Genomic DNA, 115343 nt, shown 5'->3' with positions numbered 1-115343 from the left:
TGATCCAGCAGGAGCCCACTCCCACCGCGCTGGCGGCCAGCATCATGTTCTCCATGGCGCAGGCGGCGTCCTGCAGGGCGCAGATGTTGCTCTCCTGGTTGGTCACCAGCACCAGGGCGGGGGCGCCGTAGCGGCAGTCCTTCCCCTCAAAGCCCTTCAGACGGCGGCTGACTGTGTCGGAGATGCGCTGCAGCAGCTGGGGATCGGTAATAACATAAAACCGGCACTGCTGGCGGTTCATGGCGCTGGGGGCGTAGCGGCCCGCCTCCACAATGGCGGCCAGGGTGGGCCGGTCCAGAGGCTCAGAGCGGAATGTCCGGCAGCTGCGCCGGTCCAGCAGCAGGTTCAGCAAATCCATATTCTTCATCCTGATTCAGACTCCTTTCTGAACATGGTACGCGGTTCAGAGAATAAAAATAGAATGTGTCCCAAAGGGTAACTTGCATTATACCAGCCCAAAGGGAAAAATACCAGACTTCGACGCATTTTCCTCTTGACAGAATGAGACAGCAGGCGTATATTCAGATTAACAAATGAATATATGTTCATATGTTTGGAAAGGAGAGGCCTATGGAACAACGGGATTTGCCCTGCTGCGAGGAGAGCCAGGTCCATCTGGACGCGGTGGAGCGGGTGCGGGGGCTGCTGCCGGCGGACGAGACGCTGTACGACCTGGCAGAGCTGTTCAAAATCTTCGGAGACAGCACCCGGGTGAAAATCTTATATGCCCTGCTGGAGGGGGAGCTGTGCGTGTGTGACATCGCCAAGCTCATGGAGGTGACCCAGAGCGCGGTCTCCCACCAGCTGCGGGTACTGAAGGGGAGCAAGCTGGTGAAGTTCCGCCGGGAGGGAAAGACCGTCTACTATTCCCTGGCCGACGAGCATGTCATCCGGATTTTGTCCCAGGGCATGGAGCACATTACGGAGCAATAAACAGATTCAGATTGGAAAGGGGTAAAACAAGATGAAAAAGACCTATAAAATGCGGGATCTGGACTGTGCCAACTGCGCGGCCAAGATGGAGGACGCCATCCGGAAGCTGGACGGTGTGCAGGACGTGAGCATCAGCTTCATGACCCAGAAGCTGACCATCGAGGCGGAGGAGGACCGGCTGGACGAAATCATGCGCCAGGCGGTGAAGGTCTGCAAGAAGGTGGAGCCGGACTGCGAGATTGTGCTGAAATAAGATTCTGCAAAAGGCGGGACGCCTCGTCTTTTGTGCTCGAGGGAGGGAAATTCCCATGACAAAAAAACAGAAGAAGATGCTTTGGCGCATTGTCATCAGCTTTCTTTTGCTGGTTGCCGCAGCCCTGTTTCCCAACCAAATTTATCCGGCGGAACACTGGGTTATCGATTTTACCGGGCAATGGTCGCCGCCTGCTGAATGGCTGGAGGCTGGCTATACGGAGTACAGCTATGGACTCGTCCAGCCTCTACTCTACCTCATCCCCTACCTGGTCATCGGCTGGGATGTGCTGTGGAGGGCCATCCGCAACATCAAAAACGGCCAGGTCTTTGACGAAAACTTCCTCATGGCGGTGGCCACCGTGGGCGCCTTCGGCTGCGGCGAGTACCGGGAGGGCGTGGCGGTCATGCTCTTCTACCAGGTGGGGGAGCTCTTTCAGAGTGTGGCGGTGGACCGCAGCCGCCGATCCATCTCCGACCTCATGGATATCCGCCCCGACTATGCCAATGTGGAGCGGGAGGGCCAGCTGGTGCAGGTGGACCCGGAGGAGGTCTCCGTGGGGGACACCATTCTGGTCAAGCCCGGTGAGCGCATCCCCCTGGACGGTGTAGTGACGGAGGGCAGCTCCACCCTGGATACCGCCGCTCTCACCGGCGAGTCCATGCCCCGTGAGGTGGGGGAGGGCCGGGACGTGGTCAGCGGCTGCATCAACCTCTCCGGGGTGCTGCGCATCCGCGTCACCAAGCCCTTTGAGGACTCCACCGTCTCCAAGATTCTGGAGCTGGTGGAGAACTCCGCATCCAAAAAGGCCAAGGCGGAGCACTTCATCACCAAGTTTGCCCGCTACTATACCCCGGCGGTAGTCTTTGCCGCCCTGGCTCTGGGGCTCCTGCCGCCGCTGCTGGGGCTGGGATCCTTCGGTATGTGGATTCAGCGGGCTCTCATCTTCCTGGTGGTCTCCTGCCCCTGCGCTCTGGTCATCTCCATCCCCCTCAGCTTCTTCGGGGGCATCGGTGGGGCCTCCCGCCAGGGCATCCTGGTGAAGGGCGGCAACTACCTGGAGGCCCTGGCCCAGGCTGGCATTGTGGTCTTTGACAAGACGGGCACTCTGACCCAGGGGCGCTTTGCTGTGACCGAGGCGGAGGCGGCCGCAGGCAGCCGGGAGGAGCTTCTGGAGCTGGCCGCGCTGGCGGAGCATTTCAGCACCCACCCCATCTCCCGGTCCATCCAGGAGGCCTGCCCGGAGGCGGACTTCAGCCGGGTCACCCAGGCAGAGGAGCTCCCCGGCCGGGGCGTCCGGGCCGTGGTGGATGGCCGGACCGTGCTGGCAGGCAACGGGAAGCTGATGAAGGAATTTGACGTGGCGGTGCCGGAGGACGGGGAACCGGTGGGCACCGTGGTCTATGTGGCGGCAGATGGACAGTACCTGGGCCGCCTGGTGGTGGCCGACCAGATTAAGGAGAGCGCTCCCCGTGCCCTTCAGATGCTGAAGGCGGAGGGCGTGGGCCGCACGGTGATGCTCACCGGCGACGCCCCCGCTGTGGGCCAGGCGGTGGGGAAGATCCTTGGGCTGGATGAGGTCCACGCCGGCCTGCTCCCCGGAGACAAGGTGGAGCGGGTGGAGCAGCTGCTGGCCCAAAAGCGGCCCGGAGAGCAGCTGGTCTTTGTGGGGGACGGCATCAACGACGCTCCGGTCCTCTCACGGGCGGACGTGGGGGTGGCCATGGGAGCCATGGGCTCCGACGCCGCCATCGAGGCGGCGGACGTGGTGCTCATGGACGACGACCTCACCAAGCTCCCGGTGGCCGTGTCCATCGCCCGGAAAACCCTGCGCATTGTGCGACAGAACATCGTCTTCGCCCTGGGCGTGAAGTTCCTGGTGCTGATTCTGTCCGCCTTCGGCATGGCCAACATGTGGATGGCCGTCTTTGCCGACGTGGGCGTGTCGGTGCTGGCCATTCTCAACGCCAGCCGCATGCTCCGCAAAAAACAATAAAGAAGAATAGAACAAGGCCGGCGGAACACTCCGCCGGCCTCGTTTTTGTTATTCTCCTAAAACCTGAAACAGGCAGCCCCACACGTAATCCAAATCCTCAAAGGGGATTTCCAGCGTGAGCTGAAAGACCACGTCCTCCCCCTCCGTCCGGACCAGGATTCCAAAGCGGTGCTCCAGAGCCTCCGCCAGCGCCTTGGGGGTGCGGCCGGAGAAGCGGGCCCGGACCAGGCCGATTTCCTGGTCGGCGGAGCGCACCTCCGGCCCGCCCGGACCGAAGTCCTGAAGCCGGGCCTCCAGATGGCGGGTCAGCCGGGCCAGCCGTGCGGGATCGCCCTTCGAAGGGGCGAAGGAAGCTAAATTGACGGTTCTCATACTCATAGGTGTGTCTCCGTGGGTACACTGACAACAAAGTCGTTGCTCTCCAGCTGCCGCAGCAGGGAGGAGAGAACGCGGACTGTATTTTCGTTGGCGGGCATGGTCAGATAGGTGCGGTAGGTGCGACCCTTCAGGCGGCGCAGGGTATTGGAGGCGAAGGTGTTGGCCCCCACCGTGTCGGAGGGGGTGAGGGACAGCGTCTCATCCCAGCACACCCAGCCCTCTGCCTCCAGAGCGGAGCGTTGGCTGTCCGGCACGCAGGCGATGGTGGTGCGCTGGTGGAGCTGCTGCTCCAGGATGGCGTTGCCCCGGTCCAGCAGGTCCTGGGTCTTGCTCAGAGAATCCCCTTCGGCCAGAATGCCGATGCTGTGGCCGGAACCCAGAATGCGGCGCACCAGACTGGGGTTTTCCTCCATGACCTGGGGCGTAAGGAGGAAAAGCGCGTAGGTACCACTGTCCAGGGCGTCCAGAACGGCGGTGGTACCCGCCTCATCCTCGCAGCGGAAGGCCAGATAGGTGCGCACGGAGGTGGAATCTTCCTCCTCATCAGGATCCTCGGGAGTGGGGGTAATGGTGGTACCGGAGCCTCCGGTGGAGCCGCCGCTGGAGCCGGTGTCCGTGGAGGGGTTGAGGCTTTGATAGTACTCCCGGAGACGGCGGTTGATAAAGTCGCCGGCGGCGTCAATGAACATCTCGTCGGAGAGAACCACGGCGCTGCTCTTGATGCGCACCAGATAGCCCTGGCTGATGGTGTTGTAGGAGTAGGTCAGGCCGAAGAAATCGCACACCAGATAGAGGGGGAGGTAGGGGCGTCCGTTTCGCATGATGGCCTTGGCGGAGTAGGTTTCCCCGGTCAGCTCGTTGCGGCTCACCCCGGTATTCAGATCAAACACCAGCATTTTCCGCAGGTTATAGAGCGTGACGGTATTGGAGGTGCGCTCATAGCTGCACTCCAGCCCCAGCTTGACGCCGGTGCTGTTGGCGTCAAAGACGCTGTACGGCACATACAGGGTTCCGCCCGACCAGACGGGCATGGTGTCAGCGGTGAGCGGCTGGAGATTATCGTTAATGGAAGTAAAGTACAAATCCGCGGCGCTGGCGGGGATGGGAGCGAACAGTCCCAGACAGAGCACGACGGTCAAAAGCATGCCCAGCAGTCTGCGTTTGGGAGACATGAGCCCTCCTCCTTTCCGGTTGATAAACGGATTATAACATAGTATAATCGGGGAGGCAAGCGGCCTTGTTTTGGCAGTAATTTGCGGTTTTAATCCGTTTTTAATGAAGGGTAAAAGCCCTTTCAAGCGCTGTGTGCTATCCTGAGAGACGAAAATGAACCGTGTCCGGGGAAAGGAGCCGGCTTGATGGAAGTGACATTGGAACAGGTGGAGCGCCTGCGGGAAAAGGCCGACGTGAGCTATGCCAAGGCCAAGGAGGCGCTGCTTTACAGCGGCGGCAACCTGCTGGACGCCCTGATCTATCTGGAGGAGCGGGGATACATCCCGCGCCCGGAGGGGGCCTACTACTCCACGCGGGGTCAGACGCCGCCCATGCCGGAGGAGGCGGAGGAGCCGGAGCCTCAGCCGGAACCGGGGAAGGAGAAAAAGGCCAGCCGGGGCAGTATTTTGCAGCGGCTTCGCTATATTCTTCTGGACAACGAACTGGAGATCTGGCGGAAGGACCGGCCGGTCACCGCCATCCCGGTGCTCATTTTAATTCTGCTGCTGATTGTGGCCTATTATATTGTGATTCCCCTGCTGATTCTGGGCCTGTTTGTGGGGTTCCGGTACCGCTTTTCCGGGCCGGACCTGGAGCGGGACAGCATTAACAATGTGATGGGCAGCGTGGCGGATACCGCCGCCGACCTGGGCCGTCAGGTCATGGACGAGCTGCGCGGCCAGAGCCGTGCCGGCCGGGCGGAGGCTGAGGAGAAGGCGCAGGAAGCCCAGCGCAGGGCCGAGGAGGCTCAGCGCCAGGCGGAGGAAGTGGAGCGCCAGATGGATGAGCTGGACCGCCGGATGGATGAAGAACTTCTGGGCGGAAAGCGGAACAAGGACGACCGGAACTGAGACCCGGCCGAAGAACGGGAGGAACAAACCGTGTCAGAGCGGATTCTGTTGGTAGAAGATGAGGAAAAGCTGGCCCGTATGGTGGAGATGGAGCTGCGGTACGAGGGCTATGAGGTGGAGAAAGCCTTTGACGGACGCACCGGCCTGGAACGGGCTCTGTCGGGGGAATTTGACCTGGTGCTGCTGGACATCATGCTGCCCCGGCTGTCGGGAATGGAGGTGCTGCGCAGGCTGCGCCGGGAGAGTCAGATCCCCGTCATTATGCTCACCGCCCGGGACAGCGTGGTGGATAAGGTGTCCGGCCTGGATTCGGGGGCGGATGACTATATCACAAAGCCCTTTGCCATCGAGGAGCTGCTGGCCCGCATCCGGGCTGCTCTGCGGGGCCGGGGGGAGCGGGGCGAGCCGTTGCTCACCGCCGGAGAGCTCAGTATGGATGTGGAGCGCCACCGGGTGACCGTGAAGGGGCAGGAGGTGGAGCTCACCAAGAAGGAGTTTGACCTTCTGCGCCAGCTGCTGGAAAACAAGGGGCGGGTGCTCACCCGGGAGTCCCTGCTGGACAGCGTGTGGGGCTTCGACTTTGTGGGGGAGACCAACTCGGTGGATGTGTATATCCGGTTCCTCCGCAGCAAAATTGACGAGGCCTTCGGCATCAAGCTCATCCACACCGTCCGGGGTGTGGGCTATGTGATCCGCGAGAATTAGGAGGAATGGCGGAATGGTTATCTTGTATCAGTCCAACACCGGCTTTACCCAGGAGTACGCCCAGATGTTGGCCAAGGCGGAAAAGATCAAGTGCTATGAGCAGGGAACAGGGCCTCAGCCCTTGGCGGGGGAGGAGGTCTTCTACATGGGCCCCCTGATGGCCGGGCACATTACCGGTCTGGACCAGGCCATGAAGCGCTATTCGGTCAAGGGCATCTGCGGTGTGGGCATGTCCCCGCCGGGGGAGCAGGTGCTGAGCACCATGGCCCGCACCAACTATACCAACAATCTGCCGGTCTTTTACCTCCAGGGGGGCTGGGCGCCTAAGAAGGTAAGCTGGCTGAAACGGAGAATGGTGGGGATGGTCACCCGCTCCACCCGTAAGGCCCTTCAGGAGAAGGGCAGCCGCCGCACGCCCGAGGAGGAGCGGGCCCTGAGCTTTCTGGTCCGTGGGGGCAGCTATGTGGCCTATGAAAATCTGACGCTGATCCAGAACTGGCTGAGACAGCAGTAAACCAAAAGGCACAGCAGGAGAGGAGGGGAGAGACTTGGACAAGAAAAAACGCTTTCAGTCGCCGCCGCCGGCCGATCCCATCACGGCGGTACGGGAGTCCTCCCTGGCCTTCCGGCTGAACACCGGATTTTTCCTCCGGCAGGTGGGCATCTTTCTGGTGATGGATCTCCTTCTGGTGGCGCTGGCCTTTGTGGGGCTGGTGGCCTATGCGGAGAACCGCTGCGCCGATGTGGCCGTCCTGGTGGAGGAGCGGGGTGTCCCCTCGGAGGAAACGCTGGCGTGGATGGAGGCCAGCGATTATACCATCGTGCCCCTGGACCGCGCGCCCCAGGGCCTGGAGCTGCCGGCCATCTCCTGGGTGCCCGTGCGGGAGGAGCTCTCCGGCGCCCTGCGCAGCTGGGACCTGGCCCACTACTATCGGGTGGAGCTATACAGCGGGAGCAGCGCCTACGCCATCCAGGTGGATCTGAGCGGAATTTTCCGCACTCTCTACTGGGCGGGCATTGTGCTGCTCATCTGCCAGGGGCTGTCCCTGCTCACCAATCTGTTCCGCAACAACCGCTCCATCCGAAAGGTGCTCCGGCCCATCCAGGAGCTGGCCTCCGCTGCCGCCCGCCTCAACTCTATGACCCATATGTCCCGGCGGGAACTGGAGAATCTGGCGGGAGAGCTGGATAAAATCAACGCCAAGCACCTGGACAGCCGCATCGACCTGCCCGCCACCCAGAAGGAGCTGCGCGCCCTGGCCCAGGCCATCAACGACATGCTGGACCGGGTGAACCGGGCGTACAGCGCCCAGATGCGCTTTGTCTCGGATGCCAGCCACGAGCTGCGCACCCCCATCGCCGTCATTCAGGGCTACGCCGCCCTGCTGGACCGGTGGGGCAAGTCCGACCCGGAGGCCCTTCAGGAGTCCATTGACGCCATCCGATCGGAGGCGGCGGCCATGGAGCGGCTGGTGGAGCAGCTGCTGTTCCTGGCCCGGGGGGACAACGACTCCCAGCCGGTGCACATGGAGCGGCTGGATCTCACCGCCCTGGCCGGGGAGGTGCTGCGGGAGGAGGAAATGATCCACCCGGAGCGCACCTTCCTGCCCCGCTGGGGGGAGGAGGCGGTGACCGTGCGGGCCGACCCGGGCCTAATGAAGCAGGTCATGCGCATCCTCATGGACAACGCGGTGAAGTACAGCCCCGACACAGGACGGGTCTACCTGCGGGTGAGCGAGAGCCAGGGCCACGCCCGGGTCACCGTCCAGGACGAGGGCATGGGCATCCCACCGGAGGGCATCCCGCACATTTTCGAGCGCTTCTACCGCACCGACCAGTCCCGGGACCGGAAAACCGGCGGGACAGGGCTGGGACTGGCCATCGCCCGGTGGATTGTGGAGCGCCACGGGGGCTGGTTCGAGGTGGTTTCCCGCCCTGACGTGGGCACCCGCATCGCCTTCCTCATCCCCTTGGCCCCAGAGGAGCCCGGCGGGAAGGAGCCGGAGGCAGCGTAACAGAAAAAACGGAGCGCCGTATCAAACGGCGCTCCGTTTTTGCCTATTGAGAATCCATTATACGTGGATGCGCTCGATGCCCTCCACGGCGGCGCGGACCATGCCCTCGATGTCCAGCTTGCTCTCGGCGGCCTCCACCTCACCGGGGAGGGGGCGCAGCCGGGGGTGCCGGGGGGTGAAGACGGTGCAGCAGTCCTCATAGGGCAGGATGGAGGTGTCGAAGGTGCCGATCTTCCGGGCGATCTGAACGATCTCCTCCTTGTCCAGGCCCACGCAGGGGCGGAGAATGGGCATCTCCACCACAGCGCCGGTGACGGCCATGGCCTCCATGGTCTGGCTGGCCACCTGGCCCAGGCACTCGCCGGTGACCAGAGCCTTGGCTCCGCAGCGGCGGGCCACCTCCTGGGAGATGCGCATCATGAACCGGCGCATGATAATGGTAAAGAGCTCCTCGGGGCAGGAGCGGCGCAGCTCCTCCTGAATGGCGGTGAAGGGGACCACATGGACGGTGAGCCGTCCGGTGTAGGGGGTGAGCAGCCGGGCCAGCTCGATAACCTTGTCCTTGGCCTCGGGGGATGTGTAGGGGTAGGAGAAGAAGTGGACCATCTCCAGGGCCACGCCCCGCTTGGCAATCATCCAGGAGGCCACCGGGGAGTCGATGCCCCCGGACAGCAGGGCCACCGCCCGGCCGTTGATGCCCACGGGCAGGCCGCCGGCGCCGGGGTCGGGGTTGGCATGGACGAAGGCGGCGTAGTCCCGGATTTCCACGTAAACAGTGAGCTCGGGATGGTGGACATCCACCTGCAGGTTGGGGTAGAGCTCGTCCAACTCGCCGCCCACATATTGGCTCAGCTGGATAGAGGTCATGGGGAAGGTCTTGTCCGCCCGCTTGGTCTCCACCTTGAAGGTGCGGGCGCTCTTCAGCCGCCCATCCAGGTATTCCCGGCAGGCCTGGAGGATGGCGTCCTTGTCCTTCTCACAGGCCCGGGCCCGGCTGAGGCCCACCACGCCGAAGACCTTCTTCATGGCCTCCCAGGCGCCGTCCATGTCGCAGTCCTCCCGCATGGGCTCCACATAGGTGGTGGACTGGCGGGTGTAGACCCGGAACTGGCCCAGATTGTTGAGGCGGCGGTGGATGTTGGCCTGGAGCTTGTCCTCAAAGCTGCGGCGGTTGAGGCCCTTCAGCACCAGCTCGCCCAGCTTGAGCAGTATCATTTCGTTCATCAAAATGGAACAATCCTTTCTTTTTTCACAAAAAACATCGTAGAACGCATTATACCCCAGAGACAGGGGCCTTGTCCAGAGAAAGCAAACCCTATCACCGCCGCAGATACTCCGGCGGGCGGTACTGGAGGGCCTCGGCCAGGTGGTCGGGGCGGATGGTCTCACTGCCGTCCAGGTCGGCGATGGTCCGGGCCACCCGGAGAATCCGGTCATAGCTCCGGGCGGTGAGCCCCATGTGCTCAAAGGCCCCCTTCATGAGCCGCTGTCCCCCCTCGTCCAGGGCACAGTACCGGTCCAGTCCCTCACGGCCCAGCCGGGCGTTGCAGGGAACGGCGGTGACGGCCCGGCGCTCCTCCTGAATAGCCCGGGCCCGGTCCACCCGGGCCTTGATGGCGGCGGAGGACTCGCTGGGCTGACGCTGGGACAGCTCGTCAAAGTTGAGGGCACCCACCTCTACAAACAGGTCGATGCGGTCCAGCAGAGGGCCGGAGAGGCGGGATAAGTACTTCTTCACCTCGCCCTCGGTGCAGCGGCACCGCCCGGAGGGGTGGCCGTACCAGCCGCACTTGCAGGGGTTCATGGCGCACACCAGCATGAACCGGCTGGGGTAGGTGACGGTGCCGGCGGCCCGGGAGATCTGCACCTGTCCGTCCTCCAGGGGCTGGCGCAGCACCTCCAGCACCTCCTTGGGAAACTCGGGCAGCTCGTCCAGAAACAGCACCCCGTTGTGGGCCAGAGAGATTTCCCCCGGCCTGGGATTGGGGCCACCCCCGGACATGCCGATGGGGGAGATGGTGTGGTGGGGGGAGCGGAAGGGGCGCAGGTCGATGAGGGGGTGCTCCGGGGAGGTGAGCCCCATAACCGAATGGATCTCCGTGGCCTCCAGGGCCTCCTCCCGGGTCATGTCGGGGAGGATGGAGGGCAGGCGCCTGGCCAGCATGGACTTGCCCGACCCCGGCGGGCCGGACATGAGGACGTTGTGGCTGCCCGCCGCGGCAATCTCCAGGGCCCGCTTCACCTGCTCCTGGCCCTTGACCTCGGAGAAGTCGGGGCAGGGGCGGGTGTGCTCCCCGGGATGCCAGGGGGAGGCGGGAGTGATGGGCTCCTCTCCGGTGAGGTGGCGCACCAGCTGTTCCAGATCCCGCACCGGGTAGATGACCGGACCCTCCGCCAGCGTGGCCTCGGAGGCATTTTCCTCCGGTACGTAGAGGGCCTCAATGCCCTCCCGCTTGGCACATAGGGCCATGGGCAGCATACCGGCGCAGGGGCGCAGCCGCCCGGACAGGGACAGCTCCCCCACAAAGGCGCAGGAGGGACCGGACAGCTTCAGCTGTCCCCCGGCGCACAGAATGCCCACCAGAATAGGGAGGTCATAGAGCGTGCCCACCTTTTTTAAATGGGCGGGGGCCAGATTGACAGTGATGCGGCTGACCGGGAAGGTGAAGCCGCAGTTTTTGATGGCGGCCCGCACCCGCTCCCTGGCCTCGCTGACGGCGGCGTCAGGCAGGCCCACCACATTGAAGGCGGGCAGACCGCCGGACAGGTCGCACTCCACCGACACCGGGTATCCAGTCACGCCGTGCAGACCGAGAGAACGAATGGAAGATACCATAGGGCCAGTGCCTCCTTATGGAATAAGCGGCCGGGGCCGCTTTGTTTTGCTCTCATTGTACCCTTTTTTGGCCGGGATTGCAACGAGGAGAAGGATGGTCCGCGCTGTGTTCCGGGGTGCCGGCTCCGGTTTCCAAAAACAAGGAGCGCAGGTATAATTTTTTACATATGGAATGGGAAAAAAGACGGAAAAATTTCACTTCTTCGGATTTACAAACCCCCAAAAAAGTGATAGACTTATGGGCGTTGAAAAGCCTGTCCGCTCCCTGCCCGTTGGGGGGCGGCGCTGTCATGTGAAATTATAATGAAACAGTTATGATTCTTATAACTTTACAGCCCGTGAGGAGCGGGCGGGACAAAATGCAGGCTGACCTTCGTGGACAATGGACAGGCGGCTTGCCGCCGGCCCGCCAAAATAAGGAAGAAAGTAGGGAACTCTATGGCAAGAAAGTTCAAAACCATGGACGGCAACAATGCGGCCGCATATGTCAGCTACGCCTTTACCGAAGTAGCCGGCATCTACCCCATTACTCCGTCCAGCCCCATGGCCGACTATGTGGACCAGTGGGCGGCTCAGGGCCAGAAGAATATCTTCGGCACCACCGTCAAGGTCATTGAGATGCAGTCTGAGGCCGGCGCTGCCGGTACTGTGCACGGCTCTCTGAATGCCGGCGCCCTGACCACCACCTACACCGCCTCTCAGGGCCTGCTGCTGATGATCCCCAACATGTACAAGATCGCCGGTGAGCTGCTGCCCGGCGTGTTCCATGTCTCCGCCCGTACCGTGGCTGCTCAGTCCCTGAACATCTTCGGTGACCACTCCGACGTCATGGCCTGCCGCCAGACCGGCTTTGCCATGCTGGCTGAGGGCAACGTGCAGGAGGTTATGGACCTGGCTCCTGTGGCCCACCTGGCTGCCATCAAGGGCCGCGTTCCCTTCATCAACTTCTTCGACGGCTTCCGTACCTCCCACGAGATCCAGAAGGTCGCCATCTGGGACTACAAGGATCTGGCTGAGATGGTGGATATGGATGCCGTTGAGGCCTTCCGTAAGCGCGCTCTGAACCCCGAGCATCCCACCATGCGCGGCTCCCACGAGAACGGCGATATCTTCTTCCAGCACCGTGAGGCTGCCAACAAGTACTACGATGCTCTGCCCGAGATCGTGGAGGAGTACATGGGCAAGATCAACGCCAAGCTGGGCACTGACTATCAGCTGTTCAACTACTACGGCGCTGCCGATGCCGACCGCGTGATCATCGCTATGGGCTCCATCTGCGACGTGGCCGAGGAAGTCATTGACTACCTGAATGCCCACGGCGAGAAGGTGGGTCTCATCAAGGTCCGTCTGTACCGCCCCTTCCGCGCGGACAAGCTGGTTGCTGCCATCCCCGCCACCGCCAAGAAGATTGCCGTTCTGGACCGCACCAAGGAGCCCGGCGCTCTGGGCGATCCTCTGTATATGGACGTTGTCACCGCTCTGGCTGGCGCCGGCATCACCGACAAGACCGTCGTGGGCGGCCGCTACGGCTTGGGCTCCAAGGACACCCCGCCCAAGAGCGTGTTTGCTGTCTATGAGAACCTGGCCAAGGATGCCCCCAAGGATCACTTCACCATCGGCATCGTGGACGACGTCACCAACAGCTCTCTGGAGGAGCACGACGCCCCCAACACCGCTGCTGAGGGCACCATCGAGTGCAAGTTCTGGGGCCTGGGCGGCGACGGCACCGTGGGCGCCAACAAGAACTCCATCAAGATCATCGGCGACCACACCGACAAGTACGTGCAGGCTTACTTCCAGTACGACTCCAAGAAGACCGGCGGCGTGACCATCAGCCACCTGCGCTTCGGTGACAAGCCCATCCGTTCCCCTTACTACATCAACAAGGCCGACTTCGTGGCCTGCCACAACCCCTCCTACGTGACCAAGGACTTCCCCATGGTCCGCGACGTCAAGCCCGGCGGCGTGTTCATGATTAACTGCCAGTGGTCTGACGAGGAAGTGGCCCACCACCTGTCCGCCGCTGCCAAGCGCTACATTGCCCAGAACAACATCCAGCTCTACACCATCAACGCCATCGACCTGGCTCGTGAGATTGGCATGGGCAAGCGTACCAACACCATCCTCCAGTCCGCCTTCTTCACCCTGGCCAAGGTAATGCCCGAGGCCGAGGCCATCCAGTACATGAAGGATGCTGCCACTCACTCCTACCTGAAGAAGGGCCAGGACATCGTGGACATGAACCACAAGGCCATTGACGCCGGTGCCACCGCCTTCAAGAAGTACGATGTGCCCGCCGACTGGGCCAACGCTGTGGACGAGCCCAAGGAGAGCAAGCTCACCGGTCCCGCCAAGCTGGTCAAGATGGTGGAGTCCATCCTGGATCCCGTGGACCGCATGGACGGCGACAGCCTGCCTGTGTCCGCCTTCGTGGATCACGTGGACGGCACCTTCGAGCTGGGCGCTTCTGCCTATGAGAAGCGCGGCGTAGCCGTTTCTGTGCCCACCTGGGATTCCGCCAAGTGTATCCAGTGCAACCAGTGCGCTTACGTCTGCCCCCACGCCACCATCCGTCCCTTCGCTCTGACCGAGGAGGAGGCCGCTGCTGCCCCCGCCGCCGCCAAGATCGTGGACGTGAAGGCCGGCAAGGGCAAGGGCCAGTACAAGTTCTCCATCGCCATCAGCCCCCTGGATTGTATGGGCTGCTCTGTGTGTGCCAACGTCTGTCCCACCAAGGCTCTGACCATGGTCGGCCAGGAGCAGGAGCTGGCACAGCAGGATGTGTTCAACTACATGGTGGAGAAGGTCTCCGCCAAGGAGGATATGGCCGACCTGACCGTGAAGGGCAGCCAGTTCAAGAAGCCTCTGCTGGAGTTCTCCGGCTCCTGCGCCGGCTGTGCCGAGACCGCCTATGCCCGTCTCATCACCCAGCTGTTCGGCGACCGGATGTATATCTCCAACGCCACCGGCTGTTCCTCCATCTGGGGCGGCCCCGCTGCTACTTCTCCCTACGCCACCAACGCCGAGGGTCACGGTCCCGCTTGGGCCAACTCCCTGTTCGAGGATAACGCCGAGCACGGTCTGGGCCTGTACCTGGGCCAGAAGGCCATCCGCAACCGCCTGATCGCCAAGGTTCAGGAGATGGCTGACTCCGACAAGTCCTCCGAGGCCTTCAAGGCTGCCGCCAAGGCCTTCCTGGACACCCAGGACGACAGCACCGCCAACGCCGAGGCCACCAAGGCCCTGGTTGCTGAGCTGGAGAAGGCTGCCGCCGAGGGCTGCACCATCGCTCCCGCCATCCTGGCTGAGAAGGAGTACCTGTCCAAGAAGTCCGTGTGGATCTTCGGCGGCGACGGCTGGGCCTACGACATCGGCTTCGGCGGCGTGGACCACGTGCTGGCTTCCGGCGAGGATGTGAACGTCTTCGTCTTCGACACCGAGGTGTACTCCAACACCGGCGGACAGGCTTCCAAGGCCTCCAACATCGGCCAGGTTGCTCAGTTCGCTGCTGCCGGTAAGACCGTGGCCAAGAAGTCCCTGGCTGAGATCGCCATGACCTACGGCTACGTCTATGTGGCTCAGGTCGCCATGGGCGCCAATCCCAACCAGACCCTGAAGGCCATTGCCGAGGCTGAGGCCTATCACGGACCCTCCCTCATCATCGGCTACGCTCCCTGCGAGATGCACTCCATTAAGGGCGGCATGGCCAACTGCCAGGCCGAGATGAAGAAGGCTGTCGAGTGCGGTTACTGGAACCTGTTCCGGTTCAACCCCGCTGCCAAGGCCGAGGGCAAGAACCCCTTCACCCTGGACTCCAAGGCCCCCGCTGGCGGCTATCAGGAGTTCCTGATGAACGAGGCCCGTTACTCCTCCCTGACCCGTTCCTTCCCCGAGCGCGCCAAGGAGCTGTTCGCCCTCAACGAGGAGACTGCCAAGAAGCGTTACGACAAGCTGACCCGTCTGGTCAAGATGTACGAGGAGAACTAAGGTCCCCCGTCCATCCCCATAAACAGCAAAGCCCGGGAGCGGATATTCCGCTCCCGGGCTTTTTAGTTGCTGCAGCGGGATCAGAAACGGCCTGACCGGAATAAACCCGGTCAGGCCGATGGAGAACTCAGGAGGGGGGCGGTGCACGGTCCGCCGAGCTTTTTACACGGAGAAACGGTTGTAGGAGTCCGCGCAGTCCACGCACAGCTTCTTCCCGCCCTGCAGCCGGATCCAGTTGGCTCCGGTCACCTCGCCGCAGCACTCACAGACGTAGGAGTCAAAGAGCCGGGCGTGCTCGGGAAGAGCAATCTTGGTCTCCTTCACATCAAAGAGGGCACTGGGTTCCCCGTCCTTGATGTAGTGGAGGGATTCCTCACGGCTCATGCCAGCCGGCCGCTGGCGCAGCACCAGGCGTACCGATTTTCCACTCTTACGGCAGTAAAAGGAGAAGGCCTGCTTGCCCGTCATGTGGAAGAGCAAGTTGCCCTTGCCCACGCTGCAGCCCAGAATGGCCTGAATGGCATCCACGCCGCAGGCGTCATTCTCCGAAATACAGACTACACCCTCGTCCTCCGAGAAGGTCAGGTCCAGAAGCTGGATGGCGTAGAGGGCCGCCTGATAGCCGATGGCAATGCCCGGGCATACATGTCCGTGGAAGGCAATGGCCTTTTCCCAAAGTTTCTCTTTGTCCATAACACACACTCCTAGCCGATGACGGCAAATTTTTTCCCCTGGTGGGTGATGAGGGAGGCATCAATTTCGTACACGTCCCGCAGGGCCTGCTCCGTCACCACCGAGGCGTCTCCGGCAGCGTAGACCAGACCGTCCTTCAGAAATACAAAGCGGCTGCAGCAGCGCAGGGCCAAATTCAGGTCGTGGAGCACCACCAGCACGGCGATGGCGTTGGTCCGGGCCATTTCGCCCACCAGTCCCATCATCTCATACTGGTTTCTGGGATCCAGATTGCTGGTGGGCTCGTCCAGAAGCAGCAGCTTGGGCTGCTGCACGAAGGCCCGGGCCAGCATGACCTTCTGGGCCTCGCCCCCGCTGAGCTCGTTGACCGGCCGCAGCTTCAGCGGTCCCAGCCCCACCCGATCCAGCATGGTCTCGCAGATTTCATAGTCCCGGGTGGTGGGTCCCCACTTCATGTAGGGCTTCCGTCCCAGAAGCACCGCGTCAAATACTGTGGTCTGGCCCAACTCGTTTTTCTGGGGCACATAGGCAATGGCCCGGGCAGCCTCCGCCCGGCCCATCCCGGCCACATCCTGTCCATCCACGTGCACGCTGCCCCCGTCCGGGGTACGGATCTTGTTGAGGCAGGTGATGAGGGTGGATTTGCCCGCGCCGTTGTTGCCCAGAATGGCTACGCAATCTCCAGGCCGGGCGGAAAAGCTGACGTCCTTCAGCACTTGGCGCTTTCCATAGGAGAAGGAGAGATTCTGAATCTCGATCATTTCCGCACCCCCCGTCTGAAAATCAGGTAGAGGAAGACCGGTGCGCCCAGGAAGGAGGTCAGTGCGCCGATGGGGAGAATACTGGGCGAGAGAATGGTGCGGGAGGCCAGTTCGGCCAGCACCAGAATAACCGCGCCCATAAGGGCGGAGGCGGGGATAAGGAAGCGGTGGTCGTTGCCCACGAAGGGGCGTACCATGTGGGGAGCAATGAGTCCAATGAAGCTGATGCAGCCCACAAAGGCGGTGGAGACGGCGGCAATGAGGGAGCAGAGGGCCATGCTCACCAGGATGAGCCGGTCCACGGACACGCCCAGGCTTTTGGCGGTGTCCGAGCCTCCCTCCATGGCGTTATAGTTCCACCGGTTATAGAAGAAATAGAGAAAAGCCAGGACCGTCAGCAGAGCCATCAGGGCGATTTCCTTCCAGCTGGCCCGGCCCAGATCGCCGAAGGTCCAATATACCACCGAGGCCACCTTCACGTCATCGGCAAAGTATTGGATGAGGGCAGTGCCGCCGCTGAACATGGAGCTCAGGGCCACCCCGGCCAGTACCATGCTGCCGGGGGAGACGTGGGCAATACGGGACAGGCCCAGAATGACGGCGGTGGTGAGACAGCTGCCCACAAAGGCGCACAGCGTGACCAGATAGGGGTTGGTGATGGAGATGGCGGAGGAGGCGGAGGTGCTGGCGTTGACCTGGGCCCCCGCGTCCAGACACACAATGGCGAAGGCAGCCCCGAAGGAGGCGCCCTGAGACACACCCAGAGTGGAGGAGGAAGCGAGAGGGTTGCGCAGCACATTCTGCATTACGCACCCGGCCAGAGCCAGGGCGGCGCCCACCACCATTCCGGTGACTACCCGGGGCATGCGTATGTTCCAGACAATGGTGCCCGTCTGGCCGGAGCCCCGTCCCACCAGAGCGGCCAGCACCTGGGGAGCAGACAGCCCCGAGGAGCCCACGGAGATGGAGAACACCGCCGCCGCACAGAGAATCAGCAGCAATCCCAGGAGTACCAGCCACTTCCGGAAGATGTATTGAGAATAGGAGGGCGCAGCCGCGCCCGGGCGTTTGTCCAGCATGTTACTCACCTAAATGGATCGTTCCGTAATAGAGTCCATCGGCCTCCATTTCGTCAAAGTAGGCCTTACCCAAGAACTCAGTCAGAATTTCATTTCCCTTTTCCTCCAGGTCCACATCGGCAAACTGCTCCGGATAGAGCACCGTGCCGGTGAAGTAAGCGTCGATGAGACAGTAAGTGGTGTTGGTGGAATAGTTGTTGAAGGAGGGCATGGTGTAGACCTGCCCCTGCTGAACCGCGGTAAGAGCGTGAAAGAAGTCTGGGTTGGAGTCGTACTCCTCCTCCACCAGGGACAGGTTGCCCGGGTCCAGAAAGATGATGTCCGGGTCCCACATGAGAACCTGCTCCAAATCCACCTCGAAGAAGGCATCCTCCTCCGTCTCATCCGCCACATTCCGGGCATTTACGGCCAGGAAGGGACCGAAGTTGGCGTAGGTGCCCGCAAAGCCGTGGCTGCCGGAGAAGGTGACTGCGCCGGTGTAGACGGTGGGCTTGTCCTCCTCCGGAACAGAGGCAGAGCGGGCCTGCAGGTCCGCCTTGCAGTCCTCAATGTAGTCCAAAAGCTCCTGGCAGCGCTCCTCTTTGCCCAGCAGGTCGGCGGTCAGGCGCAGGGCGTCCTGCCAGTCCTGGTCAATGAAGTTGGCGCTGGCACTGCGGATGCTCACCACCGGAATGCCTGTCTCGTTCTGCAGCTGCTCGGCGGCCTCCTGCACGTAGCAGGTGAGAATGACATCCGGGTCAGCCGCCAGCACCTCCTCGGGATAGGCGGTGTAGGCGGTGCCGCCCCCTTTGCCGATGACGGGCAAATTCTGAAACGTATCGTAATAAACGTGGGCGTAATCACGTTTGGTAGAGGTCTCATAGGCCAAATCCGTCTCCTCCACCCCCACCAGAAGGTCGGTGGCCTGGAGGTAGCTCACCATACGCAGGGCGTTGCTGCCGGTACAGACAATGCGCTTGATGTCCGCAGGCACCTCCACCTCACGGCCCAGCATGTCCACCACGGTACGGGTCTGGGTGTCACCGGAGGAACCGGAGACTTCACCGGATTGCGCCGGGGCGGAGCAGGCGGACAGGGGGAGCAGCAGGAGCAGTCCCGCCAGGAACAGAGAACAGATTCGCTTCATGAGATTCTCCTCGTTGAACATCAAAAATAGATGGGATTCACACAGAAAAAGCAGGTCATTACCTGCGGCTTACCAGTATAACAAATATCGGAGCGAAACACAAGCCGGGCAAGAATTTCTCCTGGTGTGGAAAGACTGCACGGCCAGGTCCGTGCAGTCTCAAGCTGTAAAAAAGGAAAAGAAAGACGGCAGGGGTTCAGGACGACTATGAGGTCAGCCAGCCGGCAATCCACCGGGCGGCTGCGGCTCCATCCTCCAGGGGCAGCCGGGGAATGCCCCAGTCCGTATCCTCCAGATTGGTGCACACCGCCAGCAGTTCCTCCGGGGGCAGAACCGGGCGGCTGGAGATGGGGGCACGGACCAGCTCCAGCTTGGGGTAGGGGGAGTGCTTGCCTCCCTCCAGAAGGATGAGAGCCACGTCGTCGAAGACCTGGGCCAATTGCCCGGCCTGGACGCCCTCCTGAAGGCGGACCAGCTGATACCGGCTGTGGGAGTAGACGACCGCGCCCCGGGCGCCCGCCTGGAGCAGGCGATAGCTGTCGGTGCCCGGACGGTCCGGCTCAAAGTCGTGGCCGTCGTGCTTGATGGCGGCCACCTTCAGGCCCAGGCGGTTCAATTCGGGAATCAGGCGGCACAAAAAGGTGGTCTTGCCGGAGTTTTTCACCCCGCACACCGCCAGAATGGGGGGACGGCGCTCCGAACGAAGAAGGGCCTGATACTCCTCCCAGGTGTTGACATTGGTGATCAGCCGATCGGAATAGGCGGAGTGCTCCAGAGGGACATACTTCACCCGCAGGCGCTCCAATGCGCTCATCAGGCGGTACTGCCCCGCCCGGAGTTGCTCCTTCAGCACAGGCAAAGCGGTTTTTCGGTAGATGCCGCACAGGGGATGGATACGGCCCGTCCGATCTGCGATGAGGAAGGCGTCGTAGCTGTCGCACAGAAACGCCTCCAGATAGCGGGCCAGCCCGACTTGGAACAGAGGCATGTCGCAGGCCACCGCCAGCAGAGCGTCACAGCGGCAGACCTCCAGACCGGCCACAATTCCCCCCAGGGGGCCACAGCCGGGCCTTTGGTCGGAAACCACAGTAAAGCTGGGGGGCGGGACCTCCTGAGGGTCCGCCACCGAAAAGAGACGCTCCGGATAGCGGTCCAGCTCCTGGGCCACCAGGTCCACAAAGCGGGAGCCGGCAAAAGGGAGCGCCCGCTTGTCCCGGCCCATTCTCCGGCTTTGCCCGCCCGCCAGGAGCAGCGCGCCCACGGTCTCTGCCCTCTGAGGGGAGAGACCGGCGGAAGGAAGACCGTTTGTCACAGCAGTACCACCTCCACAGGTGTGTGGGCGGCCAGGGGCGGGGAACCCGCCGGAATGTCAATGAGACAGTTGCAGCCGATGAGGGCGGACAGCGCGCCGGACACATGCTCCCCGGAGGGAAGAGACACGGCGCTGCCCTCCAGCCGTGCCCGGACTAACCGCCGGCCGGGGCTGGCCTTGGGGAAGGGCTCGGTCAACATGCCTCCCACTCGCTGGGGCATGGGGTCCTTCCAACCGGCCAGGCGGCACAGCAGGGGCCGGGCAAGGACTTCAAAGGTGGCGGCGGCGGCAAAGGGATTGCCCGACAGGCAGAGAACCGGCTTGCCCCGCACCGAGGCGGCCAGCACCGGGGAGCCGGGCTTCACCGCCACGCCGTGGAAGAGAATTTGGGCTCCCAACGTTTCCAGGGCGGCGGGCATCAGGTCCTTTTCGCCCACCGACACACCTCCGGTGGAGATCACGGCGCCGCACCGGTCCAGCAGGGCCTCCAGAGAGGCGGTGAGCACGTCCAGACGGTCCGCGCCCCGGTCCTCCACCATAGGGCACATCCCCAGCTGACACAGGCGGGCGGAGAGATAGGTTCCGTTGCTGTTGTAAATTTTTCCCGGCGGCAGGGGAACTCCGGGGGACACCAATTCATCCCCTGTGGCCAGCACGCCCACCTCCAGAGGAGCAAAGACAGAGGCCCGGTCCAAGCCCTGCCCGGCCAGTACCCCCAAGTGGGCGGGGGTGAGAAGGGTTCCCCGGGATAGGATTGGGGCGCCCTTGCGCAGGTCCTCCCCCCGGTCACAGATATTGCGGTGAGGGGCGGAGGAGACAAAGATACGCACCTGATTTTCGCCATAGTCGGTGTCCTCCTGGCGGATGACGCAGTCCGCGCCGGGAGGAATGGGAGCGCCGGTCATAATCCGGGCGCAGGTGCCGGGCTGTACGGGCCCGGCGGGCACCTGTCCGGCGTAAATCCGCTGCTTGACGTCCAGAACCGCGGGGGAGGAGGGGGAGGCTCCATCCAAATCTTCGCTGCGGGCGGCGTAGCCATCCAGAGGCGAGCGGTCAAAGGGCGGGTGGTCCACTGCGGCGGTCACATCCCCGGCGCACACCCGGTTCAGCGCCTGGCTGAGGGGGACCTCCTCGGTGCAGGGCGAAGGGGAGAACTGTGCCAGCAGAAGGGAAACGGCCTCCTCCAGGGAACGATATGTGTGTGCCATGAAAAGGACCTCCTCAAGGGGAACTGAAAGAATGGGGGCGTTACACCTCTTCCGGAGAAGATGAATCAGCCAGGAGACGGCTCAGGCGGAGGCGGCATTGCGCGGCCTTTTCCGCCTCGCCCCCCTGGGAAAAGTGGTAGGCGCACCGCTCCAGCCGGACCGCCTCCGGCAGGGCGGAGAGATGCTCCAGACAGTCGGCCACCCGCAGATGCAGAATTCGTCCGGTCAGCCGGGAGAGCTGCCGGGCCAGAAGGGGCTGAATCTGCGCGGTGGGGGAGAAGACCGATTCCGGCCCCTCCTGCCGCTCCTCGATGAGCAGGCGGCGCTCCAAATCGTCGCAGATACAGAGAAGCTCCAGCCGGGATCGGCCGGTGACAGACCGCAGAACGGAAAAGGGCGCGCCCTCCGGAAAGATGGAAATCAGGTCCAGCAGCTGGCGGGATTCCGGGAGCAGGTTGTTCAGCCGGAGGAGAAAGAGCTGCTCCAGCTTTTTCTCCAGCGCCGCTTCGGGTGCCTCCTCGGTCAGGGCGGGCAGCAGTTGACGGATTTTCAGGGCGTTTCCGCCGGTGTAGGCGTAAATTTTGTCGGCCAGCTCCGGCGAGCAGTGGGGCAGACCGGAGAGAGACAGAAATTCCCGGGTCTCCTCTGGAGAGAAGCCCCGGATGGTGCGCACCTCCAACAGACCGTCCTGCCTGCCCTCGTAGAGAAAGGCCTGGGTGCGTTCGGAGGGGCGTGCGCCGCAGGAGCACAGAACAAAGAGACGCTCGTTGCGCAGCCGGCGCAGGACCTGGTGGAGCACCAGCAGACTGGCCGGATCCATCCAGTGGATGTCTTCAAAGATAAGCAGGAAGGGCTGCCGCTGGGCGGACTGGGCCAGAGCGGTCAGAAGCTCCTCCTGTATGGCTAAAACGTCCGGGGTCCCATGGGGGCCGGGGAGATCCAGGTGGGTGAGGCCGGGACACAGGCGGGCCATGGAGGTATCCGAGGCGGTACAGACCTGCATCATCAGGGAGTACCAGGAACGCAGGGGAATGTCCTGTTCGGTGGGATAGCAGCTGGTCATGGCCGTACGAATTCCCTGCTCCTGGGCCAGACGGCGGGCGTATTCCAGCAGAAAACTCTTGCCAACGCCGGGCTCCCCCTGCAGAAGCAGGGCTCCGGCCCGCTCCTGTCCGGAGCGCAGCCGGGCGAGGGCCTCGTGAAGGAGCTTCCTGGGCTGCTTTTTTCCCACCGGCATGGGGCTGGCGTCGGTGCCGGTCTGGGTGGCGGCGTTGTTCCAGGTGTTGAGGATTTCGTAATAGACCGAAGTGGTCTCCTTCAGCGGGGTGATGCCCAGCTCGTCCTCCAGCCGGCGCGCCAGATCCTGGTAGAGGGTGGTGGCTTTTACAAACTGCTTCTCTTTCCGGTACAGGCGCATCAGCAGCACGGTCATGCTCTCGTCGGTAGGGTCCTCCTCCAGACAGCGCTGGGCCAGCCGGATTGCCCGGGAAACATCCCCCAGCTGGACCGCCTCCCGGGCCTGAGTGCCCAGTTCTTTCAAAAAGAGGTCGTGCAGGCGCACCTGCCAGGCCTCCCGCCACTCGTCAAAGGGCTTTGCACGCCGCAGGGTGAAGTCCTGGAGAAAGGCTCCCTGGTAGGCGTCCAGTTCCTTCCGCTGCAGAAAATCCCAGAGGTCACAGGAGATGGTCAGCTCGGGATTGATTTGCAGTCTGGACTTATAGCTGGAATCGATGAGGGGGAAGCCCAATTCCCGCCGGAGGGAGTACAGGGCGTGGCGCAGGTTCTGGTAGGCCTGGGGGCTGTCCGCGTCATCCCAGAGCAGGCCAATCACAGAGCTTCGCTCCGCCTGCCCTTCTGTCAGCAGGTAATAGAGCAAAGCTTCCATCTTCTTATAGGAGAAATGCAGTTCAACGCCGTCCAGCAAAATCCGGGGGCGTTGGAGCAGATATACCTGTATGGAAGGCATAGGGATTCACTCCATAACACAGTAAGATGGGGAGGGGGCTTACAGGATGAGCCCCAGGAACAGATAATATCCCACCAGAATGACACAGTAGGTCAGAACGAGAGGGAGAATTTTCCGGACCAAAGCGCCCAGGCTGATGCCGAAATACTCCGAGGCGATGGGCAGACAGACGTGGGTGGGACTGATTTGACTGGCGGAGTAGGCAAAGCCCATGAGCAGGACCAGCTGAGCCACACCCCCGTCCATGACCTGGAAGGCCAGCGGAGTGAAGGCGGTGCCCACAGCGTTGGAGCCGGCTACCAAAGTTCCGAAGAAAAACAGCAGGGCCAGGGTGAGGAACAGCGGAATTGGGAGGGCGGAGAAATAGTCGGGCAGCCGCTCAAAGATTCCGGTGAACATCAGGGTGTCTTTGAAAACAAAGACGGCGAAGGTGCCCAGAATGACCCGCCAGTCAAAGGCACGCCGGAACAGGTCAGCCAATTCCATGGGCTTGAAGCGTTCTACAAAAATAGCCACGACGATGACAATGGACACAGCCAGCCATGCGGGCATCTGGAACAGAACAATCATGAGAATGGCCGCCAGGATGGTCCAAAGGCTGGAGAGCAGCTGACGCAGGCTCTGAACGGGAGAAAAGCCGGTGTTCTGGGGCTCTTGGCTGGATTTGGGGACCTTGCGCAGGTAGTACAAAAAACCAAGGGCAATCAGGACGGCCACCATGGGCAGCATGGCCAGCACAAAGGAGGAGGCGGACACGCCGCTGAGACTGCATACAATGATGACCGTGGGGTAGGTGGGGAGAACGCCCTCGGTGATGTGCCGGTAGTAGCTGGCGCAGCAGGCCTTCTCCGCTTTGGTGAGGTGGTACCCCGCCATTTCATCCATCATCTGCCCGCAGATGGTGACGGCAGAGGGGGCGGGCATCATCCCGATGAAAATACTGGCCAGCGCGGTGTTGAGCCGCTGGTCCTTCAAGAGGCGGTTCATGGCCTGTTGGGCCAGCTCCAGCCGTTTGCGGCGCTCCAGGATGCCCTGGAGCACGTTGATGATGTAGAGGGCCAGGACCACTTCCAGAGTACTCCAGCTGGTAACCGAATCCAGGGCGACCGTTCCGAAGTCCATGGGGGAGATGCCGAACAGGACCAGCAGCAGGCCGGTTCCCCCCAGCATTCCCAGTACCAGAGGGAACTTCATGTTGAGCAAAAGGAATACAACGGCAAAGGCCGCGGCAATTTTCAGCAATTCCATAGCGTCCTCCTGATAGTCAATGGGGCGGCGGGGAATGGAAGGGATACCGCTCTGCATGACACCAGGAAACGTCGTGGAGCCGTGGCAAAAGGGACGGGCGGCCGGAGAGCGGGGGACAGAATCCGGCACAAGCGTCCCGCGAGGATTACGGTTCCTTGTATTTGGTGTGAAGCAGACGGTGACTGACCGTCCCGCCGGGATGTTCCAAAAACTGTTGGTACAGCTCCTGCAGTGCAGGATTTTCGTGGGCGCGGCGCAGGGGAAGCGCCCTGTCATGGGCGTAAATGGAAGCAGTGCGGGCCGAACGGACCAGGGAGTTATCCCCATCCACAAGGAGCTTGGGTTGTCCGCCGCCGGAGATGCAGCCCTGAGGACAGGCCATGACCTCGATGAAATGCAGGTCCAGCGTGCCTGCCTGGAGCTGTTGAATGACGGGCTTGACATGCTCCAGCCCGGTGACAATACCGATGCGCAGCTTCAAATCGCCCACGTCCACCTCAGCGGTACGGAACCCGTCCGAGCCGCGGGCGGCGGAGACGTCGATGGCGGGGATTTTTTCGCCGGTGACAAGCTCATACCCCGTTCTCAGTGCCGCTTCCATGACACCGCCGGTTGCGCCGAAGAGGGCACCGGCGCCGGAGTATTCGCCCAGAGGGGAGTCAAAGGGCAGGTCGGGCAGGGAGGAGAAGGAGATGCCTGCTTCTTTGATCAGCCAGGCCAATTCCCGGGTGGTGATGACCACGTCCACGTCCCGATATCCCGAGGCGTTCATCTCCGGGCGCTGGCTTTCAAATTCCTTGCAGGTGCAGGGCATGACGGCGATGGAGACAATCTTTTCCGGGGCGACACCCAGACGGTTGGCCGCGTAGGTTTTAAACAGTGCCCCCGCCATCTGCTGAGGGGATTTGCAGCTGGAGAGGTGCTTGGTCAGATCGGGGTGGTTGCGCTCCAGCCAGGTGATCCATGCGGGACAGCATGAGGTAAACATGGGCAGGTTTTCGTTGTGGAGGATGCGGTGGATGAGCTCGGTGCCCTCCTCCACCACCGTCAGATCGGCGGCGAAATTGGTATCAAATACATAGTCGAAGCCCAGGCGGTGCAGCGCGGCAGAGAGCTTCCCGGGCACAAGGCTGCCGGGGGCACCGCCGAACTCCTCCTCAATGCCCACCCGGACGGAGGGGGCGCACTGGACAAAGCAGACCGTCTGCGGATCCTGCAGCGCCGTCTTAACCTGGGGCAGTTGGCTCTGGAAATGGGCGGCAAACAGCGGCTCCAGCACGTTCTGAGGGATGTTGCGCTCCCGTCGTATGGCGGTGTAGCGGCTCATGTCAAAGGAGGGGGCGATATAGGATTTGCACTTCTGAACACACTGGCCGCACATGACGCAGCGCTGGGGATCGATGGACTGGGGCTGCCCGGGCAGGCCCTGGATGGCGTCAGCGGGGCAGACCTTTGCACATTCCCGGCAGCCGACGCACAGAGTTTGGTCGATTGTGATGTATGTCATGGTCTTATCCCCTCCTCATAGCTTGGACAGTGCGATGAGCGTTTCTACCGCCTGCACACCCTTTTGACGGCGTTCGGATTCGGGGTCAACGAGACGCAGCGCACTGTTGGGACAGGCGCGGACACAGGCCGACCCATCCGCAGAGCCCTGGCACAGGTCGCATTTCCGTGCAGCCATGCTGCCATGGTCCTGAGAAGCGGAATCGCGCCGGGGCGCAATGGAAATGGCCCCGAAGGGACAGACGGGAATGCAGTCAGAGCAGCCGGTGCACAGGGCGGGATCCACAATGACCTCGTGGCCCCGACGGGTGATCGCTTTGGGCTGGCAGACGTTGAGGCAGGGGGCGTCTTCACAGTGCCGGCAAGTGGCCAGCGACCAGCCCCCGGCGGTCCGGACTACGTGCAGATTGGGTGTGACAAAGCTGGCCAGGGAACCTACGGTTTTGCCGGGGGCCGAGCTGTTGTGGGCGGAGAAGCACGCCAGTTCACAAGCCTTGCAGCCGGTGCACAGCTCGGGATCTGCAGCAATAAAAAAGCCAAAATCCGTTTTCATGTGACGTAAAATCCTCTCATTACAGCAGAATAGGCGGGAATAAATGGGAAAAAGGTGCAGCCTCAGGGGTTGGGGCCGGACTCTTCCCCTGCGGTGCGGGGGAGTTCAAAGGTCAGCGCCTTGGAGGGACAGGTCTGTACGCACAGGGGAAGACGGCCCTCCTTCACCCGCTGAATGCATCCGTCGCATTTTACCATCTTGTTTCCCTTGGTGAAGACGGGGGCGCCAAAGGGACAGGCCACCAGACAGGAGTGGCAGCCGATGCATTTGCCGGAATCCACCTGGACCAGCTGGGTTTCCCGGTCCCGGTAGATGGCTTTGGTGGGGCAGGCCGCCATACATTTTGCATCCTCGCAGTGCATACAGCCCAGGGAGGCACAGTGAATCTCGCCCTGGTCCGTTTCCACCCGGATGGCCCTGCGCAGCATGGGGCCGTCCTCGTCCACCGCACAGTGCGCGTCCAGACAGGCTATTACACAGGCGTAGCAGGCCACGCAGCGCTCCGGATTCAACTTGATGATGGTTCCGACTGTCATCGCCTGTTACACCTCCTTTTCAACCCTGCAGGGGAAGCTTTTGTAGCCGGGGTATCCGGACAGCGGGTCCAGAAAATCGTGGTCCATGAGATAGCTGGTGTTGGCCTTCTCGTTGCCGTGGTACATGTGCACCACCCCGGGGAAGACGGTGGCCGTCACGTTGGCGGTGGCCCTGATGCTGCCGCTGGGGGTGGTGATGCGCACCCGGTCTCCGGACTGAATGCCCAGCTTTTCCGCGTCCTGGGGGTGGAGGTCCAAAAGGTCGTTGGGCTCCAGATTCCCGATCCATTTCATGCGGTAGGTCCGGGTGTGCATGTACTGGGGACGGCGGGAACCGGTGTTGATGAGCAGAGGCCAGTTCTCCCGGTCGGCGTACTGGGGATAGATTTCGTCCAAGCTGCGGTATTGGGGCACCACGTCGTAGCCGTACTCCTTGGCATACTTCTCCACCACGGTGGACGCCAGCTCCACCTTGCCCGTGGGCGTGGGGAAGCCGTGGTCCCGATACTTGCGCTCCCGGTAGGGGGGCAGGGTGTGGTGAGGACGCATAATGCCGCCGCCTGCCTGGATTTCCGCCACAGTGAGGCCGGTGGGCTCCAGGATAAAGTTCATGTACTCCTCATAGCTCATGCGCAGGTGGGGGTCGTCCAGGTCCAGGGCCTTTGCAATGTCAAAGATAATCTGGATGTCGTGACGGGACTCGCCCAGAGGCTCGATGGCCGGGGGGAAGCACTGGACGTAGCCGTCGGCAAAGATTTTTACGTCGCTGCGCTCCAGAGAGGTGCAGGCGGGAAGCACCAGGTCGGCGTAGCGACAGGTCTCCGTCATAAAGAGGTCCACCGACACAAAAAAGTCCAGCTTTTTCAGGGCGCTGAGCATGTAACTGCTGTCCGGCCACATCATGTGGTTCATGCCGAAGCCCACCACCGCCTTGATGGGGTAGGGCTTCTCCTCGTGGATGTACTTGGGCAGCAGCATGCCCTGGGCCTGCTCCGGAAGAAATTCCGCCCACACGGGGAACTCCCGGTGGCCCATGGCGGGGGCGTCAAAGGTGAAGTGGCCCAGATACTCCTTCTCGTTGCTGGGGGTGAAGCCAGTGACCATGAGGTAGCCGGAGGGGATGACCCGGTTGCCCCCCTCAATGTCATAATTTCCCGTAAGGGCGGCCAGGGAGACCACTGCCCGGTAGTTCTGCACCCCGTTGACGTGGTGCACCACCGGAGAGGCGGAGGTGAGCAGAGCGGCGGGCTTGGCTCCGGCGTAGAGCCGGGCGGCCCGGATAAAGAGCTCGCGGGGTACACCGGTGATCTGCTCCACCCGTTCCGGGGGGTACTCCGCCGCCAGACGGGAAAATTCCTCAAAGCCGTGGACGTAGTGCTCCACGAACTCCTGGTCATAGAGTTTTTCCTGGATGATGACGTTGGCCATACCCAGAGCCAGAGCGCCGTCGGTGCCCGGCTTGAGCTGCAGGTGGATGGCCGCCTTCTGGGTGAAGGAGGTCTTGCGGGGGTCTACCACGATAAAGGGCTTGCCCTTCTCCAGCTGCTCATAGAAGGCGCGGTTGTTGTCCATGTTGGAGAAGAAGGGATTGCGGCTCCAGATCATCACCACCTGGGCGTTGACAATGTCGGCGGAGGCGATGCCGCCGAATACCAGCCACCAGGCCATCTTGTGGGCCTCCTGGCAGCAGCTGCCCTCCGTGATGTAGTTGGGGCTTCCAAAGCTGGAGGCCAGGCGCTGCAGGGGCGGCCGGTACCACTTGGAAAAGCCGGCCACAAAGGCCACCGATTCCGGCCCAAAGTCCGCCCGGTACCCCTTCAGCTTTTCGGCAATGATTTTGTAGGCCTCCTCCCAGCTGATGGGCTCAAACTTCCCTTCACCCTTCTCACCCACCCGTTTCAGAGGGTGGAGGATCCGCTCCGGGTTGTAGACATACTGCCGGATGCCTGCACCCCTGGGACAGAGCTTGCCCTGGGAGTGGGGGTTGTCCACCGAGCCCTCCGCTTTGATGATACGGCCATTCTGCACATAGGCGTCGATGCCGCAGTGGGAGTAGGCGTTGCAGATGCCGCAGCAGGTTTTGTGGATGGTGACCTCCCCATTCTCCGGGGCGGCAGATTCTCTCTGCAGGGCAGCCTGTTCCGCATCCGTCATAGATGTTCCCTCCGTTCTTGAACGGCACGCCCGCTGGGGCATGCCCAGGTGCCCATCCCGGTCCGGGACGGGACACAGTTTCCTACCTGATTTGCCTCCATTATAACAAATCCAGCGTGAAAACACCGTTAAATTTTTTTATAATTGCAAAGGTCATAAAAAACGGCGCACGTGCCCCGTTTTGGGACGCCGTGCGCCGAAGGATGGACGATTAGCGGGGAAGAAGCAGAAGGAGAAATCCCTCCACGAAATTTCGGAGTACACCGGGGAGGTGGGCAAGGCTCTGGTGAATGGCTTCCCGCATCAGGGCGGGGTCGCTGTCCCACAGGAAGGTCATTGTCCCCGAGACAGACTCTTTGCCGATGGCCAGGGGGGCCGAGGCGGAGCCGCCCACGGCGATCTGAGAGGCCACCGCGCCGCCGCCCACGGCGTAGGCCCCAAAGGCCCCGCCGCCTACGGCCATCCAGCCCACGGCACACCCGCCAAGTGCCAGCAGGCCCACGGCACACCCTCCGATGGCGATGCCGCCCAGGGACAGGCCGCCCAGGGACAGCAGAAGGCCCAGAGAGATGCCGCCAAAGCTGAACAGGCCCAGAGAGAGACCACCCAGGGTGAAGAAGCCCACGGCGATATTGCCCACCGCAAAAATTCCCTTGGCTACCCCCATCCCCCGGTGGCCCAGCCGGATATGGACCAGGGGCAGGCCGAAGAGGGTGCGGCTGCTTTTATATTCATACTGAAAGGTGTTGTAGTAGTTGTTCACAATGGTGGGAGCCGGACCAAAGTCGGGGGGAGCAGCCTCCTGCCCGGTGACCAGGTAGTCCAGCGTGACATTGAAGTACCGGGCCAGGGCGGCCAGGTTGTCCATGTCCGGACGGGAGGCGCCGGACTCCCATTTCTGCACCGCCTGGCGGGTGACGCCCAGCAGATCGGCCAGCCCCTCTTGAGACAGACCGGACTGCTTTCTCAGCTCATAGAGCCGCTGTTGAAATTCCATGGGGAAAACCTCCTGAATACAAAACACTGCAAGGGCCGCTTGGCGAGGTTAAGGATAGCAAAAAGAGGGCGCCATGGCAACCAAAAAGGGGATACAATTTGACAACCAGCGGTTGCAGCGGGCAAAAAGGAGGGATTTTCCCATCATTTGGGGAAAATCCCTCCCAGAGAGGCGCAGGCGCTTAGGCCAGCCCCAGCCGCTCCTGCAGCCGGGACAGATTGTCAAAACGGCCCCACAGCAGAGCCTCCAGTTCCGGCGTAGGAGGAATGAGGTCGGGGACCATGGCCACCGCCATTCCGGCGGCGTGGGCGGAGAGGATGCCGTTGCGGGAGTCCTCCACCGCCAGGGTGCGGGCGGGGGCGGTGCCCAGGCTGCGGCAGGCGATCTCATAGATCTCCGGGTGGGGCTTGCTGTGCTCCACCTGGTCGCCGGTAATCACCGCCTGGAAAAAGGGGCCCAGCCCGGTCATCTCCAGCCGCCGCTGGGTGCGGTCGCCGTTGGTGGAGGTGGCCAGAGCCAGAGGAACCCCTGCCTTCTGCAGGGCGGAAAGAATTTCCCGCACACCGCTCTTCAGGGGAACACCGTTTTGTTCCATCAGGAACTGGGCCCGCCGGGAACAGGTGAGCAGAAAATACTCCGTGGGGAAATCGGGCCCCATCCGCTCGGTCAGGCGCCGCCGGATGTCCGCCCGGTTCTGGCCCACCACCTCCAGGTAGTGGTCGGCCACCTGGGGCCAGCCCATGTGCTCGCCCACCTCAGCCCAGTTTTTCCAACTGAGCTTTTCTGTATCAAACAGTACGCCATCTACGTCGAAGACGACGCCATCAAAGGGAAACTCCATCATACCTTGCCGATGTCCCTCCGGAAGTGCATGTCCTGGAAGGTGATGGGCTTGGCGGCCTCGTAGGCGTTAGCAATGGCCTCCTCCAGGCTGCCGCCCACGGCGGTGACGCCCAGAACCCGGCCGCCGGCGGTGAGGTACTCGCCGTTCTCACCCAGCTTGGTGCCCGCATGGAAGACCACCGCGGACTTGCCCGCCTCCTCCAGACCGGAGATGGGGTAGCCGCTCTGGTACTTCACGGGGTAGCCGCCGGAGGCCAGCACGATGCAGCAGGCGGCGCCGTCCTTCCACTTGATGTCCACCTGATCCAGAGTGCCGTTGACGCAGGCCTCGAAGATGTCCAGCAGGTCGCTGTCCAGCATGGACAGGATGGGCTGGGTCTCCGGGTCGCCGAAGCGGGCGTTGTACTCCACCACCTTGGGGCCGTCCTTGGTGAGCATGAGACCGAAGTAGATGACGCCCTTGAAGGGGCGGCCCTCCGCCTTCAGCGCGGCCACGGTGGGCAGGAAGATGGTCTCCATGCACTCCTTGGCCAGTTCGGGGGTGTACTTGGGGGAGGGGCAGAAGGCACCCATGCCGCCGGTGTTGGGGCCCCGGTTGCCGTCATTGACCCGCTTGTGGTCCTGGGAGGACAGCATGGGAACCAGGTGCTCCCCGTCACAGAAGGCCAGCACGGTGACCTCGGGGCCCACCATGCACTCCTCGATGACCACGGTGGAGCCGCTCTGACCGAACTTATGGTCCTCCATCATCTCCCGGACAGCAGTCTTGGCCTCATCCACGGTGGAGGCCACCACCACGCCCTTGCCCAGGGCCAGGCCGTCGGCCTTGACTACAATGGGAGCACCCTGCTCGTCAATATAGCGGAGAGCCTTGTCCATGTCGGTGAAGGTCTCATACTTGGCGGTGGGGATGTGGTACTTCTTCATCAGTTCCTTGGAGAAGGCCTTGCTGGCCTCAATGATGGCGGCGTTGGCCTTGGGGCCGAAGGCGGGAATGCCCGCCGCCTCCAGGGCGTCCACCATGCCAAGAGCCAGGGGGTCGTCGGGAGCCACCATCACAAAGTCCATGGCGTTCTCCTTGGCCCACTTCACCATGCCCTCCACGTCAGTGGCCTTGATGGGCACACACTGGGCCACCTGGGCGATGCCCGCGTTGCCCGGCGCGCAGTAGAGCTTGGTGACCCGGGGGCTCTGGGCCAGCTTCCAGCAGATGGCGTGCTCGCGGCCTCCGCCGCCCACGACTAATACGTTCATAATAACACCTCAATTTAATCGGCGAGAAAAGCCTCGCAGCGGTTGAATATTACGGGTTCAGAGGGACGAAGTCACTCTGAAGAATTTAATGGTGGAAGAGACGCACTCCGGTAAAGGCCATGACCATGCCGTACTTGTCGGCGGTGGCGATGACCTGGTCGTCCCGGATGGATCCGCCGGGCTGGACAATGTACTGGGTGCCGGACTTCCGGGCCCGCTCCACGTTGTCGCCAAAGGGGAAGAAGGCGTCGGAGCCCACGGTGACGCCGGAGAGCTGGGCAATCCATGCCCGCTTCTCCTCCTGGGTGAGCACCTCGGGCTTCACCTTGAAGACGGTCTGCCACACGCCCTCGGCCAGCACGTCGTCGTGCTCCTCGGAAATGTAGAGGTCGATGGCGTTGTCCCGGTTGGGCCGGCGGATGTCATCCACAAACTGGAGGGCAAGCACCTTGGGGTGCTGGCGCAGCCACCAGATGTCCGCCTTGTCCCCGGCCAGGCGGGTGCAGTGGATGCGGCTCTGCTGGCCGGCGCCCACGCCGATGGTCTGGCCGTTTTTCACGTAGCAGACGGAGTTGGACTGGGTGTACTTCAGGGTGATGAGGGCCACCAGCATGTCCCGCCGGGCGCTCTCGGGCAGGTCCTTGTTGGCGGTCACCAGATTGGTGAGCAGGTCCTCGGTGAGCTCCAGGCTGTTGTAGCCCTGCTCAAAGGTGATGCCGAAGATGGTGCGCCGCTCAATGGGGTCAGGCTGGTAGTCGGGGTCAATCTTCACCACGTTGTAGCCGCCCTTGCGCTTGGTTTTCAGAATCTCCAAGGCCTCGTCGGTGTAGCCGGGGGCGATGACACCGTCGGACACCTCCTGGCTGAGGCAGCGGGCGGCGTCGGCGTCGCAGACATCGCTGAGGGCAGCCCAGTCGCCGAAGGAGCACAGCCGGTCGGCGCCACGGGCCCGCAGGTAGGCGCATGCGATGGGGGACAGCTCGCCCTCAGGGGCCATGTAAATCTGACGCTCCACATCGTTGAGAGGCAGCCCCAGGGCGGCTCCGGCGGGGGAGACGTGCTTGAAGGAGGCGGCGGCGGGCAGGCCGGTGGCCTTCTTCAGGGCCTTTACCAGCTGCCAGGAGTTGAGGGCGTCCAGAAAGTTAATGTAGCCCGGACGGCCGTTGAGCACCTCCAGGGGCAGCTCACGGTCCCCCTTCATGAAGATGCGGGCGGGCTTTTGGTTGGGGTTGCAGCCGTATTTCAGTTCCAGCTCGGTCATAATGAAATCTTCCTTTCCCTGTCCGGCACCACTGGCTCAGCCGTGCTTGTTGATGATGACAGTGTCCGCCTGGCCGGAGGCCAGGTCTACATAGCTCACATAGAGGGACACCTTGTTGTCCGCGTTCAGGTTCTCCCACAGCTGGTCGGCCAGCTCCGCGGCGGTGGAGGCGGTGACGGCCACCCGGCGGGGCTCTCCCTCAAAGGAGGGCAGGGGGTCCAGATTCTCCTGATAGGTGTGGATGAACCGGCCCTCCCCGGCCAGAGGGACGTCATATTCATAGAAATAGCGGTGGTTGCAGCTGGGGTCACCGTCGGCGGACTTGAGGATGGACAGGGCATAGCTGCCGTCCTCACGGAGAATGCCGGAGATGCGGGGGGTGTAGTTGGGACCGTCGGGCTCATAGCAGCGGGAGCGCAGGGCGCGGATCCAGCTGTGGCTCTCCTTCATGGCGTTGGCGATGGTGTCCGTCTGATCCCCGTTGGTGACGATGGTGGTAGAGCCCACTTTGCGTACCGGGTGGTAGATGATGAGAGACGGGTCGGTCATCTTGCTCTCGTCATAGGCCCGGGTGCGGATACCGTCCTCGGTGGCCTCGAAGATACGGTTGCGGCTGTTCTCGCTGCGGCCCATGATGAAGTAGGCGATGACGGCCTTGGTGTTGTCGGCGCTGTGGCCCAGCAAAATGCCCCGGCCGGGGTAGGGGTGCTGGCGCAGGTAGGCGCACAAATCAAGCTTTTCCATAAAACTCCTCCTTGTCAGTCCATAAAAAAGGGCGCACCACGCTTTTGAACGAGGTGCGCCCAGACGGTCGGCTGTTCCAAGGCGGTACTCCCTGTGGTCACTTCCACTTCCGTCAGTCATACCGCCCGCTTATGGTATCATATCCGGCGCGCCTTTGTCAATTTGGTGTTCCGGTTTTTAAAGAATGTGTACCGTGCGGCCCTCCACCCGCAGCCGGTCCTGGCAAAAGAGGGAGACGGCCTGAGGCAGGAGCTTCCACTCGCAGGTCTCCATAATCCGACGCTGCAGTACCTCCGGGGTATCGTCGGGGAGCACCTCCACCGCCTTTTGCAGAATGATGGGGCCGGCGTCGCACTCCTCGGTGACGAAATGGATGGTGGCGCCGGAGACCTTCACCCCGTAGGCCAAGGCCTTCTCGTGGACGTGGAGTCCGTAGCAGCCCTTGCCGCAGAAGGAGGGGATGAGGGAGGGGTGGACGTTGATGACCGCGTTCTCGTAGGCCTGGAACAGCTCTCCGGTGACGATGGTCATAAATCCGGCCATCACCACCAGCTGGATGTCCAGCTTGTGAAGAAGTTCCACCAGGGCGTGGGTCAGGCTGGCGGCGTCGGGGCAGTCCTTCTTTTCCAGCACATAGCCGGGCACCCCCGCCTTTTTGGCCCGCTCCAGAGCGTAGGCCTCAGGGCTGGAGGAGATGACGGCGGCAATCTCGCCGTTTACAATCTCGCCCCGGCTCTGGGCGTCCAGGAGAGCCTGGAGATTGGTGCCGCCTCCGGAGACCAGCACCGCAATGCGTTTGTTCATCGGAATCACAACCCCTTTTGTTCAGATGAAAGACGGACGGCGGAACGCCCGGCTCAGACCAGCTCCACCCCGGCGTCGCCGGAGACCACGGAGCCCACCTGCCAGGCGGCCTCACCGGCTTCCTTCAGCACGGCCAGGGTCTGCTCCGCCTGTCCCGCGGGGACGGCCAGCAGCATGCCGATGCCCATGTTGAAGGTGTTATACATGTCCCGCTCGGGGATATTGCCCTTCTTCTGGATGAGGTCGAAGATGGGCAGGCGGGGGAAGGACTTCAGGTCAATCCGGGCGGTGAGGTTCTCAGTCATCATGCGGGGCACGTTCTCGTAGAAGCCGCCGCCGGTGATGTGGCTGATGGCGTGGATGTCTACGCCCGCCTTCAGCAGGGCCTTGATGGCCTTGACGTAGATGCGGGTGGGGGTGAGCAGGGTCTCGCCCAGGCTCTTGCCCCCCAGCTCCTCCACGGGGGAGGTGAGGTCGGCGTTCTCGATGTCAAAGACCTTGCGCACCAGGGAGAAGCCGTTGGAGTGGACGCCAGTGGAGCCCAGGCCGATGAGAACGTCGCCCTCAGCCAGACGCTTGCCGTCAATGATCTTCTCCTCGTCCACAATGCCCACGGAGAAGCCGGCCACGTCGTAGTCCTCGTCGGGCATCAGACCGGGGTGCTCGGCGGTCTCGCCGCCCACCAGGGCGCACTCGGACTGGCGGCAGCCCTCGGCAATGCCCTCCACGATCTCAGCAATGCGCACGGGGTCATTCTTGCCGCAGGCGATGTAGTCCAGGAAGAACAGGGGGGAGGCACCGCCGCAGATGATGTCGTTGACGCACATGGCCACGCAGTCGATGCCGATGGTGTTGTGCTTGTTCATCAGCTGAGCCAGACGCAGCTTGGTGCCCACGCCGTCGGTGCCGGAGACCAGCACGGGCTTTTTCATCCCGGCCATTTCCGGGGCGAACATGCCGCCGAAGCCGCCCAGGGTCCCCATGACGCCGGGGATGTAGGTGGACTCCACCATGGGCTTGATACGGCGTACCGCCTCGTAGCCGGCGGTAACGTCCACGCCGGCGGCGGCGTAGGACTCGGAATGGGAGTTCTTCATGGTAAAACCTCCAAAGTCAAATTAGGAATTTGAAGTCAGAAATCAGAAAAGGGAAAACGCAGAGTGGAGATTCGGTCCGACGGGGCCGGATGCCGAACTTCCTTGCCGCTTATTCCTTTCCGCTCCAGCAGTAGGTGCACACCTTGTCCCGGTCCAGGCCGATGGCCTCCAGCAGACCGTCCAGAGACTGGTAGCCCAAAGAGTCGAAGCCAAACTTCTCGCAGATGGTCTTCAGCATGCACTGGCCGCGCTCGGTGTTGGCGTCGGCGTACTCGTGCAGGTGCTTCTGGCCCTCGTCGCCCTCCAGCTCCTGGACGGTGCGGCGGGCCAGCAGCTCCATCTCGGAGTTGCTGCTGGAGAAGTTCAGGTACTTGCAGCCGTACATAATGGGCGGGCAGGCGGAGCGCATGTGGACTTCCTTGGCGCCGGACTCGTAGAGGAACTCCACGGTCTCCCGCAGCTGGGTGCCCCGGACGATGGAGTCGTCCACAAAGAGGAGCTTCTTGCCCTGAATGAGCTCAGGGACGGGAATCTGCTTCATCTTGGCCACCTGGTTGCGTACCTCCTGATTGGTGGGCATGAAGGAGCGGGGCCAGGTGGGGGTATATTTCACGAAGGGACGGGCGAAGGGGATGTGGCTGGCGTTGGCGTAGCCGATGGCGTGGGGCAGACCGGAGTCGGGGACACCGGCCACATAGTCTACATCCTGGGCCACATTCCGCTCCTTGTCGGCCCGGGCCATGATTTCGCCGTTGCGGTAGCGCATGACCTCCACGTTGACTCCCTCGTAGTTGGAGTTGGGGTAGCCGTAGTAGGTCCACAGGAAGGCGCAGATCTTCATGTCCTTTCCGGCGGGGGAGAGGGTCTCAAAGCCGTCGGCGGTGACCTTTACAATCTCACGGGGGCCCAGCTCGTAGGCGTCCTCATAGCCCAGCTTGTGGTAGGCGAAGGACTCGAAGGACACGCAGCAGCCCTCCGGTCCCTTGCCGATGAGGACGGGCAGACGGCCCAGCTTGTCCCGGGCGGCGATGATGCCGTCGGGGGTGAGAATGAGGATGGTGGAGGAGCCGTCAATCAGCTCCTGGGCGTGAAGAATGCCATCCACCAGATTCTCCTTCTGGTTGATGAGGGCGGCGGTGAGCTCAGTGGCATTGACCTTTCCGGAGCTCATGGCCATGAACTGATGGCCGTGGTCGGAGAAGTAGCGCTGAATGAGCTCCTCGGCGTTGTTAATGATGCCCACCGTGGAGATGGCGTACAGCCCCAGGTGGGAGCGCACCAGCAGGGGCTGGGGATCGGTGTCGCTGATGCAGCCGATGCCGCAGTGGCCGTGGAAGTCGGCCAAATCCCGCTCAAACTTGGTGCGGAAAGGGGTGTTTTCAATGTTGTGGATCTGGCGCTGAAAGCCGTCCTTCTCGTCGTATACGATCATGCCGCCCCGGCGGGTGCCCAGGTGGGAGTGGTAATCCACTCCGAAGAAAATATCCAGAGACACGTCCCGCTTGGAAACGGCGCCAAAAAAGCCTCCCATTGTGGTCCTCCTAAGATGATAGAGTCATAAGCAGAAAAGGGAGAGTGAAGAGGAAAAGCGGCGGCGGAGGACCTTGCTCCACCCCTGGCTCTTCACTCTTCACTCCGGGCAGTATGGTGCGTTTGCTTATTTGCCCATCAGACGGCGGCTCATCTCCTGATAAGCGCCCTCCACGTTGCCCAGATCCCGGCGGAAGCGGTCCTTGTCCAGCTTCTCACCGGTCTTGGAATCCCAGAAGCGGCAGGTGTCGGGGGAAATCTCGTCAGCCAGGACGATGGTGCCGTCGCTGGTCTTGCCGAACTCCAGCTTGAAGTCCACCAGGGTGACGCCGCACTCGGCCAGGGTCTTCTTCAGGAAGTCGTTGACGGCAAAGGCATACTTCTTGATGGTGTCAATCTCGTCCCAGGTGGCCAGCTTCAGAGCCACGGCGTGATAGTCGTTGATGAGGGGGTCGTGCAGGTCGTCGTTCTTGTAGGAGAACTCGATGGTGGGGGCGTCAAAGACGATGCCCTCCTCCACGCCGTAGCGCTTGGCAAAGGAACCGGCGGAGATGTTGCGGATGATGACCTCCAGGGGGACGATGGTCACCTTCTTCACCGCGGTCTCACGCTCGCTGAGCTCCTCCACAAAGTGGGTGGGCACGCCGGCCTTCTCCAGCTGCTGCATGAGGAAGTTGGTCATCTGGTTGTTGATGGCACCCTTGCCCATGATGGTGCCCTTCTTCAGACCGTCAAAGGCGGTGGCGTCATCCTTGTAGGAGACGATAACCACGTTGGGATCCTCGGTGGAAAATACCTTCTTGGCCTTACCCTCGTACAACTGCTCCAGCTTTTTCATCCTGAATACTCCCTTTCAAAATAATAATTCGCTCGTAAAGAACCGGAATTGGTGTGGAAAATGCGGGGAAATGGGGTCAGCCCTTCAGCTCCGCCTGAAGCTTCTGCTCCTTCTCGGCAATCTGCCGGGCCATCTTCTCCCGGGCCTCGTCCAGCTTGGCGGCCAGCTCGTCATCGGAGACAGCCAGAATCTGGGCGGCCAGCACGGCGGCGTTCTTGGCACCGTTGATGGCGACCGTGGCCACGGGGATGCCGCTGGGCATCTGCACGGTGGCCAGCAGCGCGTCCAGACCGTCCATAGCGCCGCCCTTCATGGGGATGCCGATGACGGGCAGGGTGGAGTTGCCCGCAAAGGCGCCCGCCAGGTGGGCGGCCATGCCGGCGGCGCAGATCAGCACGCCGAAGCCATTGGCGCGGGCGTTCTTGGCGAAGTCCGCGGCGGCGGCGGGAGTGCGGTGGGCGCTGAGAATGTGGGCCTCATAGGGGATGCCGAACTCGTCCAGCTGGCCGCAGGCACCCTTGACAACGGGCCAATCGGAGTCGGAGCCCATAATGATGGCGACTTTTTTCATAATAAGCGTGTCCCTCCTCAAAAAACTTCAGGCTATCTGCTTGATACAGATAGCCTGATAAAATTTCCTCAGTGACGTTTGGACAGATTGGTGCCCTGACCATGGAAGCGGGACTGCCGGGGACAGATTGTATGGAAGCGGGCCATGGCGGATACCTCCCTGCTGCCGGTGGATGATTGAATGCAGACACCAGCTTCTTAGGAAATAATTGTATCGAAAACTGGCGGAGTTTGCAAGAGGCGGCAACAATTTCGTAGGCTTGTACAATGCTCCGGGGGAAAAGAAGGGGGAAAGTTGTCACAGGGGCGGGCCGTCTACAAGAGCCCCGCGGTGGCCAGAATCCGGGCCACCTGTCCCGCCCGGCCGGACCAGGCGGCGGCGCTGGCGTGGGCCCGACGGCGCTGGGAGACAAAGTCGTGGGCCTCCCCCATGGCGTGCTGACAGCACTGGATAAATTCCTGGTCGGAGTGGGCGGAGTACACCACGTCGGGGAACAGCTCCACCTGGTCGGGCCAGAGCATGGACACCACCGGCTTACCGGTGGAGAGATATTCATAAAGGCGGGATGGAATGACGTCGTCGTAGGGGCGGTCCAGACGCAGAAAGTCCAGCAGCACGTTGCAGCGGTACAGCCAGTCGGGCACCTCGGAGAGGGGACAGGGGCCGGGGAAGATGACATTGGGCAGGCGGTGCAGACGGTGCAGCAGGGGGTTGTCCTCCTCGCGGCCCAGCAGTACAAAGGTCCAGTCGGGCCGCTCCAGAGCGGCGGTGAGCAGAGGAGAAAGCTCCAGATCCTCCCACAGGGTGCCCACGCGCCCCAGCACAGGGCCGGTGACCCGGGGCAGAGGGTCGGGCCGCACATCGGCCCCCTGGCCGGAGAAGAGGGGATAGTTGACCCCGTTGGGCAACAGGGCGATGTTGGAGCTGCAGGGGGAGAGCCGGTCCCGCAGCTGAGGGGAGGCGGCAAAGACCAGATCGGCCGCCCCGGCCAGACTGCCCTCCCAGGCGGGGGAGAGGTCGGCCCACTCCCGGTCGCAGTCGTACACCAGACCGCCGTATTCCAGGTGGTCCAGCAGATGGACATGCTCCGGGCTTGTGACCCAGAGCAGGGGGGCGGAGAAGCGGTGCCGGGCGGCTTTCTCCGCCACAAAGCGGCCCAGCCGCCGGTGATCCATGCGGAAGAGGTGGCTGTACCGCTCTTCCACAGGCAGCAGCAGGGGAGGCAGGGTATACACCGTCACATTGGGACGGACCTTTTTCCCCTTCTGCCGGAAGGAGCGGTCGCTGCGGCCGTTGGCGGGAGAGAAGTATAGAATTTGGGTGTCCCGCAGACGGGAGATGAGCTGCTGCGTACGGCCGGGGGAGGAGCTCCAGGGCTCCCCCGCCAGACAGAGAATTTGCTTCACGGCGAGGTCTCCTGTTTCAATGGAAAAATCGGGTGGTTCTGCCTTGCGCGGCAGAGAAAAAGAAGGTATAATCAGGGCGAGCTGGGACCAATCCGCCCAGCTTAAATTAAATTATAAGCGGCCGGCCAGCTCCGGTCAAGAACGGAAGGATGGAAAATATGCTGGAAACCCTCTGCCAGATGGAGGGGCCCATTCTGCTGTGGATTCAGGAGGCTGTCCGTCAGCCCTGGCTGAATCCGCTGGTGGAGGTCTACACCCGTCTGGGCAACGCGGGAATGTTGTGGATTGTGCTCTCAGCAGTGATGCTGTGCTTTCCAAAGACCCGGAAGGCGGGGGCCCTGTCCCTGCTGGCCATGGTGCTGGGGCTTCTCTGTACCAATGTGGTTCTGAAGCATTTGGTGGGGCGTACCCGCCCGTGGATTGATGTGGCGGGACTTATCCCCCTGGTAAACGAGCCCGATCCCAATTCGTTCCCCTCGGGCCACACCTGCGCCGCCTTTGCCGCGGGTATCATTTGGGCCCGGGCCCTGCCCCGTACCTGGATGCGGGTGGGAGCGGTGATTTTGGCCGTATGTATGGGTCTGTCCCGGCTTTATGTGGGTGTCCACTACCCCTCCGACGTGCTGGCGGGCGCGGTGGTGGGCAGCCTGTGTGCCTGGGCGGCCTGGGAGATTGGCTTGCGTATCAACCGGTACTGGAAGAGGCGAAAGGCGAACGAGAAAGAGGTGCCATGAAATGAAAAGTGTAGGATATTATAATGGAGTGATGGGCCCCCTGGAGGAGATGACCGTGCCCATGGGGGACCGGGCGCTGTACTTCGGCGACGGTATTTATGAGGCGGCCCTGGTGGCAAACAGCGTGGTGTTCGGACTGGAAGACCACCTGGATCGGATGTATAACAGCCTGCGCCTGCTGGAAATCCCCTTTACCATGGAGCGGGAGCAGGTGCGGCAGGAGCTCTATAAGGTGGTCCGCGCGGCGGAGGAGGCCCCGGTGCAGTTCCTCTACTGGCAGATCTCCCGGGGCGTCTGTCCCCGGAACCACCCCTTCCCGCCCAAGGAGGTCACCCCCTCCCTGCTGATCTACGTCAAGCCCCACGCCATGAAGCCCCTGGACAAGCCCTATAATCTTATCTCCATGGAGGACATCCGCTTCAAGCTGTGCAACATCAAGACCCTCAACCTCATTCCCAGTGTGCTGGCCAACCAGCGGGCGGTGGAGCATGGCTGTGACGAGGCAGTGCTCCACCGGGGCAGCCGGGTCACCGAGTGTGCTCACAGCAACATCTCCATCCTCAAGGACGGTGTGCTGCGCACCGCCCCCACGGATGAGCTGATTCTGCCCGGCGTCACCCGCAAGCATCTGCTGGCCCTGGCCCGGGAGCACGGCATCCCTGTGGAGGAGAAGCCCTTCTCCATGGTGGAGCTCATGAACGCCGACGAGCTGCTGGTCACCAGCTCCAGCGCCCTGTGCATCCCCGTGGAGTCGGTGGACGGTATCCCCGTGGGCGGCAAGGACCCCAAGCTTCTGAAGCTTCTCCAGGACGCCTACCTGGAAAAGTTCCATCGGGAGACCCAGCCCCAATAAGACAAAAAAGGACGTCCGGATTATGCCGGACGTCCTTTTTTGCTTATCCCATCCAAAGTCGTTTGAGTACCACCCGGCCCTTTTTCCACCCGTACCGCACCCGGCTCATCCATCCGGCCAGGCGGGCGCAGCGGGCCAGCGCGGCGGCGTGAGACACCGGGTCCGCCTCCCAGCGGCGGAGCAAAGGGCGAAGGGGGGAAAACTGCCAGCACAGCAGCATCCGGTACCAGGCCTCGCTCGCCGGGGAGGCCTCCCGCATCCAGTAGGCCCCAAACTGTTCCTCCATGCCGGCGTATAGAATGGCGTTCATCTCCTCCTTGGAGTAAAGCCCCTGCTCCAGAGCCATGTCCACAATGTCGGTGCCCGGGAGAAAGTTGAGGCCGTGGAGCTGCAGCTCATAGGGGGAGGGGAACTGCCGGACCAGATCGTAGGAGGCCTTCAGGTTATCAATGGTCTCAAAGGGGTGCTGGAGCATAAAGTCGAAGCTGCCCCACACCCCGGCCTGCCGGATGGCCCGTACGGCCCGGAGAATATCCTCCTGGCTCTCGTAGCGGTGAAAGACCTCCCGCCGCACCCGCTCCGAGCCGGACTGGATGCCCATAATGACCTCGGTGAGCCCTACGGCCTTGAGCTTGTTCAGAAGCTGAGGGGAGACCATCTTGGGGTGGGACCAGATGGTGAAGGGCAGGTGGATGTGGGCCTGGTATTCCCGGCAGAACTGGTCCACCCAGCCGGGAAGGTTGGGAAAGATCTCGTCGTAGAAGTGGATGAACACCAGCCGCTTGCATCGCTTTTTGGCTTCCTTTAGTTCGGAGATGACGCTCTCCACTGACCGGGTGCGCACACCGGGGACGCCCCGGGGCAGCAGACGGCGCAGATTGACGCAGCAGCAGTAGGAGCAGGTGAAGGGGCAGCCCCGGGAGGCAATGACCTCGTAGCTGCGGGTGGACAGCTGGGGATCACCCCGGGTCAGCGTCCCGTTTTCAATAAAGCAGGCATCCCGGCACTCCACTGCCGGAATGCCGTAGCCATCTACATCCGAAAGAATGTCCCCAATGGGATTTTCACGCACGATGCCATCCTCCCGCCAGCACAGGGAGGGAAAGCTGCGCCAGTCCTTTCCCTGAAGCAGGGCCCGGGCCAGCCGCACCATGGTGATCTCCCCGTCGCTGCGGATGACGAAGTGGGCCCCGTGCTCCAGCAGGGGAGCGGGGAACATGGTGGCGTAGGCCCCGCCGCATGCCAGGGGAAAGCCCAAAGGTGCCAGGGTGTCCATCACCTGATACACCGTGTCCAGATACATGGAGCTCATCACCGACAGGCCCACCAGCACCGGGCGGGCGGAGACCACCTCCTCCCGCAGCAGTGCCAGCTCATGGGGTGTGGTGGGAGCGGGACGGACACTGTTGAAGTCCTTGTAGAAAATGGTATATACCACATAGCCCGCCTGCTCCAGAGCGTGTTCCAGATACCGCACCCCCAGGGCCTTCTTGTTGTAAAAGGCCACCAGCACCACAACCGGGCGCACCAGAGGGTGCAAAGCTGCTGTATTGTCCAAGAAAATCATCCTTTCTCCCATAAAAAGAGCAAAAAAGGCCCCGGCGTCCCGCGGGACGCCGGGGCCGTCTGAGAAGCATCTTGATTTGTTGTGTTACGGAATAACCAGCATGACCCCGGAGGGAGAGCCGTCAGCATCCCGCAGATAGGGGTAGTCCAGGGACCAGTATTCCAGCAGCGTGACCGGGGCGGTGAGTCCCCCGTCCTCCAGCGCGATATACTGAGGAACCGTGCGGGAGGAGCTGACCGTATAGGCGAGATCCACAGGTTCCCCGTTGACGTGACAGTGGTCTTCACCTGCTGTCATTGTGAGGGTGACGCCCCGGTAAGTGGCGATGGCCGTCTGGGTTTCCTCGTCCCACCGGTAGTCGGCCCCCAGCTTCCGGCACAGCTCCTCCACCGGGAAGCGGAAGTCACCGTACCCCTCCGACACGATTTCCGTGTAGGTGAAGGGGTAGAGGTTGTCCGGCAGCTGGGCGGGAAAGGGGGCAGAGCCGTCCACTGGGAACTCGGTGTCCCCGTAGATGATGGATTCCACCTGGCTGAGATCCACCACGGTGTCCAGCTGGTCGTTTATGCCGCCCAGCTGCATGCGGGTGAGAACGGTGCCGTCTTTCATCCGCAGGAAGAAAATATTCTCCGCCGTATCCAGAGAGCTGGAGTGGTAGCTCGCGTCCGGCTCCTCCAGGAGCTCCGCGTCAATGGAGAAGGAGGTGGGAGTGAGAATAAACTCCCGAAGAATCCCTCTGTACCCGGTGTAGGGGTTGCAGGTGACCTCTGCATTGGGGGTCAGGCGGATGGGCTCCACCACATGGTTCAGGGGAATTTCCACGGCGCAGTCCTCCCCCATGAAGCCGACCCAGAAGCGCAGCGGGTGTTCCATCGGGCCCTGATAGGCGCTGAATTGAATGTCGATCTGCCAGGAACGGCTGTGGTCGTTGGGACCGGGAATTTCCCGGCTGCCGGTGCTGCCCGTCAGTCTGGGAGTATCCGCACTCCCGCTTTGTGAGAGGCTGCTGAGGCTGCTCCGGAAGGTGTCCGGTCCGGCGGAGCCGCTCTCCAGCAGACCGTTTACCATCTCCTCGCCCCAGAACGCCCGGTGGGCCTCGGCGATGACCCGGTTGCTCATGAGAGCCTCGGCGGCCCGGTCGTTGAGCGCCTCCACAGTCACTTGGGCGTAGAGGTTCTGCCCGTCGTAGAGGCAGCTGTCCACGGTGAGGCGGTAGTTCTGATTTTCGGCGGTGTCCAGGGCGGTCTGCACGTAGGGCTCCAGCTGGCTGGTGTCGCCCCGGAAGAAGAGCTCCAGCACCCCGGCACGGGAAACGGCGGCTGCCGTGGCGGTGAGCAGTACCAGCGCGGCGGCCAGCAGAAGAGAACGTTTCAGAAAACGCCTGTGCCCGATTTTCCTGGACGCGGCAGGGCCGTCCAGGGCAGTGTTTACCCGGGCCAGAATCGCCTCTTCATCCAACTGGGGATACTCCTCCGGCAGATTCAGCTCGTCCCAGAGCTCATGCATGTGGCTTTGCATGGTGTTCGCCTCCTTCTTCCGTCAGTTGTGTTTTCAGTCGCTTCCGCCCCCGGGCCAGCCGGCTTTTGGCGGCGGACAGACCCAGCCCCAGTTGAGGGGCAATCTGGTGCAGCGGCTCCTCCTCGTAGTAGTAGCGCAGAAACAAGGTGCGGTCAGGCTCCTCCATGTCCTCCACCAGGGTGCGCAGGTGGCGGTGAAGCGCCTCGTTTTGAGCCAGTTCCTCCGGGCCGGGGCGGCCGTCAGGCAGAGTGTCCGACAGATCCTGGGTCTCCTGGTGGCGGCGCAGGCGGCTGATGGCCAGGTTCCGGGCCGCTACCGCCAGCCAGGGACGCAGGGGACGCTCCGGGTCCAGATTGGCCCGAAACCGCCACAGGGCTAGAAAGGTGTCCGATACCACCTCTTCCAGATCCTCCTGGGCAGGATTGGGGGCCATGGCCCGGGCGGAGACGGCGGTGAGGTAGTGGGTGTAGAGACGGATCACCTGCTCCAGGGCGTGTCGGTCCCCCGCCTGGAGGGCCAGAATCAGGGCTGCTTCGTCCAAGGAACTTCCTCCTCTCTGTCGTTGGGATGGAAAAACAACCGTCGGGGCTGTCTTCTGTTCTAGGTACGCCGAAGGAACGGGCGTGGTCGCGGCAATATAAAATTTTTTTCATAAAAAACAGCCCGCGCCGGCAGAGCAGTCCGGCGCGGGCACAAGTATTTCGTCAGTAGGTATGGGTGCATACTTCCCGAATCTTTTTCTCCAGCTCCTTCAAATCTACAAAGGTGTCCGGACGCTTGGAGGGGTCCCGGAGAATGGCGGCGGGGTGATAGAGGGCGGTCATCCAAACCCCGGACTTCTCCACCCACTGCCCGTGCTCCTTGGTGATTTTGTAGTCGGGCTTGATGAGGCGCATGGCGGCGATGCGGCCCAGGCACACGATGATTTTGGGGCGGATGAGGGCTACCTGATTGCGCAGATAGCCGATGCAGGCGTCCTGCTCGGTGTTCAGGGGGTCACGGTTCTGGGGCGGGCGGCATTTGACGATGTTGGCGATGTATACGTTGGTCTGCCGGCTCAGGTCGATGAGCTCCAGCATGTCGTCCAGCAGCTTTCCGCCCCGGCCCACAAAGGGTTCGCCCTGGAGATCCTCGTTTTCCCCCGGGCCCTCGCCGATGAACATGACCTCCGCGTTCCGGGGCCCTACCCCGAAGACCACGTTGTGCCGGGTGTCCGCCAGGGCGCATTTCTGACAGCTTTTACAGGTCTGCTCCAGTGCCTCCCAATTCAGCATCGTCCGGTTCCTCCTTTGTCAGACTTTGAATTGCACTCAGTATAGCACAGATGAAACCGGAGGGAAAGCCCTTCCCGGCTGCTCAAACGGCAGCGGAAAAACGCACAAAACACTCTCTCACATCATTGCGCTGAATTGGCAAAATTTTGCCTTGACAGCGGTGCAAGAGTGTTTTATAATTCGCCCATAATAAATCAAACGGCGCTGACGAAGACCGCGCCCCACGGCATCCAACAGAGAGACCGGGCCACCGTGCTGAAAGCCTGGTTGGGAGAGACGGGGCAGCGCAACACTTCTGAGCTGACAGTTCGAAGGGAGGATTCCTCCGCTTGAGGGCTGTCCGTCTTCCCCACGTTACCGGGGCTCGAAAGAGGTCTCTTGTTGGAGAGGCAACGCGGGTGGTACCGCGGAATCATGGAAACGGTGATTTCGTCCCGGGGTGTATTGTTTTTGATACACCCCGGGCTTTTTGCTTGTCCGGGGCGTATCACAAGACCAGAAAGGAACGGTTGATTGTGATGAAATTTGTAGTTGGAAGTCCCGAACAACAGATAAGTGCCCGGATGGTGACCTCGGGGGAACTGGATGGACAGCAGGTCACGGTCCACGGTGCGGTCCACGCCCTGCGCCGCCTGGGCGGCATCGCCTTTTTGACCCTGCGCATGGTGGATGGACTTTTGCAGTGTGTGTGTCCGCCGGAGATTGAGCCGGAGGGGCTTGGCGAGGAGTACGCCGTCCGGGTGACCGGCCTGGTGCGTCCCGAGGAGCGGGCCCCCGGCGGCCGGGAGCTGGCGGTGGAGAGCGTGGAGGTTCTCTCCCGTCCTGCGGCCCCCATGCCGGTGCCTGTGGCCAAGCGGAAGCTGAACCTGAGCCTGGACACCGAGCTGTCCCTCCGACCGGTGGTGCTGCGGGCCCAGCGGGAGCGTGCGGTGTTCCGCATCCAGGCGGGGCTGTGCCGGGCCTTCCGGGAGTACCTCACCACCCAGGGCTTTACGGAGATTCATACCCCCAAGATTGTCCACGCCGGGGCCGAGGGCGGCAGCAACATCTTCCGCCTGGATTACTTCGGCCGCAAGGCCTTCCTGGCCCAGTCCCCCCAGTTCTACAAGCAGACCATGGTGGGGGTGTTCGAGCGGGTCTTTGAGGTAGCTCCCGTCTTCCGGGCGGAGAAGCACTCCACCCAGCGGCACCTGAACGAGTACACCTCCCTGGATTTTGAGATGGGCTATATCCGCTCCTTTGAGGAGGTCATGGACATGGAGGCGGGCTTCTTGAAGTACGCCGTGGACCTTCTGGACCGGGAGTGCAGCCGGGAGCTGGCCCTGCTGGGGGTGGAGCTGCCCCAGGCGGACCGGATTCCAGTGGTCCGTTTCGACGAGGCCAAGCGCCTGGCCGCTGAGAAGTACGGCCGACCCATCCGGGACCCCTTTGACCTGGAGCCGGAAGAGGAGCACAACATCGGCCGCTACTTCAAGGAGGAGTACGGTGCCGACTTCGTCTTTGTCACCCACTATCCCACCAAGAAGCGCCCCTTCTACGCCATGGACGACCCGGAGGACTCCCGCTATACCCTGTCCTTCGACCTGCTGTTCCGGGGCCTGGAGGTGACCACCGGCGGACAGCGCATCCACGACTACCAGCAGCAGGTGGACAAGATGCTGGCGAAGGGGATGCACCCGGAGGAGTTTGAGAGCTACCTCATGATCCACAAGCACGGCATGCCTCCCCACGGCGGCCTGGGCATTGGCCTGGAGCGGCTCACCGCCCAGCTGTGCGGCCTGGACAACGTGCGCCGGGCCAGCCTGTTCCCCCGTGACCGGAGCCGGCTGGAGCCCTGAACAGACAAACAGAGAGGAGTATTTGCCATGAACATTACCACAGAGATGGTGGATTATATTTCGGACCTGTCCCGGCTGCGCCTGCCCCAGGAGGAGAAGGAGCGCATGACCGGAGAGCTTCAAGGCATTCTGGCCTACATGGATGTGCTGGACACCCTGGACACTAGCGGCGTGGAGCCTATGAGCCATGTGTTCCCGGTGAAAAACGTGCTCCGGGAGGACGAGGTGGTCCCCTCGGGAGACCGTTCGGAGCTGCTGAAGAACGCCCCGGCCAGCGACGGCGAGGCCTTCCTGGTGCCCAAGGCTGTGGAGTGAGGAGGAACGTACCGTGGAGAAACTGACAGAACTCACCGCCCTGGAGCTGGGGGCGGTCATCAAGAAGGGGGAGGTCTCCATTGAGGAGGCCACCCGGGCGGCCCTGGAGGCCGTGGAACAGCGGGAGGGGGAGCTCAACTGCTTCATCACCCGCACCGGGGAGCAGGCCCTGGAGCGGGCACGGGCTCTCCAGGTGGGCGTAAAGGAGGCAGCCAGCCCCCTCTACGGCGTGCCCATGGCCATCAAGGACAACATCTGCACCAAGGGGGTCAAGACCTCCTGCGCCTCCAAGATTCTGGGGGACTTCACGCCCCCCTACCAGGCCACCGCGGCAGAGCGGATGGAGGGGACGGGCTGCGTCTCTCTGGGCAAGCTGAACATGGATGAATTTGCCATGGGCTCCACCACCGAGACCTCCTTCTACGGCCCCACCCGCAACCCCTGGGACACTGGGCGGGTGCCCGGCGGCTCCTCCGGCGGTGCGGCTGCCGCTGTGGCCGGCCGGGAGTGCTGGTACGCCCTGGGCTCGGACACCGGCGGATCCATCCGCCAGCCCGCCTCCTACTGCGGCGTCACTGGCATCAAGCCCACCTACGGCACCGTCAGCCGCTACGGCCTCATCGCCTACGCCTCCTCTCTGGATCAGATCGGCCCTCTGGCCCGATCCGCCGCCGACTGCGCCGCCGTGCTGGACGCCCTCATGGGCAAGGACCCCCGGGACGGAACCAGCCTGGACGTGCCCGCGGGCGGATTGCTCGCCTCCCTCACCGGCGACGTGCGGGGGATGAAAATCGGCCTGCCCGCCGACTGCTTCGGCGAGGGCCTGGACCCGGAGGTGCGCCGGGCTGTGCTGGAGGCCGCTGACGTGCTCAAGAGCCGGGGCGCCCAGCTGGTGGAGTTTGACTTCCCGGTGATGCAGTATATGGTGCCTACCTATTATATTATTGCCGCTGCGGAGGCCTCCTCCAACCTCTCCCGGTTTGACGGCGTGAAGTACGGCTGGCGGGCGGAGGGGTACGAGGACCTCACCGACCTCTACTGCAAGACCCGCACCCAGGGCTTCGGAGCGGAGGTGAAGCGCCGCATCCTGCTGGGCACCTTCGTTCTCTCCTCGGGCTATTATGACGCCTACTACAAGAAGGCCCTCCAGGCCAAAGGGCTCATCAAGGCGGCCTTTGACCAGGCCTTTGAGCGCTGCGACCTAATGCTCACCCCCGTGGCCCCCACTACGGCCCCCAAGCTGGGGGAGAGCCTCAGCGATCCCCTGCAGATGTACCTCAGCGACATCGACACCGTGTCGGTGAACCTGGCTGGTCTGCCCGGATTGTCCATGCCCTGCGGCTTTGACAAGTGCGGCATGCCTATCGGCGCCCAGCTCATCGGTCCGGCCCTGGGGGAGGCGGCGGTGCTGAACGCCGCCCACGCCTTCCAGCTGGACACGGACTGGCACAAGCGCTCTCCCTATGAGAAGGAGGTTTTCTGATATGACCTGGGAAACGGTAATTGGCCTGGAGACCCACGTGGAGCTGGCCACCAAAACGAAAATCTTTTGTTCCTGCACCACCGCCTTCGGCGGCGCCCCCAACACCCACTGCTGCCCCGTGTGCATGGGCATGCCTGGTACTCTGCCGGTGGTGAACAAAAAGGTGGTGGAGTTTGCCTGCAAGGCCGGCCTGGCCCTGAACTGCGAGATTACCCGGTACAACAAGTTTGACCGGAAGAACTACTTCTACCCCGACCTGCCCAAGGCCTATCAGATCTCCCAGCTCTATCTGCCTATCGCTCGCGACGGCCGGGTGACCATCCAGACCGGGGAAGGGGAGCGGGACATCCGCATCCACGAGCTCCACATGGAGGAGGACGCGGGCAAGCTGGTCCACGACCCCTGGGTGGACCAGACCAAGGCAGACTACAACCGCTGCGGCGTGCCCCTCATTGAGATTGTCACCGAGCCCGACTTCCGCACCGCCGAGCAGGTCATCGCCTACCTGGAGAAGCTGAAGTCCACCCTGGAGTACCTGGGCGTGTCCGACTGTAAGATGCAGGAGGGCTCCCTGCGCTGCGACGTGAACCTGTCCGTCCGCCCGGCAGGGTCCACGGAATTCGGTACCCGCACGGAGATGAAGAACCTCAACTCCTTCAAGGCCATTTCCCGGGCCATCGCCTACGAGACCCGGCGGCAGATTGAGCTGCTGGAGGAGGGCAAGCGGGTCATCCAGGAGACCCGCCGCTGGGACGACAACAAGGACGCCACCTTCTCCATGCGCTCCAAGGAGAACGCTCAGGACTACCGCTACTTCCCGGAGCCTGACATCCCGCCCCTGGAGCTGTCGGAGGCGTACCTGGAGGGGCTGCGGAAGGAGCAGCCTGAGATGGCCGAGGAGCGGAAGGAGCGCTACCAGAAGGAGTACGGCCTGCCCGAATACGACGCGGGACAAATTACCGCCCAGAAGGCCTTGGTGGACTTCTTTGAGGCCACGGTGGCCCTGGGCGCCCCTGCCAAGGAGGCGGCCAACTGGATGCTGGGCGAGATGATGCGCCGGCTGAAGGAAGAGGAGCTGGAGCCCAAGGACATGAAGCTCACGCCGGAGAACCTCGCCGCCCTCATTTCTATGGTGGAGCAGGGCACCATCAACCGCAACACCGCCGCCAAGGTGTTCCGGGCCATCTTCCCGGACAACGCCGACGCCCGTGCCTATGTGAAGGAGCACGGCCTGGAGCAGGTGAGCGACCCCGCCCTTGTTGAGCGGGCGGTGGAGGAGGCCTTTGCGGAAAACGCCGCCGCCGTGGCAGACTTCAAGGCCGGCAACGAAAAGGTGCTTGGCTTCCTGGTGGGGCAGGTGATGCGCCGGCTGAAGGGCAAGGCGGATCCCAAGACGGTAAATGAGGCGGTGCGGGACCGGTTAACCCGTTGAGGCTCTAAGGAAATAGAAAAACGGCAGCGGACGAAATGGCGGAGTTCCTTCAATCTCCTAAAAAATAAATTTTTTCCTGCAAAAATGGGCAAGCCTTGTAGGAATGGCCATTGTAAAGACTGGGTTCTTATGGTATGATGTGGAGGAAAATACGGGAGAAGGAGGGCGTTTCATGCGAGGCGTTCATACCGTTGTTAACGATATCCGCCGTCAGGTGTTCACTGAGGTGGCCCGGATGGCATTCGAGGGCGGCAACTATGCGGAGACCATCCGCCGTCTGCCCCACAAGATCATTCCGGGTGAGGTGGCTAAGTACCGCCAGAACATTCTGGTGGAGCGTGCCATCGTCAGTGAGCGTGTCCGTCTGGCCATTGGCCTGCCCCTGCGTGATTTGAATGAGTATACCCCCACGGATGCCAAGCTGGAGGAGAGCGTGGTGGCCGAGAAGTACTACGAGCCCCCGCTGATCAACATCATCTCCTTTGCCTGCAATGCCTGCCCCCCCAAGCAGGTGCGGGTGAGCAACATGTGCCAGGGCTGCCTGGCCCATCCCTGCCGTGAGGTCTGCCCCAAGGACGCCATCCACATTGTCCAGGGCAAGAGCGTCATCGATCAGGACAAGTGTATCAAGTGCGGCAAGTGTGTGGACGAGTGCCCCTACAACGCCATCATCAAGTTCGAGCGCCCCTGCGCCGAGGCCTGCGGCATGGACGCCATCGGCTCCGACGAGCTGGGCCGGGCCAAGATTGACTACGACAAGTGCGTTTCCTGCGGTATGTGCCTGGTGAACTGCCCCTTCGGCGCCATCGCCGACAAGAGCCAGATCTTCCAGATGATCCAGGCTCTCAAGCGGGGGGACAAGGTGATTGCCGCCGTGGCTCCCGCCTTTGTCACCCAGTTCGGCGAGAACGTCTCCGCCGCCCAGATGAAGGAGGCCATGCTGGAGCTGGGCTTCTACGATGTGAAGGAAGTGGCCGTGGGCGCCGACCTGTGCACCGTGGAGGAGGCCAAGGACTTCCTGGAGAAGGTGCCCAATGAGCTGCCCTTCCTGGCCACCTCCTGCTGCCCCTCCTGGTCTGTGATGGCCAAGAAGCTCTTCCCCCAGTTTAAGGACAACATTTCCATGGCCCTTACCCCCATGGTGCTTACCGCCCGCCTTATCAAGAAGGATCACACCGATGCCCGGGTCGTCTTCATCGGCCCCTGCGCCGCCAAGAAGCTGGAGGCCTCCCGCCGCACCATCCGAAGCGATGTGGACTTCGTCCTGACCTTTGAGGAGATGCAGGGCGTCTTTGACGCCAAGGGCGTGGATCCCAGCAAGATGCCCGGCCACCCCGAGGACGACTTTATGAACGCCACCGGCGCCGGACGCGGCTTCGCCGTCACCGGCGGTGTGGCCGCCGCGGTGAAGGCTGCCATCCACGAGATAGAGCCCGACCGCGAGGTCAATGTGGAGTACGCCGACGGCCTGCGGGAGTGCCGGAAGATGCTGATGATTGCCAAGACCGGCAAGTATAACGGATACCTTCTGGAGGGCATGGGCTGCCCCGGCGGCTGTGTGGCCGGCGCCGGCACCATTTCCCCGGTGAAGAAGAGCTCGGCGGGTGTTGCAAAGTACAAGGCTGCCGCTCAGTCCCAGAATGCGGTGGAGTCCAAAATCACCAAGCGGCTGCAGGAAGTGGAGGAAAGCTGACAAAGCAGCTTTCCTCCCGCAAGACGGGATTTTATGTCTCCGGAAGCACAAGATAATGGACTAAAAACGGAACGAAAACGGCATATTTTGCAGCTATCGTTTCGGAAAAATGTTACGGTAAACTAATTAGAACGAATGTTTTACAGAAAAAACCGCTGATTTCGAAGGAAATCGGCGGTTTTTTCTATGCTTTTCCAGGAAAAAAACTCTTGCAATTTATGTCAACAGATCATATACTAGAAAGCAAGGTGGGGCAAAGTGGAGTGAATTCCCCCTAAAATCCATGAAAGTGGAGGAGAGGTGAAGAACGTGACCGGCACATACGAGCACAGCATCGATTCCAAGGGCCGGCTGTTCATCCCCTCCAAGCTGCGTGTAGAGCTGGGCGATACCTTCTATCTGGCCATGGGCGTGGACGCCTGCCTGGCCATCTATCCCCAGTCCACCTGGGACCGCTTCACGGAGAAATTTGCCTCTCTGCCTATGAGCCAATCCAAGGCGATGCGGCCCCTTTTTGCCAATGCCGCCAAGTGCGAGCTGGACAGTCAGGGCCGCATTGTTATTCCCCAGAAGCTGCGCAAGTACGCGGGTCTGGACAAGGACGTAGTCATCATCGGGGTAAACGACCGGGCGGAAATCTGGGCGGCCGACGTCTGGAGCGCTCAGGAGGAGGAAGAGATGACCCCGGAGAAGATGGCCGCCTGCATGGCGGAACTGGGGTTCTGATATGAGTGAGATTTATACCCACCGTCCGGTGCTGCTGGGCGAGTGTATTGAGGCATTGAACATCCGCCCGGAGGGCATTTATCTGGACGGCACGCTGGGCCGAGCCGGACACAGTCGGGAGATTGCCCGACGGCTGAGCGGCAGCGGTAGGCTCATCTGCGTGGACCGGGATCAGGCGGCCCTGGACGCGGCCCAGGAGCGGCTGGGCGAGTGGATGGACCGGGTCACGCTGGTACACAGCAATTTTGACCGGGTCAGCGAAATTTTGGACGAGCTTGGAATCTCCGGCGTGGACGGGATGCTCTTTGATTTAGGTGTGTCCTCCCCGCAGCTGGACGACGGCAGCCGGGGCTTTTCCTACATGGCCGACGCGCCCCTGGACATGCGTATGGACCGTTCGGAGGGGCTGACCGCCGCCGATGTGGTCAACACCTGGTCCCAGGAGGAGCTGCGAAGAATCCTCTTCCAGTACGGGGAAGAGCGGTACGCCCCGCTGATTGCAGCGGCCATTGTCCGCCACAGGGAGGAGCGGCCCATTGAGACCACCCTGGAGCTGGTGGACATCATCAAGGAGGCCATGCCGGCCCGGGCCCTGAAGGAGAAGCAGCACCCCGCCAAGCGCTCCTTCCAGGCCATCCGCATCGCGGTCAACGATGAGCTCTCCTCAGTGGACCGGATGATCCAAGGCGCGGTGCCCAAGCTGAACAAGGGCGGGCGCCTGGCGGTGATTACCTTCCACTCGCTGGAGGACCGCATTGTGAAAACCGGCTTTGGGGCCTTTGCCAAGGGCTGTATCTGCCCGCCGGACTTCCCCGTCTGTGTGTGCGGGCGGACGCCGGACATCAAGCTGGTGAACAAAAAGCCCATCCTGCCCAGCCAGCAGGAAATTGAAGAAAACCCCCGTGCCCGAAGCGCCAAGCTGCGGGTGGCGGAGAAGCTGAAATAAGTTGCACCCCCTGATCCCCGGAGTGGGAAAGCTGTGTGTGGAAAGATAACAAACGAGGAATGGAGTGAGCGCCATGGCATCCCGCCGACGCAATGTGAATACCTATGGATACGGTACCTATGGCAGTGTGGCCTATGCCCCCGCTTATGATGGGCCCGCCGTCCGTGTCCCCCGTCGGGAGGAGGAGCTGCAGCGCCGTCCCCAGCCCAAGCAGCGCCCCCGGGTCCGTCACCAGGCGCTTACCCGTACCCGTGTTCAGGTCCGGGAGGCCGGGCAGGTAGCTCCCTTTGCGGTTGTGGGCTTCTTTGCGGTGGCGGTGTTTGCCACCATGCTGCTTCTGAGCTTTGTTCAGTACACGGTGCTCAATGGCCAGATGGCCTCTCTGAACAGCGAGCTGAACACCCTCCAGGCGGAGAATGCCACTCTGTCCGCACAGTATGAGAAGGTCTTTGATATGGAGACCATTCAGCAGGCGGTGGGTGATACCATGACCCGTCCCAGCAGCGACCAGGTGGTCTATGTGGACCTGTCCGAGGATGACACCGTGGTGGTGTTTGGCCAGGAGACGGAAAGCGGCTTTATGAGCGCTCTGCACGCCGCGGGCCAGGCCTTGGGAGATTTAATTGAATATTTCCGGTAATCGAGTCATATAGATGAGCGACGAAAGAGAGAAGTGGGGCGCAAGAAAGAAATTTTCTTGCGCCCCTTCACCGCAGAAAGGAGGAACCAAATTGCGGGAAGAACATGGAACCACGCAGCGCGGGACGCCCGCCCGCAGTGCCCGTAGCAAACGAACGATTTTCCGCCGCACCGTGTTTCTGATGCTGGTGTGCGGCGTGATTCTGTTTATTCCGCTGCTGTGGAAGCTGTGGGACATTGCCATTGTCAACCACGACTACTACCAGCAGAAGGCTACCAGCCAGCAGACGCTGGACCTGTCCGTGTCCGCCTCCCGGGGCAACATCTATGACCGGAACGGCAACGTGCTGGCCATGTCGGCCACGGTCTACAACCTGATCCTGTCTCCTCGGGACCTGGTGCAGGATAAGGTGCCGGAGAAGGACTACACCGACGAGGACGGCAACCTGGACGAAGCAGCCTGGGAAGCGGCAGTGAAGGCGGAGCAGGATAAGCTGATTGACGACCTGATGACGCTGATCCCCGATCTGGATCGGGAGAAGCTGGAGCAGCAGGTACGGGACAGCAAATACGCCTACAAGGAGATCAAGACCAGCATTGAAGAGGAGGATGCCGAGGCCATCCGCTCCTACATTGTGGAGAACAAGACCTCTCATTACCTCTATCTGGTGGCGGGTACCAAGCGCTACTATCCCTACTCCAGTCTGGCGGCTCAGGCTCTGGGCTTTGTCAACGCGGAGGGGGGCGCCTACGGCCTGGAGGCTGCCTACAACGATGTGCTGGAGGGTACCGCCGGCCGTGTGGTCACCACCAAAACCGGCAAGGGCACTCAGATGTACGATAACTACTCCGAGTTTATTGACGCCATTGACGGCTATGACCTGAACCTCACCGTCGATGCCACCATCCAGTCCTATCTGGAAAAGACCCTGGAGGAGGGCATTGAGGAGTTTGACGTGCGGGAAGGCGCCTTCGGCATCGTCATGGATCCCAATACCGGAGCGATTCTGGCCATTGCCAGCTCCCCTGATTTTGATCCCAACAACTACTCCCAGATTCTGGACGATGTGCTCAATGAAACGCTGGAGAGCAATACCAACTCCATTTATGAGCAGCTGAAGACCCAGAACGCCGAGAATCTGACCATGGAGGAGCTGATGGAGCAGGCCAAGGCCCAGGCGTACAGCCAGGCCTGGCTGTCCCAGTGGCGCAGCAAGGCGGTCAACGACCGCTATGAGCCCGGTTCCACCTTCAAAGCTCTGGTGCTGGCCGCTGCCCTGGAGGAGGGGTTGGTCACTGAGAGCGATACCTTCACCTGTACCGGCTCTGTTAAGGTGCCTGGCTATCCCAAGGCCATCAACTGTTCCAAGACGGCACCCGGCCACGGGACTCAGACCCTGGCCGAGGCGGTGCAGAACTCCTGCAACCCTGCCTTTATCCAGATTGGACAGAAGCTGGGGATTGATACCTTCTATGATTATTTCGAGGCCTTTGGCCTGACGGAACAGACGGGAATCGACCTGCCCGGCGAGGCCAGCGCGGCGGAAAATATCTGGCCCCGGGACGAGATGAGCGGGGTAGACCTGGCCGTGGCCTCCTTTGGCCAGCGCTTTACCGTTACTCCCATCCAGATGATTACGGCCTTTGCCGCCACCATCAATGGCGGAAACCTGATGCAGCCCTATGTGGTTCAGTCCATCAGCTCCAAGGACGGCACGGTGATTGAAAACACCGAGCCCACCGTGGTGCGCCAGGTGGTCAGCCAGCAGACCAGCCAGCGGGTGGTCAAGATTCTGGAGAGCGTGGTCTCTGAGGGCACCGGCAGCAACGCCTATGTGGCGGGCTACCGCATCGGCGGCAAGACCGGCTCCTCTCAGACCGACGAGGTGGGGCGTACCATCGTCTCCTTCATGGGCTTTGCCCCGGCAGACGATCCCCAGGTCATTGTCCTCATCGCCTATGACCATCCTCAGGAGAGCGAGACCAATCCCAAGGTTTCCACCACCGGCGTCTACATCAGCGGCGGCAACATGGCCGCCAAAAAGGCCGGCCCCCTGATTGCGGATATTCTGGACTACATGGGTGTGGAGAAAAAGTATACGGAGGCGGAATCCGCCGCTGTGGATGTGTCCACGCCCAAGGTAGTGGGTAAGACGGTGGACGACGCCGCCTCGGCTCTGAAGGATAAAAACCTGAAATACCGCACGGTGGGCGAGGGAGATACGGTAACCAGCCAGATTCCCGCCGCTGCTTCGGCAGTTCCCGGCGGTTCCACGGTGATTCTCTATCTGGGTGACGCAGTCCCCGAGGAGACGGGCACCGTGCCCAATGTGGTCGGACTTGGCTATGAAAATGCCAAGAAAAAGCTGGAGGAGGCGGGCTTCTTCATGCGGGCCACCGGTACTTCCACTTACTACGGAAATGCCAGTACCGCGGAAAGCCAGAGTGTGGAGAGCGGTACCGTAGCCGCCATCGGCACCGTGGTGGACGTCCAGTTTGCCAACATGGTGGAGGATGGCTCTGTGGCGGTGGATTAAATCGGAGGTATCCCCGCGCCTTCGCACTTCTTATTGGCATGCTGCGGATTGGGCGCATGGCCGGGTCAGCAACTCCTTCGACTTCGGGCAAACCCGGCCCGACCTGCGGTCGTTCCTGGCTTTGCCCATCCGCTCCGGAGTGTGCTTCCCCTATGCGCCTATCCTTCGCACTTCTTGTTGTCATGCTGCGGATTGGGCGTGCGGTCGGGTCGCTTTCGCTTCGACTCCGGACGCAAACAGTCGGGCTATGCCCGCCTTGGTTTGCATCCGTCGCTCCGTTCCAAGCTCCCCTGCATGCCTATCCTTCGCACTTCTTAGATAGAATGAAACTGCACCCTTGAGGGGTGACACCATGAACTTGCGCAGCCTTTTGGCCGGCGTCCCCCTCACGGGGGCGGCGGCTAATTTGGAAATGGAAATTTCTTCCATATCCTACGACAGCCGGACCCTGGAGCCCGGCGCTCTGTTTGTGGCCCTGTCCGGGGAGAAGACCGACGGCCACCGCTACATTGAGACCGCACTGGAAAAGGGGGCGGCGGCGGTGCTCTGCCGGGAGGCTCCGGGAAAAGCGGGCCCCTGGCTGACGGTGGAGGATACCCGCCTTGCCTTGGCCCTGGTGTCGGCAAACTGGTTTGGCCGGCCCGGAGACGGGATGACTCTGCTGGCGGTTACCGGCACCAACGGAAAGACCACCACCACCAGCCTTTTAAAGGAGATGCTGGAGGGGGTTCTGGGCGCCAAGGTGGGCCTCATCGGCACCAACCGCAACCTTATCGGTCAGAGGGAGCTGCCCGCCCACCGTACCACGCCCGAAAGCTATGAGCTCCAGCAGCTGCTGCGGCAGATGGCGGACGAGGGCTGTACCCATGTGGTGATGGAGGCCTCCTCCCACGCTCTGGTCCAGCACCGCACGGCGGGGCTCACCTTTGCCGTCGGAGTTTTCACCAATCTGACCCAGGACCATCTGGACTACCACGGCACCATGGAGGCCTACCGTGGGGCCAAGGGTCTGCTCTTTGCCCAGAGCCGGCGGGCGGTCCTGAATCTGGATGACGAGGCGGGACGGTATTATCAGAAAACCGTGTCTGTACCCGTGTTTACCTACTCAGAAAACCGATCCACTGCGGACCTCACCGCACGGAACATCCGACTGTTCCCCAGTCATGTGGAGTTCGAGGCGGTTACGCTGGGGAAGCTTTCACGAATTCATTTGCCCATTCCCGGAGGTTTTTCCATCTACAACGCCCTGGCCGCCCTGTCCACAGGGCTCTGCCTGGGCCTGGAGCTGGAGGATATGGCCCGGGCCCTGCGCTGTGTCCACGGGGTGAAGGGCCGGGTGGAGGTGGTGCCGGTTCCCAGGGCCTACACCGTCCTCATCGACTACGCGCATACCCCCAATGCACTGGAGAATATTCTTATGACAGCACGGGACTTTACAGCGGGACGGCTCATCTGCCTGTTCGGCTGCGGCGGGGACCGGGATAAAACCAAACGTCCCATCATGGGCGCCATTGCCCGGGAACTGGCCGATCTGGTGGTGGTGACCTCCGACAATCCCCGCACTGAGGACCCGGAGGCCATTATAGCCGACATTTTGTCCGGTATGGAGGAGGGCCCCATCTACGTGGAGCCTGACCGCCGCCGCGCCATCGGCTGGGCCCTGGAGCAGGGACGGCCTGGGGATGTCATTGTCCTGGCGGGGAAGGGCCATGAGACCTACCAGGAAATTGATGGAATTCAGTACCCCATGGATGAGCGGGAAATCGTAAAAGAGTGGTTTCAAAAGGCGGAAACGCGGCAAGATAAGTCTGGAAATATTCCACTATCTGTTGTATAATATTATGCCGCGCTGTGTGGGCGCGGATCTACGCAGGAGAAAGAGAACCTGGAGGTTTCGGTTATGACATATATCCTCAGTTTTATTGTGGCCTTTGGTGTGGCCGTGATTGCAGGACAGATTCTGATTCCGGTGCTGCGCCGGCTGAAGGCGGGGCAATCCATTCGGGAGGATGGACCCACCTGGCACATGTCCAAACAGGGCACTCCCACTATGGGCGGCCTGATGTTTATTCTGGCCATCGCCGTGGCCATTGTGGCAGCCGGAGTGGAGCAGATCCGCATGGGGAACTGGAACCATGTGCATGTGTTCCTGTTTGCGCTGGTGTTTGGTGTCATCGGCTTCATTGATGACTTCCAGAAGCTGCGCCACCACGCCAATGAGGGCCTGACCGCCCCCCAGAAGTTCCTGCTCCAGCTGGCAGCCGCCATCGCCTTCACGGTGCTGCTGCGCCAGCAGGGCTACCTCAGCCCCAATCTGTATATTCCCTTCCTGGGGGTGGAGATCATTCTGCCCTGGGTGGTGTATATGGTGTTTGCCGCCTTTGTTATGGTGGGCACGGTGAATGCGGTGAACCTCACCGACGGCATTGACGGCCTGGCCACCGGTGTGACCATCCCCGTGGCCCTGTTCTATCTGGCTGTGTCCGCCTGGTACGGCCGCCAGGACCTGATGGTCCTCTCTGCCGCCTTGGCCGGCGGACTGTCCGCCTTCCTGATCTACAATTTCCACCCCGCCAAGGTTTTCATGGGCGATACCGGATCCCTGTTCCTGGGCGGCATGGTGTGCGGTCTGGCCTTTGCTCTGGACCTCCCTCTGGTCATTCCCATCGTGGGACTGGTCTATGTGGTGGAGGTGCTCTCTGACATCATCCAGGTGGTCTATTTCAAGAAGACCCATGGCAAGCGCTTTTTCCGCATGGCCCCGCTGCACCACCATCTGGAGATGGGCGGCTGGAGCGAAACCAAGCTGTTCTGCGTCTTTTCCGGCGTGACGCTGGTGCTGTGTGTGCTGGCCTTTGTGGGCGTGATGTACCGCTACCCCGTGTAAGAAAATTTAGGAATAAGACCCCTTTCAAACAAAACAGACAGGAATGGAGTGCCTTTGCAAGACGGGCGCTGCCCTTGTGAGAGGAAGTGAGAGCCGATGGCCCGGAAAGCAAAACGAGATTTGACCATGGAGGAGCAGCTGGCCCGGGGCCCCATGGATTTGCCGTTCCTGATGCTGGTGATGCTGCTGGTGGGGATCGGGCTTATCATGGTGTTCTCCGCCTCCTATGCCTCTGCCTATTATGATGCCAAGGTGGGCAACAACCCCCTGTTTTACATCAAACGCCAGGCGATGTTTGCCGTGGTGGGCGTTGTGGTCATGTACCTGGTTTCCAAAATCAATTATCAGACCTTCCGCATCCTGTCCATTCCCCTTCTGATTGTGGCCATCGGCCTGCTGGTGCTGGTGCTTACCCCACTGGGTGTGGAGATTAACGGCGCTCAGCGGTGGCTGAAAATGGCCCTGGTGGCTGGCCCCACCTATCAGCCTTCAGAGATTGCCAAAATCGCCGTGATCATCTTTTTTGCCGCCCGCCTGTCCAAGCGGGACACGGAAAAGAAACGGAAGTACACCAACCGTACCCTCACGGGCCGGACGCTGAACCGGCTGGAGCGTGTGGGCTTCCTGGAGCTGGTGCCCTACGGCGTAGTGCTTGGTATGGTGCTGGGCCTGGTGCTGCTGGAGCACCACATGTCAGGAACCATCCTGGTCATGGTGGGTGCCGCCTCGGTGCTTTTTGCGGCGGGGATTAACCTGGGCTGGTTTGTGGGAGTGGGCGGTGCCGCAGCTGCGGTTCTGACCTTTATCATGCTCAACACGCCCTATATGACCCGGCGTATTGAGCTGTGGCTCAATCCCTGGAGCGATCCCCAGGGTAAGGGCTACCAGACCATTCAGTCCCTGTATGCCATTGGTTCGGGCGGCCTTTTGGGCCGGGGCCTGGGCAAGAGCATGCAGAAGTTCCTCTACATTCCCGAGCCGGAGAACGACTTCGTCTTCTCCATTGTGGTGGAGGAACTGGGCTTTATAGGCGCAGCCATTGTGCTGCTGCTGTTTGCCCTGCTCATCCTGCGGGGCTACTGGCTGGCCCTTCACGCAAGGGATAAATTCGGCTCTCTGACCATTGTGGGCATTACCACCCTGATGGCGGTTCAGGTGTTCCTGAACATCGGGGTTATTACCAACCTGATTCCCAATACCGGCATTTCTCTTCCGTTCTTCAGCTACGGCGGAACGGCACTGGTGATGAATCTGGCGGAGATGGGCATTATTCTCAGCATCTCCCGGCAGATTCCCGCCCCCAAAAAAGATTAAAGATCCGGGCGTCCGGTTTTCTCATTCAGACAATATACTTCTGAGGTGATTTCATGAACGTGCTCTTTACCTGCGGCGGGACCGCGGGACACGTCAATCCTGCTGTGGCCCTGGCCCGTATTTTCCAGGAAAAGCACCCCGGCTGCCGCATCCTCTTTGTGGGCGCGGACGGGGGAATGGAGAACAAGCTGGTGCCCAAGGAGGGGTACGAGATTCGCTCGGTCACCATTACCAATTTCCGCCGCTCCTTTGCTCCTGCCGATGTGGCCCATAATTTTGGGACCCTTATCAACATGCAGAAGTCCAAAAAGCAGGCGCAGGCCATTCTGGATGAGTTCCGGCCTGACCTGGTGGTGGGAACGGGGGGCTATGCTTCCTTCCCCGTAGTGAGCGAGGCGGCCCGCCGGCACATCCCCACCGCCGTCCACGAGTCCAACGCTGTGCCCGGCCTGACCACCAAGGCACTTTCCAAGGTGGTGGACCGGGTGATGGTGGGCTTTGAGGAGAGCCGAGCCCACTACGACCACCCCGAGAAGGTGGTGGTCACCGGCACTCCGGTGCGGGGCGATTTCTTCCGTTACACCCGGGAGGAGGCCCGGGCCAAGCTGGGCTTTGACGACCAGCGGCCCCTGCTGCTGTCCTACTGGGGCTCCCTGGGGGCTGAGGTGATGAACCAGAAGATGGTGGACTTCATCACCAAGGAGTGCTATGACGGAGCGCCCTGGCGCCACATCCACGGCGCCGGTCGGGACTTCCCCTGGATGCAGGAGGAGCTGCTGCGCCGGGGCTTGCAGCTGGGGGACAACGGCATTGAGGTGCGGGAATATATCTACGACATGCCCCTTGTGATGGCTGCCGCCGACGTGGTGCTGTGCCGGGCCGGTGCCTCCACCATTTCGGAGATTGCCGCCATTGCCAAGCCCTCCATTCTGGTTCCCTCTCCCAACGTCACCGCCAACCACCAGGAGAAAAATGCCCGGGTGCTGGCTGACCAGGGAGCGGCCATTCTGCTGCGGGAGCAGGACTGCGTGGAGGACACCCTCTATGATACGGCCAGCCTCCTCATCCGGGAGCCCAGCCGCCGGGAGGAGATGTCCAAGACCCTGAAGGCCATGGCGGTACCTGACGCGGGGGAGAAGATTTACGAGACCCTGCTGGAAATTCTGCACTGACGGATTCCCACGTCCAGAAACCAAGTTTCTCTTTTTCGCATAGGATAGCCTGAATATGGAGGATTTGGAGGCTATCCTATGAGTTGTTATCGAATTGTGGGCGGCCGGCCTCTGGAGGGCCGCCTGACGGTCCAGGGGGCCAAGAACAGCGTGCTGCCCATTTTGTCGGCGACGCTGCTGGCGCCTGGTCGGAGCGTGATTGAAAACTGTCCCGATTTGTCCGATGTGTCCGCCGCGCTGGATATCTTGTCCCTTTTGGGGTGCCGGGTAGACCGGGATGGAGACACCGTAACGGTGGACGCCTCCCTGCTGCGCCGCTCCGATATTCCGGAGCGGCTGATGCGGGAGATGCGGTCCTCTGTGATTTTCCTGGGAGCGCTGCTGGCCCGAATGGGGACGGCAGAGCTGTCCTATCCAGGGGGCTGCGAGCTGGGCCCCCGGCCCATCGACTTACATCTGGCCGCCCTGCGGGCGCTGGGGGCGGAAATCCGGGAAGAGCAGGGCTGCCTGCGCTGCCGGGGCGGCAAGCACCTGCACGGGCGGGAGCTGTGCCTGTCCATTCCCAGCGTGGGGGCCACGGAGAACGCCATGCTGGCCGCCTGCGGCTGTCCGGGCCTTACCACCATTGTGGGAGCCGCCCGGGAGCCGGAAATTGAGGATCTCCAGGGGTTCCTTCGCTCTATGGGTGCCCAGGTATCCGGGGCAGGGAGCTCTGTGGTGTACGTGCGGGGCGGCCTGCCCCTCCATCCGGGACGCTGCCGGGTGATGGGGGACCGGATCGCCGCAGCTACTTATCTCTGCGCCGCCGGTACGGCGGGAGGCCGGGTGGAGGTGGCGGGGGTGAACCCCGAGCACCTGACCGCGGTGCTCTCCTGCCTGCAGGAGGCGGGCTGTGGGGTGCATACCGGCCCGGACTGGGCGTCAGTGGAGTGTGAGGGACTGCTGCGGGGAATCTCTCCGGTGCGCACCGCTCCCTACCCGGGCTTTCCCACCGATGCCCAGGCCATTTTGATGGCCGCTTTGGCGGGCGGCCGAGGAACCACCATGTTTGTGGAGAACATTTTTGACAGCCGCTACCGCCATGTGGATGAGCTGCGCCGTATGGGGGCGGACATCCGGGCCTCCGGCCGGGTGGCGGTGGTAACCGGTGTGGGCCGGCTCCACGGTGCGCCGGTTCGGGGCACCGACCTGCGGGGCGGAGCCGCCCTGGTGGTGGCAGCTTTGGGGGCGGAGGGGGAGACCCTGGTCTCCGGCCTCAGCCATGTGTTCCGGGGCTACGACGGCCTGGACCGGGCCCTCAGTGCCCTGGGAGCGGACATCCGCAGTGTGGATTGAGCGCCCGGCGGACAAAGCAGATACATAGGAGAAACCAGTATGGCGAGAGGAAGAAACAATCGAAAACGCAGGCGGAACAGGAGGCGCTTCGGCCCCCTGTTCAAGCTGCTGTGCATCCTCACCGCTGCCGCCGCCCTGACCTTCGGCGCCACAGTGTTTTTCCAGGTGGAGACCATTGTGGTCTCGGGCAACAGCCGCTATACCCAGGAGGAGATCATTGCGGCGGCGGGCGTCCAGGTGGGTGACAACCTGTTCCGGATGAATAAGTTTCAGCGCATTGAGCAGGCGGAGGAGCAGCTGCCCTATCTGGAGAGTATGACCATTCGCCGCAATCTGCCCAGTACGCTGGTCATTACCGTGACCGAGTGGGAGGCAGTGGCCCAGGTGCCGGGAGGCGATGGCAGCTGGCTCATCAGTGTGGGCGGAAAGCTGCTGGAGCAGGCTCCGGAGAACGCCGGAGTCATCAACGTCACCGGCATTCAGGGTCTGGCCCCCCAGCCGGGACAGCAGCTGGCGGTATCCCAGGAGGAGACACCTCAGCTGGAGGCGTTGCTGGAGCTGCTGAACGTGCTGCAGCAGCAGAATATGATTCACGAGGTCTCGGCCATTGACCTGACCTCCACCCGCATCACCATGGAATATGAGGGACGGTTTTCCGTCAAGCTGCTGCTGAATTCCGACTTCTCCTACCGTATGAAGGTGCTGCAGGAGGTCGTAAAGGACCTGAATGAGCGCATGGGAGAGGACGTCCGGGGCAGCTGGGATCTGACCCAGGAGGAGAAGGCAGCGGTATTTTCTCCCGAATAAAGGGGGAAACTGGAAACTTTCGGCGCCGGGTGCATTTTCTCTTGACCTCACGAAAAAAGAGCGATACAATATAACAAAATGTTGACTTGACAACGGGGCCTCCCCCACAATAGCTTGTTTTGGGGGAGACTTTCATTTTCTACATAGGAGGAACGGGCAATGGCCTTCGGATTGGATATGGGTCCTGACAGCGTGGTAAACATCAAGGTAATCGGTGTAGGTGGCGGCGGCAACAACGTGGTCAACCGCATGGTGAGAACGGGCACCAAGGGTGTGGATTTCATCGCGGTGAACACGGATAAGCAGGCTCTGGCCATCTCCAGCGCAACCTTTAAGATTCAGATTGGTGAGAAGCTGACCAACGGTCAGGGCGCCGGTTCCGACCCCGAGGTGGGCCGTAAGTCCGCCGAGGAGAACCGTACGCAGATTTCCAAGGCCCTTGAGGATGCCGACATGGTGTTTATCACTGCCGGCATGGGCGGCGGCACCGGCACCGGCGCGGCCCCCATTGTGGCCGATATCGCCAAGGAGCTGGGCGTGCTTACCGTAGGCGTGGTCACCAAGCCCTTCCGCTTTGAGGGTATGCGCCGCATGAAGCAGGCCGAGGGCGGCATTGCCGAGCTGCGCAACAAGGTGGACTCCCTGGTTATTATCCCCAACGAGCGCCTGAAGCTGGCCACCGACCAGAAGATCACCATGGTCAACGCCTTTGAGATTGCCGACGATGTGCTGCAGCAGGCCGTTCAGTCCATCTCCGACCTGATCAAGAACACCGGATTCATCAACCTGGACTTTGCCGACGTGTCCGCCGTCATGAAGGACGCCGGCCGTGCCCACATGGGCGTGGGCCGCGCCGCCGGCAAGAACAAGGCCGAGGAGGCCGCCCGTATGGCCATTTCCAGCCCCCTGCTGGAGACCTCCATCAACGGGGCCAAGGGCGTGCTGATCAACGTCACCGGCTCCATGGACATCGGCCTGGAAGAGGTGGAGACCGCCGCCAACTTGGTGCAGGAGGCCGCTCACCCCGACGCCAACATCATCTTTGGTGCGGCCTTCGACGAGACGCTGGAGGACGAGATCCGGGTCACCGTCATTGCCACCGGCTTTGACGAGAGCAAGAGCGGCGCGGCTCAGCCCGCCCCCGCTGCCCAGGAGCAGCGCCCTGCCGCCCAGCCCGCTGCCGCCGCGCAGCCCGAGGCTCAGGCACAGGAGAGTGCTCCCGCCGCCCAGCCCGCTGCCGAGACGGTCAAGTCCCCCGTCAGCGACGACGACTGGGATATTCTGGAGCGCATTTTCAGCAAGAAGCGCTGAGAAAAGCAAGTTGAGGAATGAAAAACTCCCGCGTCCTATGGCGCGGGAGTTTTTTTATCGTTTTACAGAAACAGGGCCAAGAGAGAGGTCATGATTCCGCATACACACAGGGAGATGGAGCTCATGGCGCCCTGAAGCTGGCCGATTTCCATTGCCTTGGAGGTGCCCAGCGCGTGGCTGCAGGCGCCAATGGCCACCCCCTCGGCTACCGGGTCCGTAATCCGGAACAGCCGGGCGAAGAGGGGAGCAAAAATAGCGCCCACCACTCCGGCGATGATAACGGCGGCCACCGTGATGCTTTGGATGCCGCCGCCGGAATCGGCAATGGCCACAGCAATAGCTGTGGTGACGCTCTTGGGCAGCAGGGAGGCGGTGATGGAGGAGTCCAGCGCCAGCAGCCGGCACAGCAGGAGAATGGACCCTACGCTGGTGAGAGTTCCGGCCAGGCAGCCTGTGAGGACGGGCCAGAAGTATTCCCGCAGCAGGGTGCGCTGGTGGTAGATGTTCAGGGCCAGTACCGCAGTGACCGGGCCCAGCATGAGGGAGATCATGTCTCCCCCCAGCTGATAGGAGGAATAGGGGATATCCAGGGCCAGCAGAACCGCAAGAATAACGGCCACGGCGATGACTAGGGGATTGAGCAGGAAAATACCGGTCCGCTTCTGCACCCAGCAGCCGATGCACCAGGCGATGCAGGTGAGGACAAGCCCGAAGAGAGGGGAGGAAAGCATGGTATCAATCATGGCTCAGACCTCCTTTCCGAGCCTTCATCATCAGCTGAATGACCCAGGCGGTGACCAGATACACTAAAGGGGTGGTGATGATGCTGATAATGAGAAACGGAACCAGAACGGCGGACAGGGTGGAGACATGCTCCAGAATGCCCACACAGGGGGGGATGAAGAAAAACGCCATGTTGCTGGTAAAAAAACCGCAGGAGCGCCGGATGTGGCGGTCCTTCACCACACCGGAGAGCAGCAGTGCCAGAAGAATCAGCATGCTGAGCACGCTGGCGGGGAAAGGGATGGGCAGCAGGGCGGATATGCCCTCGGAGGCCAGGCAGATTCCAAAGATAATGGCGATCTCGCCCATAATGTTCAACGCAAATCACCTCGACAGGGGAGTAAAAAAGAAACGGGGCAGAAGGCTGTGCCTCCTGCCCCGGTGGGCGTCCGGTCCGAAACAATCAGTCCCAGATCGCGGTGGCAAAGTAGTCCTCGGGAGTCTCGGCCCGGCGGATGAGCCGGACAGAGCCGTCGCTCTGGAGCAGCAGCTCCGCCGAGCGCAGGCGGCCGTTATACTGGTAGCCCATGGCGTGGCCGTGAGCGCCGGTGTCGTGAATAACCAGCAGGTTGCCAATTTGAATTTCCGGCAGCATCCGGTCCACAGCGAACTTGTCGTTGTTTTCACACAGGGCGCCGGTGACGTCGTACATGTGGTCGCAGGGGGCGTCCTCCTTGCCCATGACGGTGATGTGGTGGTAGGCGCCGTACATGGCGGGCCGCATCAGGTTGGCAGCGCAGGCGTCCACTCCGATGTAGTCCTTGTAGGTCTTCTTCTCGTGGAGCACCCGGGTGACCAGGTGGCCGTGGGGGGCCAGCATGAAGCGGCCCAGCTCAGTGCACAGGGACACATCGCCCATGCCGGCGGGCACCAGAATCTCCTCGTAGGCCCGGCGCACGCCCTCGCCGATAACAGCAATGTCGTTGGCGGGCTGATCCGGGCGGTAGGGGACACCCACGCCGCCGGAGAGGTTAATGAAGGTGATGTGGCAGCCCGTCTCCTCCTTCAGCTCCGCGGCCATGCGGAAGAGGATGGCGGCCAGGGCGGGGTAATACTCGTTGGACAGCGTGTTGGAGGCCAGGAAGGCGTGGATGCCGAACTCCTCCGCGCCCAGCTCCTTCAGGGTGCGGAAGGCCTGGGTCATCTGCTCCCGGGTCATGCCGTACTTGGCCTGGCCGGGGTTGTCCATAACCTGGAAGCCCTCCTCGCTCTCCCCCAGGGTGAAGGTGCCGCCGGGATTATACCGGCAGGAGATCTTCTTGGGGATGGAGCCGATGGTCTTTTTCAGAAATTCAATGTGGCTGATGTCGTCCAGGTTAATGGTGGCCCCCAGCTTGGCAGCCAGGGCAAACTCCTCCGCGGGGGTGTCGTTGGAGGAGAACATAATCTCGTCCCCGGCAAAGCCGCAGCGCTGGGCCATCATCAGCTCCGTGAGGGAGGAGCAGTCCACGCCGCAGCCCTCCTCCTTCAAAAGCTTGAGGATCTGAGGATTGGGGGTGGCCTTCACGGCGAAGTACTCCCGGTAGCCGGGGTTCCAGGCAAAGGCCTTATACAGCGCCCGGGCGGTGCTGCGGATGCCCGCCTCGTCGTAGATGTGGAAGGGGGTGGGATATTGGGCAGCGATGTGCTCCAGCTGCTCCAGGGAAACAAAAGGCTTTTTCACAGCTTGTCCGCTCCTTATTCTGCCGCAGGCAGACAGATAAAATGCCTCCGACGGGAGGCGAAAAGGGTCTGAAACAGGAAAATCACATATAGTTTATCCAGATACAGCAAAAAAGTCAATGCGCGGAAGGTACAACATCCCGCCAAGGAGGAAAATTTCTTTTGCGAGTTCTGAAAAAAACGACAAAATCCTCCAAATTCTCTTGCACTTCACCAAAGATTCTGCTATGATACTTCGGAACGTGAAAGGAGGGAGCTTCTATGACAAAATTGCTGCATCTGGGACAGCTGTTTGGACATGGGAGTGCCGTCTTTTCTCATATTGGAGGACAATCACCGGCGTGATTGTCTTTTTTTGTGTGTGTTTCAGAAGGGAGAAATGAAAATGAGTCCGAACGAACCCATCCGCGACGCCCGGCAGCTGGGCACGCCCAAGATGCTGATTCTGGGCCTGCAGCACATGTTTGCCATGTTTGGCGCCACCATTCTGGTGCCCATCCTGGTACAGCAGTACGGCCTGCCTCTGGATATTCAGACCACCCTGTTCTTTGCCGGTGTGGGTACCCTGTTTTTCCATGTGTGCTCCAAGTTCCAGATCCCTGCTTTCCTGGGGTCCTCCTTCGCCTTCCTGGGCGGCTTCAGCACCATGGCCAACCTGAACACGGGCATCTATGAGAATATGCCCGCCCAGGAAAAGCTGGCCTACACCTGCGGCGGCATCGTGGTGGCCGGCCTTCTGTACCTGATTCTGGCTCTGGTCATCCGTCTGGTGGGCGTGAAGAAGGTCATGCGCTTCCTGCCCCCTGTGGTCACCGGTCCCATCATCGTGTGCATCGGCCTGACCCTGGCCCCCTCTGCGGTGAGCAACGCCTCCACCTGCTGGCCTCTGGCTCTCATCGCCCTGGCTGTCATCATCATCTTCAACATCTGGGGCAAGGGCATGTTCAAGATTATCCCCATCCTCATGGGCGTGGTCATCTCCTACATCGCCGCCCTTATCATGAATGCCTGCGGCGTCACCATCTCCGACGGAGCGGGCGGCGTGAAGCCCCTCATGGACTTCACCGCTGTGGCTCAGGCCAGCTTTGTGGGCCTGCCCCCCTTCCAGATTGCCAAGTTTGACATCACCGCCATCCTGGTCATGGCCCCCATCGCCCTGGCTACCATGATGGAGCACATCGGCGACATGTCCGCCATCTCCGCCACGGTGGGCAAGAACTTCATTGAAAAGCCCGGCCTGCACCGCACCCTGGTGGGCGACGGTATCGCCACCGCCCTGGCCGGCATGTTCGGCGGCCCCGCCAACACCACCTACGGCGAGAACACCGGCGTTCTGGTGCTCTCCCGCGTCTATGACCCCCGGGTCATCCGCCTGGCTGCGGTGTACGCCATCGTCCTGTCCTTCATCCCCAAGGTGGCTGACATCATCGGCTCCATGCCCTCTGCCATTGTGGGCGGCGTGTCCTTCATCCTCTACGGTATGATTTCCGCCATCGGTGTGCGCAACATCGTGGAGAACAACGTGGACCTCACCAAGTCCCGCAACCTCATCATCGCCGCCGTTATCCTGGTGTGCGGCCTGGGCTTCTCCTCCGGCCTGACCTTCAATGTGGGCGGTACCTCCATCACCCTCACCGGTCTGGCCATCGCCGCTCTGGCCGGCATCATCCTCAATGCCATCCTTCCCGGCAACGACTATGAGTTCGGCACCAACCCCGAGGGCGACCAGAACCGGGGCATTCACGCGCAGTAATTGCGGAATATCAAATGAAATCAGACCGCCGTTCGGCCGAAAGGTCGGGCGGCGGTCTTTCTTAAAACCAGAGCGGAGCAATCCTAAAAAATTGATTAAATCCGAAGCGTGCTTCTTGCGTGGGTGGGAAAAATAAGATAGAATGAGACCACCAAGACGGGAAACCGTATGAATGAAGGAGGTTTCATTACCATGGGATTTTTCGATAATTTTAAAGAGAAAGCCACCGATCTGGCCCAGGCCGGTGTGGCTCAGTCCAAGCGGCTGGCGGAGATTGCCAAGCTGAAGACCGCCAATTTGGGCGAGGAGGACACCATTAAGAAGGCCTATATTGAGCTGGGCAAGCTGTACTATGCCGAGCATGGCAGTGCGCCTGACGGCGCCTATGCCGCCGCCTGTGAGAAGATTACCGCTGCCCGGGCCGCCATCGAGACCAACAACGACCGGATCGCCCAGCTGAAGAACAGCAGCGACGAGGACGTCGAGGTGGTCACCTTTGTGGAGGCGAATCCCGTCAGCCAGCCTGAGCCCGCCCAGGAGTCTCAGGAGGTTCAGGAGCCGGAGCAGGCCGAGGAGCCCAAGAGCGAGGAATAAGCCGACAGGTCCGTCCCGGCGGAGGCCGGGACGGGCTGCGGTTTTTACAAGTTATCTGCCGTGCATAGGCCGGCGGATCGGGAAAGGAACGGTTTTTATGCTGTTTTTAGGATATCCCAAGTGTTCCACCAGCCAGCGGGCCAAAAAGTTTTTGGACAGCCGGAATGTATCCTATGTCCAGAGGGATATTAAGGAGGACAATCCCACGCTGGAGGAACTGACCCGCTGGACGGAAGAGAGCGGACTTCCCCTGAAAAAATGGTTCAACACCTCCGGGCAGATCTACAAGGCCATGGGGTTGAAGGATAAACTCCCCCAGATGTCCCGGGAGGAGCAGCTCGGCCTGCTGGCCGGGGACGGCATGCTGGTAAAGCGGCCCATTCTGGTGGGAGAGCAGTTTGTGCTGGTGGGCTTCCGCCAGGAGGAGTGGGAAGAGCACCTGTCCAAAACATAAATTTCCAGCTTAACGGATGTTTCCAGTTTGAGTTTGGGGAACACAGAGGCCGCAGGCATCTGCTCCGGGCCGGCTGGTAATGCTGGAAGGGCTCTCCACGGTTGAAGCCCCACATTGCAGGCCATAATGAAAAGGCGGACGGCAAACGTGCCGTCCGTTTTTTGCTTGCAAGGGGGTGGAAGCGTGGAACAAGAACCAAAACAACAGGGCGGCTGTGGCATGGCGCTGTTGTGGCTGGGGGCAGCGTCGGTGTTTGTGGCTGTGATTTTTCTGGCTGTGCTGACGTGGGGCCGGGAGGAGCCGACGGTGCCCGCCATGCTGCAGCTGTCCGCCCAGACCGTGGAGACGGGGAGCGAAGCCCAGGAGAGCCGGATGGTCATTCCTCTGGGAAAGGCAGTGGGCATCAAACTCTTTTCGGACGGCGTGCTGGTGGTAGGCCTGTCTCCCGTGGAGACGGAGCAGGGAACCTGCTATCCCGGCCGGGACAGCGGCCTGAAAACGGGCGACCTCATTACCCACATCGATGGGGAGGAGGTGGACACCATTGAGGAGATTCAGCAGGCGGTGGCCCAGCGGGCGGGGGAGTCCCTGGCCATCCAGGCGGTGCGGGACCAGCAGCAGCTTCAGCTGACAGTGGCGCCCGTGGAGAACAACCAGGGTGTGTACCAGCTGGGTGTGTGGCTGCGGGACTCCATGGCCGGGATTGGCACCATGACCTTTTATGACCCGGACAGTCAGATGTTTGCGGCCCTGGGCCACGGCATCAACGACGTGGATACGGCCATGCTGATGCCGCTGGAGTCGGGCAGCATCATGCCCGCCACGGTGGCTGACGTGAAAAAGGGTACCAGCGGCCAGCCCGGTGAGCTTCACGGGGAGTTTGATCTGACTACGGACCTGGGCACCTTGTATGCCAATACCAGCCGGGGCATTTTTGGGCATTTGGCCCAGCAGACCCTGGTTCAGGGGCTGCAGCCGGTCCCGGTGGCGCGGCAGGACGAGGTGGAGGAGGGAGAGGCGGAAATCCTCTCCAATATCCGGGGGGACCAGGTGGAGACCTTTTCCATCCGGATCACCCGGGTCAGTGACACCGGGGACGGAACCCGGAGCCTGATGCTGGAAGTGACCGATCCCGAGCTGCTGGAAAGCACCGGAGGAATTGTCCAGGGTATGAGCGGCTCTCCCATTCTCCAGAATGGAAAGCTGGTGGGGGCGGTGACCCACGTGCTGGTCAATGATCCCACCCGGGGCTATGGAATTCTGGCCCAGGATATGCTGGACCAGGCGGGCCTGGAGACGGACGCCAAGGCGTCCTAAGGGGTGTGTCCCCGGTCTCTGCCTTCCGGAGGAGGGTGGAGACCGGGGACTTTTTCCAGTTGGTTTACCCCTGGGAGAAGGTGGGACAAAAAACAAGAAAAGAGAAACATAAGAAAGAAAAAGCAAAAAAATTGGTAAAAAAATTTGTGAATGTGTCGAAATTAAAGGAACGGTTTATTGCCATAATTTTCCAAAAACATCTTGCGTACGCTGTCTGATTGTGCTAAATTGTAGGTGACCGGTCGAAATAGACGGACGCCCTCCGACGGGTGGTCCGAAATTTAGGATAGATCGTTGAAATGGAGAGGAGAATTAAAACATGGAGGCTGTCAAGCGCATAGTATTGGCGGACACCGGAGAGGAATTCCGCCTTTCACTGGCCAGCCACATCAACGACGAAACAGACATGCAAGTGGTGGGCGAGACCGGCGACGGCATGGAACTGCTGCACATGGTGCGGGAGCTGGAGCCGGACGCGGTCGTGATGGAGATGGTGCTCACGGGCATGGATGGCCTGGAGGTGCTGGAAGAGCTGAACAAGCTGGAGCACCGGCCCAAGGTTCTGATTTTGTCCAGCTACATCCGCAGCGCAGCGGTAGAGGCAGCGGCGGCACGGGGAGCGGATTTCTATCTGACCAAGCCCAGCCGCCCGTCCACGGTGTGCGAGCGTATCCGGCAGATGACCTCTGGAGGAGTGGAGGCGGAGCGGGATAGCAGAGGAGTCAACATGGAGACGCGGGTGACCGCGATTATCCATGAGGTGGGAGTGCCGGCCCACATTAAGGGATACCAGTACCTGCGGGAGGCCATCCTGATTGCGGTCAATGACATGGATGTGATCAACGCCGTGACCAAGGTGCTCTACCCCGAGGTAGCCAAGCGGTTTGGGACCACAGCCAGCCGGGTGGAGCGGGCCATCCGCCACGCCATCGAGGTGGCCTGGGACCGGGGCGATCTGGAGACGCTGCAGAAGTACTTCGGGTACACTGTCAGCAATACGAAGGGTAAGCCGACCAATTCCGAGTTTATCGCCATGATTGCCGACCGCCTGCAGCTGCAGCTGCGGCAGAACTGAGACCTGACCGGAGGGTAAAATATTCCGGTAAGAGATAGAGAAGGACAGGTGAAGTGCAATGACCATCAATTATGTACCCAGAGGAGTTTGCTCCCGAAACATTACCATTGAACTGAAAGACGACGTGATTGAGTCGGTGAAGGTAGTGGGGGGCTGCAGCGGAAATCTGCAGGGGCTGTCCAGCCTGCTGCGGGGTATGCGCCGGGAAGACGCCATCCAGCGGCTGGAGGGCATCCGGTGCGGGATGAAATCCACCTCCTGTCCGGATCAAATTGCCAAAGCGCTGAAGACGGCGCAGTAACCATTATGATAAATACGAATGCTCCAACGGCCTTCCAGTGGAAGGCCGTTTTTTTATGGATTTAAACTGGAAAGCAAGAGAATATTGGGGAAATTGCCTGTATCAAGCTAAAAATAAGCTTAAAATGAATTTTTATATAAAGTATTATGTCAAAAATGGAAGATAATGTAATATTTAAAAATTTTATTTTTTATGCTGATTTTTTTAACGAAAAAAAGCGAAATTTCGGAAGTTATGTAAAAGTGCAATAAAACGACAAAAGAATAGATTGCTTTTTTGGACGAAATAGAGTACAATAAAAAACGTCAAGAAGCCATACCTATAAGAAAGATATGGATTGGAGGAATTCAAAATGAAAAAGAAGCTTGCTCTTGCTCTGGCTGCCGTAATGGTTCTCTCCATGGCACTGACCTCCTGCGGCAAAGATTCCAGCTCCGCCTCTTCCGGCGGCGGATCGTCCACCGGCGGTGGTAGCTCCGTTTCTTCCGGCGGCAGTGAGTCCGGCCTGTCCCCCAAGGAGGGCGGCACCAGCCTTACCTTCACCACCGGCGGCGAGACCGGCACCTATTATGGCTTCGGCAGTGTGATTGCCGGTAAGGTCAGCGATATGACCAGCACCTCTGTGAAGGCCATCTCCTCCGGCGGATCCGACGCCAACATCAAGAACATGCTCCAGGGCGACGCCCAGATCGGCTTCTCCCAGTCCGACGTTATGGTCTACGCCTACAACGGTGAGCGCACCTTTACCGATGCCATCACCAACTTCTCCGTAGTGGCCAACCTCTACATGGAGCAGGTCCAGATCGTTACGCTGGATCCCGACATCAAGACTGTGGCCGACCTGAAGGGTAAGACGGTCTCCGTGGGTGCTTCCGGTTCCGGCGTGTACTTCAACGCTGTGGACGTGCTGGGCGCCTATGGCCTGGACATCGAGAAGGACATCACTCCTACTTATCAGGACTTCGCCAACTCCACCGAGGCTCTGAAGGACGGCCAGATTGACGCCGCCTTCGTAGTGGCCGGCGCTCCCACCACCGCTGTTACCGACCTGGCCTCCGGCCGCGACGTGTATCTGGTCAGCCTGGACCAGGAGCACATCGACGCTCTGATTGAGACCTCCCCCTATTACAGCCCCGCCACCATCAGCAAGGACGTGTACGGCACTGCTGAGGACGCCACCACCGTGGCCATCGGCGCTGTGGTCATCGCCCGGGACGACGTGTCTGAGGCTGACGTCTACAACTTCCTGTACGGTACCTTCGAGGACATCCCCAACCTGTCTCACGGCAAGGCCGCTGAGCTGGATCTGGAGTTCGCCTCCTCCGTTACCTCCATCGGTTATCACCCCGGCGCCGTTGCCTACTTCGCCGACAAGGGGATTACCGTTCCTGCCAAATAAGCAGAGTTCCCAATTAAGCCGATAGTGAGGGCGGCTGCGGCGGCCTAGCCCGCCGCAGCCGCCCTTCTTCTATGCTTAAGGGTCTGCGAACGCCCCGGAGCAGATGTGTCTGCGCCTGGCGGGACGCGGAGACCTGTGCTCCGTGGTGTGTCTCGCGGGGAGAAAGGAGAACATTTATGGAACCCAATGAGAGAGAAAATCGGACAAACATACCGCCGGAGGTAGATACCTCGGTGGGCAGCGCGGCGGACGTGGACGCCATCATGAAGAAGTATGACAAGGAGTCCAACACCCGCATCTGGGAGGGGACGCCCAAGACCGTCATCCGGGTTTTAGGCATTCTCTTCTCCTGCTACTGTATTTTTTCCACGCTGAAAGGCTGGCCCACGCTGCAGGAACAGAAGCTGAACATTTTCCTGGGCCTGATTCTGATTGTGGGCTATTTGCACTACCCCATCCGAAAGGGACATGTGCGGCCCAATCACCTCCCCTGGTACGATATTATCATTATGATTGCGGGAGCATTTCCCTTCTTCTACTTTGCCTATAAGGCAAACGAAGTGATTAAGCTCTCCAGCTTTGTAACCAATGACCCCAAAATGGTGGTGCTGGCCATTATCGGTGTGCTGGCCTTTATGGAGCTGTGCCGCCGGTGTGTGGGCATTCCTATTTTGTGCGTGCTGGGCGCGCTGCTGATCTACGCCCTGTCCACCGTCCGCTTCGGCAAGGTGGTCTATGACCTCTTTTATACCACCAACGGCATCATGGGTACCCCCATCAATGTCTGCCAGAAGTACATCGTCATCTTCATCATCTTTGGTGCGTTCCTGGAGCGTACCGGCATCGCCAACTTCTTCATCAACCTGGCCAACTGCGTGGCTGGCTCCTCCGCGGGCGGCCCGGCCAAGGTGGCCGTCATCTCCTCCGCTCTGTGCGGCATGGTGTCCGGCTCCTCCGTGGGCAACACCGTGACCACCGGTTCGGTGACCATCCCCATGATGAAGAAGACCGGCTACAAGCCTGAGTTTGCCGGCGCCGTAGAGGCCGCCGCTTCCACCGGCGGTCAGATCATGCCCCCCATCATGGGCGCAGCCGCCTTCCTCATGGCCGAGTATATGAACCGGCCCTACGCCGAGGTGGCACTGAAGGCGATTCTCCCCGCTGTCCTCTACTTTACCGGCATCTACATCGCCGTCCATCTGGAGGCCAAAAAGCTGGGCCTGAAGGGCATTCCCAGAAGTGAGCTGCCCAAGTTCAGCAAGCTGCTGCCCAAGATTTACCTGCTGCTGCCTCTGGTGGTGCTGGTGGTGCTGGTGTCTACCCAGACCCGGACCATGCAGACCTCCGCTGCCATCGCCATCCTCATTACCATCATTGTGGGTGTGATCAACACCCTAATCAACAAGGCCGCCCATATTGATGAGCCTAGTGAGGAATTCACCCTTACCAAGTTCTTTGACGCCCTGGAAGCAGGCGGTAAGAGCGCCGTTACCGTGGCTGTGGCCTGCGCCATGGCCGGTCTGGTAGCCGGCTGCATCACCACCACCGGTTTGGCCTCCACCCTGATTTCCACCATCGTCAAGGTCTCCGGCGGACAGGCGATCATCGCCCTGTTCCTCACCATGATTTGCTGTATCGTTCTGGGCATGGGCGTGCCTACCACCGCCAACTTCTGCATTATGGCGTCCACCTGCGCCCCCATCCTGATGGACAGCCGCATCGGCATCGTCCCCGTGGCCGCCTACTTCTTCGTGTTCTACTTCGGCATCGTGGCCGACATCACCCCGCCCGTGGCCCTGGCCGCCTACGCCGGTTCCGCCATCGCCAAGGCGCCGCCTATGAAGACGGCTCTCAACGCCACACGGCTGGCCATTGCCGCCTTCATTGTGCCTTACATCTTTGCCAACAGCCCGGTGATGCTCTTTGAGTTTGAGGAGGGGCTGTCCACCGCAATGATTGTCCTCCAGGTGGTACAGATTTGTGTCTCTTCGCTGCTGGGCATCTTCGGTGTGGCCGCCGCGCTCAACGGCTATATCTTCGGCAAGATGAATCCGCTGTTCCGTATCCTGATGGCCGTGGGTGGCCTGGGAATGATGATTCCCGGCACCGTCACCGACGTCGTGGGACTGGTTCTCGTGGGCGGTATCTATTTCTTCCAGCGTATGAACGCCAAGAAGACCGTACGGGCCTGACCTCACAAAGAAAACCGGATGGCATAGCCATCCGGTTTTTTATAAAATCAAAGGCCTCCGACTATGCCGGAGGCCTTTTCTCATTGGTTATCGGCGGGTTCCGCGGTAGTTGCCGCGCTGGCGGCCTCCCACGCCGCTGCGATAGCGGCGGCGCTTGCGGAAGACCAGGAGCTTCAGCAGGACCACAATTACCACCAGCAGGACCACAACCAGAATCAGCTTCACGGTGGAGGACTGGAAGAAGTTGATGAACTGCTGCTTTTTGTAGAGCAGCTCGGAGCGCTCCACCGAGGTGACCGCCACCAGATCCAGAGTGCCGTACACCTCATCCTCGTAGTAGAGCTTCATGGTGCCCAGTACCTTTCCCTCTTCCACAGGGGCCTCTACGGTATCGGAGAAGAGGGTGATTTCGCTTTCAATCAGTTCGGTGTCCAGGTCCTTGGGGAGGGTACAGGTGATGGAGCCCTGGGGCTTAACCAGTACGGAGTCAGCCTGGCGGGAGAGGGTGACCTTCACCTCAGCCACCGGCTCATCGCCCTTGGTGAGGGTGACCCGGCTGAAGCTGCTGAAGCCCCACTTCAGCAGATTGGAGCTGGAGATCAGCTGGCCCTGACGCAGGTCAGAGTAGCCGGCAACCTGTACCGGGCCGGAGCCCAGCACCACGGAAATGAGCAGGGTGTCGCCATCCTCGGCGGCAGCCACCAGACAGCGGCCTGCCTCATCGGTGTTTCCCGTCTTGCCGCCGATGCACTTGTCGTAGACATAGCCGCTGTAAGTCCAGTTGGAGATCAGACCGTTGGTGTTGTAGTACATCCGCTCCCCGGACATGTTGGTGGCGGGGACCGTGTGGACGGCGGTGCCAATGATGGTGCGGAAGAGATCGTACTCCAGAGCGGCCTTCATGATGAGGGCCAGGTCGTAGGCGGTGGAGTAGTGGTCCTCATTGTGAACGCCGGAGGTGTTGGTGAAGTGGGTACCCTGACAGCCCAGCTCCCCGGCCTTGCGGTTCATGTGTTCCACAAAGGCCTCAATGGAGCCGTCCACGGTCACAGCCAGCACGTTGGCGGCGTCGGCGGCGGAGGGGACCAGGAGGCAGTACAGAAGCTCTTCCACCGACAGCTGTTCACCCAGCTTCAGGTTGGCGATGACGTAGCTGCCGCCGGAGGGAATCCCCTGCATACGGGTCTCGCCGGCAGTCACCATGGTGTCGGCGGTGAGCTGGCCGCTTTTGATGGCGTCCAGAACCAGAAGGGCGGTCATTACCTTGGTGGTACTGGCGGGGTAAGCCTTCTCATAGGCGTCCTTGTCGTAGAGGACATCGCCATAGTTGGCATCCAGAAGGACGGCGTTGGTGCAGTAGACCTCCGGCTCATCCAGCGCGGCGGCGGGGAGAGGAACGAACAGGGAAAGCACCACAGGGATGAGCAGCAGCCAGGCAAAAAAACGATTTTTTTTCATAGGAAAATCTCCGTATGTATGTTATACTAATTATGTATGTGCAGATGAACTGCCGGAACGATTGGTTTTATTATAGCAAAGGAACACCGGCTTCGCAAGAGCGGAAGGGGGAGAACCATGGCTGGAATATCCCGGTATGAGCAGGTGGCGTTGGGGCTGACAGCGGCCTTTGTGCTGTTCACCGGCGGGTGGTTTTTGTCCCGTCAGAGTGATGCCCAGCCCTATCAGGTGACCACCACCCAGACAGCCCCCGCGGAGCAGGAGGCAGTGGCCGCTGCCTCCCAGCCTGCAGAGGAAGCCGAAGAGGAGCGCCCCGACAGCTTGCTGGAGGGGGAGCTGATTGATATCAATACGGCCGGTGCGGAGGACCTGCAGCGGCTGCCGGGCATCGGAGAGAAGCGGGCCCAGGCCATTTTGGACTACCGGGAGGAACACGGCCCCTTCCAGACCGTGGATGAACTGGACAACGTGGATGGCATCGGAGAGGGAATCCTCTCAGGCCTGCGGGATTATGCGACGACAGGAGCACAAAAGCCGGAAGAATAAGGAGCAAGGCATGGCTAAGATTTTAGTGGTAGATGACGAGCAGGTGCTGGTCAAGGGCATCAAATTCAACCTGGAGCATGAAGGCTACCAGGTGGAGGTGGGCTACGACGGGGAGCAGGCGGTAGAGCTGGCCCGGGAGGGCAGCTTTGACCTCATTATTCTGGACCTGATGATGCCCAAAATTGACGGCCTTCAGGCCTGTATGCGCATTCGGGAGTTTTCCAACGTGCCCATTATCATGCTCACGGCCCGCAGTGAGGATACCGATAAAATTATCGGCTTTGAGTATGGGGCGGATGACTATATTACAAAGCCCTTCAATATCCTGGAGGTCAAGGCCCGCATCCGGGCCCTGCTGCGCCGCTCCGGAGCAGCGGAGCAGAAGCAGTCGGAGAACGTGCTGACCGTGGGCCACATCAAGCTGGACACCGGGGAGCGCTCGGCCTGGAAGTCGGGGGTGAGCGTGGAGCTGACGGCCAAGGAATTTGACCTGATGGAGCTGCTCATGCGCAACCCCGGCCGGGTGTTCAGCCGGGAGAACCTGCTCAACGTGGTGTGGGGCTATGAGTATATTGGAGACTATCGCACCGTAGACGTCCATGTGCGGCGCCTGCGGGAGAAGCTGGAGCTGGACCCGGCCAACCCGGAGTACATCCGCACCAAGTGGGGTGTGGGCTATTATCTGGCCAACCGGAGCAGCGGACAGAACTGAGACAGAGACAGCGGGAAAGGAGGCAGCAAAGGGATTGGAAAGCGAACGGCAAAAGAAACATAAAGTCCCCTTTTTCTCCTCCCTGCAGGTGAAGTACGCCATGAGCTATCTGGTGATCTTTGCCGTGGTGCTGGTGCTGATGAATACCTATCCCGTGGTCGCCTCCCAGGACCTGCTGTTTCGTTCCAAGCGGGACTCGCTGAAAAGCCAGGCGGCGGTGATGGCCTCCGCGCTGATGGAGCTGGAGACGCTGTCCTCCGACCAGGTGGTACGGGTTATGAACATGCTGGACAGTGTGGGGCTGACCCGAATTCTGGTGACGGATCCGGCGGGGCTTGTCCTCTATGACAGCCAGAAGGACGGCGTGGACCAGGAGCAGGACCAGGACCAAGAGGAGACGGAGGAGCCGGCCCAGACAGAGTATTCCTATGCGCTCTATCAGGAGATTGTCCTTGCCCTCAAGGGGAAGGATGTGTTTTGCTCCAAGTATGTCAATAAAGTGTTTGTTTCCACGGTAGCAATGCCCATTGTCTACCGTGGGATGATCATCGGAGCCATCTATATTGTGGAGCTGGATGCGGATCAGGGTGCCCTGCTGCTCAACCTGCAGCAGAACCTGCGCTCCATCTCCCTGGTGATCGCCGTGGTTACGCTGGTGCTCAGCGCCATTTTTTCGAAAATGCTTACCGCCCGGATCGCAGCCCTGCTGCGGGCCATCCGCATCGTGGGGGAGGGAGAGTATGGCCATCGGCTGCAGCCGGTGGGCCGGGATGAGATGGCACAGCTGGCGGAGGAATTCAACCAGCTCACCGACCGCCTCCAGACCACGGAGGAGGTGCGGCGGCGCTTTGTCTCGGATGCCAGCCATGAGCTCAAGACTCCGCTGGCCTCCATCCGGCTGCTGACCGACTCCATTCTACAAAATGACCACATGGACCAGGAGACCGTCCGGGACTTTGTCTGCGACATCGGCGATGAGGCGGAGCGCCTGACCCGCATCACTGAGCACCTGCTGGCCCTGACCCGTTTGGACAGCCTTCCGGCAGGAAAAACGGTACCGGTGGATGTGTCCAAGGTGGCCCAGCGGGCGGCGGGACGGCTGGGGCCGGTGGCCGACGCGGCGGGCGTTACCATTGAGAGCAGTTTGAAGCCGGGCTGTATGATTCTCTGCACGGAGGATGAGCTGTACCAGATTTGCTTTAATCTTCTGGAAAATGCGGTGAAGTATAACTTCCCCGGCGGCTACGTCTACCTGTCCGTCTATTCCGACAAGGACCAGGTGCTGCTGGAGGTGGGAGATACCGGAATCGGAATTCCGGAGGAGGATTTGCCCAAGGTGTTTAACCGCTTCTACCGGGTGGACAAGGCCCGTTCCCGGGCGGCGGGAGGCACCGGACTGGGGCTGTCCATTGTGCGGGACACCGTCCGCCGCCACGGCGGCTGGGTGACGGCCCGGCGCAGAAATCCGGAAGGCAGCCTGTTTACGGTGGGCTTCCCCCTGTACGTGCCTGAGACAGAGGAGGAACCGTCATGAAACGATGGCTTTTGATGCTGCTGGCGGTTCTGGTGCTGGCAGGCGCAGTGGGCTGCAGCCGGACGCAGAAGGAGGAGCCGGAGGGCTATGTCCTGTATTTTACCGTGAGTGGGGAGCAGGAGTACGGAGCGGCGCTGGATACGCAGCCCTATGAGGGCGCGGAACCGGCCACCGTGGATACGCTGCTGGAGGCGCTGCTGGCCGGTCCCACTCAGGAAGGCCTGACCTCTCCATTCCCTCGGGGCGTTTCTGTGGTCCGTTGGGAGCTGGACGAGGAGAGCGGTACCCTGAAGCTTACCATGTCGGAGCAGTACAGCGGCCTGGGCGATATTTCCCTGACCCTGGCGGACTACTGCATCGTGCTGACCCTGTGCCAGCTGGAGGGCGTGGAGGGAGTGGAGATCCACTCTGCCGGTTATTCCAGCAACTACCGCAGCCATCAGCTGCTTCGGCCCGGAGAGGTGGAGCTGAGTCCGCCGGAGCGAGATGGGTCTTGACAAAATAGTTCTGGTTCTGTAATCTTACTACAATCCGCGAAATAGAAAGAAGGTTTTATCCATGAGCAATTATTCCATTGAGACCAAGTGCGTCCAGGGCGGCTATACCCCGGGCAACGGGGAGCCCCGTCAGATTCCCATTATCCAGTCCACTACCTTTAAGTATGCGACCAGCGAGGATATGGGCAAGCTCTTTGACCTGGAGGCCAGCGGATATTTCTATACCCGTCTGCAGAACCCCACCAACGACTATGTGGCGGCCAAGATCTGTGACATGGAGGGCGGAACCGCTGCCATGCTCACTTCCTCCGGCCAGGCGGCCAACTTCTACGCCATTTTTAACATTGCCAACTGCGGCGACCATGTGATTGCTTCTTCCACCATTTACGGCGGAACCTACAATCTGTTCCACGTCACCATGCGGAAGATGGGCATCGACTTCACCTTCGTGGAGCCCGACTGCTCTGACGAGGAGCTGGAGGCCGCCTTCAAGCCCAACACCAAGGCCGTGTTCGGCGAGACCATCGCCAATCCTGCGCTGACGGTGCTGGATATCGAGCGGTTTGCCAAGGCCGCCCATGCCCATGGTGTACCTCTGATCATGGATAACACCTTTGCCACCCCGGTGAACTGCCGTCCCATCGAGTGGGGCTGTGACATCGTCACCCACTCCACCACCAAGTATATGGACGGCCATGGCGCCGGCGTGGGTGGCTGCATTGTGGACAGCGGCAAGTTTGACTGGATGGCCCATGCGGATAAGTTCCCCGGCCTGACTACTCCCGACGAGAGCTATCACGGCATCACCTACGCCGAGAAGTTTGGCCAGGGCGGCGCCTTTATTACCAAGTGCACGGCTCAGCTCATGCGGGACTTCGGCTCCATCCAGTCCCCCCAGAATGCGTTCCTGCTGAACCTGGGCCTGGAGAGCCTCCACGTGCGTATGCCCAAGCACTGTGAGAACGGTCTGGCCGTGGCCAAGTACCTGAAGAACCACCCCAAGATTTCCTTTGTCACCTATCCCGGCCTGGAGGGCGACAAGTACTATGACCTGGCCAAAAAGTATATGCCCAACGGGACCTGCGGCGTGGTCTCCTTCGGCTTCAAGGGTGGCCGTACTGCGGCAGAGACCTTCATGAAGCACCTGAAGCTGGCTGCCATTGAGACCCACGTTGCCGATGCCCGTACCTGCTGTCTGCATCCCGCCTCCGCCACTCACCGTCAGATGAACGACCAGGAGCTGGTGGCCGCGGGCATTACCCCGGATCTGGTGCGGTTCTCCTGCGGCATTGAGGATGCGGCTGATTTGATTGCCGACATCGAGCAGGCCCTGGAGCAGGTGTAATAAACAGCGGCGGGGCAGAGACCACTCTGCCCCGCCGGAAAGGAAGAGAACGATGAGATCAGGAACGGTTTTGATGTATAATTGCTCCGGTCCGGAGTACTCCAAGTTGCGGCAGATTTTTGCCATGCTGCGTCTGCGTATGCGTCCGGTGGAGCCGGAGCGGTACCATGTGCCCCTGGGCCAGTTGGCCGAGGGAAAGGGCGAGAGCGGAGAACCCGCACAGGCCATTGAGGAGTCCATGCTGGTTTTCTGCGGCCTGGGCCAGGCATTACTGAACCAGGTCCTGGAGGTCATCCGTTTGGCCCAGCTGCCGCCCATTCCACTGAAGGCTGTACTCACCGAATCCAACAGGGAGTGGGATACGGTGCAGCTCTATGAGGAGCTGAAGAAGGAGCGGGAGGCCATTGCGGCCAGTGAGAAGGCGTCTGACTGAAGCTTTTTTCCAGAAAAAGCAGAAAGATGCGAAAACCCCGTTGACAAATAGCTTCTGGGAAAGTATAATAATTTAGCGGTTTGAAAAAACCGCGCTTTGCGGCTGTGCTGGAATTGGTAGACTGGCAAGCTTGAGGTGCTTGTGTCCGGACGGGCGTACGGGTTCGACTCCCGTCAGCCGCACCAAGTCGGCGCGAACGATATGACGTTCGCGCCGACTTTTTATATAAATTTGTTGAGCCAGCTGTAGGTCGCTAGTATTAATGCGGGAAAAGAAAGACATCTGCTTAAGCAGATGTCTTTCTTTTAGCGATTGTGCAATACAAAACTTGCGTAAAAGTGCGGAGTTGCTATGGAAAATCCTGTCCCTTTATACGAGACAAAAGCATGGACACATTTTAAGTATTATCAGTAGTCAAATTTCCACATATAGTTTCGTTCATCCATAGAATGACCACAGAGTTGGGCCATTTGGGCTACGAAGAACCGTTCCAGAGGGATCATGACCACAGAATTAAAGAATTCTGCAATTCTGGGGTCTAACCGTTCTTCGATTCCAGTATCCTTGGCATCGATGACAAAATACCGTTTTGCATAGACTTTCAAGAATTTCAGTACCCGTTCATCTAAAAAGCGGGAACGACCGGTAGACATTAATAAAACAATGGGTTGTTGAGGATTGGTCATCTCAAAGGGGCCGTGGAAGTACTCACCACTGTGGATTGTGATGGCATTGCGCCAACTCATCTCCATTAAGTGGCAGTTAGCCATGGAATAGGCGGTTCCATATAACGGACCTGCGCCCAAAATCTGGAATACCGAGTCATTTTGAAACTCCCGAGCAAAGGACTGGGCGGCGGGAAGCATTTCTTTTTTGCTCTTGGCAACAATATCATCGATTTGAGAAAAGGCGGCCATACCTTCAGCGTACAAGGGGTAGCTTTCAAATTGATGAAGGATCTCGAGGGCTAAACGCAAAGACATAGACTGATTGGACAGGGAATAAATTTGGTCGTCGCCGTTGGAATAAACGACTACGTACTCGCCCACCTTTGCCATTCCGGTTTCCATAGAGCCCGTCATGGCAATGGTGACAGCGCCGGCCGCTTTGGCTGTTTCAACAGCTTTGACTGTTTCTGCTGTAGCTTTTAAGGAGCAGCAGATAACGATGCAGCGTTCGTCCAAGCATTTAGGTGTTACAAAGTTAAACTCATTGCTATTATAAATTTTGACGCTAATGTCGTTTGCTTCGCTTTCCAACAAGTATTTACCCGGATAGATAGCGGCTTGGGAACCGCCGCATGCAACAAAGATGACGGCCTTTAAGCCCCCGCGCTGACTCATTTTTTCTTTGATTTCTGCTATCATTGTTGTGATTTCCATAGTATACTCCCTTCAGCAAGCGAAATAACTAATATAAACTAATAATAACTTATGAGTAAATAATATCGTAGATTTTTTATGATGTCAAGAGTAATTATAAAAATATCTTGACAAATCACTAATTATAACTAATATAAGTATATAGATGTTTTGAGGGGGCGATGTTAGTGCGCATTATAGGTGTGGGTGATAATGTTTGCGATAAGTATCGTACACTTTCGAGAATGTTTCCTGGCGGTCAGGCGCTAAATGTGGCCGTTTATGGAAAAATGCAGGGATGGGACAGCGCTTTTTTAGGTGTTTTCGGCAGAGACTTGGTTGCCCAACACGTGAAGAAAACCCTTGATACTTTGGAAATTGACCGAAGTCGGTGTCGGGAATATGACGGTGAAAATGGGTATGCTGTGGTAGATCTGGTGGATGGGGATCGGGTTTTTGTGACGAGCAACAAGGGAGGGGTTCTGCGGGAACATCCCTTGAATTTGGATAGAGATGATTTAGAATACTTAAGTGGCTTTGATTTGATTCACACTAGCAATAACAGCTATCTGGACAATCAACTTCCTAAGCTGGCAGAGCTGCCTGGCCTAGTTTCTTATGATTTTTCCAAGTCATGGATGGATGAAAAACGGCGTGCGGCGGTCTGTCCCTATTTGGACGCAGCTTTCTTATCGTGTTCTGATTTAAAGGACGAACAAGTTGAAGAACTTGTACGAAGCATGTATATGCAAGGATGTCCTTTGGTCTTGGCTACGATGGGAGAAAGAGGCGCATTGCTGTGGAATGGAACCCATATGGTGCGTCATCGTCCGACTTTAGTTAAAGCTGTGGACACATTGGGCGCGGGCGATTCCTTTGCCGCAGGTTTTTTGACAACTTATCTTGCCTTACATGATTTTTCAGAGGAAGGCCTCAGAACGTGTATGGAGGCGGGGGCCGCATTGTCCGCACGAATCTGTATGGTTCAAGGAGCATTTGGTTACGGAACAGCGATGGTATAAGTGAGAAAAATATGGAGCGAACCAGGGGTACAATAAGACCGCGTGGTACGCTCCATATTTTTGTGTCAACTGGTTAATAATGATTGCGAGGATGGTTGGCGAGCCAGAGTTTCCAAAGAAGGACAATGGCCACCACCAAAAACAGAGCTGCTGCAGGTCTGTTATAGGTAACTTTTTCATACAGATCGCCTTCCCCAGGGAGCGGAAGAGGGACCGGATCAATGGGGAGTCCGCTGGAAGAATAAATATTTTTCATACCCAACAGATTAATGACGGGAGTTCCTTGCCGCAGAAAGCGCTGGACCAGTCCGTCTCCCGTTTCTCCTGTGGGCAAGTGAGTCAGAATACCTCCGTCCAAACGGGTCATGAGGGAGGAACCACCAAAAGAGAGTAGATTTCCTCCAATATTGACAAAGCAGGAAATAGGCGCAGCATTGTAATATTGAAAGCGAAAGTCCAAGTTTTCTCTCAGATCCTCAAATGTGAGAATGGAGTAGCCAGCATGTGAGAGACGTGCTTGTATGCTTGACACCAGGGAGGGGTCCATATCAGATCCCAAATCATGCTGTCCCCCCATGCTGATATAAGCGCTTCTTTGAGTGATAATTCCTTGTTTCCAAAGGAGCAGTTCCATATCCGGGTAGGTCAATTCAGGTAGTGTAGCTCCGTATGTGGAGGCCCCTACGGACGAGAACACAATCCCCGTGACATCCAATTCCTCCATGGCGCAGAACAGAGCGATATTCACCGCAGGAAAGGAACCAGACAGGTTAACGGCTATGGTATCTCCAGGGCTCACGCCCGCTTCCAAGAGAAGATGGACCAACAGTGCACCAGAATTAGGATTTGTAGTAGTGCGTTTTGCCTCTAGTTGTCCTTGCGTTGTAGTGATGCCGGTAAACATTGGTCCGATCAATCCGGTAGCATTGGGATCATCCTCTACATCGACGGGGAGCAGAGACAGGCGTTGCGTTCGTACTGCCTCGTAGGCTTGCGCGGTACGCTGCGAGGCTGCCAGCATGATATCGTGTTCCGGAACTGGAGAGAAAGAGGCTGTATAGGAAAGAAACCAGCATCCGACAATCACAAGGGCCAGCAGGGACAGCAACCAGCGGGTTCCTTTGATTGATCGCATAGTCACAGTGCCATCCCTCCAAAGGCGGTATTAAGCAGCCATAGCAGTCCAACGACAATTCCTAAAGCAATAAGTGTTTTCCAGATTCCTTGACGCTCAAAGTCGCGGGCGAGAATTCCTGGGATTAGGTAGCCAATGGATAAACTGAGGCTTAGAGGCGTGGCTAGTGAGGCGGTATAGAGGGTGGACAACAACATTTTGAGAACCAGTCCGGTGACAATACAAAGGGCGAAGCGGCGCTGGCCATAGAGAATTGTATAATGGGATAATAATTCTACGATGCCCCAGACAATCAGAGCCATCCCTATTGTGGATACGATACGCATTGGTTGATGGAGAAACAGACAGAAGTAGGCTGGTACGATAATTCCACCGGGAGAGAGACCGGTTGCTTCGGAAAAAATAAGAGCGAGCAGTACGCCCACCGCCAATAATTCATTCATGCTCTGCGTTCGCCTCCATATGCAGGACCAAACGTTCTCCGTCGCCTTTGATGCTCCCAACACCGACAATTAAAGTCCTGTCATCCAGGGAGAAAATATCCTGCCAGCACCTGCGCAGACAGGGGCGTCCTTGACGTTTAAGCAGGCGAACGGGCAGCTGAGAGCCCCGACCCATAATCCAAATGGGAGCTTTTGGGTATACAGGAAAAAAATGACGTTGAAATAGAAGAAAACGATCTGGTCGGTCAGGGCGGTGATTATAGAGAAATAAAATTGGACGCTGCAGATTAATCTGTTTGAGCTGAAGAAGCGTAGAATCTGGATCGTTAACAGAGAACAGATTTAAGAATTCAAGATGTTGTCCCTGATGTCCCCGGAAGTGGTAGGTTTTAGATGCTCCAAAATCAGTGACAGGAGCGGCTTGTGTGGGGAGGACACCTAAATGTGCGCAGATTTGATTCACAAGGGATTGGTTTGCTTGCAGGGGTGGCAATTCCTCAGATGGAGTACAGAGAAGTAAACGACTGTCCAACCGATCACAAGCTTGTTGAAAAATAGATTGACAGGTATTGCTGCCCAGAAACAAAGTACCGTGTTTGGGAATAGCAGAGCAGAATGAACGCGCAATTTCTTCAGGCGTTTCGCCCAGTTCATAAAGGTGGTCACGGCGTAAGTTTGTAATGACCACATACTGACTTTTGACGATACTATATTGACAAATAGACTGAAGCTCGGGACGGACTGCCATGCATTCTAAAATTAATACATCTGCGTGCTCCCGAAAGGCGCGGCGAATGATACGCATTTGTTCTCGGATATTTGCTCGTCCGAGACGGGTCAGTTGATGTTCGCGGCCTTGCGTGTCCAGATAACAGGGGTGAGTGCCCGTAGTTTTAGTGAACACACGAAATCCGTTGGCGCGCAGCGCAGCGTCCAAACGGCGACACACGTCGGTTTTACCTCGGATTCCGTTAACATGAATTACAAAACGAAATGAGGAAAGTGCACGATCATTATACCAACGTTCCGCCAGCAGAAGCAGTATAATAAAAAGATATAATATGACTGCAAAATACCGCACAATAACTCCCCCTATACTGCAAACCAAGTTTATCATATGGTGCACATATGCGTCTATATACTTATATATCTTATTTTGTATTTAAGAAATAATAAAAACTCTTTTTTAATCCACAAAGAGGCTAAAAAGCCAATAAAAAAGTTCGATCTATTGTAAAAAAGAAACAAATAAATCGGCGCTTTGCAAGAAAAAATTGGTTTTTAGTGAGATTAAAGAGATAAAATTGACATGTTCTTTTTAGCGTGCTAATGTAAAAACAACGCTAGGCAAGCTGCAATTTTGCAGACTTGACTGATGCAAAGCAGATGTGTAGAAAGAGAATTACACAGGGAAAAATGTTTCTTGAAGAGAAGGAGGTACACTATGAGTAACAAAAAGAGACTTGGTGCATTGGCCGTCGCGCTATCCATGGTGTTCAGCCTGGTTGCCTGCGGCAACAGCACAGGCCAAAACAGTTCACAGTCATCGTCTCAGAGCAGTACGTCTCAGAGCAGCGGCTCCCAGTCTGAGGCGGAGACTCCGGAGAGCACTTACCCTCTGAATAATCAGGGCGGAATTGCACCGGCCGAAGGCAGTGATGTAGGGACTGCTGCTACCACTGCCAGTACCCGTGACGCTTCTGGCTACAATGGAGCAGTGACATCCGGTAAGCAGGAAGCTTCAGAAGTGGGTGTTGAGGTTCTGAGAGCGGGCGGCAACGCAATTGATGCCTGCGTAGCTACGGCACTCGCAGTTGGTTTCTTTGAGCACAACGCCAGCGGTCTGGGTGGCGGCGGTTTCATGAACATTTATCTGGCTGATGAGCAGAAAAATGTAGCAATCAGCAGCCAGTTCCCTGCTCCTGAGGATGTGCCTCTGGACTATTTTGAGTACATGCTGAAGGAGGATGGTACACTGGACCAGGAGCTGTGGAGCGATTTCCGCACCTCTGCCAAGTCTACCTCCATCATGAAAGCATTGGCCACTTATCAGGTGGCGCTGGATAACTGGGGAACTATGACTCTGGCTGAGATTATCCCCTATGTGACTGAAGCGGCCCAACAGGGTATCCGAGTGACCCAGAACCTCCATGACCTGATTGATAGCTCTTATGAGAAGCTTTATAAAGATGAGGCTTCCCGGGCCATCTGGCTTAAGGATGGTATTTCGGTTCCTGAGGTGGGCGACGTCATCTATAATCCCGACTATATTAATACGCTGAACCTGATTGCGGAAAACGGCATTGAGTATTTCTACGAAGGCCCCATTGCCGAAGAAATTGTTCGCGTTATCCAAGAAGATGGTGGCGTCATGAATATGAACGACCTGAAGAAAGCTATGACGGACGTTCTGATCATTGATGATCCGGTAGAGGTTACCTATCGCGGATATAAACTGTATTCCATGCCTTTGCCCAGCTCTGGCGGTGTAATTACTGGCGAAATTCTGAATATTCTGGAGAATTTCGATATGGCTTCCATGGGCCAGAACACTGCTGAAAGTATCCATGTAATTGCTGAGGCCATGATGCGGGCTTATGCCGACCGGAGCAAGTATCTGGGTGACCCCTCCTTCGGCGATATCCCCGTGGATGGTTTGAGCTCCAAGGAGTATGCAAAGACGCTCTTTGAGCAGATCTCTGATAAGGCTACCACTTCTGTGGATGCCGGCGATCCTACCCCCTATGAGAGCCCCTCGACTACCCATATGTCTGTTATTGACAAGGACGGCAACATGGTGGCTCTGACTCAGTCCAACAGTGCCCACTTTGGCTGCGGCGTCACGGTTCCTGGCTACGGTTTTGTGCTCAGTGATGGTTTGACCAGTTTTGATCCCCAGCAGGGTAAGCCCAATTCCATTGCTCCTGGGAAACTGTCTCTGTCCAGTATGACGCCTACCATCCTGGTCAGCCCCGAGGGTGAACCCATCCTGGTGTCTGGTTCTCCTGGCGGAACCCGTATCATTGCCTGCATGGTGCAGACGATTCTGAATATCGTGGATTACGGTATGGACGCTCAGAGCTCCGCCGATGCGCCTCGTGTCTATGCGGGCGATGACTGTGAGATCAGTGTGGAGGGACGTTTGGATCCGGCGGTTATTGAGGAACTGGAAGCCATGGGGCATACAGTTAATGTTGATGCCGACTATAATGCCAACATGGGCAGTTCGAATACCATCACCTATAATCCGGAAACCGGAGAGCTGCATGCGGCCGGCGACCCGCGCCGTGACTCTCAGGGCGTTGCTTACTAACATTCCGGGACAGGAATAAATGTCTGTCCGGCCGGGGCCGCCTGGCCCTGGCCGGACATCCTATTATAAACTAGATTGTGATCACTTGAAAAGGAGTATTCCAATGAAAAAGGTTCTTTCTCTCGCTTTAGCTGCTGTTTTGACGCTCTCGTTAGCTGCCTGTGGTTCGGAAAAGAATGGATCTGCGTCTGGCGGTGAAAGTAGTTCTCCGGTTTCCTCGGCTCAGGTCAGCGGTCTGACTGAGGCAATTGCAGAAACGCCTGCCATTATTACTTCTGCGGGCCAAAGTGCAGATGCATCTATGCTCAGTGCTATTTTGGATAAAGCGGGCTTTGCCTGCGATATAGAGACTAACCTTACAGCGGATAACTTTGATCCCTCCGCTTACAAAACCCTGATTATCGGAGTAGGCGGCAGCCAAAAGGGACTGGGCGCTGCGGGTGTAGATGCCGAAGTGGAGCAGGCTCGGGTTGATGCTGTGATTGCAGAGGCAGAGGAAGCTGGGATGACCATCATTGTAGCCCATATTGGTGGTCAGGCCCGGCGGGGCGAATTGAGTGACGGTTTCATTGAAGCAGTCTCTCCCAAGGCGGATTATCTGTTGGTGGTTGCCGGAGGCAACGATGATGGATTATTTACTCAGATTGCGGCGGATAATTCCATCCCCATGGATACAGTAGAGAATTTGGCTGATGTAGGTACGGTACTGATGGAGGCTTTTAAGTAAAACCTCCTTTAGTCCGGACAGGACGAAAGCAAACAAAAGGAGTTGACTTATGTCTGAACTACTTATTTTCCTCCTAATGGTTGTGATTTTTGCTGGCTGTTGCTTCTTCCTGAAGCTTCCGGTAGGTGTCGCCCTGATGTTGTCGGCGGCAGGAGGCGGCCTGGCTGGTGGATTTGGAATCCCTGTGAAATTCATGGTGGAAGGTACCATGTCCTTCCTGGATACAATTCTGGTCATCGCTACCGCCATGATTTTTATGAAATGTATTCAATATTCTGGTGCGTTGGATATGCTCAATCGTTTCTTCCTGCGCCGCTTCCACAATCATAAAATCATTCTTCTGCTGCTGTTAATGCTTATCATTATGTTCCCGGGAATGATTACCGGATCGTCTACGGCGGCAGTAATCAGTGCCGGTGCAATTGTATGTCCCATTTTGGTGGCGATGGGTATCCCCCAAGAAAAAGCGGCGGCAATTATTGCTCTGGGTGGTATGTATGGAGCGACAGCCCCGCCGGTAAACATTGCTGTAATGACGATTGGCGGCGGTGTGGATATTCCTTATGTTGGATTTGGCATTCCTTTGCTGCTGCTTTCAGTTCCGCTGGCGGTTTTTTCTGTTCTTTCACTTGGGCTGAAGGATTGCAGCTCTATGGATTATGAAAAGGTAAAAGTGCAGTTCCAGATTCGGGAGGACGAAAAAATTTCTTTTGTGATGCTCCTTCCTGTTTTGGTGCTGTTGGCCTTGATTCTGTTACCCTCTCTGCTGCCTGATGTAGTCCCGTCGCTGAGTATGACGATTGTCTTTGTTATCAGTGCAATTCTTTGCTGTTTCACAGGAAAACGTTTTCCGGTATGGAGTGCAGTGAAAGAGGGAGTTAACAGCTCTCTGGCCGTTATGGGCATTCTGATTGGTGTTGGCATGTTCATCGAAGTCATGACTATGACGGGTGTCAAGGGATGGCTGGTAGTGGAATGTCTCTCTCTGCCGGAAATGCTGCTCTTTGTAGCCATTGCTATAACTATCCCGCTGTTTGGAGCAATTTCTTCCCTGGGCGCTGCTTCTGTGTTTGGTGTACCTTTCTTGCTGGCGATGATGAGCCGGGATACTATTGTGATGGCGGCTGCATTGGCCTCCATTGCCAGTGTGGGTGAGTTGATGCCGCCCACGGCTTTGGCCGGTATCTTTGCTGCGAAGGTAGCTGGTTTGGAGCGATACACAGATGTTCTGAAAAAATGTCTCCCTTCTGCGATTCTAATTGTGGTATGGAGCATGCTGTTCATCATTTTCGCTAATCCCATTGCCTCTCTGCTGCCGTAATACTGGAAGGAGGTATCGCTGTGTCCATTACATTTATTTTGTCCTGGGTCATCATGGTATTTGTTGGACTGGTTACTATAAAATGTATTTTTGAGGAAAAGGACGTAAAAAAACAGCTGAATGCAGCACTGGTCCTCATTCCCATTGTCCTGCGTGCCCTGATGCTCAAGTAGGAGGAATGGCATGAAAAAGAACTACATCTCCGCTCTTGCAATTCTGGTATGTGTGGCGATTGTCTGTACTATTTCGGGTATGAGTTTTTACCAGATGCGTCACTATGATGAAGTGATCATCCCCAGCGAGGGACTTTCTGAGATTAAGATGCTGAGTGACTATTTCCCTGATTTGAAGGATACTGCGGGGGATACTGAAATTTATATCTTTCGCGGAGAAAAGGAGGGGGGAAGCGCACTGATTCTGGGAGGTACTCACGCCAATGAGTTGGGTGGCCATTTGGGTGCGGTTTTGTTTGTGGAAAATGCTATGGTAGAAGCGGGAACGCTGTATGTCATTCCGCGTACCAACAACAGTGCGTTTACACATAATGATCCACAAGAAGGTCATCCGAGTACCGTACACATCACCACTGATGAAGGAAATGTGAGAGAATTTGTGCATGGCTCCCGAGCGACGAATCCAGTGGATCAGTGGCCGGATCCTGATGTCTATGTGAACTATATGGGACAATCGCTATCCGGAAGCGAAAATCGAAATATTAACCGCACATATCCCGGGCAGTCTGATGGTAGCCTGACCGAAATGATGAGTTATGGAATTGTGCAGCTCATTAATGCAGAGGACATCGATCTGACGATAGATCTGCATGAGGCCAGTCCTGAGTATCCAGTCATCAACGCTTTGATTGCTCATGATCGGGCTATGAGCTTGGCAGCTAATGTAGTGGTTGATATGCAGATGGAGGGGGTCCAGATTTCGTTGGAGCCGTCTCCCACGGATTTACGTGGCTTGACCCATCGGGAGCTGGGTGATCATACCGATACACTGGCCTTGCTGATGGAGGCGCCTAACCCGGCACAAGGGCGCTTGAGAGATCGCACAGACGAGGAGCTGGTGCTCACAGGAAAGTCTGATACCTATGTTAAGGCAGCGGAAATTGGTCAATTATATGTCCCGTTTGATGAAAATGGATGGCCGATTGAAGTGCGTTGTGCGCGGCATGTGTTGGGAATTATGAGCATTCTGGAGAACTACACAGAGATGTATGAGAACCCCATTGTAGTCAATGGAATGCCCAGTTATTCCGAGTTGGTAGAAAGCGGTTTGGGAAGCTATCTGAACGAACCGACGGCGTAAGAAGGAGGTGTACGGCCCATGACAGGGAAAAAAAGATGGATTATGGGCGGGGCACTTCTGCTATGCGCCATTTTAGTGGCGTGTTGCATCATAATATTTCGTCACAAGCCTGCCAGTCGGACCTCTTTTTTGCTGGCAGAAGGACTAGACAGCCAAACGGAATGCTATATTTTAGATTCCGGACAAAAGGGGCCTACTGTTTTCCTATTAGCTGGGACCCATGGTAATGAGACGGCGGGTTTTAAAGCTGCTGAGATGTTGGTAGATAGCCTTGAACCGCTCACCGGAAAGGTTATTTTAGTTCCCCACGCCAATCAACAGGCGATCGAACGGGATCAGCGCACAGCACCTAATGGGGAAGATATGAATCGCTCGTATCCGGGGTCCCCGGAAGGAAGCGATATTGAGCGGTTGGCAGACGAGATAATGTCTCTAATCCGTGAATATGAACCGGTATGTGTGGTTGACATGCATGAAGGATTTAATTTTTACGGAGTAGAGGGGAGCATTGGAAATAGCTTAGTTGTAGGTTATACCCAGAGCGGGTTTACCCATGCGTTGGATATCTTGTCCCAGGTTAATGAAAATAATGGAGATGATTTGCCTGACTTTGCGTTGGAAGGCAATCCTCCGCTGGGAAGCCTGAATTGCACGTCTTCTCGGGAACTGGGGACAGACGCATTTACAATTGAGACAAGCCAAAAGCTGCCATTGGAGACTCGTGTGTCTCAACAGTTACTGTTTGTGGAAAGTATTCTTGCCCAGTATGGGATGAAATTCGAGATGCAGACATCGTAGGCAAAAGGGCAGGCGCACAGAATCGCTGTTCTGTGCGCCTGCTTGCTTTCCGAAGAGGATTTGCATCTCTGAAAAATTTTTGGTATGCTAGTATCAATTGTGTAGGAAGGTGGGGAACGTGTTGTATCTCGGTCAACATTTAAAACTCAAATTGGATTCCCATTACCTGACTGCTGCTTTTTGTCTTATGCTGGTTACAGTTCTCATGCCAATTTTTTTTACAGAGCAAAGCTTTCATATCTACGAATATATTTTTCAGGCATTGGAGTCAGGGAACATAGGAATTTTAATGGAGGGAGCCTTTCGGCTTCTGATTTTGAATATTCTTCGCTCCGCACCTGATTACTTGGGAATGCTGATGGTTATGGAAGGGCTTCATATTACTTGGGACCAAAAGAATATACCCTTTATCAAAATTCCGATCTGCTTTTTTCTACATGTAATTCTTTACCATATTATTAACCGAATTTATGGAATCCGGCTGGATGTGGGAGTTTTTGTCCTGCTGATTTTTGTGTGTATCGAGTTGTTGAGCCGCTTTTTCTTCCGACTGCACAATAAAATGTTTTTAATACTTTTATTTTTAATTTCCTGCCAGGGGTTGGATCTGATGCCAGGAATGACAGATGTGGGATTTGGTAACGGAGAGATCTCGCTGGATGTAAAAATGGCAGCGCAGGTTTTAGAGGGAGAACGTTTGCTCGGTAGCTTCTCCTTTCTACTTTTTTTCTCCTTTGCGATTACCACATTGCTCATGGTTTTGTTAGATCGAGAACAGCGTCAGACAATGCAGGTTCATCAGCAGGCTAATCAGGCCAGAATGAAAAACCTGGAAATGCGTTCTTTTTTGGAAATACAGAACTTAGTACATGATTTGAAATCGCCTCTGACTGCCATTCAAGGGTTGGCGGAGCTAACAGAATCCCAACTGGAAGTAGGAAAATTAAAGGAATATCAACAGAGAATTGTACGGGCAAGCGAACGTATGAGCAACATGATTTCGGAAATCCTGTATGAGGATCGAAAGACATTGACTACTACCGATCATTTGATTCAAGCTACCTTGTCCTACATGGCTGCTAATCCCAAAGCTGCGCTTATATCAGTGGACAATCGATGCCCAGACACAAAAATTTATGTAAATTCAATTCGTATGTCCCGTGCTTTGGTAAATTTGTTGGAAAATGCTTGCCATTTTATATCCCAAGAGACGGGTTCCATATTCGTTACCATAACCAAAACACAAACAGGAACGCAATGGGAGGTTAGGGATAACGGCTCTGGAATTAGACCGGAAATTTTGGAAGGTATCTGGCACCCGGGATATTCCGGAAACGGATCAACCGGATTAGGATTGGGGTTTGTTCAGCAAGTGGTAAATCTCCACCACGGTCAGATTCGTATTGAGAGTAAGTTGGGTGAATATACCCGAGTTGTACTCACGTTACCAGACGAAAGGAGTGATTCCGATGTCCAAGTACATTCTCTCCATTGATGATGACGAAGATATTTTATATACGATACAGGAAATTTGTCAGTCACAAGGGTGGATTTCTCTGTTAGCCCGTTCCTTTGATGAGGCAAAAGAGATTTTATGCCAACAGGGCGGACAATCGCCTGATTTGATTTTAATTGATTATCATTTGCCTCGAATAGATGGGATTCAGGCGGTGCGCAATATTCGAAGCTTGGGTATCCAAGCCCCCATTATTGTATTGACAATTGAAGAAAAAAGTCAAGTAATGGAACGTTTTTTGGCCGCAGGAGCGGATGACTATGCGATTAAACCCGTTAAACTGGTAGACCTGCTCTCACGAATTAATACCCATTTAAAATACAGTCAAAAGGAGTCGGCTGTAGAATATTTACCAGTTAAATCGGAGAACGGGACAGAGAAGGGCATCAATCAGTCCACACTGTCGATTATTACGTCCAGTCTGCAAAGCGGAGAGTATATGGATACTTCACAGCTTCAAAAGCAGACACAGCTAAACGCGAAAACGATTCATCGATATTTGCTGTATTTAGTACGGGAACATCGAGTGGAAACACAAAATACGTACGGGAAGCGGGGACGCCCCAGAGTGTTCTATCGCTGGATTGATGAATGAACAGAAGAGCCTGATGTCCTTATGTGGTATACGCGTATAAGTAAGGCCGGTTTTAAAAAATTTATATATTATTTCTGAAGAATATATAAGTTTTCTCTTGTCTCTAGCACAATTTGTACGTATAATTAACATAATCATCTATATGAATATAGGAGTTATTTGCTATGGGTGAACGATTAGACTCAAAGGCTTCTACTCCGCTGTACCGGCAGTTGATGGAGCAGCTGCGCGGAGATATTGTCAATGGGGTATACAAACCCGGTGAAAAATTATTGCCGGAAGTAGAAATGGCAAAACAGTTCAACGTTAGCGTCATTACGGCCCGAAAGGCAACAGATGAACTGGTTGCTCAAGGATTGGTAGAAAAAAAGCAGGGAAAAGGGACTTTTGTGGCCCAAGCCAAGTATAGTCGGGACTATACACGGATTCAAAGTTTCTCAGATTCTTGTGTGGCTCGGAATCTAGTACCTGGGGCGAAACTGTTGAGTCGGGAAGTTGTAACGCCTAAACCTAAAATTCTTCAGCAGCTTGGCCTGCCTCCAGAGAGTAAAGTGCTGAAAATTGTTCGTTTGCGGTTTGTAAACGGAGATCCTATGGTTATTGAGACCAACTTTTTTTCATTGGACTATGCATTTTTACTCCAAGAAGATTTAGATCACTCCCTCTTTGCGGTATTAAAAAATAAACGGCAGATCACCGTGGAGAATTCACAAAAAATTGTGGAGATTTGCCGCGCTACGCCGGAAGAGGCGCATTGGTTAAAGCTGAGAAAGAATGCTCCACTTTTGCTGGTGCGCAGTGTAGCCTATACCAAAGATTACGAGCCGGTATATGTCTGCATGCAAGTGATTAACGGGGAGCGTTTTCAGCTTAGTTTATAAGTGTGCTTTGACATTGTAAAAGTCAACGTGGGACCTGAGCTAAAACTAGGGCAGGAACCGTTTGGCTAGACTCAAGAAGAGCGATTTACTATTATTTGTGGCTATATCAGTCAAGGTTCAAATTGGGAGGAAGCTACCTTGAAGCTTACCCTTATTTTTAACTGAATACCAGACAGACAATTCATAAAAAGAACGACACAGCAAGGGCTACTCCTCATAAGGACATCTTGAGATAAACCCAAAAATGACCGATTGAGAGAGACCCCCGGGTGTCACCCCTGAAGGAAATGGGGAAATAGCCGCAAGCCACGAAAAGTGGTTTGCGGCTATTTTTATGTCTATGTTTCAAGGCGTCCAAGCGATTAGAAACAATTCAAATATTTTGGTGGCTTTTTCAGGTAACCTGTGGTATGTTGTCTTGCTAAAAGGAGGCAGGACACATGAACGACACTCTGAAACAACTCTACAACAGATTTTACACACCACTTCCCATGGCAGAGGCTGAGCAGGAAATTGAAGATTGCCACCGGCAACTTATTGAGCGACTGGAAAAGCCGGAGAGAAAACTGGTGCTGCGGATCATGGATAACCAGAGTCTGATTGCGGAAGAACGCTCCATGGATGGTTTCTTCTGCGGGTTTAAATTGGCATGGGAACTGGCAAACGAATTGAATCACTTTGAAACGGACAGGCATCTCTTTCCAGCGGAAGAAGCAGAGAGAGATGCCTGATTTTTATGCGGTCAGGCGCACAATGCTTTTCTGCGTATTGCAATTCCTTCATCTCTGATCTTCTCCATTTTGAGTGGCAACATTCTCTGGACTTCTGAATCGTCTCTCAGTATTGTGTGTTTGCAGCCAACAAAACAGAGAGGAGAAAATGCAATGACACAAGTTTCCGTTACCAGATGCCAGTACTGCGGCTCACAAGACATTGGGGAAGGCTGGCAGCACGGAGAGGCCCTGGTCACTTTCAAATATCACGGACTGCAGGGAAACGGCTGAAGTACCTGATCTGCCGCAGCTGCGGAGCAGTTGTATATCAATATGTGACAGAACCTCACTGCCTTCCCCCGAGTGAGATAACACTTTGGGTAGGAGACTGGTGAACTATAAGAAAAACGGGAAATGCACATTTCCCATGATTTGAGTCGGTGCGAACAGCAAAGTTTATATATGCCATAGTTTTTATTCCGGCCTGTTACACGATACCAACATATAAACAGTAGTAAGGCATGCTTTTTTCATATACGTCTAACAAGAAGCAGCAATGCAAAAAATGGATCAGCTTATTGAGCCGATCCATCTTTTGCAGAAAATTTATAAAGTTACTTTCACATAAAAGCAGTGTATTCCTGAAATATCACATAATTTATAGAAATATCTCTCTCTTCAAACAAGGATGTGATGTGGTATGGTAAGGAATTACACGACTGAAATGATTGCCTTTTTCTAATGCCATGCGTTCCTTATCTGTACAATGGACAGGAACCCGGGAAAATCGTGCTGCGCCCTCCTGCAGCAGCTGCCAGCTTCCGGTGTGTTCTTCCACTGTTCCTGTGAGGAGAACTGCGCCATCAAACTTCCGTGCCAAAGATGTTCGCTCTCCAGTACGAAGCTGCGGGTCGCTGACAAAGCATAGGCCGGAGTTTGGTAAATCATCAGGCAATTGCTGCACCTGCAAACCATCTAAGTTCTCATGCAGAGCGGTTGTAATCCAAAAATGATCCTCTTTTCCCCGGATGATCTGCTCTTGAAAATGTGCGTCTCCATAGATGGGCAAGGCAGGCCATTCCGTGTGTAGCATTAGGGCCAGTTCCAGCCCTCTTCCGAATTTAGGTACCGGCAGCAGCAGAGGACGCTCATTGAACAAATGATGAGCCGCAGCCTTCAGGAATGCCTGGCGCATCTGGTCCGGTGTCCTGTCTTCTGAACCATAAGCGCTGTCAAGAACAGCTATATCAGCAGCTACATCGCGGATCGGATCTGTCTCATAAGCAAGAGAACACTCTGTATAGTCTCCGCTAAAAAGGAGGCATTTTCCGTCCAGCATCAAGTGATACCATACACTGCCGACACAGTGTCCGGAACGGCCCCAACGGATACGAAAATTGCTGGGAAAGTGACTCTCTTCCAGGGTCATGGCTTGGTATGGAGGCGTTTTGAGTTGGGCCAGTGTTTCCCGACTGGCTATTACTGTTCCGGAGAAACCCTGTCCTGCCAACCAGGGCAGGGCCCCTACATGGTCGGCATGAGAATGCGTAAGAAGTATAAAGTCCAGCCCTTGAATTTCTTGTTTTGTTAGGCGGGGATACGGGTCTTGTGCACCGGCCATCAGGCCGCAATCCACCAAAAATGAGCAAACCGCACTCTCTACCAAGAAGCAACTCCGTCCATGTTCCCCTACACCGCCGGCAAATTTAATTCGCATGTGTATTTCCCTTTCGATCAGCCAGTGCATTCATAACCAGTAGCGTGGTGGTTGTGATAAGCACACACAGCACTGCCATGGCCATGCCTAAGGATACGCTGCCCTGCTCAAATTCCCGGTTGATATAGGTGGATACCACCAAAGTATTGGGGGGAGCAATCAGGCTGGCAGTGACCAGTTCTCTGAAAGCAATAATGAAAATCATCATCCATCCGGCCACAATGCCTTTCGAGATCATGGGAAGCGTGATTTTACGGAATACATAGGAGGGCGTTCCGCCAAATGTGCGGCCAGCCTGGATAAGGTTATCGTTGATTTGGGTAAAGGACGAGGTCACATACTGCACCGTATAGGGAAGATATAACACCACATAGGCCAAAACCATGATTCCGATCGTGTTATAGAGAGGGATTATCTTATAGATGGCATTCCAGAAGAGCATTACTCCAATGATAAGAACAATTCCGGGCAGCATTTCCGGAAGCAGGCTCATCCCCTCTACCAGTTTTTTCAGAATCCCCTTAGCCTTTCGTACCGCCAGGACAACTACTGTACCGATGACTGAGCAGATGGTGGCAGAGGTAACTGCCAGAAAGATACTGTTCCAGATCGCATTCAAGCTTTTTTCTGTGGTAAACAACTCCACATAGTGAGCGAAAGTGAAATTGCCAGGTGCGAGTCCGTAGCCTCGGAGATTGATCAGCGATGTGGCAATGACAGAGAAGTAAGGCACGCCAATGGCAATCACAATGACCAAGACCAACCAAGTCCAAGCACAAAACAGCCCGCCTTTAGACAACCTGTGCTGAGCAGATCGGGATCCCTTGCCGCTAATCAGACGATAGGAACGGCGATTGGTAATATAGTTTTGCAGCAGCCACATTCCCATGCAAATGCACACCAGCACAGAAGAAAGGCTGGCAGAACGGCCAAAGTCAATGGGAGCGGTAGTGGAATAACGGTGGATGTCAGTCGTGAACACATAGAAGCCGATACGACGGCCCAAGGTATAAGGCGTTCCGTATTCCGATAGCGTCTTGACAAAAACCAGAAGCGCTCCGATTGCATAGTTCCCGGTCAGCAGAGGGGCAAAGATTTTCCGAAGACGCAGGGAAAAATTTGCTCCAAAGACTGCACCACTCTCTTCCAGACTGGCCGGAATATTGAGCATCGCATTTTTCAGCATCGTCATGAGAAAGGGAAACACATGCAAGCTCATCACCAGTACCAGGCCAGCAAAAGAGAAAAATCCCTCAGAGAAAGATCCGGTAGTGGGAAAAAGCTGCTGAAACAGGCCCCGCTTCTGCATGAACAGGATCCAGCCCATGGAGGCAATGTAAGGCGGTGTCATGAAGGGAATCATGAAAATAATATCCAACCACTTATGACGCCTCAGATCAGTGCGAGCCAAGAGGTAGGCCGTGGGGGCAGCAATGAGGGTAGAGCATAGGACAACGCTTACTCCCAATAAAAGAGAGTTCCAGACGGTCTGGAGATTTTCGGTATCAGCGATGATCGACCATGCCTGATAAAAGTCAAGGCGGCCATCAATGATGACCGCCTTGGCAAATACGCTTATCAGGGGACAGACGATCAGCGCTGCCAGGAATAGAAACAACACCCAAAGAAGAATGTTACCTTTCCATGACGTCGATGATCTCATAGTTCCTCCCAGCCAGAACTTACTGGCAGATCTCGTTGAGCTTGGCGGCAGTGTCGCTGGCCACATCCATCATGGCATCCCACTCGGTAGGAAGCTGGGGGATATCCGCCAGGTTGGTGCGATTATCGCACTGAACATCGCTACGCCCCGGCAGCAGATAAGCGTCGGCGACCATCTGCTGCGCCTCATCACTGTACAGGAAATCAATGAAGGCCTTGGCGTTATCCACATTGGGAGCCGTGTTCATAATCATAGCCGGACGAGGATTGACAACCGTGCCAGTGGCGGGATAGTAGATGGAGATAGGCTCGCCTTTGTTCATGGAGGAGTAGGCATTATAGTCTACACCGGCAATCAGAATTCCCTTCTCACCCGTAGTCACAGCCTCCAGAGCAGCAGCATTGGCACCAGGAACCGTCAGACCGTTGTCGGCCCAGGACTGCATGATATCCTCGCCGCCATCAACGCCGGTCACAAAGCCGGCAAGAAAATCCTTACAGGCACCCGACTTCTCAGGATCGGGAATCGCAATGTTATCCTTGTAATCAGCACCGGCCAAATCTGCCCAGTCTGCGGAGAGCTCGGAGTAAATAGTGGTATTGTAAATAACGCCTACAGCAGAGGCACTGGTGCCGAAGAGCATGCTATCCTCGTCAATCCAGTTAGCCTTATCAGCATTGGCAGGGGTATAGCTCATAATCTGACCGTCCTCCTTCATAGAAAGACCATCAGACCAGGAGGCCAAAATGACCACATCCGCTACAGGATTGGCCTGTTCAGTCTCCAGACGTGCCAGAATTTCACCGGTAGTTCCCTGGAACTGCTCTACCTCCACACCAGTTTTCTCGGTAAAAGCAGCCGCCAGTTTGTCGGCCAATCCAGCAGGGCTGGGCATATACACCGTCACCTTACCGGAGAGCTGCTGGGTATCTTCGTTCTGCTGAATGTTCTGGGTTCCTTCCGCAGAGGAGGTCTGGTTTTCGGTATTTTCCTCGGTGGATGTCTGTCCACAAGCAGCCAGGCCGAGGCACATACAGCCGGCCAACAGCAGAGAAAGCATTCTCTTCTTCATTTCACTTCATTCTCCTTTGCACATGTTATGATTTGATTGGGATCTATGTAAATGGATAGAGTCTCACCCACGGTGGCCTTTCGGCTGCTGTGAAGCGTCCATGTTACATCTTGGTAATTCAGCGTAACCTCGTAGCCATCCCCCAGGTATTGAACACCTGTTACAGAAAGATCATATTTAGGGTAGGCTTCATGCGGAATTAAGGTGACGGCTTCAGGGCGGAATAACTGCTGAGCATTGATCCAGTTGGATTTTCCCACAAAGCGAGCAACAAAAGCGGTAGCTGGATGGTGATAGATCTCCTCAGGAGTATCGTACTGATCCACTGTGCCTGCGTTGAGAACCGCAATTTGATCGCTCATGCTCATGGCTTCCGTTTGATCGTGGGTCACAAAAACCGCTGTTACGCCCAAATGGGACACCAGATCCTTCAGTTCGTGCCGCATCTCTTCCCGCAGTAGTGCATCCAAAGCGGACAACGGCTCATCGAAAAGGATGCAGCTTGACTGAATGACAATCGCACGGGCAAAAGCTACTCGTTGTTGCTGTCCCCCGGACAGCTGATGGGGATAACGCTCGGTATAGTCCTCCAGACGCACAGCCTTTAGTGCTTCCGTAACACGCTCTTTCAATCGGTTCGTGTCCTTACGGGCTCTTAGTCCAAATGCCACATTTTCAAACACTGTCATATGGGGCCAGAGAGCAAAGTCCTGAAATACAAATCCAAGCCCACGTTTCTCCGGCGGTAAATTGATCCGTTTGCTTGCAGAGAACACACAGGTTTCATCCAACCAGATTTCACCTGTATCTGGGCTTTCCAATCCCGCAATCATCCGCAGAAGAGTTGTTTTTCCACAGCCGGAAGGCCCCAATAAGGTCGTAAAGTTGCCGCTTTCTACCACGAGGCTGGTGGGGTGGATGACTTGCTTATTTCCAAATGTTTTTGTAATGTCCATTAAAGTAATTTTCATAAAACTAACCACTCCAAGTAACGAGTATACATCGCTCCTTTCTCACCATCTACCGGGCCAGTGTTATGTTTCTGTAAAATGGATGTAAATGCAGTACCGATTTGTGGGTAAAGCATTTCTCATCTTATCTATGAGGGCACGATTCATTTTTGGCATGTGCGGTATCTTATTTATTCCGTTTCGGTCAAATCTATAGTAATCGAAATGGAATAAAAAGGGCTCCCCCCTTACATTGTTCATTCTCAACGCAAGGGGGGAGTCCTCGCTTTCAGGAAAAACAGTAGCCGTTTGGGATCATTACATCCGCATAGCGGCATCTAACGCCAAATCGGATCGCTCACACTCGTCTGCCTGCATGGTGAGCTGCACGCACAGGGGGCTGCCCTTCATTCGATCCGCTGCATAACTGAGCCCGTTGCTCCGTTCATCCAGCAGCGGATGGTCAATCTGAGCCGGATCCCCCAGTAAAACTACCTTGGTTCCCTGCCCCACCCGGGTGACGATCCCCTTCATCTGCCTGGGAGAGAGATTCTGGGCCTCATCGATCATCAGCAGTGTATCGGTAATGGAACGCCCCCGCATGAAATTCATGGCCTCTATGGTAATGATGCCTGTTTCAAACAGGTAATCAATCCGGCTATGAAGTTCCTCCTCACTGCTGTGCCGGTCCTTTTTGTACTCCAAATCCAGAAGCACCTCCAGATTATCCACAATGGGACGCATAAGGGGGGATATCTTTTCCTTTTCATTTCCAGGCAGGAAGCCGATATCCTGATCAAACTGCGCGTTGGGGCGGCAGACCAAAATTTTTCGGAACTGGCGCTCCTCTTGCTCCAGCACCTTCTCCAGACCAACCGCCAGGGTATAGAATGTCTTAGCGGTGCCAGCAGGTCCCTTGACGATGACCAGTGGTGCTTCTTTCGCGCCCAGCATCAGCGCCTCCTGCAAAAACTGCTGTCCCACATTGCGGGGCTTAACCCCAAAAGGCTTGGTATTGCTATATTCCAGGGCGGTAACTCTCCCTCCGTGGTACCGGCCCAACATGGTTTTTTTCGCCTGTGTATCGGAGTGTAGGATCACGAACTGATTTTCTGTCAGAGCTACGGAGATCTGTTGCCCCTGCTCATTCAGCGTATAAAGTTCCTGGGCAGAAATGCCTTTTTTCTTGAAACCGCTCAGCAGATCATTTGGTACATAGACATCAGCCCGGCCAGTATAGGGTGGAGACTCTTTTGAGATTTGGTCGGTGGTAAATTCTTCAGCAGGAATTCCCATCATCTGTGCCTTAATCCGGGTGACAATGTCTCGACTCACCAAAATGGCGGGGATTCCATCCTCTGTCAGCCCCTTGCATACTTTTAGAATCCGACTGACCCGGTGTTCCGGATCCATTCCATGGGGCAGTTCCGTATGTACATGGTTGACCTCTAACCGTAAGGTTCCACCACAGCGGAGCGGAACTCCGTCCAGAAGATTGCCCCGCAGGCGGATCTGTTCCAGAAATCGGATGACCTGCCGAGCATTCCCGCCCTGATCACCGTCGGCACCTTGTAATGCGTCCAATTCCTCCAGCACGGCCAGCGGTAGGACAATGTGATTATCCTGGAAAGATTCCAACGCATATGGCGCTTGAAGTAACACGCTGGCATCCAGCACATAAGTCTTTTGCATTGCAAACCCCACCTTTCAACCACGATTACCAGGCTAAACGTTTGATCTGAAGGCTCCGGAACTGTCGTGTAACTTGATCACACTGAGGAATGTAATACTGAAGGTAGGCTTTTTTGGCCGCCCGCCGTTCCCGTTCTTTGGTCTGAAACTCCGACCATTGAGTGCAGACCTTGTGGCAGCCTGAGACATAATGAGGACATGTTGATTGGCATGGTAACATTTTAGAAACGCTCCTTTATCATGATATGGTGCGTGACAAAATAAAAAATCAGAGTCAGCGTAGGCGCAGAAAAACGCGCCCGCCAACTCCGATTAAGGAAGAAGACAGAAGAAAACGGCCGATTTGATATTTGCCTAATAACTCACTGACACATCGCATAGGATCGCTCCTAACCGTTGCTTTGTTATTAGTATAAGCGACCATTGTTATCTTTTCTATCTCACCCACGTAAAATTCTATAAGAAGTTTTATAAATATTTAGGATTTTCACATAAGGAATAAACATTCGAGATAAGATACAAGACCCATAAAAAGTTTGAAACTTTTCTGTTGAGACTCGCCTAATCTTTTATAATGTTGAGCGTTGCCGCATTAGTAAAAATCATCATCGTCTTTGGCACTATCATTCGCTTTGCATAAGATTTGATATACGCGACTCAATGCTGCTGTCTTGCACAAAAATTCCCAAATTAGCTTCTGCTCATCCAGCCATGTGGACTGGGGTGAACTGTATCCTATCTCAATGCTGGCCTCCCGGCGTGCGGCTTGAATCGCTTTCTGGATGGAGAGCCACTGGCCGTAAGCGCCGCCGTTCAACTGCTTTCTCAGTTTTCGGATGGCGCTCTTATACGCTTTCTCCGCGCCGCTGGGGCCGTTGTAGTTGAGCCGGATGGCCAGTTCCTGAAAGGTCATGCCCTGCTCATTGGGCTGGCCGATCCCCAGATAACAGCGCACCAGATTCAGCTCTCTGGGGCTCAGAACCTCCTCCATGCGCTGGAGGAGCAGCGTCCGGCGCATGAAGCGGTCATAGGCCCTGGCGGGGTCACCACCACACCCAAGGTCAAAGACACGCTCACCCAAAGACTCGATCTGGAATACAGTTCGGTATTCTTCCAGCAGACGCCTGGCGACTTTGGCGGAGACCGTCAGTTTCTCTTGAATGGCGGGCAGAAGATCTGTTTCGTCATCCCGCTCATGGGTGGCATAGAGGAAAGCCACCTGGCGCAGCTGGCGGTAACGGTCCAGCGGAAGCGACAGAGAGAAAGAACCCTGGGCGGCACAGTCCCGCATAGCGGTCTCAATGGCGGATGTCGCATAGGTCAGCAGCTTGGTCCCCATAGATGGGTCAAACCGCCCCGCTGCATCCAGCAGTGCCAGCGCCCCCTCCTGCTTGAGGTCGTCCACCAGAAAATCCTGAGAAAACTGCTCGCAGTAGCTTGCGGCCAGCGTGGTCAGGTATCCCTCGTTCTGGGAGAGCAGGAGCGGGGCGGCCTGCGGATCGCCATTCTGTATCCGCAGGGCAAGATCTTCGTTACTTAGGCAGAGATCATCACAGCGGTACATGCTCACGGCTTCTCCTCCTGGGCAATGCGCGCTTTTGCCTGGGCATAGATCGCTTCCTGCTCCATATCACGGGCATAGCCGTTGACGGCATAGTTGTTGTCCATGAGCGCCTTATCCCGGAGGCTCTCCGCTACATACAGCGCTTCATTGCGCAGCTCGTCGGAAATTTTTCCTCTCTGGTGGTGCTTGCGGATGGTGTTGGTGCGGGTGGTGAACAGGCGGTAGACCGGGTGCTGTTTGTTTTGTTCCTTCTGCCGCATCATGGCGCCGTACTGTCGGCAGGTCATGCGGGGATCCTGGGGGGCAATGCCATCACAGTATTTCGGCATGTGGCCGTTGGTGGTGAGAAAGTATGTCCCGCAGCCACAGCACCGGCTGGGGGCATGGCCGTGCTGCAGTCCGTTCATCAGGTCAAAGATGTAGAAGCTGATGGTATGGTCAAAGAAATACCGGTTTACAAATACGGTTTCCTTTTCCTGTTTCGGGTGTCGGGCAAAGACATAGGAGGATCTCAGGTTCGGTGTGATGGTGAATGGCTCAACATCCGGTACCGGCAAATCACGCATCATATCCCAGAACCATTCGCTGTTGAAGCAGTCGTGGGCGGCCATAGCGAAGAAGGTCTCTGTCCGTTTCTTCAGCCGCCGCAGATAGCCCTCCTCAAAATATCGTGCCGCCACGGCGAAGTGCTGGATGCCCAGGGGGATGCTGAAGGCAGCGACCAGATAGCGGAAGAAAAATTCCCGGACAGGCGAAGCTGGCTTCAGCAGGTCGTTGTGGGATGCCGGGGAAAACATCACCTCCAATGTGTGCTGCTCCTGCCCTTTGTCCATCAGGCTGTACGGTGGACATTGCCACAGGGCATCCAGCAGCTTCTCCAGAGAGGCGCGGGTCCCGTCCAGCAGGTTGATAAATTCACCTCGCCCGGCCAAGGCCAGGGCCTCTACCTGATGGCTGATGGTGCCGCCGTGGGTGACCAGTTCCCGTATGGTCTCCTCGGGAACATTCAACAGTTCGGCGGCAAAGTGGCCGGCCGGGTAGACAGTCTCGTTAAAAAAGATCTGATCCTGCCAGACATCCATTGTCAGGTGCAGGAAATTGTTGTTCTGCCTGATCCCCAGTGGCATAGGGCCACCTCCTCTGTCCTATATCTGTTTTCTGCCTGTCTTACGATATTCTCATTTTATCAAAATCCCCCCAATAATCAAGTGAGAGGACAAGAGCCACGGTGGCCGCGTGGTCTCTGTCCTTATCTTTTTACAAGGGGATGATCCTATGAGTAAAACAAAACGACTGCAAACCATCGACGGCGAGAGCCTGATGAGCCTGCCGTTGACGCCGCTCAACTTCGTGGTGGACACGCTTCTGTCTCAGGGGCTGCACATCCTTGCCGGCTCTCCCAAGGTGGGAAAGTCCTGGTTGGCCCTGTGGCTGTCCGTCATGGTGGCCAAGGGCGAACCGGTCTGGGGGATGTCCGTGAAGCAAGGTACCACTCTCTATCTCTGCCTGGAGGACTCCACCCTCCGTATCCAGAACCGGCTGTTCGAGATCACGGAGGATGCCCCCGCCAATGTCCACTTCACCACCCAAAGCGACATTCTGGGCAAAGGGTTGGAGGAGCAGCTCCGCACCTTCCTTGACGAACACCCTGACACGGTACTGGTCATCATCGACACGCTGCAGATGGTACGCCCAGTACGCGACGCTACCTACGCCAACGACTACCGTGACCTCTCTGCTCTGAAACAGATCGCGGATGCCCACGGCATCGCCATCCTGCTGATCCATCATCTGCGCAAGGAATCCGTCGACGATGTATTCAACCGCATCTCCGGTACCACCGCCATCAGCGGTGCGGTGGATTCCAGCTTCACGCTGGTGGAGGAACGTCGGGGCAGCGGTAGAGCGAAGCTCTCCTGCGTCGGCCGCGACATTGAATACCGGGAACTGATGCTGGAGCGCAACGGTGAAAATGTGTGGGAGCTGGTGGCAGACAGCCAGACACAGCCGGAGCTACTGGGCGACCGCATCGTTTATCTCCTCTCCGAACTGATGCGTGACCGAACTGAATTTATCGGCACTCCCACAGAACTGTCTGAACGAATCGACCCTTTGGGTGTGGAGCGTATCTCGCCCAAGAAAGTGTCCAGACAGATCCTGCAAAACCTTGACGCACTAAGGAAAATTGGCATTTCCGCTGTGGTGCGCCGCAGCAACGGAAGGCGGCTCATTGAGCTGCAGCGTGCCGAAAGTGACGATACCCAGGGTGTCCCGGCGGTCGACCCTGTTGACCCTGCCGGAGCGCTGTGCGGCGATTTGCGGGCGGTTTCCGGGCGCGACGAATAAACTCCCGCAAGGCAAAAGAAACGCCGTGTTGGGCCGCTTGTGGCCGAAGGAGGAGTGCGGGTGTTCGGCGCGGGAGAATCACCTCCTTGGAGGTGGCCAGCATCGCGTTTGTCTGGTCACCGGCACAGCCGCCGCCCGCCTTCCGCATAATTTCCGGGCAGAAGCCCGGACCCACTTTATCTACGGTTTGGAGGAAACCACATGAAAAAAGATATCAAGTTCAGCACTCGGATGGCATCCGCAGACCGAGAGGCCATCAAGGAATTGGCGAAACGCTCCGGGATGTCCATGAGCGATTATGTGACCGCTTGCTGTCTGGGAAAGCAGGTTGTGGTCGTCGATGGACTGAAAGAAGTGCTCAAGGAGCTGAAGTCAATCGGCAGAAATCTGAATCAGCTTGTCACCCTGGCACATATGGGACGCATCACGGTAGTCAATCTGGACAGCGTACGCCAGGCGTTCTCTGAACTCTGCGCTGCTGTCCGACTGATTCTGGAACGAAGGCGGTGGTGAAAAATGGCGATCATCAACTTCACTAACTACAAGCGGGGCCAGACCACCGGATGCATGGGAGCCGTGATGCGGTACACCATGCAGGACAAGAAAACCAAGTGTGACGGTCAACAGTTGGTCACAGGCATCAACTGCCAGCCGGAATCTGTCTACGCGGACTTCATGACCACCAAGCGGCTGCATCACAAAACCGGCGGTGTGCTGTTCTACCACATGGTGCAGAGCTTCCCAAAAGGCGAAGCGGTCGATCCGGTCACCGCCCATGCGGCGGCACTGAAGCTGGCTGAGTACTATGAGGGATACGAAGTCCTGGTCTGTACCCACACAGACCGGGAACACATTCATTCCCACTTTCTCATCAACTCCGTCAACTTCGATACGGGAAAGAAACTGCACATAGCAAAAGAGCAGCTCCAGGAACTGCGGCAGCGCAACGACCAGGTCTGCATGGAATTTTCTCTTCCTATGTTCAAGCCCAAGGATAGGAAGCAGGAAACGAAAGCCATGACGATTGGCGAATATCATACCGCAGCCCGTGGCCAGAGCAAAAAGCTGCAGCTCATGAATATCATCAACGACTGTATGCGCCACGCCTCCAGCCGGGAGGAGTTTATTGCGCTGATGGAGAGCGAGGGCTACAAGGTACGCTGGGAGGCGTCCCGACGGAACATCACCTACACCACACCCAGCGGCTGGCAGTGCCGTGACCGCCTGCTATTCGGAGACAAGTATTTAAAGGAGAATATGGAATATGAATTCAGGATCAGAAAAGAAATTATCTATGGACGAGCTGTTGGAAAAGAACCGTCCCGCGCAGATGGTACAGACTACGCAGCCTCCGGCGCAGGATCTGACACCGCCTCTCGAAGTGCATCCCACGAAAGCGGAGTGGGAGGATCTGCAGAGCGCCCTCTACACACTGGGGGACCTCACCGAGAGACAGACTGGCTATCTGAAGAAGATCAACGAACTGCTGGCGCAGTTCCCGAGCCGGACGCAGATGGAGGAACTGCTGAAAGCGGTGAAGCATCTGGAGCAGATGAGCGAACAGGCTGGGAAGCGGAACGAAAAGCGTTTTTCTCTGCCCGGCATCATGCTGCCCAGACTGCGGCTGCCGCACCTGGATGGTCCCACATGGGCGGTCCTGCTGATGGGGACAGCAGCGTTGCTTCTGCTGTGGTGGGGCTTGGATACCGTCTGGAGCAGTCTCAGTCTGCTGAGTCTGTGATGGACAGCACCACAATGCTCCCGCACACAGACAGGAAAACGCTCCGTAAGAACCAGCAAAAGAAAATCGCCCAAGGCCATGCCCAGGACGATCACGAAGAAGAACAAACTTGGCAGCAGACCATGTGACGGCCTGCTATTTTTATTGCCTGACTGCAGGTCAGGGGAAAGGAACAATATGGAGTATCAATTCAAATACAATGAGCGTCCCCACTTCGATCATGAGGAACTGTATGGAGCTGAGGATATTCCATCTGCCAAGGCAGTGCAGGATACCGCAGTGGAAGAACGGAACGGTAAGGTTGTGAAAAGCCGCCGGCAAAGTGTATGCGGCAGAGAGTACATTGTGCTTGCGGAATTTGGTTTCGGAGGAACGCAGTCTACGGTCGACCTTCTGAAGCAGGTCATCGATCTGGAGGAGGACGCAAAAAATATTTCCGCCTAAAAAGCGGGTTCCCATAGACAAACAAACCGATTGAGGGTATTGTATGGTTGCAATCTCTCAATCGGTTTGGCATTTTATGAAGGAGGTCAATATGTTACAGCCAAACCAAAAGATTACTGCACTCTATTGCCGTCTGTCCCGAGACGATAATCTGGAGGGTGACTCCAATAGTATCCAGAACCAAAAGCTCATCCTGCAAAAGTACGCAGATGAGAATGGATTCCAGAATACCAGATTTTATGTGGACGATGGCTATTCCGGAGCAAACTTCAATCGCCCGGCCTTTGAGCAGATGATGGATGACATGAGCAACGGCGACATCGCTGTCATCATTACGAAGGATCTCTCCCGCCTTGGCAGAAACCAGCTTCACACCGGCCTTTATATCGAGGAGATCTTCCCCTCCAACGATGTGCGCTACATCGCCGTCAATGACAATGTGGACACCAAGTATGAAAACAGCAACGAACTGATGCCCTTCAAGAATTTGTTCAACGAGTGGCATGTGCGAGACTGCAGCCGCAAGGTGCGGAATGTAGTAAATGCCAAGGCACAGCGTGGAATCCGAGTGGGGACGCGAGCTCCCTACGGCTACCGCAAGGGTGAAACAAAAGACTCTCCTCTGCTGGTGGACGAGGAGGCGGCAACCGTTGTCAAACGCATCTTCGCCATGTGCGCCAGTGGAATGGGACCGTCCCAGATCGCAAAGCAACTTAAGAAAGAGCATATCTACAGTCCATCCATGTACGCCTATACGAAATTCGGCATATCCCATTCTGGGCTGAATACGGAGCAGCCCTACAACTGGACCAGCGATATGGTGGCAGATATGCTGCAGAACATGGTCTACCTTGGACACACAGTGAACCTCCGCTACAGCACCAAGTCTTACAAGGACAAAAAGAAGCGTGAGCGCCCCAAATCCGAGTGGCTCATCTTTGAGCACACCCATGAAGCGCTGGTGGATCAGGAAACCTGGGATATCGTACAGGAGGTGCGCTCCCATAAGCGCCGCCGCACGAATATGGATGAGCAGAATATGTTCTCTGGATTGGTGTACTGTGCGGACTGCGGTAAGCCCATGGTACTGCACAGGGCGCACACCATGAAGCCGGAACAGAACAATTTCACCTGCCGCACCTACAAAAAGGACGGGGCTGATGTATGCAGCGCTCATTATATCCGGGAAGTGGCACTGAAGGAAATTGTGCTGGAAACGATCCGCAGAGCCACGGAGTTTGCCCGGAGCGATCCGGAGCGGTTTGCAGCCTACATCCAGCAAAAACAATCCAATGAGGTGGCAAAGGAGATCCGAGGCTTGGAGCGAGATCTGTCTACGTTGCGGAAACGGGATGGCGAATTGGATGTAGTGTTCAAGCGAATGTACGAGGACAGCGCCCTGGGACGGGTGAGCAATGAGCAGTTCCGCTTGCTGTCTGAAGCATACTCCAAGGAGAAAGCACAGCTGGCCGAAACCATTCCCGCCACGGAGGAGCGCCTGGAGAAACTGCGCAGCAGCATGGCCAACGCCAAAAACTTCATCGCCAAGGCCAGAAAGTTCACCAACATGAGGGAACTGACGCCAGAACTGCTCCGCACCTTCGTAGCGAAGATCATCGTGTATGAAAAAGAGGTCAAATACTCCAAACACGCACCGCAGAAAATCCAAATCTGTTTCCGGGACTTCAACCTTAACGAGACAGACGATGTGATTTTCTGCGGGGAGACAACAGAAAAGGCAGACAGTGCAACCGCACTGCCTGCCTAATCCGAGGACATGCTTCAAGATACCCCTATCAGGAGTAGCGGAAGTGCTGTGTCGTTCTTTTTTATGACAGCTGAACGTCCTGGCCTGATTCTGTGGCTTGAGGTCCTGCAGAATTACCCGAAGAAGTGGCTTCATTGCTTGAGGAGTCAGAACCGTTT

The 115343-nt window shown here is 58.1% G+C and carries 103 protein-coding genes, 1 tRNA gene and 1 riboswitch (1 of these 105 running past the window's edge); of the genes, 57 read left to right on the top strand and 47 right to left on the bottom strand.

From position 1 onward, the window contains the following. Nucleotides 1-358, bottom strand: the 5' portion of a protein-coding gene (locus AC3YUO_RS00520; protein ID WP_489961093.1) for a nitroreductase family protein. 185 nt of this gene lie to the left of the window's left edge; only the first 358 of its 543 coding nucleotides appear in the window; it begins with the start codon at nt 356-358; the stop codon falls past the left edge of the window. Nucleotides 359-570: 212 nt separating this feature from the next. Here AC3YUO_RS00520 and AC3YUO_RS00515 point away from each other — a divergent pair, with 212 nt between their 5' ends. The 3 genes from AC3YUO_RS00515 to AC3YUO_RS00505 are packed head-to-tail and all read left to right on the top strand — an operon-like array spanning nt 571 to nt 3182. Further along, nucleotides 571-933, top strand: a complete 363-nt coding sequence (locus tag AC3YUO_RS00515) for an ArsR/SmtB family transcription factor (RefSeq protein ID WP_489961092.1) — start codon at nt 571-573, stop codon at nt 931-933. 31 nt (nt 934-964) lie between these two features. After that, entirely contained in the window at nt 965-1186 is a 222-nt protein-coding gene (locus AC3YUO_RS00510) for a cation transporter (protein WP_489961091.1), read from the top strand. Nucleotides 1187-1241: 55 nt separating this feature from the next. Then, entirely contained in the window at nt 1242-3182 is a 1941-nt protein-coding gene (locus AC3YUO_RS00505) for a heavy metal translocating P-type ATPase (protein WP_489961090.1), read from the top strand. A gap of 48 nt (nt 3183-3230) precedes the next feature. Here the strand turns inward: AC3YUO_RS00505 and AC3YUO_RS00500 are convergent, their stop codons facing one another. After that, a complete protein-coding gene (locus AC3YUO_RS00500) occupies nt 3231-3560 on the bottom strand; it encodes a hypothetical protein (RefSeq protein ID WP_489961089.1) in 330 nt (109 codons plus the stop codon). Then, nucleotides 3557-4732: a polysaccharide deacetylase family protein gene (locus tag AC3YUO_RS00495; protein ID WP_489961088.1), complete on the bottom strand. Its 1176-nt coding sequence runs from the start codon at nt 4730-4732 to the stop codon at nt 3557-3559. Before AC3YUO_RS00495 ends, AC3YUO_RS00500 begins: the two co-directional genes overlap by 4 nt. Before the next feature lie 186 nt (nt 4733-4918). Between AC3YUO_RS00495 and AC3YUO_RS00490 the strand changes: the two genes are divergently transcribed. From AC3YUO_RS00490 to AC3YUO_RS00475, 4 genes are read left to right on the top strand one after another with little or no spacing between them, the layout of a single operon-like run. Then, on the top strand, nt 4919-5623 hold the full coding sequence (locus AC3YUO_RS00490; RefSeq protein WP_489961087.1) for a UBA domain-containing protein: 705 nt from the start codon (nt 4919-4921) through the stop codon (nt 5621-5623). 30 nt (nt 5624-5653) lie between these two features. Continuing rightward, a complete protein-coding gene (locus tag AC3YUO_RS00485) occupies nt 5654-6328 on the top strand; it encodes a response regulator transcription factor (protein WP_489961086.1) in 675 nt (224 codons plus the stop codon). Nucleotides 6329-6341: 13 nt separating this feature from the next. Next, on the top strand, nt 6342-6842 hold the full coding sequence (locus AC3YUO_RS00480) for a hypothetical protein (RefSeq protein WP_489961085.1): 501 nt from the start codon (nt 6342-6344) through the stop codon (nt 6840-6842). Nucleotides 6843-6876: 34 nt separating this feature from the next. Beyond that, nucleotides 6877-8343: a sensor histidine kinase gene (locus AC3YUO_RS00475; RefSeq protein WP_489961084.1), complete on the top strand. Its 1467-nt coding sequence runs from the start codon at nt 6877-6879 to the stop codon at nt 8341-8343. A 57-nt stretch (nt 8344-8400) separates the two neighbouring features. Here AC3YUO_RS00475 and thiI read toward each other — a convergent pair whose 3' ends face one another. Both thiI and AC3YUO_RS00465 read right to left on the bottom strand, forming a co-directional pair. Then, entirely contained in the window at nt 8401-9567 is a 1167-nt protein-coding gene (gene thiI, locus AC3YUO_RS00470; protein WP_489961083.1) for a tRNA uracil 4-sulfurtransferase ThiI, read from the bottom strand. Nucleotides 9568-9661: 94 nt separating this feature from the next. After that, nucleotides 9662-11179 carry a YifB family Mg chelatase-like AAA ATPase gene (locus AC3YUO_RS00465; protein WP_489961082.1) on the bottom strand — a complete coding sequence of 506 codons (1518 nt, stop codon included), beginning with the start codon at nt 11177-11179 and terminating at the stop codon, nt 9662-9664. A 438-nt stretch (nt 11180-11617) separates the two neighbouring features. On the opposite strand from AC3YUO_RS00465, the gene nifJ reads away from it, so the two are divergent. Then, nucleotides 11618-15166, top strand: a complete 3549-nt coding sequence (gene nifJ / locus AC3YUO_RS00460; protein WP_489961081.1) for a pyruvate:ferredoxin (flavodoxin) oxidoreductase — start codon at nt 11618-11620, stop codon at nt 15164-15166. A 162-nt stretch (nt 15167-15328) separates the two neighbouring features. Here nifJ and AC3YUO_RS00455 read toward each other — a convergent pair whose 3' ends face one another. From AC3YUO_RS00455 to AC3YUO_RS00345, 23 genes are all read right to left on the bottom strand, one after another. Further along, a complete protein-coding gene (locus AC3YUO_RS00455; RefSeq protein ID WP_118644517.1) occupies nt 15329-15859 on the bottom strand; it encodes an FmdE family protein in 531 nt (176 codons plus the stop codon). Nucleotides 15860-15870: 11 nt separating this feature from the next. Further along, a complete protein-coding gene (locus AC3YUO_RS00450; RefSeq protein WP_489961080.1) occupies nt 15871-16620 on the bottom strand; it encodes an ABC transporter ATP-binding protein in 750 nt (249 codons plus the stop codon). Then, entirely contained in the window at nt 16617-17699 is a 1083-nt protein-coding gene (locus AC3YUO_RS00445; protein ID WP_489961079.1) for a FecCD family ABC transporter permease, read from the bottom strand. The genes AC3YUO_RS00450 and AC3YUO_RS00445 overlap by 4 nt, the downstream gene beginning before the upstream one ends. A 1-nt stretch (nt 17700) precedes the next feature. Continuing rightward, on the bottom strand, nt 17701-18825 hold the full coding sequence (locus AC3YUO_RS00440; protein WP_489961078.1) for an iron ABC transporter substrate-binding protein: 1125 nt from the start codon (nt 18823-18825) through the stop codon (nt 17701-17703). Nucleotides 18826-19030: 205 nt separating this feature from the next. Then, on the bottom strand, nt 19031-20137 hold the full coding sequence (gene mobB / locus AC3YUO_RS00435; protein WP_489961077.1) for a molybdopterin-guanine dinucleotide biosynthesis protein B: 1107 nt from the start codon (nt 20135-20137) through the stop codon (nt 19031-19033). After that, nucleotides 20134-21345, bottom strand: coding sequence for a molybdopterin molybdotransferase MoeA (locus tag AC3YUO_RS00430; protein WP_489961076.1), 1212 nt, complete (start codon nt 21343-21345; stop codon nt 20134-20136). Before AC3YUO_RS00430 ends, mobB begins: the two co-directional genes overlap by 4 nt. Before the next feature lie 40 nt (nt 21346-21385). After that, complete coding sequence (locus AC3YUO_RS00425; RefSeq protein WP_489961075.1) at nt 21386-23311, bottom strand: ATP-binding protein; 1926 nt, start codon at nt 23309-23311, stop codon at nt 21386-21388. 39 nt (nt 23312-23350) lie between these two features. Beyond that, entirely contained in the window at nt 23351-24559 is a 1209-nt protein-coding gene (locus AC3YUO_RS00420) for a DUF401 family protein (protein WP_489961074.1), read from the bottom strand. A gap of 145 nt (nt 24560-24704) precedes the next feature. Next, complete coding sequence (locus tag AC3YUO_RS00415) at nt 24705-26066, bottom strand: [Fe-Fe] hydrogenase large subunit C-terminal domain-containing protein (RefSeq protein ID WP_489961073.1); 1362 nt, start codon at nt 26064-26066, stop codon at nt 24705-24707. A gap of 15 nt (nt 26067-26081) precedes the next feature. Then, a complete protein-coding gene (locus AC3YUO_RS00410) occupies nt 26082-26618 on the bottom strand; it encodes a 4Fe-4S dicluster domain-containing protein (protein WP_489961072.1) in 537 nt (178 codons plus the stop codon). Between the two features lie 62 nt (nt 26619-26680). After that, nucleotides 26681-27154 (bottom strand): 4Fe-4S dicluster domain-containing protein, encoded by a 474-nt coding sequence (locus tag AC3YUO_RS00405; RefSeq protein WP_489961071.1) that lies wholly within the window; start codon nt 27152-27154, stop codon nt 26681-26683. Nucleotides 27155-27160: 6 nt separating this feature from the next. Then, nucleotides 27161-29308, bottom strand: coding sequence for a molybdopterin-containing oxidoreductase family protein (locus AC3YUO_RS00400; RefSeq protein ID WP_489961070.1), 2148 nt, complete (start codon nt 29306-29308; stop codon nt 27161-27163). A 211-nt stretch (nt 29309-29519) separates the two neighbouring features. Further along, entirely contained in the window at nt 29520-30305 is a 786-nt protein-coding gene (locus AC3YUO_RS00395; RefSeq protein ID WP_489961069.1) for a helix-turn-helix domain-containing protein, read from the bottom strand. Between the two features lie 181 nt (nt 30306-30486). Next, nucleotides 30487-31149 carry an HAD family hydrolase gene (locus tag AC3YUO_RS00390; RefSeq protein WP_489961068.1) on the bottom strand — a complete coding sequence of 221 codons (663 nt, stop codon included), beginning with the start codon at nt 31147-31149 and terminating at the stop codon, nt 30487-30489. Further along, the gene (gene purD / locus AC3YUO_RS00385) at nt 31146-32402 is read right to left on the bottom strand and encodes a phosphoribosylamine--glycine ligase (RefSeq protein WP_489961067.1); all 1257 of its coding nucleotides are present in this window, start codon (nt 32400-32402) and stop codon (nt 31146-31148) included. Before purD ends, AC3YUO_RS00390 begins: the two co-directional genes overlap by 4 nt. Nucleotides 32403-32487: 85 nt before the next feature. Continuing rightward, the gene (locus AC3YUO_RS00380) at nt 32488-33663 is read right to left on the bottom strand and encodes a phosphoribosylaminoimidazolecarboxamide formyltransferase (RefSeq protein WP_489961066.1); all 1176 of its coding nucleotides are present in this window, start codon (nt 33661-33663) and stop codon (nt 32488-32490) included. A 36-nt stretch (nt 33664-33699) separates the two neighbouring features. After that, nucleotides 33700-34407 carry an IMP cyclohydrolase gene (locus tag AC3YUO_RS00375; RefSeq protein ID WP_489961065.1) on the bottom strand — a complete coding sequence of 236 codons (708 nt, stop codon included), beginning with the start codon at nt 34405-34407 and terminating at the stop codon, nt 33700-33702. Nucleotides 34408-34457: 50 nt separating this feature from the next. Then, nucleotides 34458-34537: riboswitch (ZMP/ZTP riboswitch) on the bottom strand. A 47-nt stretch (nt 34538-34584) separates the two neighbouring features. Next, nucleotides 34585-35211, bottom strand: coding sequence for a phosphoribosylglycinamide formyltransferase (gene purN / locus AC3YUO_RS00370; protein WP_489961064.1), 627 nt, complete (start codon nt 35209-35211; stop codon nt 34585-34587). Nucleotides 35212-35264: 53 nt separating this feature from the next. Beyond that, nucleotides 35265-36308, bottom strand: a complete 1044-nt coding sequence (gene purM / locus AC3YUO_RS00365; RefSeq protein ID WP_489961063.1) for a phosphoribosylformylglycinamidine cyclo-ligase — start codon at nt 36306-36308, stop codon at nt 35265-35267. Between the two features lie 109 nt (nt 36309-36417). Beyond that, nucleotides 36418-37839: an amidophosphoribosyltransferase gene (locus AC3YUO_RS00360; protein ID WP_489961062.1), complete on the bottom strand. Its 1422-nt coding sequence runs from the start codon at nt 37837-37839 to the stop codon at nt 36418-36420. Nucleotides 37840-37965: 126 nt separating this feature from the next. After that, entirely contained in the window at nt 37966-38676 is a 711-nt protein-coding gene (gene purC / locus AC3YUO_RS00355) for a phosphoribosylaminoimidazolesuccinocarboxamide synthase (protein WP_489961061.1), read from the bottom strand. Nucleotides 38677-38752: 76 nt separating this feature from the next. Then, nucleotides 38753-39250 carry a 5-(carboxyamino)imidazole ribonucleotide mutase gene (gene purE, locus AC3YUO_RS00350; RefSeq protein ID WP_489961483.1) on the bottom strand — a complete coding sequence of 166 codons (498 nt, stop codon included), beginning with the start codon at nt 39248-39250 and terminating at the stop codon, nt 38753-38755. Nucleotides 39251-39561: 311 nt separating this feature from the next. Then, the gene (locus tag AC3YUO_RS00345; RefSeq protein WP_489961060.1) at nt 39562-40653 is read right to left on the bottom strand and encodes a glycosyltransferase family protein; all 1092 of its coding nucleotides are present in this window, start codon (nt 40651-40653) and stop codon (nt 39562-39564) included. Between the two features lie 158 nt (nt 40654-40811). On the opposite strand from AC3YUO_RS00345, the gene AC3YUO_RS00340 reads away from it, so the two are divergent. Both AC3YUO_RS00340 and AC3YUO_RS00335 read left to right on the top strand, forming a co-directional pair. After that, entirely contained in the window at nt 40812-41387 is a 576-nt protein-coding gene (locus AC3YUO_RS00340; protein WP_489961059.1) for a phosphatase PAP2 family protein, read from the top strand. 1 nt (nt 41388) lies between these two features. Then, a complete protein-coding gene (locus tag AC3YUO_RS00335; protein ID WP_489961058.1) occupies nt 41389-42240 on the top strand; it encodes an aminotransferase class IV in 852 nt (283 codons plus the stop codon). A gap of 43 nt (nt 42241-42283) precedes the next feature. Here AC3YUO_RS00335 and AC3YUO_RS00330 read toward each other — a convergent pair whose 3' ends face one another. The 4 genes from AC3YUO_RS00330 to AC3YUO_RS00315 all read right to left on the bottom strand — a co-directional run bounded on the left by AC3YUO_RS00330 (nt 42284) and on the right by AC3YUO_RS00315 (nt 46599). Beyond that, complete coding sequence (locus AC3YUO_RS00330) at nt 42284-43798, bottom strand: B12-binding domain-containing radical SAM protein (RefSeq protein ID WP_489961057.1); 1515 nt, start codon at nt 43796-43798, stop codon at nt 42284-42286. A 93-nt stretch (nt 43799-43891) separates the two neighbouring features. After that, on the bottom strand, nt 43892-45325 hold the full coding sequence (locus AC3YUO_RS00325; protein WP_489961056.1) for a stalk domain-containing protein: 1434 nt from the start codon (nt 45323-45325) through the stop codon (nt 43892-43894). Continuing rightward, a complete protein-coding gene (locus tag AC3YUO_RS00320) occupies nt 45306-45866 on the bottom strand; it encodes an RNA polymerase sigma factor (protein WP_489961055.1) in 561 nt (186 codons plus the stop codon). The genes AC3YUO_RS00325 and AC3YUO_RS00320 overlap by 20 nt, the downstream gene beginning before the upstream one ends. A 163-nt stretch (nt 45867-46029) precedes the next feature. Continuing rightward, the gene (locus tag AC3YUO_RS00315; protein WP_489961054.1) at nt 46030-46599 is read right to left on the bottom strand and encodes a uracil-DNA glycosylase; all 570 of its coding nucleotides are present in this window, start codon (nt 46597-46599) and stop codon (nt 46030-46032) included. 518 nt (nt 46600-47117) lie between these two features. On the opposite strand from AC3YUO_RS00315, the gene aspS reads away from it, so the two are divergent. The 16 genes from aspS to ftsZ all read left to right on the top strand — a co-directional run bounded on the left by aspS (nt 47118) and on the right by ftsZ (nt 67034). Beyond that, on the top strand, nt 47118-48437 hold the full coding sequence (gene aspS / locus AC3YUO_RS00310) for an aspartate--tRNA(Asn) ligase (protein WP_489961482.1): 1320 nt from the start codon (nt 47118-47120) through the stop codon (nt 48435-48437). 27 nt (nt 48438-48464) lie between these two features. Next, nucleotides 48465-48752, top strand: a complete 288-nt coding sequence (gene gatC, locus AC3YUO_RS00305; protein ID WP_489961053.1) for an Asp-tRNA(Asn)/Glu-tRNA(Gln) amidotransferase subunit GatC — start codon at nt 48465-48467, stop codon at nt 48750-48752. A gap of 13 nt (nt 48753-48765) precedes the next feature. Then, nucleotides 48766-50235: an Asp-tRNA(Asn)/Glu-tRNA(Gln) amidotransferase subunit GatA gene (gatA, locus tag AC3YUO_RS00300; RefSeq protein ID WP_489961052.1), complete on the top strand. Its 1470-nt coding sequence runs from the start codon at nt 48766-48768 to the stop codon at nt 50233-50235. A gap of 1 nt (nt 50236) precedes the next feature. Next, a complete protein-coding gene (gene gatB / locus AC3YUO_RS00295) occupies nt 50237-51667 on the top strand; it encodes an Asp-tRNA(Asn)/Glu-tRNA(Gln) amidotransferase subunit GatB (RefSeq protein WP_489961051.1) in 1431 nt (476 codons plus the stop codon). A 172-nt stretch (nt 51668-51839) separates the two neighbouring features. After that, nucleotides 51840-53360 carry a 4Fe-4S dicluster domain-containing protein gene (locus AC3YUO_RS00290; protein ID WP_489961050.1) on the top strand — a complete coding sequence of 507 codons (1521 nt, stop codon included), beginning with the start codon at nt 51840-51842 and terminating at the stop codon, nt 53358-53360. A gap of 309 nt (nt 53361-53669) precedes the next feature. Next, on the top strand, nt 53670-54086 hold the full coding sequence (mraZ, locus tag AC3YUO_RS00285; RefSeq protein WP_489961049.1) for a division/cell wall cluster transcriptional repressor MraZ: 417 nt from the start codon (nt 53670-53672) through the stop codon (nt 54084-54086). A gap of 1 nt (nt 54087) precedes the next feature. Further along, the gene (gene rsmH / locus AC3YUO_RS00280; protein WP_489961048.1) at nt 54088-55032 is read left to right on the top strand and encodes a 16S rRNA (cytosine(1402)-N(4))-methyltransferase RsmH; all 945 of its coding nucleotides are present in this window, start codon (nt 54088-54090) and stop codon (nt 55030-55032) included. Nucleotides 55033-55105: 73 nt separating this feature from the next. After that, entirely contained in the window at nt 55106-55672 is a 567-nt protein-coding gene (locus AC3YUO_RS00275) for a hypothetical protein (protein WP_489961047.1), read from the top strand. Nucleotides 55673-55763: 91 nt separating this feature from the next. Next, nucleotides 55764-58208, top strand: a complete 2445-nt coding sequence (locus AC3YUO_RS00270; RefSeq protein ID WP_489961046.1) for a penicillin-binding transpeptidase domain-containing protein — start codon at nt 55764-55766, stop codon at nt 58206-58208. Nucleotides 58209-58560: 352 nt separating this feature from the next. Further along, entirely contained in the window at nt 58561-60045 is a 1485-nt protein-coding gene (locus tag AC3YUO_RS00265; RefSeq protein ID WP_489961045.1) for a UDP-N-acetylmuramoyl-L-alanyl-D-glutamate--2,6-diaminopimelate ligase, read from the top strand. A gap of 63 nt (nt 60046-60108) precedes the next feature. Beyond that, nucleotides 60109-61095 (top strand): phospho-N-acetylmuramoyl-pentapeptide-transferase, encoded by a 987-nt coding sequence (gene mraY, locus AC3YUO_RS00260; RefSeq protein WP_489961044.1) that lies wholly within the window; start codon nt 60109-60111, stop codon nt 61093-61095. A 96-nt stretch (nt 61096-61191) separates the two neighbouring features. After that, entirely contained in the window at nt 61192-62409 is a 1218-nt protein-coding gene (gene ftsW / locus AC3YUO_RS00255; protein WP_489961043.1) for a putative lipid II flippase FtsW, read from the top strand. Nucleotides 62410-62462: 53 nt separating this feature from the next. Beyond that, nucleotides 62463-63581 carry an undecaprenyldiphospho-muramoylpentapeptide beta-N-acetylglucosaminyltransferase gene (gene murG / locus AC3YUO_RS00250; RefSeq protein WP_489961042.1) on the top strand — a complete coding sequence of 373 codons (1119 nt, stop codon included), beginning with the start codon at nt 62463-62465 and terminating at the stop codon, nt 63579-63581. A gap of 78 nt (nt 63582-63659) precedes the next feature. Further along, nucleotides 63660-64916, top strand: a complete 1257-nt coding sequence (murA, locus tag AC3YUO_RS00245) for a UDP-N-acetylglucosamine 1-carboxyvinyltransferase (protein ID WP_489961041.1) — start codon at nt 63660-63662, stop codon at nt 64914-64916. Between the two features lie 39 nt (nt 64917-64955). Beyond that, nucleotides 64956-65723 carry a cell division protein FtsQ/DivIB gene (locus AC3YUO_RS00240; RefSeq protein ID WP_489961040.1) on the top strand — a complete coding sequence of 256 codons (768 nt, stop codon included), beginning with the start codon at nt 64956-64958 and terminating at the stop codon, nt 65721-65723. A gap of 159 nt (nt 65724-65882) precedes the next feature. Next, nucleotides 65883-67034 (top strand): cell division protein FtsZ, encoded by a 1152-nt coding sequence (gene ftsZ / locus AC3YUO_RS00235; protein WP_489961039.1) that lies wholly within the window; start codon nt 65883-65885, stop codon nt 67032-67034. A 62-nt stretch (nt 67035-67096) separates the two neighbouring features. On the opposite strand, the gene AC3YUO_RS00230 is transcribed toward ftsZ, so the two are convergent. The 3 genes from AC3YUO_RS00230 to AC3YUO_RS00220 all read right to left on the bottom strand — a co-directional run bounded on the left by AC3YUO_RS00230 (nt 67097) and on the right by AC3YUO_RS00220 (nt 69480). After that, the gene (locus AC3YUO_RS00230) at nt 67097-67777 is read right to left on the bottom strand and encodes an LrgB family protein (protein WP_489961038.1); all 681 of its coding nucleotides are present in this window, start codon (nt 67775-67777) and stop codon (nt 67097-67099) included. Then, nucleotides 67770-68126, bottom strand: coding sequence for a CidA/LrgA family protein (locus tag AC3YUO_RS00225; protein ID WP_489961481.1), 357 nt, complete (start codon nt 68124-68126; stop codon nt 67770-67772). Before AC3YUO_RS00225 ends, AC3YUO_RS00230 begins: the two co-directional genes overlap by 8 nt. A gap of 94 nt (nt 68127-68220) precedes the next feature. Then, the gene (locus AC3YUO_RS00220) at nt 68221-69480 is read right to left on the bottom strand and encodes a diaminopimelate decarboxylase (protein WP_489961037.1); all 1260 of its coding nucleotides are present in this window, start codon (nt 69478-69480) and stop codon (nt 68221-68223) included. Nucleotides 69481-69864: 384 nt separating this feature from the next. Here AC3YUO_RS00220 and AC3YUO_RS00215 point away from each other — a divergent pair, with 384 nt between their 5' ends. The 8 genes from AC3YUO_RS00215 (at nt 69865) to AC3YUO_RS00180 (ending at nt 78564) form a co-directional block, all read left to right on the top strand. Then, nucleotides 69865-71232 carry a uracil-xanthine permease family protein gene (locus AC3YUO_RS00215; RefSeq protein WP_489961036.1) on the top strand — a complete coding sequence of 456 codons (1368 nt, stop codon included), beginning with the start codon at nt 69865-69867 and terminating at the stop codon, nt 71230-71232. Between the two features lie 168 nt (nt 71233-71400). Continuing rightward, nucleotides 71401-71826 (top strand): serine proteinase, encoded by a 426-nt coding sequence (locus tag AC3YUO_RS00210; protein WP_489961035.1) that lies wholly within the window; start codon nt 71401-71403, stop codon nt 71824-71826. Nucleotides 71827-71923: 97 nt separating this feature from the next. Next, the gene (locus AC3YUO_RS00205) at nt 71924-72280 is read left to right on the top strand and encodes an arsenate reductase family protein (RefSeq protein ID WP_489961034.1); all 357 of its coding nucleotides are present in this window, start codon (nt 71924-71926) and stop codon (nt 72278-72280) included. Nucleotides 72281-72463: 183 nt separating this feature from the next. Next, the gene (spoIVB, locus tag AC3YUO_RS00200) at nt 72464-73597 is read left to right on the top strand and encodes a SpoIVB peptidase (protein WP_489961033.1); all 1134 of its coding nucleotides are present in this window, start codon (nt 72464-72466) and stop codon (nt 73595-73597) included. A gap of 319 nt (nt 73598-73916) precedes the next feature. After that, complete coding sequence (gene spo0A, locus AC3YUO_RS00195; protein WP_489961032.1) at nt 73917-74672, top strand: sporulation transcription factor Spo0A; 756 nt, start codon at nt 73917-73919, stop codon at nt 74670-74672. 58 nt (nt 74673-74730) lie between these two features. Then, nucleotides 74731-74973: a TIGR03905 family TSCPD domain-containing protein gene (locus tag AC3YUO_RS00190; RefSeq protein WP_489961031.1), complete on the top strand. Its 243-nt coding sequence runs from the start codon at nt 74731-74733 to the stop codon at nt 74971-74973. 352 nt (nt 74974-75325) lie between these two features. Continuing rightward, complete coding sequence (locus AC3YUO_RS00185; protein ID WP_489961030.1) at nt 75326-76372, top strand: TAXI family TRAP transporter solute-binding subunit; 1047 nt, start codon at nt 75326-75328, stop codon at nt 76370-76372. 176 nt (nt 76373-76548) lie between these two features. Beyond that, a complete protein-coding gene (locus AC3YUO_RS00180; protein WP_489961029.1) occupies nt 76549-78564 on the top strand; it encodes a TRAP transporter permease in 2016 nt (671 codons plus the stop codon). 87 nt (nt 78565-78651) lie between these two features. Here the strand turns inward: AC3YUO_RS00180 and AC3YUO_RS00175 are convergent, their stop codons facing one another. Then, on the bottom strand, nt 78652-80022 hold the full coding sequence (locus AC3YUO_RS00175) for a D-alanyl-D-alanine carboxypeptidase family protein (RefSeq protein ID WP_489961028.1): 1371 nt from the start codon (nt 80020-80022) through the stop codon (nt 78652-78654). Nucleotides 80023-80139: 117 nt separating this feature from the next. On the opposite strand from AC3YUO_RS00175, the gene AC3YUO_RS00170 reads away from it, so the two are divergent. From AC3YUO_RS00170 to AC3YUO_RS00140, 7 genes are all read left to right on the top strand, one after another. Further along, nucleotides 80140-80568 (top strand): ComEA family DNA-binding protein, encoded by a 429-nt coding sequence (locus AC3YUO_RS00170; protein ID WP_489961027.1) that lies wholly within the window; start codon nt 80140-80142, stop codon nt 80566-80568. A gap of 10 nt (nt 80569-80578) precedes the next feature. Then, nucleotides 80579-81280, top strand: coding sequence for a response regulator transcription factor (locus AC3YUO_RS00165; RefSeq protein WP_489961026.1), 702 nt, complete (start codon nt 80579-80581; stop codon nt 81278-81280). Between the two features lie 34 nt (nt 81281-81314). Continuing rightward, nucleotides 81315-82814, top strand: coding sequence for a sensor histidine kinase (locus AC3YUO_RS00160; RefSeq protein WP_489961025.1), 1500 nt, complete (start codon nt 81315-81317; stop codon nt 82812-82814). After that, a complete protein-coding gene (locus AC3YUO_RS00155; protein WP_489961024.1) occupies nt 82811-83311 on the top strand; it encodes a GerMN domain-containing protein in 501 nt (166 codons plus the stop codon). The genes AC3YUO_RS00160 and AC3YUO_RS00155 overlap by 4 nt, the downstream gene beginning before the upstream one ends. A gap of 61 nt (nt 83312-83372) precedes the next feature. Then, nucleotides 83373-84656, top strand: a complete 1284-nt coding sequence (locus tag AC3YUO_RS00150; RefSeq protein WP_489961023.1) for an O-acetylhomoserine aminocarboxypropyltransferase/cysteine synthase family protein — start codon at nt 83373-83375, stop codon at nt 84654-84656. A 52-nt stretch (nt 84657-84708) separates the two neighbouring features. After that, entirely contained in the window at nt 84709-85089 is a 381-nt protein-coding gene (locus tag AC3YUO_RS00145) for a DUF3783 domain-containing protein (RefSeq protein WP_489961022.1), read from the top strand. A gap of 98 nt (nt 85090-85187) precedes the next feature. Next, nucleotides 85188-85274, top strand: a tRNA-Leu gene (locus tag AC3YUO_RS00140). 222 nt (nt 85275-85496) lie between these two features. Here the strand turns inward: AC3YUO_RS00140 and AC3YUO_RS00135 are convergent. Continuing rightward, on the bottom strand, nt 85497-86471 hold the full coding sequence (locus AC3YUO_RS00135) for an SIS domain-containing protein (RefSeq protein ID WP_489961021.1): 975 nt from the start codon (nt 86469-86471) through the stop codon (nt 85497-85499). Between the two features lie 161 nt (nt 86472-86632). On the opposite strand from AC3YUO_RS00135, the gene AC3YUO_RS00130 reads away from it, so the two are divergent. Continuing rightward, nucleotides 86633-87472 (top strand): PfkB family carbohydrate kinase, encoded by an 840-nt coding sequence (locus AC3YUO_RS00130; protein WP_489961020.1) that lies wholly within the window; start codon nt 86633-86635, stop codon nt 87470-87472. Nucleotides 87473-87545: 73 nt separating this feature from the next. Here AC3YUO_RS00130 and pgsW read toward each other — a convergent pair whose 3' ends face one another. Genes pgsW through pgsB form a run of 3 tightly spaced genes read right to left on the bottom strand, consistent with a single transcriptional unit; the run spans nt 87546 to nt 90131 of the window. Beyond that, on the bottom strand, nt 87546-88607 hold the full coding sequence (gene pgsW, locus AC3YUO_RS00125; RefSeq protein ID WP_489961019.1) for a poly-gamma-glutamate system protein: 1062 nt from the start codon (nt 88605-88607) through the stop codon (nt 87546-87548). A gap of 2 nt (nt 88608-88609) precedes the next feature. Then, nucleotides 88610-89050, bottom strand: a complete 441-nt coding sequence (gene pgsC, locus AC3YUO_RS00120) for a poly-gamma-glutamate biosynthesis protein PgsC (protein WP_489961018.1) — start codon at nt 89048-89050, stop codon at nt 88610-88612. After that, the gene (gene pgsB / locus AC3YUO_RS00115; protein ID WP_489961017.1) at nt 89043-90131 is read right to left on the bottom strand and encodes a poly-gamma-glutamate synthase PgsB; all 1089 of its coding nucleotides are present in this window, start codon (nt 90129-90131) and stop codon (nt 89043-89045) included. Before pgsB ends, pgsC begins: the two co-directional genes overlap by 8 nt. 294 nt (nt 90132-90425) lie before the next feature. Between pgsB and ggt the strand changes: the two genes are divergently transcribed. The 10 genes from ggt to AC3YUO_RS00065 all read left to right on the top strand — a co-directional run bounded on the left by ggt (nt 90426) and on the right by AC3YUO_RS00065 (nt 100246). Then, nucleotides 90426-92363 carry a gamma-glutamyltransferase gene (gene ggt, locus AC3YUO_RS00110; RefSeq protein WP_489961016.1) on the top strand — a complete coding sequence of 646 codons (1938 nt, stop codon included), beginning with the start codon at nt 90426-90428 and terminating at the stop codon, nt 92361-92363. Between the two features lie 103 nt (nt 92364-92466). Next, nucleotides 92467-93090 (top strand): DUF6305 family protein, encoded by a 624-nt coding sequence (locus AC3YUO_RS00105; RefSeq protein WP_489961015.1) that lies wholly within the window; start codon nt 92467-92469, stop codon nt 93088-93090. A 49-nt stretch (nt 93091-93139) separates the two neighbouring features. Beyond that, nucleotides 93140-94411 (top strand): TRAP transporter large permease subunit, encoded by a 1272-nt coding sequence (locus AC3YUO_RS00100; RefSeq protein WP_489961014.1) that lies wholly within the window; start codon nt 93140-93142, stop codon nt 94409-94411. A gap of 20 nt (nt 94412-94431) precedes the next feature. Continuing rightward, complete coding sequence (locus tag AC3YUO_RS00095) at nt 94432-94584, top strand: hypothetical protein (RefSeq protein ID WP_489961013.1); 153 nt, start codon at nt 94432-94434, stop codon at nt 94582-94584. Nucleotides 94585-94594: 10 nt separating this feature from the next. Next, on the top strand, nt 94595-95725 hold the full coding sequence (locus AC3YUO_RS00090) for a succinylglutamate desuccinylase (protein WP_489961012.1): 1131 nt from the start codon (nt 94595-94597) through the stop codon (nt 95723-95725). An 18-nt stretch (nt 95726-95743) separates the two neighbouring features. Then, a complete protein-coding gene (locus tag AC3YUO_RS00085; protein WP_489961011.1) occupies nt 95744-96523 on the top strand; it encodes a M99 family carboxypeptidase catalytic domain-containing protein in 780 nt (259 codons plus the stop codon). A 118-nt stretch (nt 96524-96641) separates the two neighbouring features. After that, nucleotides 96642-98018, top strand: a complete 1377-nt coding sequence (locus AC3YUO_RS00080; RefSeq protein WP_489961010.1) for a sensor histidine kinase — start codon at nt 96642-96644, stop codon at nt 98016-98018. After that, complete coding sequence (locus tag AC3YUO_RS00075) at nt 97993-98634, top strand: response regulator (protein ID WP_489961009.1); 642 nt, start codon at nt 97993-97995, stop codon at nt 98632-98634. Before AC3YUO_RS00080 ends, AC3YUO_RS00075 begins: the two co-directional genes overlap by 26 nt. Before the next feature lie 164 nt (nt 98635-98798). Next, nucleotides 98799-99515, top strand: a complete 717-nt coding sequence (locus AC3YUO_RS00070; RefSeq protein WP_489961008.1) for a GntR family transcriptional regulator — start codon at nt 98799-98801, stop codon at nt 99513-99515. Between the two features lie 440 nt (nt 99516-99955). Beyond that, nucleotides 99956-100246, top strand: coding sequence for a DUF6809 family protein (locus tag AC3YUO_RS00065; RefSeq protein ID WP_489961007.1), 291 nt, complete (start codon nt 99956-99958; stop codon nt 100244-100246). Between the two features lie 640 nt (nt 100247-100886). Here the strand turns inward: AC3YUO_RS00065 and AC3YUO_RS00060 are convergent. The 7 genes from AC3YUO_RS00060 to AC3YUO_RS00030 form a co-directional block, all read right to left on the bottom strand. After that, nucleotides 100887-101945, bottom strand: a complete 1059-nt coding sequence (locus AC3YUO_RS00060; RefSeq protein WP_489961006.1) for an MBL fold metallo-hydrolase — start codon at nt 101943-101945, stop codon at nt 100887-100889. After that, a complete protein-coding gene (locus AC3YUO_RS00055) occupies nt 101935-103608 on the bottom strand; it encodes an ABC transporter permease (protein WP_489961005.1) in 1674 nt (557 codons plus the stop codon). Before AC3YUO_RS00055 ends, AC3YUO_RS00060 begins: the two co-directional genes overlap by 11 nt. A gap of 19 nt (nt 103609-103627) precedes the next feature. Further along, the gene (locus AC3YUO_RS00050; protein ID WP_489961004.1) at nt 103628-104680 is read right to left on the bottom strand and encodes an ABC transporter substrate-binding protein; all 1053 of its coding nucleotides are present in this window, start codon (nt 104678-104680) and stop codon (nt 103628-103630) included. Beyond that, nucleotides 104677-105651 (bottom strand): ABC transporter ATP-binding protein, encoded by a 975-nt coding sequence (locus tag AC3YUO_RS00045; RefSeq protein ID WP_489961003.1) that lies wholly within the window; start codon nt 105649-105651, stop codon nt 104677-104679. The genes AC3YUO_RS00050 and AC3YUO_RS00045 overlap by 4 nt, the downstream gene beginning before the upstream one ends. Before the next feature lie 297 nt (nt 105652-105948). Then, nucleotides 105949-107322, bottom strand: coding sequence for a PhoH family protein (locus AC3YUO_RS00040; RefSeq protein ID WP_489961002.1), 1374 nt, complete (start codon nt 107320-107322; stop codon nt 105949-105951). A gap of 592 nt (nt 107323-107914) precedes the next feature. After that, nucleotides 107915-108886 carry a sigma-70 family RNA polymerase sigma factor gene (locus tag AC3YUO_RS00035; protein ID WP_489961480.1) on the bottom strand — a complete coding sequence of 324 codons (972 nt, stop codon included), beginning with the start codon at nt 108884-108886 and terminating at the stop codon, nt 107915-107917. Between the two features lie 2 nt (nt 108887-108888). After that, a complete protein-coding gene (locus tag AC3YUO_RS00030) occupies nt 108889-110013 on the bottom strand; it encodes a DUF6076 domain-containing protein (RefSeq protein ID WP_489961001.1) in 1125 nt (374 codons plus the stop codon). Between the two features lie 148 nt (nt 110014-110161). Between AC3YUO_RS00030 and AC3YUO_RS00025 the strand changes: the two genes are divergently transcribed. The 5 genes from AC3YUO_RS00025 to AC3YUO_RS00005 all read left to right on the top strand — a co-directional run bounded on the left by AC3YUO_RS00025 (nt 110162) and on the right by AC3YUO_RS00005 (nt 115185). Then, nucleotides 110162-111232, top strand: a complete 1071-nt coding sequence (locus tag AC3YUO_RS00025; RefSeq protein WP_489961000.1) for an AAA family ATPase — start codon at nt 110162-110164, stop codon at nt 111230-111232. Between the two features lie 201 nt (nt 111233-111433). Beyond that, a complete protein-coding gene (locus AC3YUO_RS00020) occupies nt 111434-111745 on the top strand; it encodes a plasmid mobilization protein (RefSeq protein ID WP_489960999.1) in 312 nt (103 codons plus the stop codon). A 3-nt stretch (nt 111746-111748) separates the two neighbouring features. Beyond that, nucleotides 111749-113101 carry a relaxase/mobilization nuclease domain-containing protein gene (locus tag AC3YUO_RS00015; RefSeq protein ID WP_489960998.1) on the top strand — a complete coding sequence of 451 codons (1353 nt, stop codon included), beginning with the start codon at nt 111749-111751 and terminating at the stop codon, nt 113099-113101. Nucleotides 113102-113150: 49 nt separating this feature from the next. Continuing rightward, nucleotides 113151-113417: a hypothetical protein gene (locus AC3YUO_RS00010; protein ID WP_489960997.1), complete on the top strand. Its 267-nt coding sequence runs from the start codon at nt 113151-113153 to the stop codon at nt 113415-113417. A gap of 91 nt (nt 113418-113508) precedes the next feature. After that, the gene (locus AC3YUO_RS00005; protein WP_489960996.1) at nt 113509-115185 is read left to right on the top strand and encodes a recombinase family protein; all 1677 of its coding nucleotides are present in this window, start codon (nt 113509-113511) and stop codon (nt 115183-115185) included. The last annotated feature ends 158 nt before the right edge of the window (nt 115186-115343 follow it).

The organism is Pseudoflavonifractor sp. HNCC25GI2 (assembly GCF_058136395.1).
The sequence above is the reverse complement of the archived record's forward strand: the minus strand, read 5'-3'. Positions and strand labels throughout refer to the sequence as shown.

Coding starts and splice junctions, on each gene's coding strand:
- AC3YUO_RS00515 (WP_489961092.1), top strand. CDS start 571: ATGGAACAACGGGATTTGCCCTGCTGCGAGGAGAGCCAGGTCCATCTG.
- AC3YUO_RS00510 (WP_489961091.1), top strand. CDS start 965: ATGAAAAAGACCTATAAAATGCGGGATCTGGACTGTGCCAACTGCGCG.
- AC3YUO_RS00505 (WP_489961090.1), top strand. CDS start 1,242: ATGACAAAAAAACAGAAGAAGATGCTTTGGCGCATTGTCATCAGCTTT.
- AC3YUO_RS00500 (WP_489961089.1), bottom strand. CDS start 3,560: ATGAGTATGAGAACCGTCAATTTAGCTTCCTTCGCCCCTTCGAAGGGC.
- AC3YUO_RS00495 (WP_489961088.1), bottom strand. CDS start 4,732: ATGTCTCCCAAACGCAGACTGCTGGGCATGCTTTTGACCGTCGTGCTC.
- AC3YUO_RS00490 (WP_489961087.1), top strand. CDS start 4,919: ATGGAAGTGACATTGGAACAGGTGGAGCGCCTGCGGGAAAAGGCCGAC.
- AC3YUO_RS00480 (WP_489961085.1), top strand. CDS start 6,342: ATGGTTATCTTGTATCAGTCCAACACCGGCTTTACCCAGGAGTACGCC.
- thiI (WP_489961083.1), bottom strand. CDS start 9,567: ATGAACGAAATGATACTGCTCAAGCTGGGCGAGCTGGTGCTGAAGGGC.
- AC3YUO_RS00465 (WP_489961082.1), bottom strand. CDS start 11,179: ATGGTATCTTCCATTCGTTCTCTCGGTCTGCACGGCGTGACTGGATAC.
- nifJ (WP_489961081.1), top strand. CDS start 11,618: ATGGCAAGAAAGTTCAAAACCATGGACGGCAACAATGCGGCCGCATAT.
- AC3YUO_RS00455 (WP_118644517.1), bottom strand. CDS start 15,859: ATGGACAAAGAGAAACTTTGGGAAAAGGCCATTGCCTTCCACGGACAT.
- AC3YUO_RS00450 (WP_489961080.1), bottom strand. CDS start 16,620: ATGATCGAGATTCAGAATCTCTCCTTCTCCTATGGAAAGCGCCAAGTG.
- AC3YUO_RS00445 (WP_489961079.1), bottom strand. CDS start 17,699: ATGCTGGACAAACGCCCGGGCGCGGCTGCGCCCTCCTATTCTCAATAC.
- AC3YUO_RS00440 (WP_489961078.1), bottom strand. CDS start 18,825: ATGAAGCGAATCTGTTCTCTGTTCCTGGCGGGACTGCTCCTGCTGCTC.
- AC3YUO_RS00430 (WP_489961076.1), bottom strand. CDS start 21,345: ATGGCACACACATATCGTTCCCTGGAGGAGGCCGTTTCCCTTCTGCTG.
- AC3YUO_RS00425 (WP_489961075.1), bottom strand. CDS start 23,311: ATGCCTTCCATACAGGTATATCTGCTCCAACGCCCCCGGATTTTGCTG.
- AC3YUO_RS00420 (WP_489961074.1), bottom strand. CDS start 24,559: ATGGAATTGCTGAAAATTGCCGCGGCCTTTGCCGTTGTATTCCTTTTG.
- AC3YUO_RS00415 (WP_489961073.1), bottom strand. CDS start 26,066: ATGACATACATCACAATCGACCAAACTCTGTGCGTCGGCTGCCGGGAA.
- AC3YUO_RS00410 (WP_489961072.1), bottom strand. CDS start 26,618: ATGAAAACGGATTTTGGCTTTTTTATTGCTGCAGATCCCGAGCTGTGC.
- AC3YUO_RS00405 (WP_489961071.1), bottom strand. CDS start 27,154: ATGACAGTCGGAACCATCATCAAGTTGAATCCGGAGCGCTGCGTGGCC.
- AC3YUO_RS00400 (WP_489961070.1), bottom strand. CDS start 29,308: ATGACGGATGCGGAACAGGCTGCCCTGCAGAGAGAATCTGCCGCCCCG.
- AC3YUO_RS00395 (WP_489961069.1), bottom strand. CDS start 30,305: ATGGAATTTCAACAGCGGCTCTATGAGCTGAGAAAGCAGTCCGGTCTG.
- AC3YUO_RS00390 (WP_489961068.1), bottom strand. CDS start 31,149: ATGATGGAGTTTCCCTTTGATGGCGTCGTCTTCGACGTAGATGGCGTA.
- purD (WP_489961067.1), bottom strand. CDS start 32,402: ATGAACGTATTAGTCGTGGGCGGCGGAGGCCGCGAGCACGCCATCTGC.
- AC3YUO_RS00380 (WP_489961066.1), bottom strand. CDS start 33,663: ATGACCGAGCTGGAACTGAAATACGGCTGCAACCCCAACCAAAAGCCC.
- AC3YUO_RS00375 (WP_489961065.1), bottom strand. CDS start 34,407: ATGGAAAAGCTTGATTTGTGCGCCTACCTGCGCCAGCACCCCTACCCC.
- purN (WP_489961064.1), bottom strand. CDS start 35,211: ATGAACAAACGCATTGCGGTGCTGGTCTCCGGAGGCGGCACCAATCTC.
- purM (WP_489961063.1), bottom strand. CDS start 36,308: ATGAAGAACTCCCATTCCGAGTCCTACGCCGCCGCCGGCGTGGACGTT.
- AC3YUO_RS00360 (WP_489961062.1), bottom strand. CDS start 37,839: ATGGGAGGCTTTTTTGGCGCCGTTTCCAAGCGGGACGTGTCTCTGGAT.
- purC (WP_489961061.1), bottom strand. CDS start 38,676: ATGAAAAAGCTGGAGCAGTTGTACGAGGGTAAGGCCAAGAAGGTATTT.
- AC3YUO_RS00340 (WP_489961059.1), top strand. CDS start 40,812: ATGCTGGAAACCCTCTGCCAGATGGAGGGGCCCATTCTGCTGTGGATT.
- AC3YUO_RS00335 (WP_489961058.1), top strand. CDS start 41,389: ATGAAAAGTGTAGGATATTATAATGGAGTGATGGGCCCCCTGGAGGAG.
- AC3YUO_RS00325 (WP_489961056.1), bottom strand. CDS start 45,325: ATGCAAAGCCACATGCATGAGCTCTGGGACGAGCTGAATCTGCCGGAG.
- AC3YUO_RS00315 (WP_489961054.1), bottom strand. CDS start 46,599: ATGCTGAATTGGGAGGCACTGGAGCAGACCTGTAAAAGCTGTCAGAAA.
- aspS (WP_489961482.1), top strand. CDS start 47,118: ATGAAATTTGTAGTTGGAAGTCCCGAACAACAGATAAGTGCCCGGATG.
- gatC (WP_489961053.1), top strand. CDS start 48,465: ATGAACATTACCACAGAGATGGTGGATTATATTTCGGACCTGTCCCGG.
- gatB (WP_489961051.1), top strand. CDS start 50,237: ATGACCTGGGAAACGGTAATTGGCCTGGAGACCCACGTGGAGCTGGCC.
- AC3YUO_RS00290 (WP_489961050.1), top strand. CDS start 51,840: ATGCGAGGCGTTCATACCGTTGTTAACGATATCCGCCGTCAGGTGTTC.
- rsmH (WP_489961048.1), top strand. CDS start 54,088: ATGAGTGAGATTTATACCCACCGTCCGGTGCTGCTGGGCGAGTGTATT.
- AC3YUO_RS00275 (WP_489961047.1), top strand. CDS start 55,106: ATGGCATCCCGCCGACGCAATGTGAATACCTATGGATACGGTACCTAT.
- AC3YUO_RS00265 (WP_489961045.1), top strand. CDS start 58,561: ATGAACTTGCGCAGCCTTTTGGCCGGCGTCCCCCTCACGGGGGCGGCG.
- mraY (WP_489961044.1), top strand. CDS start 60,109: ATGACATATATCCTCAGTTTTATTGTGGCCTTTGGTGTGGCCGTGATT.
- ftsW (WP_489961043.1), top strand. CDS start 61,192: ATGGCCCGGAAAGCAAAACGAGATTTGACCATGGAGGAGCAGCTGGCC.
- murG (WP_489961042.1), top strand. CDS start 62,463: ATGAACGTGCTCTTTACCTGCGGCGGGACCGCGGGACACGTCAATCCT.
- murA (WP_489961041.1), top strand. CDS start 63,660: ATGAGTTGTTATCGAATTGTGGGCGGCCGGCCTCTGGAGGGCCGCCTG.
- AC3YUO_RS00240 (WP_489961040.1), top strand. CDS start 64,956: ATGGCGAGAGGAAGAAACAATCGAAAACGCAGGCGGAACAGGAGGCGC.
- ftsZ (WP_489961039.1), top strand. CDS start 65,883: ATGGCCTTCGGATTGGATATGGGTCCTGACAGCGTGGTAAACATCAAG.
- AC3YUO_RS00230 (WP_489961038.1), bottom strand. CDS start 67,777: ATGATTGATACCATGCTTTCCTCCCCTCTCTTCGGGCTTGTCCTCACC.
- AC3YUO_RS00225 (WP_489961481.1), bottom strand. CDS start 68,126: ATGGGCGAGATCGCCATTATCTTTGGAATCTGCCTGGCCTCCGAGGGC.
- AC3YUO_RS00215 (WP_489961036.1), top strand. CDS start 69,865: ATGAGTCCGAACGAACCCATCCGCGACGCCCGGCAGCTGGGCACGCCC.
- AC3YUO_RS00210 (WP_489961035.1), top strand. CDS start 71,401: ATGAATGAAGGAGGTTTCATTACCATGGGATTTTTCGATAATTTTAAA.
- AC3YUO_RS00205 (WP_489961034.1), top strand. CDS start 71,924: ATGCTGTTTTTAGGATATCCCAAGTGTTCCACCAGCCAGCGGGCCAAA.
- spo0A (WP_489961032.1), top strand. CDS start 73,917: ATGGAGGCTGTCAAGCGCATAGTATTGGCGGACACCGGAGAGGAATTC.
- AC3YUO_RS00190 (WP_489961031.1), top strand. CDS start 74,731: ATGACCATCAATTATGTACCCAGAGGAGTTTGCTCCCGAAACATTACC.
- AC3YUO_RS00185 (WP_489961030.1), top strand. CDS start 75,326: ATGAAAAAGAAGCTTGCTCTTGCTCTGGCTGCCGTAATGGTTCTCTCC.
- AC3YUO_RS00180 (WP_489961029.1), top strand. CDS start 76,549: ATGGAACCCAATGAGAGAGAAAATCGGACAAACATACCGCCGGAGGTA.
- AC3YUO_RS00175 (WP_489961028.1), bottom strand. CDS start 80,022: ATGAAAAAAAATCGTTTTTTTGCCTGGCTGCTGCTCATCCCTGTGGTG.
- AC3YUO_RS00170 (WP_489961027.1), top strand. CDS start 80,140: ATGGCTGGAATATCCCGGTATGAGCAGGTGGCGTTGGGGCTGACAGCG.
- AC3YUO_RS00165 (WP_489961026.1), top strand. CDS start 80,579: ATGGCTAAGATTTTAGTGGTAGATGACGAGCAGGTGCTGGTCAAGGGC.
- AC3YUO_RS00155 (WP_489961024.1), top strand. CDS start 82,811: ATGAAACGATGGCTTTTGATGCTGCTGGCGGTTCTGGTGCTGGCAGGC.
- AC3YUO_RS00150 (WP_489961023.1), top strand. CDS start 83,373: ATGAGCAATTATTCCATTGAGACCAAGTGCGTCCAGGGCGGCTATACC.
- AC3YUO_RS00145 (WP_489961022.1), top strand. CDS start 84,709: ATGAGATCAGGAACGGTTTTGATGTATAATTGCTCCGGTCCGGAGTAC.
- AC3YUO_RS00135 (WP_489961021.1), bottom strand. CDS start 86,471: ATGGAAATCACAACAATGATAGCAGAAATCAAAGAAAAAATGAGTCAG.
- AC3YUO_RS00130 (WP_489961020.1), top strand. CDS start 86,633: ATGTTAGTGCGCATTATAGGTGTGGGTGATAATGTTTGCGATAAGTAT.
- pgsW (WP_489961019.1), bottom strand. CDS start 88,607: ATGCGATCAATCAAAGGAACCCGCTGGTTGCTGTCCCTGCTGGCCCTT.
- pgsC (WP_489961018.1), bottom strand. CDS start 89,050: ATGAATGAATTATTGGCGGTGGGCGTACTGCTCGCTCTTATTTTTTCC.
- ggt (WP_489961016.1), top strand. CDS start 90,426: ATGCAAAGCAGATGTGTAGAAAGAGAATTACACAGGGAAAAATGTTTC.
- AC3YUO_RS00105 (WP_489961015.1), top strand. CDS start 92,467: ATGAAAAAGGTTCTTTCTCTCGCTTTAGCTGCTGTTTTGACGCTCTCG.
- AC3YUO_RS00100 (WP_489961014.1), top strand. CDS start 93,140: ATGTCTGAACTACTTATTTTCCTCCTAATGGTTGTGATTTTTGCTGGC.
- AC3YUO_RS00090 (WP_489961012.1), top strand. CDS start 94,595: ATGAAAAAGAACTACATCTCCGCTCTTGCAATTCTGGTATGTGTGGCG.
- AC3YUO_RS00085 (WP_489961011.1), top strand. CDS start 95,744: ATGACAGGGAAAAAAAGATGGATTATGGGCGGGGCACTTCTGCTATGC.
- AC3YUO_RS00075 (WP_489961009.1), top strand. CDS start 97,993: ATGTCCAAGTACATTCTCTCCATTGATGATGACGAAGATATTTTATAT.
- AC3YUO_RS00070 (WP_489961008.1), top strand. CDS start 98,799: ATGGGTGAACGATTAGACTCAAAGGCTTCTACTCCGCTGTACCGGCAG.
- AC3YUO_RS00065 (WP_489961007.1), top strand. CDS start 99,956: ATGAACGACACTCTGAAACAACTCTACAACAGATTTTACACACCACTT.
- AC3YUO_RS00060 (WP_489961006.1), bottom strand. CDS start 101,945: ATGCGAATTAAATTTGCCGGCGGTGTAGGGGAACATGGACGGAGTTGC.
- AC3YUO_RS00055 (WP_489961005.1), bottom strand. CDS start 103,608: ATGAGATCATCGACGTCATGGAAAGGTAACATTCTTCTTTGGGTGTTG.
- AC3YUO_RS00050 (WP_489961004.1), bottom strand. CDS start 104,680: ATGAAGAAGAGAATGCTTTCTCTGCTGTTGGCCGGCTGTATGTGCCTC.
- AC3YUO_RS00045 (WP_489961003.1), bottom strand. CDS start 105,651: ATGAAAATTACTTTAATGGACATTACAAAAACATTTGGAAATAAGCAA.
- AC3YUO_RS00040 (WP_489961002.1), bottom strand. CDS start 107,322: ATGCAAAAGACTTATGTGCTGGATGCCAGCGTGTTACTTCAAGCGCCA.
- AC3YUO_RS00035 (WP_489961480.1), bottom strand. CDS start 108,886: ATGTACCGCTGTGATGATCTCTGCCTAAGTAACGAAGATCTTGCCCTG.
- AC3YUO_RS00030 (WP_489961001.1), bottom strand. CDS start 110,013: ATGCCACTGGGGATCAGGCAGAACAACAATTTCCTGCACCTGACAATG.
- AC3YUO_RS00025 (WP_489961000.1), top strand. CDS start 110,162: ATGAGTAAAACAAAACGACTGCAAACCATCGACGGCGAGAGCCTGATG.
- AC3YUO_RS00020 (WP_489960999.1), top strand. CDS start 111,434: ATGAAAAAAGATATCAAGTTCAGCACTCGGATGGCATCCGCAGACCGA.
- AC3YUO_RS00015 (WP_489960998.1), top strand. CDS start 111,749: ATGGCGATCATCAACTTCACTAACTACAAGCGGGGCCAGACCACCGGA.
- AC3YUO_RS00010 (WP_489960997.1), top strand. CDS start 113,151: ATGGAGTATCAATTCAAATACAATGAGCGTCCCCACTTCGATCATGAG.
- AC3YUO_RS00005 (WP_489960996.1), top strand. CDS start 113,509: ATGTTACAGCCAAACCAAAAGATTACTGCACTCTATTGCCGTCTGTCC.